This is a genomic window from Nonomuraea sp. NPDC050733, assembly GCF_040654215.1.
In the GTDB taxonomy this organism is placed as follows: Bacteria; Actinomycetota; Actinomycetes; order Streptosporangiales; family Streptosporangiaceae; genus Nonomuraea.
The window spans coordinates 55,477-163,018 of record NZ_JBFAHO010000003.1 but is presented as its reverse complement, the minus strand read 5'-3'; the positions used below and the strand labels follow the sequence as shown (position 1 = coordinate 163,018).

125 protein-coding genes and 2 tRNA genes (2 of these 127 running past the window's edge) are annotated in these 107,542 nt (G+C 70.6%); 68 read left to right on the top strand and 59 right to left on the bottom strand.

Annotated elements, in window-relative coordinates:
- Positions 1 to 657, bottom strand: partial view of an alpha/beta hydrolase gene (locus tag AB0H64_RS07450; protein WP_357621146.1) — the 5' portion only. 105 nt of this gene lie to the left of the window's left edge; only the first 657 of its 762 coding nucleotides appear in the window; the start codon lies at positions 655 to 657; its stop codon lies off the left edge, out of view.
- 118 nt (positions 658 to 775) lie between these two features.
- On the opposite strand from AB0H64_RS07450, the gene AB0H64_RS07445 reads away from it, so the two are divergent.
- Positions 776 to 1,183 carry an SRPBCC family protein gene (locus tag AB0H64_RS07445; RefSeq protein WP_357621144.1) on the top strand — a complete coding sequence of 136 codons (408 nt, stop codon included), beginning with the start codon at positions 776 to 778 and terminating at the stop codon, positions 1,181 to 1,183.
- Between the two features lie 11 nt (positions 1,184 to 1,194).
- Here the strand turns inward: AB0H64_RS07445 and AB0H64_RS07440 are convergent, their stop codons facing one another.
- The 3 genes from AB0H64_RS07440 to AB0H64_RS07430 form a co-directional block, all read right to left on the bottom strand.
- Positions 1,195 to 1,677, bottom strand: coding sequence for a hypothetical protein (locus tag AB0H64_RS07440; RefSeq protein WP_357621142.1), 483 nt, complete (start codon positions 1,675 to 1,677; stop codon positions 1,195 to 1,197).
- Positions 1,674 to 4,166, bottom strand: coding sequence for a nitrate reductase (locus tag AB0H64_RS07435; RefSeq protein ID WP_357621140.1), 2,493 nt, complete (start codon positions 4,164 to 4,166; stop codon positions 1,674 to 1,676). The genes AB0H64_RS07440 and AB0H64_RS07435 overlap by 4 nt, the downstream gene beginning before the upstream one ends.
- A gap of 112 nt (positions 4,167 to 4,278) precedes the next feature.
- Complete coding sequence (locus tag AB0H64_RS07430; protein WP_357621138.1) at positions 4,279 to 4,653, bottom strand: MerR family transcriptional regulator; 375 nt, start codon at positions 4,651 to 4,653, stop codon at positions 4,279 to 4,281.
- Between the two features lie 65 nt (positions 4,654 to 4,718).
- Between AB0H64_RS07430 and AB0H64_RS07425 the strand changes: the two genes are divergently transcribed.
- The gene (locus AB0H64_RS07425; RefSeq protein ID WP_357621136.1) at positions 4,719 to 5,936 is read left to right on the top strand and encodes an MFS transporter; all 1,218 of its coding nucleotides are present in this window, start codon (positions 4,719 to 4,721) and stop codon (positions 5,934 to 5,936) included.
- 9 nt (positions 5,937 to 5,945) lie between these two features.
- On the opposite strand, the gene AB0H64_RS07420 is transcribed toward AB0H64_RS07425, so the two are convergent.
- Complete coding sequence (locus AB0H64_RS07420) at positions 5,946 to 6,917, bottom strand: MerR family transcriptional regulator (protein WP_357621134.1); 972 nt, start codon at positions 6,915 to 6,917, stop codon at positions 5,946 to 5,948.
- Between the two features lie 59 nt (positions 6,918 to 6,976).
- On the opposite strand from AB0H64_RS07420, the gene AB0H64_RS07415 reads away from it, so the two are divergent.
- Positions 6,977 to 7,543, top strand: coding sequence for a GNAT family protein (locus AB0H64_RS07415; RefSeq protein WP_357621131.1), 567 nt, complete (start codon positions 6,977 to 6,979; stop codon positions 7,541 to 7,543).
- Here AB0H64_RS07415 and AB0H64_RS07410 read toward each other — a convergent pair.
- A complete protein-coding gene (locus AB0H64_RS07410) occupies positions 7,532 to 7,795 on the bottom strand; it encodes a hypothetical protein (protein WP_357621129.1) in 264 nt (87 codons plus the stop codon). The two genes, AB0H64_RS07415 and AB0H64_RS07410, sit on opposite strands and share 12 nt — an antisense overlap.
- Here AB0H64_RS07410 and AB0H64_RS07405 point away from each other — a divergent pair.
- Entirely contained in the window at positions 7,794 to 8,351 is a 558-nt protein-coding gene (locus AB0H64_RS07405; RefSeq protein ID WP_357622141.1) for a GNAT family N-acetyltransferase, read from the top strand. The genes AB0H64_RS07410 and AB0H64_RS07405 overlap by 2 nt on opposite strands.
- 6 nt (positions 8,352 to 8,357) lie before the next feature.
- Here the strand turns inward: AB0H64_RS07405 and AB0H64_RS07400 are convergent, their stop codons facing one another.
- The 5 genes from AB0H64_RS07400 to AB0H64_RS07380 all read right to left on the bottom strand — a co-directional run bounded on the left by AB0H64_RS07400 (position 8,358) and on the right by AB0H64_RS07380 (position 11,867).
- A complete protein-coding gene (locus AB0H64_RS07400; protein WP_357621127.1) occupies positions 8,358 to 8,996 on the bottom strand; it encodes a GPP34 family phosphoprotein in 639 nt (212 codons plus the stop codon).
- A complete protein-coding gene (locus AB0H64_RS07395) occupies positions 8,993 to 10,375 on the bottom strand; it encodes an APC family permease (protein WP_357621125.1) in 1,383 nt (460 codons plus the stop codon). Before AB0H64_RS07395 ends, AB0H64_RS07400 begins: the two co-directional genes overlap by 4 nt.
- A 182-nt stretch (positions 10,376 to 10,557) precedes the next feature.
- Complete coding sequence (locus AB0H64_RS07390) at positions 10,558 to 11,082, bottom strand: GNAT family N-acetyltransferase (RefSeq protein WP_357621123.1); 525 nt, start codon at positions 11,080 to 11,082, stop codon at positions 10,558 to 10,560.
- Positions 11,083 to 11,134: 52 nt separating this feature from the next.
- Positions 11,135 to 11,452 carry a shikimate kinase gene (locus tag AB0H64_RS07385; protein WP_357621120.1) on the bottom strand — a complete coding sequence of 106 codons (318 nt, stop codon included), beginning with the start codon at positions 11,450 to 11,452 and terminating at the stop codon, positions 11,135 to 11,137.
- A gap of 187 nt (positions 11,453 to 11,639) precedes the next feature.
- Positions 11,640 to 11,867, bottom strand: a complete 228-nt coding sequence (locus tag AB0H64_RS07380; RefSeq protein WP_357621118.1) for a hypothetical protein — start codon at positions 11,865 to 11,867, stop codon at positions 11,640 to 11,642.
- A gap of 243 nt (positions 11,868 to 12,110) precedes the next feature.
- Here AB0H64_RS07380 and AB0H64_RS07375 point away from each other — a divergent pair, with 243 nt between their 5' ends.
- Positions 12,111 to 13,325, top strand: a complete 1,215-nt coding sequence (locus AB0H64_RS07375; RefSeq protein WP_357621116.1) for a cytochrome P450 — start codon at positions 12,111 to 12,113, stop codon at positions 13,323 to 13,325.
- Positions 13,326 to 13,343: 18 nt separating this feature from the next.
- Here AB0H64_RS07375 and AB0H64_RS07370 read toward each other — a convergent pair whose 3' ends face one another.
- On the bottom strand, positions 13,344 to 13,769 hold the full coding sequence (locus AB0H64_RS07370) for a DNA-binding protein (RefSeq protein ID WP_357621114.1): 426 nt from the start codon (positions 13,767 to 13,769) through the stop codon (positions 13,344 to 13,346).
- A gap of 158 nt (positions 13,770 to 13,927) precedes the next feature.
- On the opposite strand from AB0H64_RS07370, the gene AB0H64_RS07365 reads away from it, so the two are divergent.
- Together AB0H64_RS07365 and AB0H64_RS07360 are read left to right on the top strand one after the other, a co-directional pair.
- On the top strand, positions 13,928 to 15,406 hold the full coding sequence (locus tag AB0H64_RS07365; protein WP_357621112.1) for a serine/threonine-protein kinase: 1,479 nt from the start codon (positions 13,928 to 13,930) through the stop codon (positions 15,404 to 15,406).
- Positions 15,406 to 16,893, top strand: coding sequence for a protein kinase (locus tag AB0H64_RS07360; RefSeq protein WP_357621110.1), 1,488 nt, complete (start codon positions 15,406 to 15,408; stop codon positions 16,891 to 16,893). Before AB0H64_RS07365 ends, AB0H64_RS07360 begins: the two co-directional genes overlap by 1 nt.
- 19 nt (positions 16,894 to 16,912) lie before the next feature.
- Here AB0H64_RS07360 and AB0H64_RS07355 read toward each other — a convergent pair whose 3' ends face one another.
- Complete coding sequence (locus AB0H64_RS07355; RefSeq protein ID WP_357621108.1) at positions 16,913 to 17,623, bottom strand: hypothetical protein; 711 nt, start codon at positions 17,621 to 17,623, stop codon at positions 16,913 to 16,915.
- 227 nt (positions 17,624 to 17,850) lie between these two features.
- Here AB0H64_RS07355 and AB0H64_RS07350 point away from each other — a divergent pair, with 227 nt between their 5' ends.
- The 3 genes from AB0H64_RS07350 to AB0H64_RS07340 are packed head-to-tail and all read left to right on the top strand — an operon-like array spanning position 17,851 to position 19,659.
- Positions 17,851 to 18,375, top strand: a complete 525-nt coding sequence (locus AB0H64_RS07350) for an SMI1/KNR4 family protein (protein ID WP_357621105.1) — start codon at positions 17,851 to 17,853, stop codon at positions 18,373 to 18,375.
- 4 nt (positions 18,376 to 18,379) lie between these two features.
- A complete protein-coding gene (locus AB0H64_RS07345; protein WP_357621103.1) occupies positions 18,380 to 19,171 on the top strand; it encodes an alpha/beta hydrolase in 792 nt (263 codons plus the stop codon).
- Entirely contained in the window at positions 19,168 to 19,659 is a 492-nt protein-coding gene (locus AB0H64_RS07340; RefSeq protein ID WP_357621101.1) for a DUF6188 family protein, read from the top strand. Before AB0H64_RS07345 ends, AB0H64_RS07340 begins: the two co-directional genes overlap by 4 nt.
- A gap of 196 nt (positions 19,660 to 19,855) precedes the next feature.
- On the opposite strand, the gene AB0H64_RS07335 is transcribed toward AB0H64_RS07340, so the two are convergent.
- The 4 genes from AB0H64_RS07335 to AB0H64_RS07320 all read right to left on the bottom strand — a co-directional run bounded on the left by AB0H64_RS07335 (position 19,856) and on the right by AB0H64_RS07320 (position 22,219).
- Positions 19,856 to 20,593 (bottom strand): TetR/AcrR family transcriptional regulator, encoded by a 738-nt coding sequence (locus AB0H64_RS07335; RefSeq protein ID WP_357621099.1) that lies wholly within the window; start codon positions 20,591 to 20,593, stop codon positions 19,856 to 19,858.
- A gap of 35 nt (positions 20,594 to 20,628) precedes the next feature.
- A complete protein-coding gene (locus AB0H64_RS07330; RefSeq protein WP_357621097.1) occupies positions 20,629 to 20,757 on the bottom strand; it encodes a hypothetical protein in 129 nt (42 codons plus the stop codon).
- Between the two features lie 49 nt (positions 20,758 to 20,806).
- Positions 20,807 to 21,277, bottom strand: coding sequence for a GNAT family N-acetyltransferase (locus tag AB0H64_RS07325; protein WP_357621095.1), 471 nt, complete (start codon positions 21,275 to 21,277; stop codon positions 20,807 to 20,809).
- A 171-nt stretch (positions 21,278 to 21,448) separates the two neighbouring features.
- A complete protein-coding gene (locus AB0H64_RS07320) occupies positions 21,449 to 22,219 on the bottom strand; it encodes a methyltransferase domain-containing protein (RefSeq protein WP_357621093.1) in 771 nt (256 codons plus the stop codon).
- A gap of 156 nt (positions 22,220 to 22,375) precedes the next feature.
- Between AB0H64_RS07320 and AB0H64_RS07315 the strand changes: the two genes are divergently transcribed.
- The gene (locus AB0H64_RS07315; RefSeq protein ID WP_357621091.1) at positions 22,376 to 22,744 is read left to right on the top strand and encodes a DUF4440 domain-containing protein; all 369 of its coding nucleotides are present in this window, start codon (positions 22,376 to 22,378) and stop codon (positions 22,742 to 22,744) included.
- Between the two features lie 87 nt (positions 22,745 to 22,831).
- Positions 22,832 to 23,437 (top strand): hypothetical protein, encoded by a 606-nt coding sequence (locus AB0H64_RS07310; RefSeq protein WP_357621089.1) that lies wholly within the window; start codon positions 22,832 to 22,834, stop codon positions 23,435 to 23,437.
- Between the two features lie 65 nt (positions 23,438 to 23,502).
- Here AB0H64_RS07310 and AB0H64_RS07305 read toward each other — a convergent pair whose 3' ends face one another.
- Positions 23,503 to 24,129 carry a hypothetical protein gene (locus AB0H64_RS07305; protein WP_357621087.1) on the bottom strand — a complete coding sequence of 209 codons (627 nt, stop codon included), beginning with the start codon at positions 24,127 to 24,129 and terminating at the stop codon, positions 23,503 to 23,505.
- A gap of 69 nt (positions 24,130 to 24,198) precedes the next feature.
- Between AB0H64_RS07305 and AB0H64_RS07300 the strand changes: the two genes are divergently transcribed.
- A complete protein-coding gene (locus AB0H64_RS07300; RefSeq protein ID WP_357621085.1) occupies positions 24,199 to 24,543 on the top strand; it encodes a hypothetical protein in 345 nt (114 codons plus the stop codon).
- 185 nt (positions 24,544 to 24,728) lie between these two features.
- Here the strand turns inward: AB0H64_RS07300 and AB0H64_RS07295 are convergent, their stop codons facing one another.
- From AB0H64_RS07295 to AB0H64_RS07275, 5 genes are all read right to left on the bottom strand, one after another.
- Positions 24,729 to 25,097, bottom strand: coding sequence for a DUF5615 family PIN-like protein (locus AB0H64_RS07295; protein ID WP_357621083.1), 369 nt, complete (start codon positions 25,095 to 25,097; stop codon positions 24,729 to 24,731).
- Positions 25,094 to 25,363: a DUF433 domain-containing protein gene (locus AB0H64_RS07290; protein WP_357621081.1), complete on the bottom strand. Its 270-nt coding sequence runs from the start codon at positions 25,361 to 25,363 to the stop codon at positions 25,094 to 25,096. The genes AB0H64_RS07295 and AB0H64_RS07290 overlap by 4 nt, the downstream gene beginning before the upstream one ends.
- Positions 25,364 to 25,660: 297 nt before the next feature.
- Positions 25,661 to 26,077, bottom strand: coding sequence for an HIT family protein (locus AB0H64_RS07285; RefSeq protein WP_357621079.1), 417 nt, complete (start codon positions 26,075 to 26,077; stop codon positions 25,661 to 25,663).
- A gap of 246 nt (positions 26,078 to 26,323) precedes the next feature.
- Positions 26,324 to 26,974 (bottom strand): histidine phosphatase family protein, encoded by a 651-nt coding sequence (locus tag AB0H64_RS07280; protein WP_357621077.1) that lies wholly within the window; start codon positions 26,972 to 26,974, stop codon positions 26,324 to 26,326.
- A 1,118-nt stretch (positions 26,975 to 28,092) separates the two neighbouring features.
- Positions 28,093 to 28,163, bottom strand: a tRNA-Gly gene (locus tag AB0H64_RS07275).
- Between the two features lie 166 nt (positions 28,164 to 28,329).
- Here AB0H64_RS07275 and dcd point away from each other — a divergent pair.
- The 3 genes from dcd (at position 28,330) to AB0H64_RS07260 (ending at position 30,740) form a co-directional block, all read left to right on the top strand.
- A complete protein-coding gene (dcd, locus tag AB0H64_RS07270) occupies positions 28,330 to 28,905 on the top strand; it encodes a dCTP deaminase (protein ID WP_357621075.1) in 576 nt (191 codons plus the stop codon).
- A gap of 208 nt (positions 28,906 to 29,113) precedes the next feature.
- Positions 29,114 to 29,731, top strand: a complete 618-nt coding sequence (locus AB0H64_RS07265; protein ID WP_310706939.1) for a DUF47 family protein — start codon at positions 29,114 to 29,116, stop codon at positions 29,729 to 29,731.
- Between the two features lie 4 nt (positions 29,732 to 29,735).
- On the top strand, positions 29,736 to 30,740 hold the full coding sequence (locus tag AB0H64_RS07260) for an inorganic phosphate transporter (RefSeq protein WP_357621072.1): 1,005 nt from the start codon (positions 29,736 to 29,738) through the stop codon (positions 30,738 to 30,740).
- Here the strand turns inward: AB0H64_RS07260 and mshD are convergent.
- Positions 30,706 to 31,638, bottom strand: coding sequence for a mycothiol synthase (gene mshD / locus AB0H64_RS07255; RefSeq protein ID WP_357621070.1), 933 nt, complete (start codon positions 31,636 to 31,638; stop codon positions 30,706 to 30,708). The genes AB0H64_RS07260 and mshD overlap by 35 nt on opposite strands.
- Positions 31,639 to 31,746: 108 nt before the next feature.
- On the opposite strand from mshD, the gene AB0H64_RS07250 reads away from it, so the two are divergent.
- Entirely contained in the window at positions 31,747 to 33,528 is a 1,782-nt protein-coding gene (locus AB0H64_RS07250) for a bifunctional metallophosphatase/5'-nucleotidase (protein ID WP_357621068.1), read from the top strand.
- Between the two features lie 42 nt (positions 33,529 to 33,570).
- Here the strand turns inward: AB0H64_RS07250 and AB0H64_RS07245 are convergent, their stop codons facing one another.
- Positions 33,571 to 34,263 (bottom strand): response regulator transcription factor, encoded by a 693-nt coding sequence (locus AB0H64_RS07245; protein ID WP_357621066.1) that lies wholly within the window; start codon positions 34,261 to 34,263, stop codon positions 33,571 to 33,573.
- A 175-nt stretch (positions 34,264 to 34,438) separates the two neighbouring features.
- Between AB0H64_RS07245 and AB0H64_RS07240 the strand changes: the two genes are divergently transcribed.
- From AB0H64_RS07240 to AB0H64_RS07190, 11 genes are all read left to right on the top strand, one after another.
- Entirely contained in the window at positions 34,439 to 34,690 is a 252-nt protein-coding gene (locus AB0H64_RS07240) for a MoaD/ThiS family protein (protein ID WP_357621064.1), read from the top strand.
- A gap of 86 nt (positions 34,691 to 34,776) precedes the next feature.
- The gene (locus AB0H64_RS07235; protein ID WP_357621062.1) at positions 34,777 to 35,451 is read left to right on the top strand and encodes a DUF2993 domain-containing protein; all 675 of its coding nucleotides are present in this window, start codon (positions 34,777 to 34,779) and stop codon (positions 35,449 to 35,451) included.
- A 149-nt stretch (positions 35,452 to 35,600) separates the two neighbouring features.
- Positions 35,601 to 36,113, top strand: coding sequence for a sigma-70 family RNA polymerase sigma factor (locus AB0H64_RS07230; protein WP_310706932.1), 513 nt, complete (start codon positions 35,601 to 35,603; stop codon positions 36,111 to 36,113).
- Entirely contained in the window at positions 36,113 to 36,964 is an 852-nt protein-coding gene (locus AB0H64_RS07225; protein ID WP_357622139.1) for a zf-HC2 domain-containing protein, read from the top strand. The genes AB0H64_RS07230 and AB0H64_RS07225 overlap by 1 nt, the downstream gene beginning before the upstream one ends.
- A gap of 124 nt (positions 36,965 to 37,088) precedes the next feature.
- Complete coding sequence (locus AB0H64_RS07220) at positions 37,089 to 37,466, top strand: thioredoxin family protein (RefSeq protein WP_357622136.1); 378 nt, start codon at positions 37,089 to 37,091, stop codon at positions 37,464 to 37,466.
- 178 nt (positions 37,467 to 37,644) lie between these two features.
- Entirely contained in the window at positions 37,645 to 38,058 is a 414-nt protein-coding gene (locus AB0H64_RS07215) for a DUF4395 domain-containing protein (RefSeq protein WP_310706930.1), read from the top strand.
- Positions 38,055 to 38,894, top strand: coding sequence for a sulfurtransferase (locus AB0H64_RS07210; RefSeq protein ID WP_357621060.1), 840 nt, complete (start codon positions 38,055 to 38,057; stop codon positions 38,892 to 38,894). The genes AB0H64_RS07215 and AB0H64_RS07210 overlap by 4 nt, the downstream gene beginning before the upstream one ends.
- Positions 38,891 to 39,193: a DUF1416 domain-containing protein gene (locus AB0H64_RS07205; protein WP_357621058.1), complete on the top strand. Its 303-nt coding sequence runs from the start codon at positions 38,891 to 38,893 to the stop codon at positions 39,191 to 39,193. Before AB0H64_RS07210 ends, AB0H64_RS07205 begins: the two co-directional genes overlap by 4 nt.
- Positions 39,194 to 39,353: 160 nt before the next feature.
- Positions 39,354 to 39,905: a sigma-70 family RNA polymerase sigma factor gene (locus tag AB0H64_RS07200; RefSeq protein ID WP_357621056.1), complete on the top strand. Its 552-nt coding sequence runs from the start codon at positions 39,354 to 39,356 to the stop codon at positions 39,903 to 39,905.
- The gene (locus AB0H64_RS07195; RefSeq protein ID WP_357621053.1) at positions 39,902 to 40,645 is read left to right on the top strand and encodes a methylated-DNA--[protein]-cysteine S-methyltransferase; all 744 of its coding nucleotides are present in this window, start codon (positions 39,902 to 39,904) and stop codon (positions 40,643 to 40,645) included. Before AB0H64_RS07200 ends, AB0H64_RS07195 begins: the two co-directional genes overlap by 4 nt.
- A gap of 49 nt (positions 40,646 to 40,694) precedes the next feature.
- Positions 40,695 to 41,996, top strand: coding sequence for a hypothetical protein (locus AB0H64_RS07190; protein WP_357621051.1), 1,302 nt, complete (start codon positions 40,695 to 40,697; stop codon positions 41,994 to 41,996).
- A 4-nt stretch (positions 41,997 to 42,000) separates the two neighbouring features.
- Here the strand turns inward: AB0H64_RS07190 and AB0H64_RS07185 are convergent, their stop codons facing one another.
- The 3 genes from AB0H64_RS07185 to AB0H64_RS07175 are packed head-to-tail and all read right to left on the bottom strand — an operon-like array spanning position 42,001 to position 44,247.
- A complete protein-coding gene (locus tag AB0H64_RS07185) occupies positions 42,001 to 42,942 on the bottom strand; it encodes a hypothetical protein (protein ID WP_357621049.1) in 942 nt (313 codons plus the stop codon).
- A 7-nt stretch (positions 42,943 to 42,949) separates the two neighbouring features.
- A complete protein-coding gene (locus tag AB0H64_RS07180; RefSeq protein ID WP_357621047.1) occupies positions 42,950 to 43,594 on the bottom strand; it encodes a hypothetical protein in 645 nt (214 codons plus the stop codon).
- A complete protein-coding gene (locus AB0H64_RS07175; RefSeq protein ID WP_357621045.1) occupies positions 43,591 to 44,247 on the bottom strand; it encodes a hypothetical protein in 657 nt (218 codons plus the stop codon). The genes AB0H64_RS07180 and AB0H64_RS07175 overlap by 4 nt, the downstream gene beginning before the upstream one ends.
- Before the next feature lie 177 nt (positions 44,248 to 44,424).
- Between AB0H64_RS07175 and AB0H64_RS07170 the strand changes: the two genes are divergently transcribed.
- The 4 genes from AB0H64_RS07170 (at position 44,425) to AB0H64_RS07155 (ending at position 51,684) form a co-directional block, all read left to right on the top strand.
- Entirely contained in the window at positions 44,425 to 46,446 is a 2,022-nt protein-coding gene (locus AB0H64_RS07170; RefSeq protein ID WP_357621043.1) for a hypothetical protein, read from the top strand.
- Between the two features lie 70 nt (positions 46,447 to 46,516).
- Positions 46,517 to 49,630 carry an ATP-binding protein gene (locus AB0H64_RS07165; RefSeq protein WP_357621041.1) on the top strand — a complete coding sequence of 1,038 codons (3,114 nt, stop codon included), beginning with the start codon at positions 46,517 to 46,519 and terminating at the stop codon, positions 49,628 to 49,630.
- 115 nt (positions 49,631 to 49,745) lie between these two features.
- Entirely contained in the window at positions 49,746 to 50,975 is a 1,230-nt protein-coding gene (locus AB0H64_RS07160) for a MurT ligase domain-containing protein (protein WP_357621039.1), read from the top strand.
- Entirely contained in the window at positions 50,965 to 51,684 is a 720-nt protein-coding gene (locus tag AB0H64_RS07155) for a glutamine amidotransferase (RefSeq protein WP_357621038.1), read from the top strand. Before AB0H64_RS07160 ends, AB0H64_RS07155 begins: the two co-directional genes overlap by 11 nt.
- 22 nt (positions 51,685 to 51,706) lie before the next feature.
- Here the strand turns inward: AB0H64_RS07155 and AB0H64_RS07150 are convergent, their stop codons facing one another.
- From AB0H64_RS07150 to AB0H64_RS07140, 3 genes are read right to left on the bottom strand one after another with little or no spacing between them, the layout of a single operon-like run.
- A complete protein-coding gene (locus AB0H64_RS07150; RefSeq protein ID WP_357621036.1) occupies positions 51,707 to 52,225 on the bottom strand; it encodes a hypothetical protein in 519 nt (172 codons plus the stop codon).
- Complete coding sequence (locus tag AB0H64_RS07145; RefSeq protein ID WP_357621034.1) at positions 52,222 to 57,531, bottom strand: hypothetical protein; 5,310 nt, start codon at positions 57,529 to 57,531, stop codon at positions 52,222 to 52,224. The genes AB0H64_RS07150 and AB0H64_RS07145 overlap by 4 nt, the downstream gene beginning before the upstream one ends.
- A gap of 19 nt (positions 57,532 to 57,550) precedes the next feature.
- A complete protein-coding gene (locus tag AB0H64_RS07140; RefSeq protein ID WP_357621032.1) occupies positions 57,551 to 57,937 on the bottom strand; it encodes a YbaB/EbfC family nucleoid-associated protein in 387 nt (128 codons plus the stop codon).
- A 79-nt stretch (positions 57,938 to 58,016) separates the two neighbouring features.
- Between AB0H64_RS07140 and AB0H64_RS07135 the strand changes: the two genes are divergently transcribed.
- Positions 58,017 to 58,313, top strand: a complete 297-nt coding sequence (locus AB0H64_RS07135) for a hypothetical protein (RefSeq protein WP_357621030.1) — start codon at positions 58,017 to 58,019, stop codon at positions 58,311 to 58,313.
- A 314-nt stretch (positions 58,314 to 58,627) separates the two neighbouring features.
- Positions 58,628 to 59,575 (top strand): hypothetical protein, encoded by a 948-nt coding sequence (locus tag AB0H64_RS07130; protein ID WP_357621028.1) that lies wholly within the window; start codon positions 58,628 to 58,630, stop codon positions 59,573 to 59,575.
- On the opposite strand, the gene AB0H64_RS07125 is transcribed toward AB0H64_RS07130, so the two are convergent.
- The gene (locus AB0H64_RS07125; protein WP_357621026.1) at positions 59,576 to 59,938 is read right to left on the bottom strand and encodes a DsrE family protein; all 363 of its coding nucleotides are present in this window, start codon (positions 59,936 to 59,938) and stop codon (positions 59,576 to 59,578) included.
- A 53-nt stretch (positions 59,939 to 59,991) separates the two neighbouring features.
- Here AB0H64_RS07125 and AB0H64_RS07120 point away from each other — a divergent pair, with 53 nt between their 5' ends.
- From AB0H64_RS07120 to AB0H64_RS07105, 4 genes are all read left to right on the top strand, one after another.
- Complete coding sequence (locus tag AB0H64_RS07120) at positions 59,992 to 60,480, top strand: FABP family protein (RefSeq protein ID WP_357621024.1); 489 nt, start codon at positions 59,992 to 59,994, stop codon at positions 60,478 to 60,480.
- A complete protein-coding gene (locus AB0H64_RS07115; protein ID WP_357621022.1) occupies positions 60,477 to 60,776 on the top strand; it encodes a DUF2470 domain-containing protein in 300 nt (99 codons plus the stop codon). The genes AB0H64_RS07120 and AB0H64_RS07115 overlap by 4 nt, the downstream gene beginning before the upstream one ends.
- Before the next feature lie 302 nt (positions 60,777 to 61,078).
- Entirely contained in the window at positions 61,079 to 61,492 is a 414-nt protein-coding gene (locus AB0H64_RS07110) for a Fur family transcriptional regulator (protein ID WP_357621020.1), read from the top strand.
- A gap of 29 nt (positions 61,493 to 61,521) precedes the next feature.
- Entirely contained in the window at positions 61,522 to 62,460 is a 939-nt protein-coding gene (locus tag AB0H64_RS07105; RefSeq protein ID WP_357621018.1) for a folate-binding protein, read from the top strand.
- Positions 62,461 to 62,510: 50 nt separating this feature from the next.
- Here AB0H64_RS07105 and dtd read toward each other — a convergent pair whose 3' ends face one another.
- Positions 62,511 to 62,936 carry a D-aminoacyl-tRNA deacylase gene (gene dtd, locus AB0H64_RS07100; protein ID WP_357621015.1) on the bottom strand — a complete coding sequence of 142 codons (426 nt, stop codon included), beginning with the start codon at positions 62,934 to 62,936 and terminating at the stop codon, positions 62,511 to 62,513.
- On the opposite strand from dtd, the gene AB0H64_RS07095 reads away from it, so the two are divergent.
- Positions 62,935 to 63,912: an asparaginase gene (locus AB0H64_RS07095; protein ID WP_357621013.1), complete on the top strand. Its 978-nt coding sequence runs from the start codon at positions 62,935 to 62,937 to the stop codon at positions 63,910 to 63,912. The genes dtd and AB0H64_RS07095 overlap by 2 nt on opposite strands.
- A gap of 47 nt (positions 63,913 to 63,959) precedes the next feature.
- Here AB0H64_RS07095 and AB0H64_RS07090 read toward each other — a convergent pair whose 3' ends face one another.
- A complete protein-coding gene (locus AB0H64_RS07090; RefSeq protein WP_357621011.1) occupies positions 63,960 to 64,373 on the bottom strand; it encodes an ester cyclase in 414 nt (137 codons plus the stop codon).
- A gap of 44 nt (positions 64,374 to 64,417) precedes the next feature.
- Between AB0H64_RS07090 and AB0H64_RS07085 the strand changes: the two genes are divergently transcribed.
- Positions 64,418 to 65,029 (top strand): TetR/AcrR family transcriptional regulator C-terminal domain-containing protein, encoded by a 612-nt coding sequence (locus AB0H64_RS07085; protein WP_357621009.1) that lies wholly within the window; start codon positions 64,418 to 64,420, stop codon positions 65,027 to 65,029.
- Between the two features lie 21 nt (positions 65,030 to 65,050).
- Here the strand turns inward: AB0H64_RS07085 and AB0H64_RS07080 are convergent, their stop codons facing one another.
- The 3 genes from AB0H64_RS07080 to AB0H64_RS07070 form a co-directional block, all read right to left on the bottom strand.
- Positions 65,051 to 65,650, bottom strand: a complete 600-nt coding sequence (locus AB0H64_RS07080; RefSeq protein WP_357621007.1) for an ankyrin repeat domain-containing protein — start codon at positions 65,648 to 65,650, stop codon at positions 65,051 to 65,053.
- A gap of 147 nt (positions 65,651 to 65,797) precedes the next feature.
- On the bottom strand, positions 65,798 to 67,444 hold the full coding sequence (locus AB0H64_RS07075; protein WP_357621005.1) for a DUF2207 domain-containing protein: 1,647 nt from the start codon (positions 67,442 to 67,444) through the stop codon (positions 65,798 to 65,800).
- A 58-nt stretch (positions 67,445 to 67,502) separates the two neighbouring features.
- The gene (locus AB0H64_RS07070; RefSeq protein WP_357621003.1) at positions 67,503 to 68,600 is read right to left on the bottom strand and encodes an FAD-dependent monooxygenase; all 1,098 of its coding nucleotides are present in this window, start codon (positions 68,598 to 68,600) and stop codon (positions 67,503 to 67,505) included.
- 116 nt (positions 68,601 to 68,716) lie between these two features.
- Between AB0H64_RS07070 and AB0H64_RS07065 the strand changes: the two genes are divergently transcribed.
- On the top strand, positions 68,717 to 69,652 hold the full coding sequence (locus AB0H64_RS07065) for a TetR/AcrR family transcriptional regulator C-terminal domain-containing protein (protein ID WP_357621001.1): 936 nt from the start codon (positions 68,717 to 68,719) through the stop codon (positions 69,650 to 69,652).
- Between the two features lie 53 nt (positions 69,653 to 69,705).
- On the opposite strand, the gene AB0H64_RS07060 is transcribed toward AB0H64_RS07065, so the two are convergent.
- Positions 69,706 to 70,467, bottom strand: a complete 762-nt coding sequence (locus tag AB0H64_RS07060) for an alanyl-tRNA editing protein (RefSeq protein ID WP_357620999.1) — start codon at positions 70,465 to 70,467, stop codon at positions 69,706 to 69,708.
- 170 nt (positions 70,468 to 70,637) lie between these two features.
- Here AB0H64_RS07060 and AB0H64_RS07055 point away from each other — a divergent pair, with 170 nt between their 5' ends.
- Complete coding sequence (locus AB0H64_RS07055; RefSeq protein WP_357620997.1) at positions 70,638 to 71,255, top strand: SGNH/GDSL hydrolase family protein; 618 nt, start codon at positions 70,638 to 70,640, stop codon at positions 71,253 to 71,255.
- 25 nt (positions 71,256 to 71,280) lie between these two features.
- On the opposite strand, the gene AB0H64_RS07050 is transcribed toward AB0H64_RS07055, so the two are convergent.
- The 7 genes from AB0H64_RS07050 to AB0H64_RS07020 all read right to left on the bottom strand — a co-directional run bounded on the left by AB0H64_RS07050 (position 71,281) and on the right by AB0H64_RS07020 (position 75,717).
- Positions 71,281 to 71,652 carry a DUF2516 family protein gene (locus AB0H64_RS07050; RefSeq protein WP_357620995.1) on the bottom strand — a complete coding sequence of 124 codons (372 nt, stop codon included), beginning with the start codon at positions 71,650 to 71,652 and terminating at the stop codon, positions 71,281 to 71,283.
- Positions 71,653 to 71,809: 157 nt separating this feature from the next.
- The gene (locus AB0H64_RS07045) at positions 71,810 to 72,229 is read right to left on the bottom strand and encodes a hypothetical protein (protein ID WP_357620993.1); all 420 of its coding nucleotides are present in this window, start codon (positions 72,227 to 72,229) and stop codon (positions 71,810 to 71,812) included.
- Positions 72,230 to 72,232: 3 nt separating this feature from the next.
- On the bottom strand, positions 72,233 to 72,727 hold the full coding sequence (locus tag AB0H64_RS07040) for a helix-turn-helix transcriptional regulator (protein ID WP_357620991.1): 495 nt from the start codon (positions 72,725 to 72,727) through the stop codon (positions 72,233 to 72,235).
- Positions 72,728 to 72,787: 60 nt separating this feature from the next.
- On the bottom strand, positions 72,788 to 73,693 hold the full coding sequence (locus AB0H64_RS07035) for a M56 family metallopeptidase (protein WP_357620990.1): 906 nt from the start codon (positions 73,691 to 73,693) through the stop codon (positions 72,788 to 72,790).
- A complete protein-coding gene (locus tag AB0H64_RS07030) occupies positions 73,690 to 74,046 on the bottom strand; it encodes a BlaI/MecI/CopY family transcriptional regulator (protein ID WP_310706894.1) in 357 nt (118 codons plus the stop codon). Before AB0H64_RS07030 ends, AB0H64_RS07035 begins: the two co-directional genes overlap by 4 nt.
- Before the next feature lie 110 nt (positions 74,047 to 74,156).
- A complete protein-coding gene (locus tag AB0H64_RS07025) occupies positions 74,157 to 74,981 on the bottom strand; it encodes a class I SAM-dependent methyltransferase (protein WP_357620987.1) in 825 nt (274 codons plus the stop codon).
- Positions 74,974 to 75,717: an SDR family NAD(P)-dependent oxidoreductase gene (locus AB0H64_RS07020; protein ID WP_357620985.1), complete on the bottom strand. Its 744-nt coding sequence runs from the start codon at positions 75,715 to 75,717 to the stop codon at positions 74,974 to 74,976. Before AB0H64_RS07020 ends, AB0H64_RS07025 begins: the two co-directional genes overlap by 8 nt.
- A 101-nt stretch (positions 75,718 to 75,818) precedes the next feature.
- Between AB0H64_RS07020 and mshA the strand changes: the two genes are divergently transcribed.
- Genes mshA through AB0H64_RS07005 form a run of 3 tightly spaced genes read left to right on the top strand, consistent with a single transcriptional unit; the run spans position 75,819 to position 78,394 of the window.
- Positions 75,819 to 77,096 carry a D-inositol-3-phosphate glycosyltransferase gene (gene mshA, locus AB0H64_RS07015; protein ID WP_357620983.1) on the top strand — a complete coding sequence of 426 codons (1,278 nt, stop codon included), beginning with the start codon at positions 75,819 to 75,821 and terminating at the stop codon, positions 77,094 to 77,096.
- A gap of 26 nt (positions 77,097 to 77,122) precedes the next feature.
- Positions 77,123 to 77,611 carry a YbjN domain-containing protein gene (locus AB0H64_RS07010; protein WP_357620981.1) on the top strand — a complete coding sequence of 163 codons (489 nt, stop codon included), beginning with the start codon at positions 77,123 to 77,125 and terminating at the stop codon, positions 77,609 to 77,611.
- Positions 77,612 to 77,650: 39 nt separating this feature from the next.
- Positions 77,651 to 78,394: a phosphoglyceromutase gene (locus AB0H64_RS07005; protein WP_310706890.1), complete on the top strand. Its 744-nt coding sequence runs from the start codon at positions 77,651 to 77,653 to the stop codon at positions 78,392 to 78,394.
- A 68-nt stretch (positions 78,395 to 78,462) separates the two neighbouring features.
- Here the strand turns inward: AB0H64_RS07005 and phoU are convergent, their stop codons facing one another.
- Positions 78,463 to 79,107 (bottom strand): phosphate signaling complex protein PhoU, encoded by a 645-nt coding sequence (gene phoU / locus AB0H64_RS07000; protein WP_357620979.1) that lies wholly within the window; start codon positions 79,105 to 79,107, stop codon positions 78,463 to 78,465.
- Positions 79,108 to 79,239: 132 nt separating this feature from the next.
- Between phoU and AB0H64_RS06995 the strand changes: the two genes are divergently transcribed.
- Positions 79,240 to 80,409 carry an ATP-binding protein gene (locus AB0H64_RS06995; protein ID WP_357622134.1) on the top strand — a complete coding sequence of 390 codons (1,170 nt, stop codon included), beginning with the start codon at positions 79,240 to 79,242 and terminating at the stop codon, positions 80,407 to 80,409.
- Complete coding sequence (locus AB0H64_RS06990; protein WP_357620977.1) at positions 80,406 to 81,098, top strand: response regulator transcription factor; 693 nt, start codon at positions 80,406 to 80,408, stop codon at positions 81,096 to 81,098. Before AB0H64_RS06995 ends, AB0H64_RS06990 begins: the two co-directional genes overlap by 4 nt.
- A gap of 211 nt (positions 81,099 to 81,309) precedes the next feature.
- Here AB0H64_RS06990 and AB0H64_RS06985 read toward each other — a convergent pair whose 3' ends face one another.
- Positions 81,310 to 81,891, bottom strand: coding sequence for a copper chaperone PCu(A)C (locus tag AB0H64_RS06985; RefSeq protein WP_357620975.1), 582 nt, complete (start codon positions 81,889 to 81,891; stop codon positions 81,310 to 81,312).
- 239 nt (positions 81,892 to 82,130) lie between these two features.
- On the opposite strand from AB0H64_RS06985, the gene AB0H64_RS06980 reads away from it, so the two are divergent.
- The 4 genes from AB0H64_RS06980 to AB0H64_RS06965 all read left to right on the top strand — a co-directional run bounded on the left by AB0H64_RS06980 (position 82,131) and on the right by AB0H64_RS06965 (position 83,946).
- Positions 82,131 to 82,613: a CarD family transcriptional regulator gene (locus tag AB0H64_RS06980; RefSeq protein ID WP_043624891.1), complete on the top strand. Its 483-nt coding sequence runs from the start codon at positions 82,131 to 82,133 to the stop codon at positions 82,611 to 82,613.
- Between the two features lie 17 nt (positions 82,614 to 82,630).
- A complete protein-coding gene (gene ispF / locus AB0H64_RS06975; protein WP_357620973.1) occupies positions 82,631 to 83,110 on the top strand; it encodes a 2-C-methyl-D-erythritol 2,4-cyclodiphosphate synthase in 480 nt (159 codons plus the stop codon).
- Positions 83,111 to 83,280: 170 nt separating this feature from the next.
- On the top strand, positions 83,281 to 83,568 hold the full coding sequence (locus AB0H64_RS06970; RefSeq protein ID WP_357620971.1) for a GlsB/YeaQ/YmgE family stress response membrane protein: 288 nt from the start codon (positions 83,281 to 83,283) through the stop codon (positions 83,566 to 83,568).
- 99 nt (positions 83,569 to 83,667) lie between these two features.
- Positions 83,668 to 83,946 (top strand): GlsB/YeaQ/YmgE family stress response membrane protein, encoded by a 279-nt coding sequence (locus AB0H64_RS06965; protein ID WP_310706884.1) that lies wholly within the window; start codon positions 83,668 to 83,670, stop codon positions 83,944 to 83,946.
- A gap of 154 nt (positions 83,947 to 84,100) precedes the next feature.
- Here AB0H64_RS06965 and AB0H64_RS06960 read toward each other — a convergent pair whose 3' ends face one another.
- Complete coding sequence (locus AB0H64_RS06960; RefSeq protein ID WP_357620969.1) at positions 84,101 to 85,786, bottom strand: DUF2637 domain-containing protein; 1,686 nt, start codon at positions 85,784 to 85,786, stop codon at positions 84,101 to 84,103.
- A 53-nt stretch (positions 85,787 to 85,839) separates the two neighbouring features.
- On the opposite strand from AB0H64_RS06960, the gene AB0H64_RS06955 reads away from it, so the two are divergent.
- Positions 85,840 to 86,226: a PPOX class F420-dependent oxidoreductase gene (locus AB0H64_RS06955; RefSeq protein WP_357620967.1), complete on the top strand. Its 387-nt coding sequence runs from the start codon at positions 85,840 to 85,842 to the stop codon at positions 86,224 to 86,226.
- Between the two features lie 44 nt (positions 86,227 to 86,270).
- On the top strand, positions 86,271 to 87,662 hold the full coding sequence (gene cysS / locus AB0H64_RS06950) for a cysteine--tRNA ligase (RefSeq protein WP_357620965.1): 1,392 nt from the start codon (positions 86,271 to 86,273) through the stop codon (positions 87,660 to 87,662).
- A 116-nt stretch (positions 87,663 to 87,778) separates the two neighbouring features.
- Here the strand turns inward: cysS and AB0H64_RS06945 are convergent, their stop codons facing one another.
- Positions 87,779 to 88,606 carry a hemerythrin domain-containing protein gene (locus tag AB0H64_RS06945; protein ID WP_357620963.1) on the bottom strand — a complete coding sequence of 276 codons (828 nt, stop codon included), beginning with the start codon at positions 88,604 to 88,606 and terminating at the stop codon, positions 87,779 to 87,781.
- A 741-nt stretch (positions 88,607 to 89,347) separates the two neighbouring features.
- Complete coding sequence (locus AB0H64_RS06940; protein WP_357620961.1) at positions 89,348 to 89,782, bottom strand: organic hydroperoxide resistance protein; 435 nt, start codon at positions 89,780 to 89,782, stop codon at positions 89,348 to 89,350.
- A 130-nt stretch (positions 89,783 to 89,912) separates the two neighbouring features.
- Between AB0H64_RS06940 and AB0H64_RS06935 the strand changes: the two genes are divergently transcribed.
- From AB0H64_RS06935 to AB0H64_RS06915, 5 genes are all read left to right on the top strand, one after another.
- The gene (locus tag AB0H64_RS06935; protein WP_357620959.1) at positions 89,913 to 90,992 is read left to right on the top strand and encodes a TIGR03619 family F420-dependent LLM class oxidoreductase; all 1,080 of its coding nucleotides are present in this window, start codon (positions 89,913 to 89,915) and stop codon (positions 90,990 to 90,992) included.
- Positions 90,989 to 91,666, top strand: coding sequence for an alpha/beta hydrolase (locus AB0H64_RS06930; protein WP_357620957.1), 678 nt, complete (start codon positions 90,989 to 90,991; stop codon positions 91,664 to 91,666). Before AB0H64_RS06935 ends, AB0H64_RS06930 begins: the two co-directional genes overlap by 4 nt.
- Positions 91,667 to 91,682: 16 nt before the next feature.
- Complete coding sequence (locus AB0H64_RS06925; RefSeq protein ID WP_357620955.1) at positions 91,683 to 92,366, top strand: winged helix-turn-helix transcriptional regulator; 684 nt, start codon at positions 91,683 to 91,685, stop codon at positions 92,364 to 92,366.
- A gap of 145 nt (positions 92,367 to 92,511) precedes the next feature.
- On the top strand, positions 92,512 to 93,477 hold the full coding sequence (rlmB, locus tag AB0H64_RS06920; protein WP_357620953.1) for a 23S rRNA (guanosine(2251)-2'-O)-methyltransferase RlmB: 966 nt from the start codon (positions 92,512 to 92,514) through the stop codon (positions 93,475 to 93,477).
- A 20-nt stretch (positions 93,478 to 93,497) separates the two neighbouring features.
- Positions 93,498 to 93,570 (top strand) — tRNA-Thr (locus AB0H64_RS06915).
- A gap of 114 nt (positions 93,571 to 93,684) precedes the next feature.
- Here AB0H64_RS06915 and AB0H64_RS06910 read toward each other — a convergent pair.
- Complete coding sequence (locus AB0H64_RS06910) at positions 93,685 to 94,200, bottom strand: hypothetical protein (RefSeq protein ID WP_357620951.1); 516 nt, start codon at positions 94,198 to 94,200, stop codon at positions 93,685 to 93,687.
- Between AB0H64_RS06910 and AB0H64_RS06905 the strand changes: the two genes are divergently transcribed.
- The 3 genes from AB0H64_RS06905 (at position 94,145) to AB0H64_RS06895 (ending at position 96,554) form a co-directional block, all read left to right on the top strand.
- Positions 94,145 to 94,909 (top strand): GntR family transcriptional regulator, encoded by a 765-nt coding sequence (locus AB0H64_RS06905; RefSeq protein ID WP_357622131.1) that lies wholly within the window; start codon positions 94,145 to 94,147, stop codon positions 94,907 to 94,909. The genes AB0H64_RS06910 and AB0H64_RS06905 overlap by 56 nt on opposite strands.
- Positions 94,910 to 95,082: 173 nt before the next feature.
- Positions 95,083 to 95,979: a hypothetical protein gene (locus tag AB0H64_RS06900; protein WP_357620949.1), complete on the top strand. Its 897-nt coding sequence runs from the start codon at positions 95,083 to 95,085 to the stop codon at positions 95,977 to 95,979.
- A gap of 17 nt (positions 95,980 to 95,996) precedes the next feature.
- Positions 95,997 to 96,554 carry a cysteine hydrolase gene (locus AB0H64_RS06895; RefSeq protein WP_357620947.1) on the top strand — a complete coding sequence of 186 codons (558 nt, stop codon included), beginning with the start codon at positions 95,997 to 95,999 and terminating at the stop codon, positions 96,552 to 96,554.
- A gap of 3 nt (positions 96,555 to 96,557) precedes the next feature.
- Here the strand turns inward: AB0H64_RS06895 and AB0H64_RS06890 are convergent, their stop codons facing one another.
- On the bottom strand, positions 96,558 to 97,583 hold the full coding sequence (locus tag AB0H64_RS06890; protein ID WP_357620944.1) for an alpha/beta hydrolase: 1,026 nt from the start codon (positions 97,581 to 97,583) through the stop codon (positions 96,558 to 96,560).
- A 132-nt stretch (positions 97,584 to 97,715) separates the two neighbouring features.
- Here AB0H64_RS06890 and AB0H64_RS06885 point away from each other — a divergent pair, with 132 nt between their 5' ends.
- The 3 genes from AB0H64_RS06885 to AB0H64_RS06875 all read left to right on the top strand — a co-directional run bounded on the left by AB0H64_RS06885 (position 97,716) and on the right by AB0H64_RS06875 (position 99,223).
- A complete protein-coding gene (locus AB0H64_RS06885; RefSeq protein WP_357620942.1) occupies positions 97,716 to 98,099 on the top strand; it encodes a hypothetical protein in 384 nt (127 codons plus the stop codon).
- 241 nt (positions 98,100 to 98,340) lie between these two features.
- Positions 98,341 to 98,883, top strand: a complete 543-nt coding sequence (locus AB0H64_RS06880) for a type II toxin-antitoxin system antitoxin SocA domain-containing protein (protein WP_357620940.1) — start codon at positions 98,341 to 98,343, stop codon at positions 98,881 to 98,883.
- Positions 98,876 to 99,223, top strand: coding sequence for a hypothetical protein (locus tag AB0H64_RS06875; protein ID WP_357620938.1), 348 nt, complete (start codon positions 98,876 to 98,878; stop codon positions 99,221 to 99,223). The genes AB0H64_RS06880 and AB0H64_RS06875 overlap by 8 nt, the downstream gene beginning before the upstream one ends.
- Before the next feature lie 433 nt (positions 99,224 to 99,656).
- Here AB0H64_RS06875 and AB0H64_RS06870 read toward each other — a convergent pair whose 3' ends face one another.
- Genes AB0H64_RS06870 through AB0H64_RS06860 form a run of 3 tightly spaced genes read right to left on the bottom strand, consistent with a single transcriptional unit; the run spans position 99,657 to position 101,320 of the window.
- Entirely contained in the window at positions 99,657 to 100,151 is a 495-nt protein-coding gene (locus tag AB0H64_RS06870; RefSeq protein ID WP_357620936.1) for a hypothetical protein, read from the bottom strand.
- Positions 100,152 to 100,206: 55 nt separating this feature from the next.
- Positions 100,207 to 100,797, bottom strand: coding sequence for a TetR/AcrR family transcriptional regulator (locus AB0H64_RS06865; RefSeq protein ID WP_357620934.1), 591 nt, complete (start codon positions 100,795 to 100,797; stop codon positions 100,207 to 100,209).
- 58 nt (positions 100,798 to 100,855) lie between these two features.
- On the bottom strand, positions 100,856 to 101,320 hold the full coding sequence (locus AB0H64_RS06860; protein ID WP_357620932.1) for a DoxX family protein: 465 nt from the start codon (positions 101,318 to 101,320) through the stop codon (positions 100,856 to 100,858).
- A 250-nt stretch (positions 101,321 to 101,570) separates the two neighbouring features.
- On the opposite strand from AB0H64_RS06860, the gene AB0H64_RS06855 reads away from it, so the two are divergent.
- Positions 101,571 to 101,948, top strand: coding sequence for a hypothetical protein (locus AB0H64_RS06855; RefSeq protein ID WP_357620930.1), 378 nt, complete (start codon positions 101,571 to 101,573; stop codon positions 101,946 to 101,948).
- A 203-nt stretch (positions 101,949 to 102,151) separates the two neighbouring features.
- Positions 102,152 to 103,021 (top strand): hypothetical protein, encoded by an 870-nt coding sequence (locus tag AB0H64_RS06850; RefSeq protein WP_357620928.1) that lies wholly within the window; start codon positions 102,152 to 102,154, stop codon positions 103,019 to 103,021.
- A 27-nt stretch (positions 103,022 to 103,048) separates the two neighbouring features.
- Here the strand turns inward: AB0H64_RS06850 and AB0H64_RS06845 are convergent, their stop codons facing one another.
- The 3 genes from AB0H64_RS06845 to AB0H64_RS06835 all read right to left on the bottom strand — a co-directional run bounded on the left by AB0H64_RS06845 (position 103,049) and on the right by AB0H64_RS06835 (position 105,152).
- Positions 103,049 to 104,038: an NADPH:quinone reductase gene (locus AB0H64_RS06845; protein WP_357620926.1), complete on the bottom strand. Its 990-nt coding sequence runs from the start codon at positions 104,036 to 104,038 to the stop codon at positions 103,049 to 103,051.
- Positions 104,035 to 104,505, bottom strand: coding sequence for a pyridoxamine 5'-phosphate oxidase family protein (locus AB0H64_RS06840; protein ID WP_357620924.1), 471 nt, complete (start codon positions 104,503 to 104,505; stop codon positions 104,035 to 104,037). The genes AB0H64_RS06845 and AB0H64_RS06840 overlap by 4 nt, the downstream gene beginning before the upstream one ends.
- A gap of 203 nt (positions 104,506 to 104,708) precedes the next feature.
- Complete coding sequence (locus AB0H64_RS06835; RefSeq protein ID WP_357620923.1) at positions 104,709 to 105,152, bottom strand: SRPBCC family protein; 444 nt, start codon at positions 105,150 to 105,152, stop codon at positions 104,709 to 104,711.
- Between the two features lie 181 nt (positions 105,153 to 105,333).
- On the opposite strand from AB0H64_RS06835, the gene AB0H64_RS06830 reads away from it, so the two are divergent.
- Positions 105,334 to 106,296, top strand: coding sequence for a DUF1838 family protein (locus AB0H64_RS06830; protein ID WP_357620920.1), 963 nt, complete (start codon positions 105,334 to 105,336; stop codon positions 106,294 to 106,296).
- Positions 106,297 to 106,302: 6 nt separating this feature from the next.
- Here the strand turns inward: AB0H64_RS06830 and AB0H64_RS06825 are convergent, their stop codons facing one another.
- Positions 106,303 to 106,980: a hypothetical protein gene (locus AB0H64_RS06825; RefSeq protein ID WP_357620918.1), complete on the bottom strand. Its 678-nt coding sequence runs from the start codon at positions 106,978 to 106,980 to the stop codon at positions 106,303 to 106,305.
- 204 nt (positions 106,981 to 107,184) lie between these two features.
- On the opposite strand from AB0H64_RS06825, the gene AB0H64_RS06820 reads away from it, so the two are divergent.
- Positions 107,185 to 107,542: the beginning of a DMT family transporter gene (locus tag AB0H64_RS06820; RefSeq protein WP_357620916.1), read on the top strand. 560 nt of this gene lie beyond the right edge of the window; the window shows 358 of its 918 coding nt (coding positions 1–358); its start codon is at positions 107,185 to 107,187; the stop codon falls past the right edge of the window.

Genomic DNA, 107,542 nt, shown 5'->3' with positions numbered 1-107,542 from the left:
GTCGGCGGCGGCCGTGGCCAGCCGGTCGGCCCACGCCTGGGGCGCGAACGCGTCGTGGACGCCCCGGGCGACGACCATCGGGCACGACACGGCCGGGACCAGCTTCTCCGGCTCGTCCTCCTGCGCCGTGCGCACGAACCGGGCCAGCGCCTTCAGCCCCGCCCGCCCGTAGTACGGCATCGTGGCCGGGAGCAGGCCCGCCGGCTCGTGCCGGGTCGTCCGGAGGTACGGCACGAGCAGCCCCGGACCGGTGCGCAGCCTCGGCGGGAACGTCGGCCCCAGCAGGACCAGCGCGCGTACGAGATCGGGCCGCTCGGCGGCCACCCGGAGCGCGACCTGCGCCCCCGTGGAGTGCCCCACGAGCACGACCGGCCCGGCCGGCACGGAGTCCAGCCACCGCGTGACCAGCTCGTTGACGGCGGGCAGCTCGGGCGCGCACGACCACGGCGGGCGGCGCCCGAACCCGGGCACGTCCAGCAGGAACGAGCGCGCCCACGAGCCGCAGCCGGCCAGCGTGTCGAACAGGTAGCCGAGGGCGCCGAGCCCGGGGACGATGACGACGGTCCGGCGGTCGGGGTTCTCCCGGCCCGTCTCCAGGCTGCGTACCCGCCGCCCTCCGGCGCCGTCCCAGCGCTCGTCCACCCGCACCCGCCCCATTCCTTCACCTACTCGTCCGTGTCCCCGCCATCCCCGGACTACCTATCATCGGTCCCCCCAAACCCACCCGCGCGCGTACGAGCGGTAACACTCGTGACGATCGGGTAGCGACAGCGCCATGAGTACGAAGGAATACCACGCCACCCGCGAGGTGGCTGCCCTGGCCGAGGTCGTCTACAACACCGCCGGCGACCTGGATCGGCTGCGCCGCTGGCTGCCCGCCGGTGTCACCGCCGAGCACCTGGAGAACGGGCTCGCGCTGGTCCGCTGGCGGGTCGGCGGGCGGCAGGGGGAGGCGCGGTGCGCCCTGTCCACGGATGACGAGCGGCTGCGCGTGGAGTGGCGCGCCCAGGACGTGCGGGGAGCGGGCGGCTGGCTGGAGGTGGGCCAGGCCGGCGCCGGCGCGTCCCGGGTCGAGGTGTGCGTGACGGCCCCCGCCGACGCCCACGAGACCGTGGAGAGCCTGGTGGAGAGCGCCCTCACCAACCTCCAGGAGGAGGTGGGTGAGAACTTCACCGCCGGGTGACGGCCGGGCGCTCAGCTCACGAGGGCCTGGGTGGCCGACTCCTTGAGCCGGGCGTTCGCCCACCGCACCTGCCGGAGTGTCTGCGGGTGGCACCGCTCGGCCAGCTCCAGCAGGTCCCGGCGGCGCGAGCCCTGCGCGGCCTGGGCCAGCAGCTCCCAGTCCAGCGACACCCCCGACGCCACCCGGTACAGGTGGCGCAGGTCCGCCAGGAGCAGCAGCCCCGGCTCGGGGCGGCGTCCCAGCCACTCGGAGGCTTTCTCCCGGACGCGCTCGGCGATCGTGGACTCGGCGGACGGCTCGGCGTCGAGCTTCAGGCCGTAGTCCTCGCCGATCCGGGCCAGCTGGCGCACGTGGTCGTGGCACCACCGGACCAGGTCACGGGCCACGTGGTACGTCTCGTGGTCGGCCTTGTGCCGCTCCGACATGCGCAGCAGGACGTGGGCCAGCTCGTTCTCCGAGCGGTGCAGCTCCCGGATCACCAGGTCCAGCTTCATCGCGCGCCTCCCGACGCCGTCACGGACTCCACGGACTCCACGGCCTCCGCGCCGGGGCCGCCGCGCGTGGCGGAGACCGCGCCCTCCGGCGCGACGGGCCGGGACGCGGTGGTCGTCGGCGCCGGCGCCGGCATGCCCCGGCCGCGCTCCACCAGCGACACGCGCGCCGCGGCGGTCTTGAACAGCGGCTGCTTCGAGACCGGGTCCCAGTCGGTGACCGTGGACTCGTTGGCCGCCCGTTCCATCCCCTTCTCCGGCCCCTTGCCCGCGTCGTACCCGCCGGGCCGGTCCCAGTAGCCGTAGTGGAACGGCAGGAAGACCACGCCGTCGCGGATGCCGCTGACCCGCAGGCGCGCGTTGACGGCGCCGCGGCGCGTCTCCACCTCCAGCAGGTCGCCCTCGGCGAAGCCGAGCCGCCCGGCGTCGTGGGGCGACATCTCCACCCACACCTCGGGCGCCGCCCGCTGGAGCTGCGGGGCCCTCGCGGTCTTCGTCCGGGTGTGGAAGTGGTAGAGCGTGCGCCCGGTCGTGAGCGCGAACGGGAACTCCTCGTCCGGCGGCTCGTGCGGCGGGACGTACTCGGCGGTCTTGATGACCGCCTTGGCGTCCGGGTTGAGCGCCCGGTACTCCGTCGGGGACAGCGGCGCGCCCGTCACCAGGTCGCGGCCGTAGTCCTCGCAGACCTCCGGCGCGCTCCAGAACGCGCCGTCCGCGTAGAGCCGCTCGGTCCCGTCGGGGTGCCCGGCGTCGCACGGCCACTGCACGCCGCTCCCGCCGCGCAGCTTCTCGTACGACAGGCCGCTGTAGTCGCACGGCCGCCCGCGCGAGCACTCCTTCCAGCCCTCGAACGCGCCCTCGGGGTCGCTCCACTTCACCAGCGGCGCCCCGTCCTTGTCCCGCAGGTCGAGGCGGCGCGCGAAGTCCAGGAAGATGTCCAGGTCGGAACGGGCCTCGCCGGGCGGGTCCACGGCCTTCTCCGACAGGTGGACCGTGCGGTCCGCGTTCGTGAACGTGCCCGTCTTCTCACCCCACGTCGCGGCCGGCAGCACCACGTCGGCCAGCATGGCCGTCTCCGACAGGAAGATGTCCTGCACCACCACGAACAGCCGCTCCTGGGCCAGGATCGAGCGCACGCGGCGCAGCTCGGGCAGCGACACCGCGGGGTTCGTGCCCGTGACGTAGAGGAAGCGGATCGACCCCTCCTCCATGTAGCGGAGCATCTGCATGGCGTGGGTGGGCGGCGAGTAGTGCGGGATGTCCAGCGGCTCGACGTTCCAGATCCGCGCCAGCTCCTGCACGTGCTTGTCGTTGGACCAGTTGCGGAAGCCCGGCAGGTCGCCGTCGGCGCCGCACTCGCGGGTGTTCTGCGCGGTGGGCTGCCCGTTCATCTGCAGGAGGCCGCAGCCGGGCCTGCCGAGCATGCCGCGTACCAGGTGGATGTTGTTGACCTGCACCGCGGCGGCGGTGGCCTGGTGCGACTGGTAGAAGCCCTGGAGCACCGTGGACAGCAGGCGCCGGGCCGTGCCGATCAGCCGCGCCGCCTCACGCAGCGCGTCCACCGGCACGTCGCAGATCCGGGCGGCCTTCTCGGCCGGGTAGTCCTTCACCCGCTCGCGCAGCTCCTCGAACCCCACCACGTGCTCGCGCAGGTAGTCCTCGTCGATCCAGCCGTTGGCGATGATCTCGTTGAGCAGGCCGTTCATCAGGGCGACGTTCGTGCCGGGCCGGTTGGCCAGGTGCACGGTGGCGGCGCGGGCGACCGGCGTCTCACGCGGGTCGACGCAGACCAGCGCCGGCGGGTTCGGCCCGGCGAGCCGGTCGAGGATCCGGGCCCACAGGACGGTCTGCGTCTCGGCCATGTTGTGGCCGTACAGGGCGATGACGTCGGCGTGGTCCACGTCGGTGTACGAGCCCGGCTGGCCGTCGCAGCCGAACGACTCCTTCAGCGCGGCCGCCGCCGTGGCGGTGCAGAGCCGGGTGTTGCCGTCCACGTGGTTCGTGCCGATGCCGCCGTGCGCGATGAGCGCGAGCGTGTAGTACTCCTCCAGGAAGAGCTGGCCGGTGGTGTAGAACCCGACGGCGCTCGGGCCCTGCTCGTCCAGCAGCTCCTTGACCCGGCCCGTCACGCGCTCCATGGCGGTGTCCCAGTTGGTCTCGACCAGCCGGCCGTTCTCCCGCACGAGCGGCCGGGTGAGCCGGTCGGGCGAGTGGTTCGCCTGCCAGCCGTACAGGTCCTTGGGGCCCAGCCGGCCGTGGTTGACCCGGTCGGCGGCGCGGCCCCGGACCCCCACGACGCGGCCGTCCTTGACCGCGATGTCCAGGCCGTCGCCGTTGCTGTGCAGGATCGTGGCGCTCTGCACCCAGCGGTCCACGTCCTCCGCGCGGATCCCTTCCTGGAGGAAGCTGTCCACTCTCACGGGCCACGTCTCCCCGGGCCCGTACGGCGTGCGCGTGCCCCACGGTTCGGCGATCCTGTCCACTTCGGCCATGGCGTCCCCGCTCCTTCCACCTTCTGCTGCCCGGTTACCCCGGACACGGGGCGTCACGCCTCGTCAGGTGAAGTGCCAGGACCCGTCGCTCCTCAGGAGCGTGACGGCCGGATCAGGAGGCGCTCCGCTCGCCGCTCCGTACGACGTCCAGGTACTCCTCGATGGCGTCGCGGTTGCGGGTCAGGCAGGTGATGCGGTCGTTCATGCGGTCGAGCTCCCCCTGCAGGGTGGCCAGCATCTCCGGGGTCGCGTCCGGGAAGTGGATCACCCGGGGCTTGTCCAGGCAGGGCAGGATCTGTTTGATGATCCGGGTGGGCAGCCCGGCGTCGAGCAGCCCACGGATCTGCACGACCCGGTCCACCAGCCGCTCGTCGTAGTCGCGGTAGCCGTTCGCGCACCGGGCCGGCACGATCAGCCCCTGCTCCTCGTAGTAGCGCAGCAGCCGTCGCGGCGTGCCGGTGCGCTCCGACAGCTCTCCGATCCGCATGTGACCGACCTCACACGTCGTCGCTTTGACCTTCACATCTATGTGATGGTTCGAGCATACGCAGCATGAGCGATCACACCACACGGCCCGCCCCGCCCCGCACCTCGGCCCCCGAGGAGCGCCTGCCCCTGGGAGCCCTGCTGGCGCTGGCCACGGCCGCCTTCATCACCGTCCTGACCGAGACGCTGCCCGCCGGCGTCCTGCCCGCAATGAGCGCCGGCCTCGGGGTGAGCGAGGCCGCGACCGGACAGCTCGTGACCGTTTACGCCATCGGCACCGCCGTCTCCGCCATCCCCCTGTCCGCCGCCACGGCGGGCTGGCCGCGCAAGCGGCTGCTGCTGAGCGGGGTGGCCGGGTTCGCCCTGGCCAACACCGTCACCGCCTTCTCGGCGTCCTTCCCGCTGACACTGGTGGCGCGCTTCGTCGCCGGGGTGGCCGCCGGGGTGGTCTGGGCGCTGCTGGCCGGGTACGCCCGCCGCCTGGCCCCCGTCCGCCTGCAGGGCAAGGCCATGGCGATCGTCATGGCCGGCATCCCGGCGGCGCTGTCGCTGGGGGTGCCGGCGGGGACGTTCCTCGGGGAGGCGCTCGGCTGGCGGGTGACGTTCTGGGCCATGACGGCGATCGCCGCCGTCCTGCTCGCCTGGATCTTCGCGCTCGTCCCCGACCACCCCGGACAGGGCCGCGGCGCCCACCCCGCCCTGCTGCGCACGCTCGGCGTGCCGGGTGTCACGCCGATCCTGTTCGTGACCCTGCTGTTCGTCCTGGCGCAGACGATCCTCTACACCTACGTCGCGACGTTCCTGACCGCCAACGGCATGGGCGACGTCGTCGACCTCGTGCTGCTGATCTTCGGCGTCGCCTCGCTGGCGAGCATCTGGCTCGTGGGCGCGCTCATCGACCGCCGCCTGCGCACGCTCACCATCACCGCCGCCGCGCTGGTGGCCGTGGCGGCGGCCGTCCTCGCGGTGGCGGCCGGCAGCCCCACGCTGGTGTACGCCGCCGCGGCGCTGTGGGGGCTCGGCTGGGGCGGGGCGCCCACCCTGCTCCAGACGGCCGCGGGCGACGCGGGCGGCGAGGCGGCGGACACGGCCCAGGCGATGCTGGTCACGCTGTGGAACGCGGCCATGGCGGCCGGCGGCGTCGTGGGCGGCCTCCTGCTGGACCTCTTCGGGCCGGTGTCGTTCCCGTGGACCACGCTGGCCCTGCTGGCCCCCACGCTCGCGGCCGTCCTGACGGCCCGCCACCACGCCTTCCCACCCCACCGCCTCACCCCGGCCCCGTGAACCCCCTCGTCACTCCGTGGCTCGGGCGCGCAGGGCGTGGAGGGTCCAGTCGAGTGACGGTGTCAGGCTCTCGGGAGGGGGCCAGGCGTTGACGACGGCGAGCAGGCGCAGGTAGCGCTCCCTGCGCGGATCGTTCACCAGCTCCAGGTACTCCAGCAGCCGGCGACGGAGTCCTTCTCCGTCGCCCGTGGAGCCGCCGGCGGGCGCCGTCTCGCCGGGCGGGTGCACGAGCCGGGCGTACCGCGCCAGGACCGCCGCGACGACGGGCTCCGCCTCCGCCGACTCCGGATCGACCCCCGCCGCCACCGCCGGCCCCACCTGCTCCCGTACGACCGCGACCGCGTCCGGCCGTGGCACGGCGCCGGGAGCCGTTCCCGCCGCGTGCGCGTCCGCCATGCGCCGCATCACCGCCCGGAAGCCGGGGTCGCGGGAGAGCTCGGCCAGCTCCACCCACGCCTCCACCTGCTCCGGCTCGGGGTCGTCGGGCAACTCGGGCGTCATCGAGTTCCGGGTCCCCGCGAACGCCTCGGCGCCCGCGTCGCCGGGGGCGCCGAACGCGGCGTCGAGGAACTCCCCGATCAGCCGCCGCCGCTCGTCCTCGGAAAGCCTGGCCAGTCTGTGCATGAGCTCCGTCTCCTCAGGTGTGGACCCGCGCCTGGCCACCGCCGTCAGCACCGCACGCCGCAGCCGCAACGTCCGGATCTGCACCGCGAGGGCCTCGGCGTGCGCCGCGGCGACCTCCGGCAGCGACACCTCCCGCTCCACGACCCTGCGCACCGTGGGCAGGTCCAGCCCCAGCTCGCGCAGCGTCCGTACGAGATCCAGCCGCGCGACGGCCTCGACGCCGTATCGGCGGTAACCGGCCGGGGTACGGCCGGCCGGCGGCACGATGCCCTGATCGGAGTAGAACCGGATGGCCTTGACCGTCACGCCGGTCCGCCGTGCCAGGTCACCGATCGAGTAGAGCGCGTCACCGTCCATGCCCCCACCCTGCCGTCTCCCCGTACGGGAGACTCAAGCGGTGGTGGCATGATGCCGGGATGGAAGATCGTTCGCTCGCGATGCCCGAGCTTCCGGCCGGCGGCGGCCTCCTGCTGCGCCCGTGGCGGCTGGACGACGTCGCGGCCGTGCGGGAGGCGTCACGGGACCCGTACATCCCGCTGATCACGACCGTGCCGTCCGAATACTCGGAGGCGGAGGGCGTCGCGTTCGTGCGGCGCCAGTGGAGCAGGGCCGCCGAGGGAGCCGGATACTCGTTCGCGATCGCCGACGCCGGAACGGGCGACGCGGTCGGCCAGATCGGGCTGTGGCCCGGCCCCCACGGCCGGGCGGAGGTGGGCTACTGGGTCGCCGGTTCGGCCCGCGGGCGAGGGGTGGCGGTCGCGGCGCTGGTGGCGATCTCGTCCTGGGGACTGGGCCCGCTGGGGCTCGCTCGGCTGGAGCTGCACATCGAGCCGTGGAACACGCCGTCGTGGCGGGCGGCCGAGCGCGCCGGGTTCGCCCGCGAGGGGCTGCTGCGCAGCTGGCGGGAGGTGGGGGGCGAGCGGCGCGACATGTGCATGTACGGGAAGGTCACCGCGGACCTCGCCGGAACGCTAGGGGCGTGACCAGGGGGTGAAGGGATCGGGGGGCTCCAGAGCCTGCTTCGCCCTGGCCACGCAGTCCGGGCAGACGGGCTCCTCGACGGACCGGGCCACCGCCTCCGGGGTGGGCTCGCGGACCGTGCCCAGCACCGTCATACCGGGCGGGAAGCCGGTCTCCGGGTCGATCGCGAACATCGTGACCGTCGCCGGATCGAAGCCGAACGTCCGCTTGCAGCCGTAACAACGGCCGATCGTGGTGATCCGCTCGTCCGTCATGAGATGTCCGTCAGGGCCTTTTCGCGGTCCATGCGCCCATGGTCGCACACCGTGTCCGAGAAGAGAGGGTGTCCGTGTCACCGTTGAAAGTCCGTCAGGCGACCCCCGGGGACGCCGCCCTCCTCGCCGGGATGAACCCGCACGTCCACGGCCTCCACGCCGACACCGGCCCGACCTGTTCCAGGCGCGGCCGTCGGCCGAGGAGCTCACGAAGCGGTTCGCGGAGCGGCTCGGGCAGGAGTCCACCCGGATCTTCGTGGCCGAGCCGGCGGACGGTGAGTGCGCCGGGTACGCGGAGGCGACGGTGTACCACCGCGGGCCGAGCGTGCTCCTGAACGCGGACTCGTTCATCGCCCTGAACCAGATCGTCGTGGCGCCGCAGGCCAAGCGGCTCGGGGTCGCGACCGCCTTGCTGGACGCGGTGCGGGAGGCGGGCAGGGAGGCCGGGTGCCGGCGCCTGGTGACCGAGGTCTGGGAGTTCAACGAGGGCGCGCGCTCCTTCTACGAGGCGGCCGGTCTCCAGCCCATGAAGCGCCTGCTGGAGCAGCCCCTCTGACCCCCGTCACCGGTACACGGCGACGGCGGCCTCGGCGATCAGGGTGTCGACGATGTGCACGAGCTCCTTCACCACCGGCGAGTGCTCGTCGGCGATGGCGCGCAGGCGCTCGACGAGCCGGCCCGACGGCTGGCTCAGGTAGAGCTCCGCCTCCACCCGCAGCACCGCCACCAGGCCGCACAGCGTGGCGCACGCCGCGTCCGGCTGCTTGAAGCCCTCCGCCGCCGACCGCACCCCCGACGACGCCCGCACGGCCCAGGAGATGTCGGTGAGCTGGTAGCGCAGGTACGGCAGCATGCCCATGCGCCGCCTGGTCACCTGGGCGAGCACACCCTTGGCGACCAGGTCGTCGCGGGTACGGTCGTAGATGTCCTTGGCCGCCGCCTTGAACCAGGATCGCACGTCCCGGTGGTCCCGGTCCCAGGGGATCAGGTTGACGAGGGCGTCGACGATCGGGTCACCGGTGCGGCGGCGTTCGGAGACGGTGACGCGGCCCTGGACGACGGCGACGCGTTCGGCCAGGACCAGCTCGGTCAGCACCGCCCCCGCCAGCCCCAGGGCCAGCGACGACTGGTGGGTCAGGAGCTTGCCGGCCTCGTTGTGGGCGATGAGGTAGAGGTCCTGGTAGAGCGGCAGCCGGTTCACACCCGCTCCCGTGCGGCCAGGCCCTGGACGGTGGGCCGGCGTCCGGCGGCGTACATGCCGGCCAGGACGATCGCCCCGACCCCGAGCCAGACGAAGCCCGTCACCTGCGCCAGGATGTTGGCGTTGATCACGACGAGGACCAGGATCGCCATCCCGATCAGCGGCGAGACCAGGTGCGACCAGAGATCGTCCGAGCGCTGCCTGATCCGGTAGTGCACGATGACGGACACGTGCAGCACGATGAACGCCACCAGCGCGCCCATGTTGATCAGGCTGCTGAGCACCTCGACGCCGTCCTTGAGGGCGGACACCCACAGCCCGAGCCCGACGGACAGCGCGGAGACGAGCAGGATGGCGTTGGTCGGCACGGAGTTCTTGACCGACACCTTGGCCAGGAACGCCGGGAGCTGGCGGTCACGCGCCATCGCGTACAGCAGGCGTGAGACGGCGACCTGGGCGACCAGGGTGTTGGCCACGCCCCAGGAGATGGCGGTGGCGTTCGAGGTGAGCTGCCGCAGCCAGTCGCCCCCGGCGACGGCGGCGGCCTCCTGGAACGCGGTGTCGCTGCTGTGGGCCAGCAGGCCGGCCGGGTCGGGCACGAGCAGGGCGGCGACCCACACCTGGACGATGAAGAGCACGCCGGCCAGGATCAGCGCGAAGCGCATGGCCCTGCTCACCTGCGCCGAGCCGCCGGTCGACTCCTCGACCAGCATGCTGATCCCGTCGAACCCGAGGAAGGACAGCACCGCGACCGACACAGCCGCGAACACCACCGGCCACGAGAACGTCTCCGGGTTGAACAGCGGCGCCAGGCTGAATCCCCTGCCCGCGCCCTGGAGCATCGCCCAGACGCCGGCCACGAGGAACAGCGCCAGCACGACCAGCTCGGCGGCGATCATCACCCTGGTGAGCTTGATCGTCATGCGGACGCCGCGCAGGTTGATCACCATGTTGACGGTCACGAAGATGATCAGCCAGGCCCACACCGGGACCTGCGGCACGCCGGCGTTCATGGCCTTGGACGCGATCAGGTAGAGCAGGCCCGGAACGAGCAGGTAGTCGAGCAGGATCGCCCACCCGGTCATGAACCCGACCGGCGCGCTGATGCCGCGCCCCGCGTAGTTGTAGACCGAGCCGGACAGCGGGAACGCCTTGACCATCTGGGCGTACGAGGCCGCGGTGAACAGCAGGGCGACCATGCCGACCAGGTACGCGAGGACCGGCATGCCGGCGGAGCGGTAGTAGACCAGGCCGAAGATGGCGAACGGCGCGATCGGCACCATGAAGTTGAGGCCGTAGAAGACGAGGTCGGCCAGCCCGACCCCGCGACGCAGCTCCTGTCGATAGCCGAACTGCTCGATGTGCTCTTGTGGCTGCACGACAGTCTCTCCATGTCGCCATGCACCGGTGTGCGGGGGGTGACCGCCGGTCCGGACGAAGGTTCGGACATCGCGGAGTTTCAACCCGTGATCCTCCCGTAGCGGAGGGTCGCGTCGCAAGGGGCGGATGGTGCAAATGGGTACTGAGTGCTTGTTGTGACCTCAGGGTGATCCTTTGGTGGTCAAAGCACCCTGTCGTGGTCCTCGGTCTCATCCACGAACCCGAGGCGCCGGTTCATGCCGATCGCGGACGTGTTGCGCGGGTGGTGGAGCGTCCTGAGCCGCCGGAAGCCCGACGACCGGACGAAGCGGATCGCCAGCAGTTTCAACGCCAGCGAGATTCCCCGCCCTCGGTACGGGGCCAGCACGCCGGTCATCTCGCTGAACGCGTACCCCTCGGCCGGGTGCAGGGAGGTCGAGGACATCCCGACCCACGCGCCGTCGTGGACCGCCAGGGCGACCCCGGCCGGATCGAAGCCGGGCACCTCGATGCGCTGGGCCACGTAGTCGTCGTAGGTGTAGAACTCTCCCCGGTCGGGGATGTCGGCCGAGCAGGTCCGGTTGAGCTCGTAGAGCGCGCGCCGGTGGCCGGCCGTGTCACCCAGCTCGGCCATCGTCGTGAACGCGACGCCGGCCGCTTCCGCCCGCCGCAGGTACGGCTCGAAAGCCGCGCCGTCGAACCCGTCCAGGTCCAGTTGCAAACGCACCCACTCCACCATGAACGCGAACCTATCGGACGGCCCGGCGCGTCGGGATTCATCAGGCGGCGTCGAGGGGCGAAGCGATGGAACTCAGCCCGACCGCCTGAGGAGCCCCTGGCGCGTGCGTCTCCACGGCGCGCCGCACCGCATGGGCGCGGGCGGGCTCCCATTCGCGCTCGGCCGCCACCCGGCCGACGACCCGGACACGCTCGCGCAGCCGATCCATGGTCCAGCCGACCTCGGCATAGTACGGCCCGCCGATCTCGTCGACGTCGACGAACCGGCGTCCGGTGGCTCCGGCGAGCAACCGCCCCAGCGTGCTCTTGCCTGCCGCGGCCGGCCCGATGAGCACCATCCACGGCGTACTCGTCACCATGGGCCCTTCGGGACGGACGGGCGAGAGCGCACGAGTAACGGCTGCCGAGCATCGGCACAGCCGTGCTCGTCACACGGGGCGAGCGGGGAAAGACCCCGCACCGTCCCACGCCGGACTGGCCGATCCGCCAGATCGACCGCCGACGTGGACGCTCTCGCGTTGACGTGCCTTCCCGCAGTGCGCGGGTTCAGAGCTTGTACAGCTTGTTGAACGGTGCCGTTATCCGCTCCTGCCGGGAGCCGAAATCGACGAACACGGCGACCTCGTCTTCCACGCTGACGACGACGCCAAGACCGTAGCGATCATGCGTCACCTGGTCGTTGACGCTGAACCGCTCGACAGGCGGGGCAGGGGGCGGGGGTTTGAAGGGACTTGTGGGCATGTGGCGACGGGACGCGCCGCTAGCTGGCTTCATCCCCTCCAGTATGTGCCGCCTGCGAGGACACTCGCCACCGAAGATGGACAAGCTCTGCCAAAAGATCAAGCTCGGCGCGAAAAACCGGCCCTCGACCTGGGCCTCCGCGAGCAGGTAGGTGATGGGAATCGCATTCCGGTCACCGGCCGGGCGCTGCCGGGCCGTCCGTTGACGCGGGGCACAGCATTTCGTATGTTCCGCGTGGGCCGTCTCCCCGGGGCGCCCGGACCGGAAGGGGTTGTGATGACCACCGAACGGAATCCGGACGGGACCTGGCCCGACATCGTCCCCGGACCACTCGCCACGCCGCCGCCGGAGTTCGCTCACCGGCGCGAGTCGGGGCCGCTGGCGCCGGCGGCCATGCCCAGCGGCGACCGCGTCCCGCTGGCGGTCCGGTACGAGGACGTCCGCGCCCTGCTGGCCTCGCCCACCTCCAGCCGCAACCTGCGGCTGCCGGGGTTGCCGCGGTTCGTGAGCGGCATGGGCATCGACGACGACCCCGACGCGCTGGTGAACCAGGACCCGCCGGAGCACACCCGCTACCGCCGGATCATGCACGGCACGTTCACCCCGCGCCAGATCGAGCCGTGGCGCCCTCGTATCGCGCGAATCGCCCAGGACCTCCTCGACGGCCTGGGCGACGACTTCGACCTGGTCCAGGGGTACGCGCTGCGGTTACCCGGCCACGTCATCTGCGAGATGCTGGGCGTGCCGATGGACCACTACGAGCAGTTCGTCCGGTGGACGGACATGTTCCTGACCACGTCCACGGCCACCGAGCAGGCCCGTTACGAGGGCTACACCGACTTCATGGCCTATGCCGCGGAGCTGGTCGCCCAGCATCGCGCCGAGCCCGGCGAAGACCTCATCGACCTGCTCATCCAGGCCAGGGACGAGGACGACCGGCTGTCGGAGGGGGAGCTGGTCAACACCGTCTTCTCCCTCATCACGGCCGGCCACGAGACGACCGCCTCGATGATCACCCGCGGTGTCTTCCGCCTGCTCCTGCACCCCGGCCAGTGGGCCGAGCTGGTGGCGGACCCGACCCTGACGGCTGCCGCGGTCGAGGAGATCCTGCGCTTCGACGGGCCGCCCGCCAGCGCCTTCATGCGCCGCGTCACGAAGGACACCGACCTCCCCAGCGGCTCGCTGAGCGCCGGAACGGTCGTCATGCCGAACCTGAACGCGGCCAACCACGACCCGCGGGCGTTTCCCGAGCCCGGCCGGTTCGACATCCACCGCTTCACCGAGCATCCCCCCAACCCGCATGTGGCCTTCGGTTACGGCCCGCACCGCTGCCTGGCCGCCAGCCTCGCCAGGGTCGAACTCACCGAGGCGATCAAAGCTCTGGTGACCCGACGCCCCGGCCTCCGTCTGACCGGCACGCCCGAGTCGGTGACCTGGACGGACGGCCTGGTGTACCGGCCGGTCGCCATGCACGTCACCACGGGTGGCTGACGCTCGTACCCGGACGACCTACTGCGCCTGGCTCTCCTCCACGCGGCCGGCCAGCCGCTCGTAGCGCTGCCGGGCGGCCTGCGGGGTGCCGAGCCCCAACCCGAACGCGATCTCCTGCCAGGTGAGGCCACGGCCCCGTGCCATGAGCAGCAGCGAGGTCTCCAGCTGGTCCAGCTCGGCCCGTACGAGCGGCACGAGGGTGAGGGCGGCGGTGATGTCGGCCTGGTCGACCTCCGGCTCGCCGTCGTCGTGCTGCGCGGTTCCCGCGGCGAGGAACGACACCAGCCTGACGGCCTCATGCGCGCCGACGACCTGCGGATGGATCTGACGATCGCGTTGGTCTCGCGTCGCCGCGTGCCGCTCGGCGATGCGGGCGAGGGCGGCGTACACGCGATGAGCCCGCGCCTGGCCGGGGTCCGGCGGAACGAAGGGATCTTCTGACATGCCACCAGAGTGCGCCATGAACTATTTGTTGTCAACGATCTGTTCAAATGCTGGAGCCGGACCCTGCCGGCTGTTCGTTGGTTCACGCGACTGGCTCACTCGGTCTGACATTTCCCGCTATGGTGCCGAAGATCCCATACGCGCGTCACAGGAGTCCCATGTCGCACGTCGAGCCTCTCCGGGAAGGCGACCCCGCTGCCGTGGGGCCCTACCGGCTGTTCGGCCGGCTGGGCGAGGGCGGCCAGGGGGTCGTCTATCTGAGCCGGGGGCCCGACGGCAGACCGGTCGCGGTCAAAGTGCTGCGCGAGGGTCTTGCCGACGAGCGCTTCGCCAAGGAGATCGACGCGGCGCGCCGGGTGGAGCCGTTCTGCATCGCCCAGGTGCTCGACGCCTCGCTGAGCAGCGGCCGGCCGTACATCGTGACCGAGTACGTCGAGGGGCCCTCGCTCCAGCAGGCGGGCCGCCACGTCGGCGCCGACCTGCAGCGGCTCGCGGTGGCGACCGCCACCGCGCTGGCGGCCATCCACCAGGCGGGCATCGTCCACCGTGACTTCAAGCCCGCCAACGTGCTGCTCGGGCAGGGCGGGCCCCGGGTGATCGACTTCGGGATCGCCCGGTCGGTCGAATCGGGGCTCACGGCTACCAGCAGCATCGTGGGAACACCCGCGTACATGGCGCCGGAGCAGCTGGCCGGAGAGCGGATCGGCCCCGCGGTGGACGTCTTCGCGTGGGCGTCGGTGATCGTGTTCGCCGCCACCGGGACACCTCCGTTCGGCGAGGACTCCCTGCCCGCGGTGATCAATCGGATCCTGCACAACGAGCCGCAGCTCGGCGACCTGCCACAGCCGTTGCGCGCGATCGTGCTGGAATGCCTGGCCAAGGATCCGGCGCGCCGGCCCGCCATGCGGGACGTGCTGCTGCGGCTCCTGGGCGGACCGGCCCCCGGTCATCCGGACGGTGGCCGCGGCCCGTCCACGGCTCCCGGGCGGCGACGGCGGGGGAGCAGGACGGCGCTGGTCGCCGGTGTCTCCGGGGTGGGGGCGCTGGCGGTCGCGGGCGCCCTCGTCTGGGGGGCCACGAGCGTCTGGGATCTCCGGGAACCGCGAACGAGTACGCAGGAACTGGCGTTCCACTCCGCCGGGACACCGACCCCGACGAGAACGCGCCACCGTTCGAAGAGGACCAGAAGCCCGTCCACCCCGAAACCGTCGACCACCCCGAAACCGGCAATCACGACGAAGCCGACCACGACGCAGACCGCGAAGCCGACGCGGTCCGCTTCCCAGCCGTCGACCTCACCCACGAGGACCTCGTCGGGCAGCGGTGCTTTTCGAGTCGTGTGGGTGCGGGCCCTCGGCGCCAGGAAGGCCAACACCGAGGACTGCCAGGTAGGCAGCATCCTCACCTCCGCCCTCGTTGAGGGGACCAAGCTGTCGACCACGTTCCGTTACGAATGGATCCTGGACGGACGGGTGAAGGCGCGGTCTGAGTCCGTCATCGCCGAGTCCCACACTCAGCAGGTCCCCGGCCCGCTCGTGACCTCGGCCGGCCCGCACCGGATCACCTTCCGCGTCACCTCGCCGGGAACGGCGTCGAGGGAGCTCACGTTCACCGCCTGCCCGCCCGGGACCGAGTGATGAATCCGCTCCTGCCCGAAGACCCTCCGGCCGTGGGCCCCTACCGGCTGCTCGGGCGTCTGGGCGCGGGCGGGCAGGGGGTCGTCTACCTGGGTCAGGGCTCCGACGGGCGGCCGGTCGCGGTCAAGGTGCTGCAGGACGGCCTGGCCGGTGACCACCGCTTCGCCAAGGAGATCGACGCGGCGCGCCGGGTGGAGCCGTTCTGCATCGCCCAGGTGCTCGACGCCTCACTGGGCGGCCGGCCGTACATCGTGACCGAGTACGTCGAGGGGCCCTCGCTCCAGCAGGCGGGCCGCCACGTCGGCGCCGACCTGCAACGGCTCGCCGTGGCGACCGCGACCGCACTGGCGGCGATCCACCGGGCAGGGGTGGTGCATCGCGACTTCAAGCCCGCCAACGTGCTGCTCGGCAGGGACGGTCCGCGGGTCATCGACTTCGGCATCGCCCGCGCGTCCGGCCATTCGCTGACGGTGACGAGCAGCATCGTCGGCACGCCCGCCTACATGGCGCCCGAACAGCTCGCGGGCGCGCCGCTCGGTCCCGCGGTGGACGTCTTCGCGTGGGCGTCGGTGATCGTGTTCGCCGCGACGGGAAGTCCGCCGTTCGGCAACGACTCGCTGCCCGCGGTGATCCGCCGCATCCTCCACGGCGAGCCGTACCTCGGCGACCTGCCGGGCCCGTTACGCCCGATCGTGCTGTCCTGCCTGGCCAAGGACCCCGCCGCCCGGCCCGCCATGCAGGACGTCCTCCTTCGGCTCATCGGCGCCCAGCCCGCCGCCGGCCCGGCCGGGGACCCGACGGACCGCCGGGACGGTACGGCGGGTCCCACCGTGAGCCGCTCACGCCGCAAGGCGCTGCTGGCGGCCGCCGGGGCACTGGCGGTGTCCGCTGCTCTGGTGGGCGGGGCGATCATGTGGACGCCTACGCCCGCGGAGACGGACGCGTCCTCCCCGCCGGCCACGAGTACAGCCGCCACCACGAAACACCGCAAGCCGGCCACTACCACGGCCCCCAGCCCGCCGGCCAAGAAGCCAGGCACCGGCCAGACACCCAGTGCGCCGGCCAAGAAGCCGCAGCCCACCAGAACCGGCGACTCCAACCCCACCGCCTCCCACCGGCAGCCGACGCCCAGAGCCACCTCCTCTCCCTCCAGAACCGCGACCACGGCCGCCGCCGCGGGGACCGTACGTCTGGTGTCACTGAGGCTGGAGGGACTGAAGACCGACAAGGGCTGCTGGTCGTCCAGCCTCTTCCCCACCGCCTTGATCAAGGGGCCGTCGGGCAGGCAGGTGGAGTTCGGCTACCGCTGGGTCGTGGACGGCCAGGACGAGGGATGGAGGACGGACTGGGTGACCGGTACGGTCAAGAACCAGCGCAACCCCTTCGGCGCCTTCGAGCCGGGCCACCACACGATCGCCTTCCACCTGCTGACCCCCTCGAAGGCCGCCAAGAGCGTGTCGTTCACGGTGTGCGAGCCGTACTCGTAGACACGTCGTTCCTGCCCCCTCACCAGCTCAGTACCTTCGAGCGGCCGGTCGGGGTCGGCAGCCGATCACGCAGCATCCGAACCCCCAGCGGGACAAGGGCGACGCAGAGCAGGCCGGTGACCAGCACATCGGGGATCGAAGCGCCCTTGAGCACGCCCATCCACGTGCCGCCTGCCAGGAGCAGCATCAGGGCACGGGCGGTGCCGAAGAGGCCGGTGCGCCAAGCGGCGATGGCCAGCAGGAGCGAGCCCGCGTACTGGCCGACCGAGGCCCAGACCGGTACGCGCCACGGTCCGTAGGAGATGTCCACGTACTCCTTCATGATCGCGTTCGTTGCCTGGTCCAGCCCGATGACCTCGGTGAGCTGAAAGGCGGTCTGGTCGGCGCCGGCGAAGTACAGGCGCGCGAAGAGCCCGGCGACGAGCAGCGTGGCGCCCCAGAAGGCGAGGCCGCCACCCACGCGCTGGGCCACGGTGACGAAGGCGGGGAAGAGCAGAACCGCCCCCAGGGCGAAAACCGCGTAGGAGAGGGTGACCAGACCGGGTGCCGAGGTGTAGGCGAGGAGCTGGCCGTAGGCGGCGAACGGCTGCGTCTCGGCCCACGCCTGCTGTTGCGGGGTGAGGGCGGTGACGGAGCTCAGGTAACGCAGCAGGAATCCGGCGCACAGGACGACGGGCCCCAAGACGAGCGTTCCGCCGCCGATCCACCGTCCGGGAAAGCAGGTGTTCATGGCAGCGAGCTTCTCTGGGGGAGCGGCTCGGATCATCTGCCGATCGTCTATCAGCACCCCTGTCGAAGGTCAGGTCGGCACGTAGCCGCCCATGGCCGGGCACAGGACTTTGGATCAAGCCTACCGACGCCGGCTGGGTCGTCGCGGGGCCCGCTGACGGACGCTCACCTGCTGACAATCAAGGTCCCGACCAGCCCGAGCACCCCGCCCCGTCCCATGTCTGTCCCGTGACCTGCAACTTCAGGCTGGAAAGGCTGACTGTGTGGTTCGTCTACGATGATCTCTATTTGCCGCAGACGGTGAGAGGCCCCGCCATGTGGAACGATTTGATCGGCCGGTTGTACGACGATGCGCAGTTCGCCGCGTCCGCCTCCGAGGAGGAGATCGACCAGATCGAGCGGCGTCTGGGGCAGAGAGTTCCGACCCAATTGCGAGAACTGCTGCGGGAATCCAACGGGATCCAGGACCAGTATGGATCCGGGCTGGTGTGGTCCGTCCAGCAGATCATCGAGCGGAACGAGGAGTTTCGGCGGCGAGCCGATTTCGCGGAGCTCTATATGTCCTTCGAGCAACTCATGTTCGTGGGGGACAACGGCGGCGGCGACCAGTTCGCTCATGTCCGGGTCCCGGCGGCGCCTGACGATGTGTTCGTATGGGATCACGAGACTGATGACCGTAAGTGGGTCGCGGGGTCGCTGCAGGACTACCTGGAGCGGCGTGCGGCCTCGGTCGGGGACGACTGGTACAGGTGACGGTGTGGAAGCGATCCGGAGATTCGTGATCGATGACGTGTCGATCGTGGCAGAGGATCACGGTGGGCACGGCAAGGACATTCTGCTCCTGCATGGCGGCGGACGGACACGCAGGGACTGGGATGCCCTCGCGGGGCTTCTCATGAGCAACGGGTTCCGGCCGGTGTCCATGGATCTCCGTGGCCACGGAGAATCCGGTGAGGCGCCATGGTCGTGGAAAGAGGTGCTGGCGGACGTCGCCACCGTCGCCAAGGAGTATGAACTCCACCGGCCCATGGTTGTCGGGCATTCACTCGGGGGAATGGTCGCCGCTCTGTGGGCCGGTGAGCATCCGGAGTGCCCGCTCGCGGTCAACCTCGACGGCCATGGCAACGCGACGCGGCCTGACCAGTTCTTCGGTCTGGACGATGACTCGGCGGCACACGCCTGTCAGGAGATGACGTCGTTCCTCGCGGAGATGGGTCGAGGGCTTCCTGAGTCTTTCCTGCAGGTCATGCGGGAGATAGACGCCCTTGATCTGTTCGCCGCCTATCGGGCCACGCGCTGTCCGCTCCTGGTCGTCAGCGGCGACGCGACGGCGTTCGCCGGAATGTTCCCCGAACATCTCGTCCCTGCCTGGAACGCCTATTGCGTCTGGACGCAGCGAGAGCTCGACGCGGTCGTGCGAGAGTCACCATGGGTACGGGAAACGTCCCTGCCGACGGGGCATGATCCGCATCTAGAAGATCCCGAAGCTGTGCTGCGCCTGTTGATCGAATATTCGAGTGAGCAGGGCCAGGAGAAGCGGAGCGGGTGACGGGAACAGCCCGCGGCATCAGCTCGGAAGGCTTTCGCGATCAGACGCCCTGGCCTTGGGAGCAGGTTTATCGCATGGTTGAAGCAACCGAACTGGTCGAGTTGGAAGATCGTTGGCTGCTGCCGTACCGCGGCATGCGGGTGACCCAAGTCCAGGTGAGCCATCAGTTGACGTTGCTCTTGGACGGCGAGGCACAGGTGGACCTGGAGACTGAGGCGGTGCTCAGCGAGGACTCGCCACGCGCCTCCGATGCGGTGACGTCGCGTCTTGTGCCCGAACGGCAGGAGGTGGCACCGGCTCTGGCTCTCTTCGGCGCGACGGTCCTCTCAGCGGTCGCCTTCAAGTCGGGGGCGCTGCAACTGGTGTTCGACAGCGGGATGCATCTGGATGTGCAGCCCGACCCCCGATACGAGGCGTGGAGCGTACACGGCCCGGCAAGCGTGCACCTCGTTTGTCAGCCAGGGGGCGGTGTCGCGATGTGGCGGTGACAGGAGCGGGCCGGCGCAGTGGGCAGACCTCGTTCCACCCTCTGCCGATCGCCTGATCGGGCCTGGGCTGCTTGCAAGGATGGCAGAATTTGTGGCCGCGTTCCGCTGTATCGAACTCGCGGACGGACCGCCCGCCCACCGAGGCCGACCCCGGGCCGCCGATGGTCATCCAGGTCGGTGAGGAACGGCCGTGAGGTCAGTGGTGGCCTGGACCGGCTGACTGTTGGAGCGTCTGGCTGCGGTCGATGAGGTCCAGTACGGCGTCCCTGGTCTCACGGAACACGGCGACGGTCTGGTCGGCGGCCGCCGTGATGGCCGGCTCGCCGGGTGCGGCGGGAGGTTCGAGCAGTTGGGCCACGGTGTCGGCGAGGACCTCGTAAGGGTCGTCGACGCCGAGCGGGGCGGTGGCCGGATCGGTCGTGGCGGTGCCGAACCCGGTGAGCACGGCGTGCAGGGCGTAGGCCTGGCTGGGCAGGGGGCGGTCGTGGCGGATCAGACCGTGTCGGTGCAGGATCGGCACGACCGCGTTGCACAGGGCGCTGGGCCTGGTCCGGGCGAACAGCTCGCGGTCGCCGGCATGCTGGGTGAGCAGCCGCACCAGTTCGGCATCGCTGCGCAGGCGGTGCGCCAGCGGGAGCTGTGATCCTGTGCGGATCAGCAGCGGGGCGAGGCGGCGCGGCAGCACGTCGGCGGGGTCGGCGGTGATGCTGCCGATGACCTCGTCCAGGAAGGCCAGCAGGTCGCGGGCGAACAGCCCGAGGATGAGATCTTCCTTGGTGGGCCAGTACAGGTAGACGGTGCCCTTGCCGACACCGGCCGTACGGGTGATCTCGGTGACGGTGACCTTGCGGACGCCGTGGTCGAGCACCAGCCGGCGCGTGCTGTCCAGGATGCGGGCGGCTTTGCGCGAGTGGTGTTCGACCAGCTGGCTCACCGAAGCTGTTCCTCTTCGTTCACGCTCGAGTCGGGTCACACGGCGGCGACGTCGAGCTCCTCGTTGCTCATGTCCGGGCCATTCATTATCTTGCCCATGGCCTGCCCGGTGACCGGCGCGCGCAGCATGGTGCCCGGCGGCTCGGCCAGGGTCAGCCTTGCCATGGGGTCGGTGCCCCTGAACGGAGCGGCTGGAAGGGAACCGGGCCGTGGCCTACTGGTTCGCGCCAGAGGATCGCCAGGCCGAGACCGGGGGGCGCACCATGAACACGTCCACCTCGTCCTCGGCCTCCACCGTGAACCCGTGCCGCTCGTACAGCCGGCGGGCCGGGCTGCCCTGCAGCACGTTCAGCCGGACCACGGCGTCTTCGCGGTCGCACCCTTCCAGCAGCCTGCTCAGCACGGCAGAACCGAAGCCCCTGCCCTGCCGATCAGGGTTGAGGTAGAAGTGCTCCAGCCAGTAGGCGTCCTTCGCCGGCCGCAGCGCCACGCAACCGGTGAAGGCGCCACCCACCTCGATCATCCAGGTGTGCACCGGCGTGAACGCGTCCCGCAGGCGCTGCCGCACGCGGTGCTCGTCGTACCGCCCGAGCCGCACGAGATCCGGCCTCATCACCACGGCCCGCAACTCGGCCACCGCCTCGACGTCCGCCATCGAAGCCAGCCGAAGCTCCCAATCCGCCATGATGGGGATGTTATCGCCCAAGATTCTGCCGACCCGGGGCCGGCTACGAGGCACCGAGTAGCTGATCCGTCTCGATGGCGGGCTGGAAGATCAGGCTGCCACCTCGTCCGCCGCCCGATCTATGAGCAGTGCGGCTCCGGAGGCGTGATCACCGTGCTGCCCGGATATCCGTCAGAGCGGACCTCGCGATCGGGTGCGGGGAAGTTCGGCTTCGATGAAAAAGCGGTGGTCATGCACGGTGAAAGCGCCCTCGGACCGGATGCGTTCATGGAGCGCGCGTAGCGGTTTCTCATAGCGATCGTGATCGAAGCCGGGAACCTGCCACGGGACGGCGCGTAGTTGGAAGACTATGGCGCCGATGTCGTGAAAGGTGTGGTCGACCATCTCCTCGCGAGCGTCCAGCACGAGCATCCCGCAATTGTGGAGTTGCTCGACCGCGATGGCCAAGGTCCAGCTTTCCGGATCGGCGGAGGGCGGTGCGCCCAGAGCGAGGTTCAGCTCCAGACCATTGCGGCTGCCCACTTGCTGGGTGAGGAGACGGCCACCTGCGGCAAGAACTCGCGCCACCTCGACTGCGTCAAGCCCACCGTGCCTGTTGAGCACGAGGTCGAACGTGGCTTCACGTGCAGGGATGCGATCTGCCGTACCACCCAGCAGAGTAACGTTCATCGGTCCGAGCCGCTTGGCGGCGATGGGCAGGTTGGGCTGCCAGCCCTCCATGGCCACGGTGTGGTGGGGCAGCGGTGCCAGAGAAGCCAGCACCTCTCCTCCGCCGGTGTCCATGTCGAGGACTCGCCGCGCGGTCGAGAGCAGCACCGAGGCTCGCTCGGTGTAGGCCCAGGATGGTTTCCCGCCGGTCGTTCTGCCGCGCAGCCAGCTGAAGTCCCATCCACGAATAGACGCTCGAACGGCTTGGTCCACGAGATCGCTGTAGCCGGGCACGCGGTCACGTTAATCAGGAAGGTGGCCGGCGGCCACCGGATTACTGGTCCGGCAGCCCGTATGCCATGACCAGGCTTCCTGTCCCGGCCCTGCCCCCCCGCGACCATCCTGTGGTCGAGCAGCCCCGCCGGAGGAATGTCTTGTAGGTTGATCGCCATGGTTGGCGAGGATGATTCGATTAAGGCTGCTGTCGCCGGAGAAATTCGACTTCTCGACCATGAGGTCCGCTCGTCGGCGATTCTCATGGGTGAGTTGATGGATCCCGAGTTCTTTGAGATCGGCGCCTCGGGGCGTCTGTGGGACCGTGATTCGATCATTGCGGCCCTTTCCCAGGACACAGAACGATCGATGGCTCCGATCCAGGTGAGCGAGATGGCAGGGACTCTGCTCGCCCCCGATTTGGTCCACCTGACCTATGTGTCGAACTACGACGGTCGCCGTGCGCGCCGTAGTTCGTTGTGGCGCCACTCGACGGAGAAGGGGTGGCAGGTGTACTTCCACCAGGGGACGTTGAGCACGTACTAGATGGGGTGGGACGTCTGGCCCAGGTCGCCCGCAGGCGCGAGTCCACCGGATCCCGGGACTGACACGCGCACGTGCATGATTGCTACGTTGATCTACATGGGCGACGGGACGAGATCACTGAACCTGACGGATATAACGACGGCATTGGACAAGGCGCTCGTCGCACTCGGAGCTACGGGCACCGACATGGCGTATCGCGTGTGTGGCACAAGCGCAGCGCTTCTGCAAGGCGTCCCACTCCCTGTCGGGGACATCGACATCCTGCTCGCCGGCCGGGATGACGTGGACACGTTCGCTGCAGCACTCTCGTCGTTTCCCTGCCGGTACGCCGCCTCATGGCTGCCTGAATCTTCGCAATACTTCACCAGGTTCGAGGTGAATGGGGTCGACGTCGAGCTGAGCACAGTGGAGCGACAAGTCGATTCGGACGCCATGGAATGCGTGGGCAGCGGGCCATGGCAGCATTACGTCCCGATCGCCTGCGGCTCTCACCATGTGCCGGTGGTTCGGCTGGAACTCCGGTTGGTCACGGAGCTCCTGCGAGACCGGGCTGATCGATATGACCCTCTCCTCGACCACATGGGTACGCACGGGTTCGATGCTGATCTGTTGCACCGGGCCATGAACGCCCACCGCATTCCTGCTCACCGCCGGAGGCTGGTTCAAGACCGCCTCGCGCGGTCCCCTGCCTGACGCTTCCATGGAGGAGCCGCCCGAGATCTACTCAGCTCAATATCGGGGAGCGACGCCATTTTCGGTCAGTGGGCGCGCCGGTCGTCCACCTCGACCGACAACATCCCCCACTGGGCGCGAAAATTGGCCAGCTCGCCGGCCAATTCCTCGCTCGGCCTGCCCAGGTGGTCGTGGGGGAGGAAGTGGACGACTGTCCCGGTCGTGTCGTCATCGCTGATCGGTGTCAGACCCGTGACGGGGATGCCGTGTTCGTAGCGCTGGGTCCAGGCTCCGCCTCGGCGACGGTTGGTGTGGACCAGCCAAACGCTGAACGCCGCGACGACGGACATGCCGCGGCGCGGATGGCCATCGGGCAGCAACTGGGCGTCGGGATTGTCGAAGAACCGCAGGTCTTTCGAAGCCATGACGGGCTTCTTCACGACTTGTCCGTGATCGTCGATGCGGGTGTCGGTACCTCGTCCGTCATCCGCCACGGACACCGAGCCGTCGGGATGGAGGGTGATGGTGCAATGCCCCCCGTTGTTGCTCTCTGCTTCGTCAGCCGCATAGGCAAGGACCTCAAAGATCAGATGCCGGACGCCACCTGGAGCGAACACGGCTGCGTTCTGCCGGATGTATGAGAGGTGCTCAACGTCCACGCCGCTCGACCAGTCGTGCGTCGTGTTGCGCCAGGAGGCCCTTGGTGTGTTCACCGGGGAAGACTACGCCCGCCGGACGGGTCACAGCTCCCGGTCGTATGCATGCGTCGTAGGCTCCGGCGCATGCACAGCAACCTGGCGGAGCACGCCCGGTGTCTGTACGGGGACGAGTACCGACCGACACCGGAGTGCAGCCTTGAGCACCAGGAGCGCTACTTCGTCGAGGAGTTGACCTTCGCTGACGCGGATTCGATCCTCACCATGTTGCGTGAGCTCTGCCCCCAGGTGGTCGACGGCCACCTGCCGGTCTGGGTCCGGAACCTGGCCTATCGGCTTGTGCTCCTGCAGCGGCCGAACGAGCCGGCGCTGATGCGACAGGCCGCCGAGAATCTGTGGCTGCACGGCCCGGACTGGGACCACATCGCAGCAGACCTGACGAAGCAGGCAAACGCTCTGGAAGCGGGCTGATCCCGGGTCGAGCGAGAGGTGGATCGAAGCCACGGTGACGGTGCGGTGGCTGATCACCAGTCCCGCGATCCCGCCGCGATGTCCCGCCGACGCGGGGCCGCGAACGCGGAACCGACATGAATCAGTGGCCCGGCGCGGCGCGGGCACGACCGGCCATTAGATCTAGGGCACGGTTGGGGAGGGCCTCAGCGCAGAGGGAGCGCCCGGACGCGGATGCCTCCCGGGGTGAAGGCCGCGATCGCGCCTGTCTGAAGGTGCTGTTCGAGAACCTCGAGATTAGCCAAGATGACGTTGACCAACTCGGGTGGACGAAGCTCCACCAGCTCCCGCACGAGGATCACGGAGGGTTCGGTAGCGCGGGCGTGGGCCAGGAGCGCGCCGAAGTCGGTGTCGGCGGAGATGATGGTCCGACTGTCTGCGACGGCAAGTTCCATGATCGTGGTTTCGGGTGCGCTCGTTGCCTGGAGATCGCGTACGTGGACCGCGTCGTGCCCTGCTTTGGTCAACAGCTCGGCGACGCGGGGTGAGAGGTTCTCATCGACCAGGAAGTTCACGCCGGCTCTCGGAGACGGTAGAAGTGGACATTCGTTGACGCTGCGGCGTACTCAAGCGCTTGCCTGATGTCCTCGCGCTCCAAGTCCGGGTAGTCCGAGAGGATCTCGTCGAAGGTCCATCCGCCGGCGACGAGCCGTACCACCGTCTCCACCGTGATGCGAAGACCACGGATGGTGGGCTTGCCTTCGAGCTTGTCGAGCTCGAAGGTGATCCGATCGAAGTTCATGGTGTTTCCCTCTCCTCCTGATGCTGCCAGGTTGGTCACGAGGGAGCGACCAAGATACGCCGTAGGGAAGCAGTGGGTCGAAATCCGCGACGTCTCTGTGACGAGGACATCACATGCGCAGTGGGTGACGGGAATCGAACTCGCGCTGTCAGCTCTTCCAAGATCACAGCATCTGATCAGGGGAAACGCTGGCCTGGGCCGATGCGGGTCCTGTGGCCGTGAGTGTTCGCGACTCCCCGTTGATCGCCGCCCGAACGGGCACGCAACGGGCACGGGGCCTACGTATGGCGCTGCGTTGCGGGCGGCGGCCATGTGAGGAGGTGGGTCGTGCGGTGCTCAAGTCTGACTGCGAATCTCCTCTGCCAAGCCCGCAAGAGACTCGACCGGCAATTCGGTCTCTGTCCAAGGCGGGGTGAGGTCGGTGAGCGTGTAGCGGGGAACCACGTGGATGTGGAAATGGAAGACGCTCTGCCACGCGGTTTCGCCGCTCGCGTGCCAGAGGTTGATGCCAGGCACACGAAGAGCTTGAGTCAGTTGGCGAGAGACATGAGCGGCGGTTCGCATGACCTGTGCCGCTTCATCGGGTGAGATCTCTGAAAGGTCCGCGTGATGCTTTCTCGGCACGACCAAGCTATGACCTTTGGTGACCTGGGCGATGTTGAGGAACGCAATGGCGTGATCGTCTTCATGGATTGTCTGTGAGGGCTCGTCTCCTGCGATGATTCTGCAGAAGACACAGGCGTTCGCGGTCATATCGGATGTCCTCGTCGTCGCGGCAAATAGCGATCATGAAGTTTCGTCGCCTTTTTTGTGCTGAGGCAAGTCGGTGTCCGGCCGACACTCACGCGACGCGTATACCCGGCCGTCTGCTAATCCCGTCTGCCGTTGACCCGCCCGAAGCGGAAGTGGCCCTGGTCTGCTCGGCTTGTTCCGGGTCGATGGCGGGCCGGATGGCCAGGTTTCCACCTCAACCACCTACAGCCCGCCCCGGCACGGCGATCATTCCGGAGCTGGAGTGCCCCCGCCGGAGGCTGGGGTTTCGTTGAATCGAATGAGTGTCCATCTGGGAGGCGGCCACTGCGTCGGGTCCTGGTCGGTGACCCATTCTGTTATCGAGGCAGCAAACACCTTGAGGTCGAAGGACCGGTAGACCGGGAGCAGCCCGAGGGCGTTGAACGAGATCTCGACCGTCTCCGCGTGGCCGACGATGATGACGGATTCGCCGCGGTGGCGGTGGGCGAGGCCGATGATGGTGCGGCTGGTACGCGTCACCATCTCGGCCCAGGTCTCGTTGCCTTTCTGCCAGGGGCGGTAGATGCCGCCGCCTTCGATGTCGAGGCGCCGGAATTCCGCGTGGGTGAGTCCGTCTGCCTCTGGCGGCGTGTGCCATGTGCAGAGCCCGCAGTCTTGTGATGCGGGTAGGCCGCTGGCCATGGAAATCGCAGCGGCTGTTTGTACGGCTCGTGGCAGGGGTGAGGAGTAGATCGTCGTCTTGTCACTGCCGATTTCAGCGGTGATCTGCCGGCCGAGTCGTGCGGCTTGTTGGCGTCCGGTATCGGTGAGGCCGCGGCATCCTTTAGGGCCGCCTATCACGCCTTCTCTTTTGTGGAGGGAGTCCCCGTGACGCACGAAGAGCAGCCGAGTTCGCATGTGGTGGATCATGTCAGAGGGTAATGGGGCGGATGAGGCACGACAACGTGTGTGCCGCGATGATCTATCAGCACGCCGTCCGGGCGCCGACAGAGCGATCACGGATGCGATCGACCGCCACATCAACAGGACCGATGACGAGGACAGAGACGGATCGGCGGATGTGCTGTCCGGTGGGCCAATTGCACGCCTGTTGCACGGAGGATGGAGAAGGCCCTGGAAACAATCAAGGCCCGGGTCGGGAATCTCTCCCTGGCCTGGGCCTTCGCTCGGAGAGCGGGTGACGGGAATCGAACCCGCCCTGTCAGCTTGGGAACTGCACCGATCACGGTCGACGTTGCAGGGCTCCGCTGGGTTGCGTCCACGGGAGTGGTGTAAGAATTTGACCTGGCCACAAGTGTGGCAGCCGTGAAAGAGAGACGGCCATCGCGTGATCCTTTGAGTGCTATCCGAGACCGGGTCGATGGTGGGCGGGATGAGCAGGCTTCCACCTCAGCCATCCACGGCCCTCGTAGACGGCGTGATGGTCATCCCGGAGCCAGAGTGCTCCCGCCGGAGGCCATAGCTGCGGCGGTCGGTTACTCGGGAAGGTCGAGTCCGTGTTGCTTGAGCGCCTTACGGGCGCGGCGTAGGCATTCTTCTGCGGAATCTGCATCGGTGCGAACCGACCAACTGTCGTCGTGCTGTGGCTCGCTGCTCGCGTGGAAGGTCCACGGGCGTATGCCGTCTCGGCCGGCATCTACTCGAAGGAGAGCGCTAACGTTGCGCTCCAGAAGCCACTCCAGCATGGCGGTCGCATCCATCCGAGCAGGCTACTCGGGCTTTGCTGGACGTTGGATCGCGGTGGCTGGTATCGCTCACGGCCCCGGCCGTTGCCGCCCGGGACCGGCCCCCAGGCCGCACGCCCGGGCGGCGGGCGGCAGAGGCCGTCGGCGGCGCGCAGCGCCGCCGCTTGATGGGGCGTGAACGAGCCCGCGACGGCGACGCACAGGACCCGCCCGGCGCGCTCGCCCCCATCGGCTAATGGCCCGCTAATGGCTCGACGACGTCAAAAGGCTCCTGACAAGATTAAAGCCCAAGTGCCGAATCCATCGGTCTGCCTGGGCCTTCTCGCGGAGAGCGGGTGACGGGAATCGAACCCGCGCTGTCAGCTTGGGAAGCTGATGTTCTGCCATTGAACTACACCCGCATCGGCCGAAGCCGCGGTCCCACTGTAGCGGAAACCCAGCCCACTTCAGCAAGCCCACACACGCCCGAAGCAAGCCCACACACGCCCGAAGCAACTCCGCCCACACCAGAACGGAACCAAGCCCGCCCACCGTATGAGCAAGCCCGCACACGGTAGGTTGCTCCACGTGCTGCTCTCTGACCGTGACATCCTGAACGAGATCGACTCGGGACGGCTGGCGCTCGAACCGTTCGATCGGGACATGATCCAGCCGTCGAGCATCGACGTGCGGCTCGATCGGTTCTTCCGGGTCTTCGAGAACCACAGGTACCCGCACATCGATCCCTCGACCGAGCAACCGGACCTGACGCGCATGGTGGAGCCGGACGGGGACGAGCCGTTCATCCTGCATCCCGGTGAGTTCGTGCTGGCTTCGACGTACGAGGTCATCACGCTCCCCAGCGACCTGGCGTCCAGGTTGGAGGGGAAGAGCTCGCTGGGGCGGCTGGGGCTGCTGACGCATTCGACGGCCGGGTTCATCGACCCGGGGTTCAGCGGGCATGTGACGCTGGAGCTGTCGAACGTGGCGACTCTGCCCATCAAGCTGTGGCCGGGGATGAAGATCGGGCAGCTCTGCGTGTTCCGGCTCAGCTCGCCGGCGGAGCATCCGTACGGTTCGGAGAAGTACGGGTCCCGGTACCAGGGACAGCGGGGGCCGACGCCGTCCAGGTCGTTCAAGGACTTCCACCGGACGCGGATCTGACCAGGCTGGCGGTACGGGAGGAAACTCACGAAGATGGTGACCGTACGGCAAACAAGTCCGCAGCGAGATGGCTCCCGGACCGACAGGTTCCCCGGTGTCGCAGAGCATACGGAGGGTAGCGACTAGGAGAAGGGGACATGAAGTTCGCATTTCGCCTGGTAAGCCGTACCCTCTTCCACGGACCATCCCCGCACATCTGGAGAACGACGTGCGCCTGCGTCTCACGCCACGTGAGGACAGCTACTACGACCTGTTCGCCGACTCGGCGAACAACCTGGTCACGGCCTCCCGCCTGCTGGTTGAGATCATCAGTGACGGGTCGGACAGGGAAGCCCTGGCCGAGAAGATGCGCGCCTGCGAGCACGCCGGCGACGACCGTACCCATGCGATCATGAACCGGCTCAATGAGAGCTTCATCACGCCGTTCGACCGCGAGGACATCTACCGCCTCGCCTCGAACCTCGACGACGTGATGGACGCCATGGAAGCGGCCTCCGACCTCATCGTCCTCTACCAGATCGACCACCTCCCCAAGGACGTCGTGCGCCAGGTCGAGGTGCTGGAGCGGGCGGCCGAGCTGACCGCCGAGGCGATGCCGCGCCTGCGGTCGATGAAGAACCTCAACGAGTACTGGATCGAGGTCAACCGCCTGGAGAACCAGGGTGACCAGGTCTACCGCCGGCTGCTGGCCAAGCTGTTCAGCGGCGAGTACGACGCGTTGACGGTCATGAAGATGAAGGAGGTCATCGACGCCCTGGAGGAGGCGGCCGACGCCTTCGAGCACGTGGCCAACACCGTCGAGTCGATCGCGGTCAAGGAAAGCTAGGCTCGTGGACCTCACGCTCGCCCTCGTCATCGGCGTGGTCGTCGTGGCGCTGGCCTTCGACTACACCAACGGCTTCCACGACGCGGCGAACGCCATCGCGACCTCGGTCTCGACCCGTGCCCTCACCCCCAGGGCGGCGCTGTTCATGGCCGCGGCGATGAACTTCATCGGCGCCCACCTCGGCACGCAGGTGGCCCAGACCGTCGGCAAGGGCATCATCGACGCGCCACAGGGCTCGCACGGGCTGGTCATCGTGGCGTCGGCCCTGGTCGGCGCGATCGCCTGGAACCTCATCACGTGGTACTTCGGCCTGCCCTCCTCCTCCAGCCACGCGCTGATCGGCGGCCTCGTGGGCTCGGCGCTGGCCTCGGCCAGCGTCGTCCACTGGGACGGCGTGGTGGTGAAGGTCGTCATCCCCATGATCCTGTCCCCGCTGCTCGGCTTCACGCTGGCGGCCGGGATCATGATCGGGATCTACTGGATCTTCCGGCACGCGCAGCCGGGCAAGACCAACCGCGGCTTCCGCTACTCCCAGACCGTCTCGGCCGCCGCCATGGCGCTCGGCCACGGCCTGCAGGACGCGCAGAAGACGATGGGCGTGATCTTCCTGGCGCTCGTGGTCGGCGGCTACGCCGGGGAGCAGGACCCCATCCCGCAGTGGGTCATCATCTCCGCGGCGAGCGCGATCTCCCTCGGCACGTACGCCGGAGGCTGGCGCATCATGCGCACGCTCGGCCGGCGCATCATCGCCCTCGACCCGCCGCAGGGCTTCGCGGCCGAGTCGGCGGCGGCGACGGTCCTCTACGTCGCGGCGATCGGGTTCGGCGCGCCCATCTCCACCACCCACACCATCACCAGCGCCATCATGGGCGTCGGCTCGACCAAGCGGCTGTCGGCCGTGCGGTGGGGCGTGGCGGGCAACATCGTGACCGGCTGGATCCTCACGATCCCGGCCGCGGCTCTGGTGGCCTGTCTCACCTACTTCGCGCTGCACTGGATGGTGGAGTAGCGGCGTACATGACGTCGGCGTCCCAGCGCGCGAACCCCAGCGCCTCGTACAGCCTGATCGCCGCAGCGTTCGTCCCGTCCACGTAGAGCATCGCCTGCGCGAGCCCGCGCGAGCGCAGGTGGCTCAGTCCGGCCAGCGTGAGCGCCTTGCCCAGGCCGGTGCCCTGCTGGGAGGGGTCGACGCCGACGACGTACACCTCGCCGAGCGGCTCGTGCCCGTGGTCGGAGGATCCGTGGATCTTCGTCCAGTGGAACCCCACGAGCCGCTCGCCCCGTACGGCCAGGAAGAACCCGGCGGGGTCGAACCACGGCTCCCGCTCACGCCTGAGCAGGTCGTCCAGGGTCCACGCGCCCTGCTCGGGGTGGTGGGCGAAGGCCGCGGCGTTGACCTTGAGCCACTCCTCCTCGTCCTGGCCGGGCGTGAACGCCCGCAGCCGTACCCCGTCGGGCAGCGTGTACGGCGCCAGCGGGGCGTACAGCGACCGGCGCATCTGCCACAGGGACCGCACCCGCCGGAGCCCCAGAGAGGCGGCGAGGGCCCCGGCCCCGTCGTGGTCGCCGTGCGCCCACAGCCGCAGCCGCCCGCCGGCCTCGTCCAGCACGGCCCGCAGCAGCCGCCGGCCGTGCCCCTGGCGCCGGTGCGCGGGATGGACGACGAGCTCCCCGCTCGGCCCCTCGACCTCGTCGGTGGGGTCCACGTGCGCGTACCCGGCCAGGACGTCGCCGGCGTACAGCAGCACCGACCGCGCGTGCGGATCGCCGCCGTAGCGCAGGTGGAGCATGACGTGCTCGTTCAGCGGGCGGACACCGTCGGCCTCCGTCGCCGCCTCGACGAGCGCGAGCACCTCGGTGATTTCCTGGTCAGTGAGCCGTTGCCGGACTTCCACGCGTGCCGTCACAGATCGAACTCTAGGCGTACGACTGGCAGAACACGCCATGTCACCGGCGGGTGAATCGTTACCTTTGCGACATTGGCCGCAAAGCTTCGCGCCGTAACGTCTTGGGCCATGACGTCTCGTTCCCTCCTCCGGCTCGCGGTGGCCGGAGCCGTCGCCACCGCCACGGCCCTGCTGGCCGCGGTCCCGGCGGACGCGAAGCAGGCCCCCCGGACGGTGCCCGTCCGCCTGCTCGCCCTCAACGACTTCCACGGCAACCTCGAACCCCCCACCGGCTCCTCCGGACGCATGGTCGACGAGACCGGCGCGACGGTGGAGGCCGGCGGAGCCGCCTACATCGCCACCCACATGAAGGCCCACGCCGACAGGAACACGATCGCCGTGGCGCAGGGCGACCTCATCGGCGCCACTCCGCTCATCTCCGCGGCCTACCACGACGAGCCGTCGGTCGAGTTCCTCGGCAAGCTCGGGCTGAAGGTCGCCGCGGTCGGCAACCACGAGTTCGACGAGGGCTACGGCGAGCTGCGCCGCATCATGAAGGGCGGCTGCCACCCGGTCGACGGCTGCTCGCCCGCCGGGGAGTGGAAGGGCGCCCAGTACGACTACGTGGGCGCGAACGTGCTCTTCAAGAACCCGGGGGAGAAGACCGACGCGCTGGCGGCGCTCGGCGACCAGCCCGCGGTGCAAAAGCTGCTGTCCGACTGGGGCGTCCCCGCGCTGCCGCCGGTCAGCGTCAAGTGGATGAACGGCGTGCCGGTCGGCTTCATCGGCCTGGTCACGCAGACCACGCCGGGCATCGTCACGGCCGAGGGCATCGAGGACCTCAAGTTCGTGGACGAGGTCAAGGCCGCGAACGTCGCCTCCAAGGTGCTCAAGCTCATCGGCGTCAAGGCCCAGGTCGTGCTCGTCCACGAGGGCGACCAGGTCAACGCCGGGCAGTCGCCCGACGCGTGCAGCGCCGTCCCGGGCGCCGGCAACCGCATCGCCACGCAGGTCGACCCCGAGATCGACGTGGTGCTCAGCGGCCACTCGCACCAGGCGTACCTGTGCAAGGTCAAGGACCCGGCCGGCCAGGACCGCCTCTACTCGCAGGGCGGCTCGTTCGGCCGCGTCATCACGCAGGTGGACCTGAACGTGGACGTCCGCACGCGGGACGTCGTGCGCTCCTCGGTCGTGGCGGACAACCACGTCGTGACGCGCACGGTCGAACCGGACCGGGAGATCTCGGACTTCGTGAAGACCTGGAAGGACCGGGTCGCGCCGGTCGCCAACAAGCCCGTGGGCCGCATCACGGCGGACATCACCAACACGGCCGCGCCGAGCGGGGAGACGCCCCTGGGCGACCTCATCGCCGACGCGCAGCTCGCCGCCACCAGGACCGGCGGCAACGCGCAGGTCGCGCTCATGAACCCGGGCGGCGTCCGCGCGTCCCTCACCTACGCGGGCTCGGCGGCCGGCGAGGGCGACGGCGTCGTGACGTACGGCGAGGCGTTCACCGTCCAGCCGTTCAACAACCTCATGCAGGTGGTCACGCTGACCGGCGCGCAGCTCAAGACGGTGCTGGAGCAGCAGTTCACCGGTGGGCCCAACAACCAGGCGTTCACCAAGATCCTGCAGCCCTCGGCGAACCTGACCTACGCCTACAGCACGTCGGCCCCGTGGGGCTCGAAGGTGTCGGACCTGCGCATCGACGGCGCCCCGGTCACGGACACGCAGCAGATCCGCGTCGCGGCCAACAACTTCCTGGTCGGCGGCGGTGACGCGTTCCTCGCCTTCAAGGACGGCACGGACCTCTGGAGCGGGCCGCTGGACATCGACGCGTTCGTCGACCACCTCGGCAAGGACAACCCGATCGCCCCGCCCGCCACCGGCCGCATCACGGTGACGAGCTGACCCACCGCTGAGGGGCCCGCTCCGGGCGGGCCCCTGTCGGGGTCAGACCTGGGCCGGGTCGGTACGGTCCGGGACGAAGCGGTAGCCGACGTTGCGGACCGTGCCGATCAGCGACTCGTACTCCGTGCCGAGCTTGGCCCGCAGCCGCCGCACGTGGACGTCGACCGTCCGCGTGCCGCCGAAGTAGTCGTACCCCCACACCTCCTGCAGCAGCTGCGCCCGGGTGAAGACCCGGCCGGGGTGCTGGGCGAGGTACTTGAGCAGCTCGAACTCCTTGAACGTCAGGTCGAGCACCCGCCCGCGCAGCCGGGCCGTGTAGGTGGCCTCGTCGATGGACAGGTCGCCGCTGCGGATCTCGTCGGGCACGTCCTCGCCGCCGGCCTGCGAGATGCGGCCGGTCGCCATGCGCAGCCGCGCCTCGACCTCGGCCGGTCCGGCGCTGTCGAGCAGTACGTCGTCGACGCCCCACTCGGCGGTCATCGCGGCGAGCCCGCCCTCGGTGACGACCACCAGGAGCGGGCAGTCGATGCCCGTGGTGCGGATGAGCCGGCACAGGCTCTTGGCGTGGGCGAGCTCCTTGCGGGCGTCCACGAGCACGGCGTCGACCGGTGGCGCGTCGATGAGGGCGGACGCCTCCGCGGGGGAGACGCGGACCGAGTGGAGCAGCAGCCCCAGCGCTGGCAGCACCTCGGAGGACGGCTCGAGGGCGTTGGTCAGCAGGAGCAGGTTGCTCATTTCGGCCTCCTCAAACACGCAAGGACCCGGGGGCTACATCGCCCAGGTCCTGTAGGGGAGGATAACCCACGCGAATGTCGCGTCCATTGGGCGTCCATCAGATGAACAGCGTTTTACCAGCGACGACGGTGTTAAGGATGTCGCACAATGGCAGAGCTACGACTATGAGGTTGCCATGGCCACTGGAAAAGTGCGGTATTGGGCCGCGGCGAAGGAAGCGGCGGGTGTCGCCGAGGAGCCGTTCGAGGCGGCGACACTCGGCGAACTCATGACGAACATCACACGAGATCGCGCCGAGCTCGCCCGGGTGGTGAGCCGTTCCTCCTTCCTCGTGGACGGCTCCCCGGTCGGCAAGCGCCCGCATGACGCCGTGGTCCTCGGAGACGGGGCGACGGTCGAGGTGCTGCCGCCGTTCGCGGGCGGATGACGACGACGCGGTGAGCGCGGGGCCCGGCGGGGAAGGGGCATTGCAGTCGATAAGCTCATGATCCGTGGCCTGAGACAGGGAGCCCGATGCGCAAGCTGCTCGTTTTCCTGATCGTGCTGGGAGTCCTCCTCGCCGTCGTCGACCGGGTGGCGGTCGCGGGCGTGGAGCGGGACCTGTCCAACCGGATCGCGGCCTCCGCCGACCTGGACCGGCAGCCTGAGGTGTCGATCGAGGGCATCCCGTTCCTCACGCAGGCCGTCTCCGGCCGCTACCCGGAGGTGCGCTTCGATCTGGGCACGCTCACCTACGGCGGCGTCCCGGTGAAGAACCTCCAGGGCGTCGCCTACGACGTGACGGCGCCGCTCGCCGACGTGATCCAGAACCGGGCAGACGTCAGGGCCGGGCGGCTGACCGTCCGCGGCACCCTGACCAGGGCGACGATCGACAAGTACGCGCCGCAGGGCGTCAAGATCAGCGGGAACGGCTCGCGGCTCGTCGCCTCGGGTGAGGTGGCGGTGGGCGTGACCAAGGTCAAGTTCGACGCCGAGATGCAGGTCGAGGTGGCCGACGGCGGCATCCGGCTGCGGGCCCAGAAGATCGAGGGGGTGCCCGACTCGCTCGCCAAGCTGGTCAGCTACACGATCCCGTTCAAGGGCGATCTGCCGTTCGACGTGAAGGTGACGGGGGTGCGCAATGTGGCGGACGGGCTGGAGTTCTCGGCAGAGGCGAGGGACGTGCCGCTCAGTGGCCGGCGGCTGTGACCCGGCTCCGGCGCCCGGCGGGCTGACCGCCGGGGGAGCCGCCTCCGGGAGAGGGCCCGGTGGACGGCTCCTCGCGGGATGACGACGCGGCGCGTGACGGATTTCCGCGCGGCGTTGAACCGGCCCGGCCGCCCGTACGTGATGAGGGCGTGAGTCCAGCAGGCACCGCCGACGAGGAGCTCGTGCGGACCCTTTTCGACGAGCACGCCGGGCCGCTCTACGGTTACGTGCTGCGACTGACCGGCGACGCCGGACGGGCGGAGGATGTGGTGCAGGAGACGCTGCTGAGGGCGTGGCGACACCCCGACGCGCTGACCGACCGGCCCATCCGCGCCTGGCTGTTCACCGTCGCCCGCAACCTCGTGGTCGACCAGCATCGCGCGCGCCGGTCGCGCCCGCAGGAGACCGGCGACGAGGCGCTGGCCGTCGTCCCCGCGGACGACGAGCTGGAGCGGGCGGTCGAGTCGTGGGCCGTGGCGGAGGCGCTCGCCGCGCTGCGGCCGGAGCACCGCGAGGTGCTGTTGGAGGTCTACTACCGGGGGCGATCGGTGAAGGAGGCGTCGGCCACGCTGGGCATACCGCCCGGCACGGTCAAGTCGCGCACCTACTACGCGCTGCGGGCGCTGAAGCTCGCCCTGGAGGAGCGGGGGCTGGCGCCGTGATGACGTGCGAGGAGGTGCGGATCGCGCTGGGCGCCCATGCCCTGGGCGCGCTGGAGCCGGACGAGGCGCTGGAGGTCGACACCCACCTTGCGGGCTGCGAGGCGTGCGGCGCCGAGCTGGTGGAGCTGCAGGGCGTGTCGGCGTTCCTGGAGAAGGTGTCCGAGCGTGACGTGCAGCTGGTGACCAGCCCGCCGCGCCAGGTGCTCGATCGGCTGCTGAACGCGCGCGTCAAGCGCCGCCGCAGAGGGCGGATGCTGATGGTGGTGGCCGCCTCCGCGGCGGCGATCGTCGCGGGCGGCGGCGTGTGGACGGCCGCCGTGAACCAGCCGGACATGACGACGTCGTCGGCCCCGGCGGCGTCCCGGCCCGAAGAGGGCGCGTCGAAGGCTCGTGACGCCGCCCCCTCGGCGAGCACCGCGCCGCGCGCGAAGGCGACCGAGGGGCCGCGGGCCAAGGCGCGGGACGACCAGCCGAGGGTGCTGGCCGAGACCCGTCAGGACGCGAGCGGGTCACCGAAGCCGGACCGCCGGTCCGCCGCCGAGCAGGAGTTCTCCGGACAGAACGGGTACACCGACGCCTACGCGAGCGTGGCGGCGTTCCCCGGCACACACGGGACGGGGATCTCCGTGCGCGTGTCCGGGGTGCCGACCGGCACGACGTGCCGGCTCGTCGTGGTCGGCCGCGACGGACGGCGCGACGTCACGGACAGCTGGACGGTCAACCGGGCGAGCTACCAGGGCAAGCCGGCCTTCGCCGGCCAGACGCGGATCTCGATGGGCGACATCGCGCGGTTCGACGTGGTGGACGTCTCCTCGAACCGGGTCCTGGTCACCGTCGAGGTCCCGCGCTGAGACGGCCGGAAGGAATCCGGGGCCGCCGTGGTTGCACCTGGCGATGACAGGCGTGTGGGTGGTGCTGGCCGTGCTGGCGCTCGGTACGGGAATCGGGGTGGTACGGCTGCGCCGCGACGGACGCATGCGCGACAGGGCCGGCGACCGGCTCACCGCCGACGTGCTGGGAGCGCCCCTGGGGCCGAGGGCGACGCTCGTGCAGTTCTCCACCGCGTTCTGCCAGCCGTGCCGCGCGACGCGGCGGGTCCTGGCGGACGTGAGCGCGCTCGTGCCGGGGGTCGCGCACGTCGAGATCGACGCGGAGTCACGCCTGGACCTGGTGCGGGAGCTGGACATCCTGCGCACGCCGACGGTCCTCGTCCTCGGCCCGTCGGGCGACATCGTGAAGAGGGCCTCCGGCCAGCCGCGCAAGGCCGACGTGCTGGCCGCCCTCGCCGTCGCCGTGCCACCGGGCGAAACGCGCTCCGAGGCGCCGTCGTCTCAGGAATCGGACGAGATGTGACAGATGGCGAGACGACGAGTAGTGTCGTCGGCATGAACCTTTCGACAGAGCTGCTGACGAAGCGGCGGGCAGTTGATTTCTGCCGCGTCGCGACCGCGCTCTGTCGCGCTGCCTGAGGACGGTCTCGCGCGGACTTCCGATCCGCCCCAACCCGACCCCCTTCAGGGAGCATCTCTCGATGCGTGCCGACCCTAGAGCGCTGCGCTTCGGCGCGGCCGTCACCACCCTGGTCCTCGCTCTCGTCCTCGTGACGGGAAGCGCCTGGCTGCTCGCCGCGCAAGCGGTGGTGTTCGCGCTGGGTGTGGCCGGTCGCTCGCCGTACGGGATGGTCTTCCGGGCGCTCGTCAGGAGCGCGCCGAAGGTGACGGAGGACGCCCGCCCGCCGCGTTTCGCGCAGGGGGTGGGGCTCGTCTTCGCGGTCGCGGGACTGGCCGGACTTCTCGCCGGGATCACGCCGCTGGCCCTCGGGGCCACGGCAGCGGCTCTCCTCGCCGCATTCCTCAACGCAGCCTTCGGACTCTGTCTCGGCTGCGAAACGTACCTGCTGATTCGCCGTCTATCGCCCGCCGCCACATGGGAGGTTCACCAATGAGCCGCGCCGCCGTTCTGGTGGATGCCGACTGGGTCGAGGCCAACCTCGACACGCCAGGTGTCGTTCTCGTCGAAGTCGACGAGGACACCAGCGCCTACGACAAGGGCCACATCCGTGGCGCTGTCAAGATCGACTGGAGGCAGGACCTCCAGGACCCCGTCCGCCGTGACTTCGTCGACAAGACCGGGTTCGAGACGCTGCTGTCCGAGCGTGGCATCTCCAACGACGACACCGTCGTGCTCTACGGCGGCAACAACAACTGGTTCGCGTCCTACGCCTACTGGTACTTCAAGCTCTACGGCCACGACAACGTCAAGCTGCTCGACGGCGGCCGCAAGAAGTGGGAGCTCGACTCCCGCGAGCTGGTCAAGGACGTCCCGCAGCGGGACAGGACGCAGTACGTCGCCCAGGAGCAGGACCCCGCGATCCGCGCCTTCCGCGACGACGTCGTCTCGGCCATCGGCAAGCTCAACCTGGTCGACGTCCGCTCGCCCGACGAGTTCACCGGCAAGCTGCTCGCGCCCGCCCACCTGCCGCAGGAGCAGGCGCAGCGCGGCGGCCACGTGCCGACCGCCCGCAACATCCCGTGGTCCAAGGCGGCCAACGACGACGGCACGTTCAAGGCCGACGACGACCTGCGCACCCTCTACCAGGAGGCCGGCGTCGACTTCGGCAAGGACACCATCGCCTACTGCCGCATCGGTGAGCGCTCGGCGCACACGTGGTTCGTGCTGCACGAGCTGCTCGACCAGGCCAACGTCAAGAACTACGACGGTTCGTGGACCGAGTACGGCTCGCTCGTGGGCGTGCCGATCGAGCTGGGGGAGGCCCGATGACCACCGCGCAGGGATGCGGAGCCCCGGAGCAGACGATCGCTCTGCCCGCCGGCATCGACCTGTCCAACCAGGCTGTGATCCAGGGTGTGGTCACGGGCGTCGGCACGGCCTACGCCCGGCTGCTCGACCACTCCGGCGAGTTCACGGGTGAGGTCGTCGTGTCCGACGACGGCGTCTTCCGGTTCTTCGCCGCACCGGGCGACTGGACCGTGCGCATCATCGCGGGCGGCGGCGTCACCCGCGACGTCCAGGTGGAGGCCAAGCTGGGCGAGGTCTCCCAGCTCGCCGTCGCCGTCTGAGCCCTTGACCGCAGTCTGATCTCTTGAACGCCGTCTGAGCTCGTCGAACGAAGGACCCGCGCCGGCACCGGCGCGGGTCCTTTCGCCTCTCGTGGCGGAATCACGGGGCTCCGGGTGCCACCGAACGGCCCGTGGCGGTGTTCGTGTAGATGTGAGTCATATGGACTGTCTCGACCCGGTGCAGAAGGCGCTGCTCGACGACCTCGACGCGGGCTTCGCCGAGCTGTACGGCGCCTACCGCGACGTCGTCTTCTCGACGGCGCTGCGGCTGAGCGGGCGCTGGGCCGACGCCGAGGACCTCACGGCCGAGACGTTCCTGCGCGCGTACCGGGCGCTGGCCGGCTACGACCGGGAGCGCGTCGCGGCACTGCGGACGCGCCCCTGGCTGCTGACCATTCTCATGAACATCTGGCGCAACTGTGCCCGCGCCAAGTCCCGCAAGCCGCCACCCGATCTCCGTGAGGAGCCCGTCGACGCCGTCGATCCCCGTGAGGGCGTCGAGGACGCGGCGGTGCGCCGCGAGACCGGCGAGGAGCTGGCGGGGCTGCTCGCGCTGCTGCCGGACGAGCAGCGCGCCGCGGTGGTGCTCCGGCACGTCGCCGACCTGCCGGTCAGCGAGATCGCCACGGTGCTGCGGATCCCGCAGGGCACGGTCAAGTCACACGTGTCGCGTGGGCTGAAGCGGCTGCGCGCGCTAGGAGGTGCCCGATGAACCACGATCCCCTGCTCGACAGGCTCGCCGGCCTGGCCGTGGAGGCGCCCGCAGGGCTGCTCGACCGGATCGCGGCGCGCTGGACGGTGCTGCCGAGCCCGATCGGGGAGCTGTCCGTGGCCTGGACCGGGCAGGGCGTGGCCTATGTGCACCACGGCGACGGGTTCGCCGCGGCCTTCCGGTCACGGTTCGGCCGGCCGCTAGTGGCCGCCACGAGGCCGCCGGCGGGGCTGAGGCCCGCGCTGCGCACCGGGAGACTGTCGGGGCTGTCGCTCGACCTGGGAGAGCTGGGCGGCTTCCAGAGGGACGTGCTGCGGGCCGTCCAGGAGATCCCGCGCGGCGAGGTCAGGCCGTACGCGTGGATCGCGGCCCGCGCCGGCCGGCCTGGGGCGGTGCGCGCGGTCGGCACGGCGCTCGCCCGCAACCCCGTGCCGCTGCTCATCCCCTGCCACCGGGTGACGCGCTCGGACGGGGTCGTGGGCGAGTACGTCTTCGGTGCGGCGGCCAAGGAGCGGCTGCTGCTGGCCGAGGGCGTGGACCTCGGGCGGCTCGGCGGGCTGGCCAAGGAGCGGGTGTTCTATCTGGCCAGTGACACCACGGGCGTGGTGTGCTTCCCGACCTGCCACAACGCCCGGCGCATCACGCCCGCGCACCGGCACGGCTTCCGCACCCTCGACGCGGCCCGCACGGCCGGCTACCGCCCGTGCCGCACGTGCCGTCCGGACGCCATGGCCGGCTGAGCGCGGGCTGGGGCTGCGGCGAAAGGGGCAGGCCGCTACGATTCACCAGATGTCAGGTTCGTCTGGTGTGGCGGCACCGCCCCGACCTGCGCCCTCACCGGCCCGGAAGCTGCCGTCGCCGTTCTCGCTGCCCGTGCACGCTCTTCGCCTGCTCGGGCGCTGCGTGCTGCCGCTCGTGCTGTGGTTCGCGGCGGGGGAGGCCGTCCGCTTCGCGCTGCTGTACGGCGCCACCGAGGTGGCCTACGGCGACTTCCGGCAGGTCCGGCTGGTGGCCACGATCACGCTGCTCACCCTGGTCGTCCTGGCGGCGCTGACCGTGGTCACGGGCATGCTGCACACCCTGCGCGGCGCCCTGTGGGAGATGCGCGCACGGACCGCCGAGGGCGCGAAGGACGAGCGGTTCTTCACGGCCCTGGACCGGGTCGCCCCCGCCTTCGCCGTGCTCTACATGGCCTGGGGCTTCCAGACTGAGGACGCCCGCGACCTCCAGCAGATGGACCTGTTCCACCACTTCTTCGACCTGACCGACGCCGCGTTCTTCGGCGAGAAGTCGACCGTCGGCCGCAGCCTCACCGACCTCGACTGGCGGGTGTCGGTCGGCACGATGGTGGTCGCGTTCGGGCTGAAGACGCTGTTCGCCCGGCTGGTGGAGAGGGGCGGCGGGCGTTTCTACGGCTTCGCCGCCGCGTTCTCCGAGTTCGCGTTCGTCTTCTACGGGCTCAACGCCACCGTGGCAGTCGCGGACGCGCGGTCGGAGTGGGTGGACCACCGCACCGTGGTCGTCGGCACCGAGAGCCTCTGGACGAAGGCGCAGGACGCCGTGCCCGTCCTGAAGGCCGTCACGACCTGGTTCGGCGAGGTGTGGCCCTTCTTCCTCGACTCCATCGCCATCCCGCTGGCCTGGCTGACCGTGGCGATGCTGGTGTTCGGCGCGTACGCCGACGACACCCGCACCATGGTCAGGGGCACCCGGTTCGAGCGCGGCATCGACCGCCTGGAGAGCAGCCACGACCTGACGAAGCGGTCGTTCGAGCGGGTCACCGGCGGGTTCCAGGAGCGCTGGGTGCCGCTGGTCAACTCCCTGCGGCTGGTGATCAAGGGCGGGGCGCCGCTGTTCGGCATGATGTGCCTGTGCTACGTGGCCGTCGCGGTGGGCTCGCAGTACGCCGACCGCGCGGTCCGCACGCTCGTCGGGTCGGAGGTGGAGTGGGCGTGGTTCTACCTGGAGCCGCCGCTCTCCTTCGGCCGCGACCTGCTGGTGACCGTGGTCACCATGGCGCTGCTGGCCGCCACCTTCGACCTCGCCGCCACCCGGGCCCGCCTGCGCGGCGAGGCGTTCTCGACGGAGTGAGCCGCTAGCGCCGGAACCTCAGCACGTCCACGTCCGGCTTGGCCGTCCCCCGCTTGAACAGGTCCTTGGTCGGCGTGTCGGAGCGGTAGCCGCTGGGCCGGAACGACAGCTCCACCTCGCCGGCCACCCCGTGGGGCACCACGGCGAGCCCCTCCAGCGCGTACTCCTTGCCGACCTCCAGCCGGTCGGTCGGCCGGTCGCCCGCCGCGAGCTCCACGACCCAGGTGCGGCCCGCGCGGTCCTGGAGCCGTACCTCGTCCGGCTTGGCGGTCATGGTGGCGCTGCCGGGGTCCACGACCTTCTCCGAGATGTCCACCTTGAGCCAGGCGACGCTGTCGCCGTGCTTGCTGCCGGGCGGGGCCTCGGTGGGGGCGAGCGACGCCTTCCACTCGATGCCGTACACGGTGCCGGCCTGTCCGGGCGCCACCTGCACGAGGCGTGTCTCCTTGGAGGCGACCTTCTCGTAGAACAGGTAGCCGTCGTACGTGGTCGCGCCCACGGCCACGGCGACGCTCACCAGCGCGCCGGCGGCCACCAGCAGGAGCCGGCCGCGCCTTCGGGGGCGCGGCGGGGCCTGCTGCGGCGGGGCCTGCTGTGGCGGGGCCTCCTCGGGCGGCGCCGCAGGGAGCCGGGGCGGGGAAGGAGGCGGGAGGGGAAGGCTGTCCGGTACGGCCGGCAGCGGCTGGGTGACCCCCTCGACGGGCTCGGGCGGCACCGGCGGCCACACCTGCCGGTCGGGCCAGATCCGCGACTGCGCCCCGGGCCTCGGCCGCGCGGGCCGCAGCCCGCCTCCCTGACCGGGCGGGGCGGGGCGCGGCGGCATCCCCTGAGGTGGCATGCCCTGGGGCGGCGTTCCCTGAGGCGGGGGTCCCTGGCCGTTGCGGGCCGCCCCGTTGGCGGGGCGGGGGTTGCGGGGCGCGAACCAGTCGCGGTCGTCGGCGCTCATGTCCCGATCACTTCTTGACGAGGGAGTAGACGTCCTGGGGCTTGGCGGCGAGGTCGCGGGCGGCCTTCTCGTCGAGCCCCAGGTCGATCTCCACTTCCGGCTGGTACGGCTCGACCAGGACCGACGGCGGCAGCCCGAACACCACCTTGGCCCCCGGCAGGGCCGAGGCGGGCACCTCGAAGAAGAACCGCCCGGTCACCCAGATGTCCGGCTGCACCCAGGTGGATGCCATCGTGAGCGCGTCGTTCACCCGGTCGGTGGCGTCGAAGCGGTGGCCGTCGGCGGTCAGCAGCGTGGGCTGGCCGAGGTGGTACGGCTTGAGGCTGGACTTGGCGGCGGCGTTGACGACGAGGAACAGGTTGTCCGTCTCGACGGTCTCGGTGCTGCGGGTCTGGATCGCCCTGGCGACGGTGAAGGAGTCGAGCCGCACGTGAAAGCGCCGGGCGTCGACGTCCTGTCCCTTGTCGCCCGTGTACGTCAGCGGGGCCCCGGTGTCGTTCTCCGTCAGCGCGAGGGTCTGCAGGCCCACGGCGCCGCCGGCGAGGAGCAGGCCGAGCAGCGCGTTGAGCGCCCGCGAGCCGCCCCGCCCGGAGCCGGTGCGGCGGGCGCCCCGGCCGTCCGAGGCCGCCGCGCGGGGCTGGACGGCGGTCATGCCGTGGCGTCTTCCTGGACGGGCAGGGTCACCTGCGCCTTGACCTCGGGGACGAGCTTGTCCCCCTCGTCCTGGGTGATCATCGTCCACCTCTCGGACGGGTCGTTGAACCCGGCCACGTACTCGTACGAGCCCACGTCCAGCGTGACCTTCTCCGGCGGCTTCCGGCCCTCCTTGAGCTCGTACCGGACGATGACCGTGCTCTTGATCCCCGGGTGGAGCTGCCCGGTCTCGCCGCCCTTGGCCAGGGCGAAGGCGGAGGGCCGGGAGTCGGCCGGGAAGGCGGGGCTGATCTTGACCAGCGAGCTGCCGAACGTGTCGCCGTAGCCGGCGTTCTCCTGGCTCGGGGGCACGCCGACGGAGGCGGTGTCGTCGCCGCGGTTGGTCACCTCGAAGACCAGCTCCACGAACCGCTTGTCCTCGTCGAACTGCGTCTGGGCCTTCTCCAGCCGCACCCGCGACTCGACGAAGCGGGTGGCGAACCGGCCCTGGTCGAGCACGGCGCCCTTGCCGAGCTGGGGAGGGGCGTCGGGAGCCTCGCTGAGGCCGCCCGCGAGGGCGGTGATGCCGAGGGCCGTGACCAGCACCAGGGCCACCGCCGGCACCACGATCGGGCGCCTGGGCCTGCCGCTGCCGCCGGAGGGTTCGGTCATGGGTAAGGATGGTAATAGGTCACGCTTGTCCCATCCGCCGCTATCCTCCCAACGGGCCGGTCTAATTGCCGAGAACCCTGCCGTAGAAGGGGTTCTAGCTCATACGCTGTCACGGAGCGGGCGGGACAAGCCTCTACTACTAACGACATATCGCGGCCGGAGGGTCACGTGGTGGACGTGCATCCTGAGCATGCGCAGCTCCAGGCGGACCGCATCTACCTGGGCTGGCAGTACATCCTGCTGCACCCGGACCCCGGTCCGCCACCGAAACGCCCCTCGCCGGCCGAGGAGCCGCCGCCCGCGCGCCCCGACCCCGACGTGGCCCGCCGCAAGCGCATGCAGGAGGACATGCTCAACCGGCCGGTACGGGTCTTCCGGCTGTTCATGGTCGTGCTGACGCTGCTCATCCTCGCGCTGGCCGTGGGCGGCCTCCTCCAGTGGAAGTTCGCGTTGCTCGGCCTGGTCGCGGCCTGCGGCGTGGCGATCATCTGCAGCTACGCGCTCGTCCAGGGCGACCGGGCCGTCCGCTACCGGATCAGCGAGCAGCAGGCCCGCGATGACCGCCGGCGACAGGAACGTGACAAAGAGCTGTTCCGCGCCCAGGAGGAGCACGCCCAGCGCTACCGCGAGTGGCAGCGGCTCAAGGAGCGCCACGACCGCCAGCTGAGCTGGTACGCCGTCGCCGTGCCCGACGAGATCGACCGCATCGACGTCGCCGGTGGCACACTGCCCGGCTGGTCGGCGCTCGTCACCCTGCTCGGCGCCACCCGCCTCTACAGCGGCGGTCACCTGACCGTGCTCGACCTGTCCGAGGGCGCCATCGCCAAGGACCTCGTCGAGCTGGCCCGCCGGGGCGGCGACGACCCCCTGGTCTGGGTGCTGCCCGTGGACCTGCCCCGCCTCGACCTGGGGGCCACCCTCAAGCCTGAGGCGTTCGCGGACGTGCTCGCCCACGTCGTCAGCGTCAGCGAGGAGCACCGCACCACCCGCGACCTCAGCTTCGACAACGCCATCCTGGAGCGCGTCCTGGAGGTCCTGGGCGAGAACGCCACGATCAGCCAGGTCACCGCCGCGCTGCGGGCCCTCGCCCAGGTCGGCGACCCGCGCGACGACCTCAGGTACGGGCTGATCACCGCGACCCAGCTCGAACGCATCGGCACGCTGTTCGGGCGCGGCGTCAGCGACCGCGTCGTCATCGAGCGGGCCTGGGCGCTGGAGTCACAGCTGCGCAAGCTGGAGACGCTGGGCACGGAGGCCGTGCGGCTGCCGCCCGCCCGGCTGCGGGTGGTCAGCATGGACCGGCAGGCCGGCGTCTTCGGCAACCGGGTGCTCGGCACGTACGTGGCGACCGCGCTCACCCACATCCTGCGGCAGTCACCCGCCTCCGACCGGCCCTGGTACCACACGATCATCGTCGCGGGGGCCGACAAGCTCCGCGGCGACGTGCTGGACCGGCTCATGGACGCCTGCGAGACCTCCCGTACGGGGCTCGTGCTGACGTACCGGTCGCTGACCCCGCCCGTGCGGGAGCGGCTGGGGCGCGGCCACGCCGCGGTCGCGTTCATGCGTCTCGGCAACGCCGAGGACGCCCGGGTGGCGAGCGAGCACGTCGGCACCGAGCACCGGCTGGAGCTGGCCCAGCTCACCGAGACGATCAGCGAGTCGCTGCCCGGGGTGGACGGCGGCTACACCTCCACGATCGCCGAGGTCGAGGGCCGGCACGAGGAGCACGGCGACAGCGCCACCGACCTGGCCGAGGACATCACCGAGTCCACCGAGTGGGGCCGCACGACCGGCAAGATCGGCGAGAAGGAGCGGGTGCTCCAGCGTTCCCGGGAGTTCCTCGTCGAGCCGCACCAGCTCCAGCAGCTCCCCACCACCTCCGTCATCGTGACCGACGCCACCGCGCAGGGCCGGCGGGTCCGCCTCGCCGACGCCAACCCGGCCATCCTGACCTTCCCCAAGACGACGCTCGGCGAGCTGGACGACGTGCGCGACGCCGTGCTGGCCGTCGACGGCGAGCACGGGACCGAGGAGGGGCATCAGGAGGCCGGGGAGAGAGTCCGGCAGGGGACGCCGCAGCGCGGCGCCGGACGGCCGAGCGAGCACGCGGCGACGCCCGGACGCGACGGCTCCGAACCGCCGCCGAACCTCGGTCCGCCCCCGCCACGCCTCGACTGGCGCAAGGGCAGGCAATGAGATGGTCAATGTCAAGGCGACGGGCTGACGGTCGGCCGATTTTACTAAGAGCCGTCTGTGGGGGGATGCAATGCAGCCGAGTGTTTCGCTGAGCGGGCCGTGGTACCGGATCCAGTCCATCGCCGCACCCTCACGAAGCTCGTCGGCGGAGTGGGACTTCGTCACCGTGCTTCCAGCCGTGCTGTCCGCCGCCCAGCGGGACCGGCCGTTCGCCATCGGGTGGCTCTCCCGGGGCTCCGGCGCGCCCCTGGAGCTCATCACGAACGCGGGTCCGCTGTCGCCGCCCCGCCAGCCGCGCCGCGCCACCGACGCCCCGGAGGTGCCGACCGGGCCGCAGCCGCTGCTGTTCCCCGGCGGGGCGCGCGGGGTGCAGCTCGGCGAGGAGTACCTGGCCGACCTCGCCGACCTGGTGTGGACGCCGTGTCCCGGCCGGCAGGCGCCGCCGCTCGGCGGACGCCGGGAGTTCGACCCCGACGAGCTGAAGCGGCCCACGCTGTTCGAGTCGACGCTGATCACGCTCATGTCGCGGCCGTTCGCCTGGCTGGTCGTGGCCGAGCCGACCGGCCTGCTCGACGCCGAGGTGGCCCACCTGCGCACCCAGCTCAACGTGCTGCGCCAGTACGGCGACGCCTCCGAGCGCTCCCGGTTCGACGCCGAGCGGGCCGAGCGGCGCATGCAGGAGCTGGACGCGTTCCGCGAGGCCGGGCTGTGGAACGTCCGGGTGCTGGCGGGCGGCGCGACGGCCGAGGAGCTGCGGCAGATCGCGCCCGTCCTCGTCGGCTCCGTCGAGATGAGCCACCACCCCTACCGGCTGCGCAGCGCGCAGGGAGCCGTTCACACGCTGGCCGAGGCCCTGACCATCACCATGCAGGACCCCGCCGACGGGGCCGCCGCGCCGTTCGCCGCCACGGCCGGGGCGCTCGCCGCGCTGGCCGGGCTGCCCAGGCGCGAGGTGCCCGGCGTGCGGGTCCTCGACTCCGGGTTCTTCGACGTGACGTCCGAGGCCGACGGCGGGGAGCTGGAGCTGGGCGAGATCCTCGACGGGCAGGACCGGGGGGTCGGCTCGTTCCGGGTGCCGCTGGCCACGCTGAACCGGCACGCGTTCGTCACCGGCGCCACCGGCTCCGGCAAGTCGCAGACCGTCCGGCACCTGCTGGAGCAGCTCAGCGGGGCCCGCATCCCGTGGCTCGCGATCGAGCCCGCCAAGTCGGAGTACGCCGCCATGGCCGGCCGCGTCGAGCAGTTCGGGCCCGTCACCGTGATCAACCCGTCGGCGCCCGCCGGCGTGCCGTTCAGCATCAACCCCCTCGAACCCGAGCCCGGCTACCCCGTCCAGGCGCACATCGACATGGTCAGGGCGCTGTTCATGGCCGCCTTCGACGCCGAGGAGCCGTTCCCGCAGATCATGTCGCTGGCGTTGCAGCGCGTCTACGAGGCCACCGGCTGGGACGTCGTGACCGGCGGCGCCGTGCCCGGCTCCAAGGTGCCGCCCAGCGTGCCGACCCTGGAGCTGCTCCAGCAGCACGCGATGGACGTGATCAAGGAGATCGGCTACGGCCGCGAGGTGCAGGCCGACGTCGAGGGCTTCATCTCGCTGCGGCTGCGCTCGCTGCGCGTCGGCTCGGCCGGGCGCTTCTTCGAGGGCGGCCACCCGGCCGACATCGGCGGCCTGCTCCAGCGCAACGTGGTGCTCGCCATCGAGGACGTGGCCAACGACGAGGACAAGGCGTTCCTCATGGGCACGCTCATCATCCGCATCGTGGAGCACCTGCGGATGCGCGCCCGGCAGGAGAAGTCCACCGGGCTGCGGCACGTCATCGTCATCGAGGAGGCCCACCGGCTGCTGCGCGACCGCGGCGCCGGCCGGGCCGCCACGCACGCCGTGGAGCTGCTGGCCGGCATGCTGGCCGAGATCAGGGCGTACGGCGAGGGCATCGTGGTGGCCGAGCAGATCCCCACCAAGCTCGTCTCCGACGTGGTCAAGAACACCGCGCTCAAGGTCGTCCACCGGCTCCCGGCCGAGGACGACAGGCAGCTCGTCGGCGCCGCCATGAACCTCAGCGAGGAGCAGTCCCGCCAGGTCGTCTCGCTCCAGCCGGGCTCCGCGGCCGTGTTCGCCGACGGCATGGACCGGCCGCTGCGCGTGCGGGTGCCGCTGGGTGAGTCGCGCGAGCGGCTCATGCCCAGCCCTCCGCCGCCGATAAGGGGACGCCGCTCGGCCGCCTGTGGCAGCCAGTGCCGCACCGGTCAGGCGTGCACGCTCGTCGAGCTGCGCGAGGCCGACGTGCTGGCCGACGCGCCGGACTGGGCGTGGCTGCGCGTGTGGTGCGACACGGTCGTGCTGGCGTTCGTGACGAACCGCCCGATGCCCGGCGTGCCGCGCGCGCTCGCCGCCGCCTGGTCGGAGCTGCCGGTGCGGCGCGGCGAGTGCCTGCTCGCCACGCTGGTCGAGCGGTCGGTGCAGCGGCGCGCCTGGTCGCTGCGGAGCTGGCTCGACCCCGCCCTGCTCACGGAGAAGGCCGCGGAGTGCGCCACGCGGCTGCTCGCCGCGCTGGACCGGGGCGGCGAGCGCCCCGGCTCGGCGTGGGTCATCCCGCAGGTGCGCTGGCTGCACGAGGTGGACCGCCTCTTCCCGTACGGCCGGCCGGCGCCGGACCTGCGCAGCCCGGCGCCGCCCATGGAGTACGCCCTGTTCGGCGACACGCCCGGCGGGACGCCCCGTGACACGTCCCCTGGGACGCCCAGCGGGACGCCCAGTGGGATGCCCGGTGGGACACCCGGTGGGACGCCTCCCGGGGACGCGCCCGACGGAGTCGCGGGGAACGCTGCCGCGAGCGCCTCGGGGGTGGCCACCGCGGTGGCCACCGTCCCGGGCGCCGCCGCCCCGCACGGCGAGCTGCTGGGCCACCGCGCCAAGGCGCTGCGCCACCACCCCCTGTCCATGGCAATCGAGCACAACAGGGCCCTGGCGTGGCGGGTCATCCTCGGCGACGACGAGAACGAGGGCTTCCAGCGCGACATCATGAACGTGGCGATCGGCATCGAGCCCGCCGCCCGGCTGCGGCACGTGGGCCAGACCATGGGAGCCGGGTGGCTGGAAGGCGTCCTGTCCTGGCCGGGCCGCTTCGTGCTGCCGTTCGACCACGGCGGCGTGCCCGAGCTCCCCTTCGCCGGCATGCCCTAGCCGTGGCTCGCCGGACACGCCTCGCGCTCGGGGATCTTCAGGCCCCCGCCGCACCGGGCCGCGTTTTCGCGTGCGTATCCAGAGCAACGGCCGACGCGGACTAGGATTCTGTGCCATGACCCAGCTTCCACTGCGGGCCCAGCTCGCGAGCGCCCTGGGCCGCAGCGCCGCCACGCTGTCCAGGATGACCGGGCGCGGTGACGGCTCGGTGATCGGCGGACGGGTGGGCCTCATGCTCGAGCCCGATCTTCTCCGCAAGCTGGCCCGCGACCGCAAGCTCGCCCTGGTCAGCGCCACCAACGGCAAGACGACCACCACCCGGCTGATCACCTCCGCGCTGCTGGAGATGGGCGAGGTCGCCACCAACGTGTACGGCGCCAACATGCCGGCCGGCCACGTCTCGGCGCTGTCGCAGCACAAGGACGCTCCCTACGGCGTGCTGGAGGTGGACGAGAAGTACCTCCCCGAGGTCCTCGACACCACGGGCGCCAGCGTGGTCTGCCTGATGAACCTCAGCCGCGACCAGATGGACCGCGCGGCCGAGATCTGGCTGCTGGCCCAGAAGTGGCGGCGGGCGCTGTCCGGCAAGCCCACCCACGTCATCGCCAACTGCGACGACCCCCTCGTCACGTGGGGCGCCTCCACGGCCGCCAAGGTCACCTGGGTCGCGGGCGGACAGCGGTGGAAGGAGGACTCGTGGTGCTGCCCCGAGTGCGGCGGCCCCCTGGACCGCAAGGACGCCGACTGGGCCTGCCGGGAGTGCACCTTCCACCGGCCGGAGCCGCAGTGGATCCTCGACGACGACGCGGTCGTCGACCCGCGCGGGCAGCGGTGGCTGCTCGACATCCAGCTCCCCGGCCTGGCCAACCGCTCCAACGCGGTCATGGCGCTGGCGGTGGCCGAGGCGTTCGACCTGCCGGTCGAGCGGGCGCTGCCCCGGCTGCGCGAGGTCACCTCCGTCGCCGGCCGCTACACCACGGTCGAGCGTGGGGGCCGCCAGGCGCGGCTGCTGCTGGCCAAGAACCCGGCGGGCTGGCTGGAGGCGTTCGACGTCGCCGACCCGGGGCTGCCGATCATCCTGTCGGTCAACGCGCAGGGCCCCGACGGGCGTGACACGTCCTGGCTGTGGGACGTCGACTACCGCGTGCTGCGTGGCCGGCCGGTGTTCGTCACCGGTGAGCGCCGCCTCGACCTGGCGCTCCGGCTCGACGTGGCGGACGTGCCGTTCGCGGTGTGCGAGACGTTCTCCGAGGCGCTCGCCATGCAGCCGCCCGGCCGTGTCGACGTGATCGCCAACTACACCGCCTTCCAGCAGATCCGATCGGAGTTCGGCCGTGCCGTCTGACAGCGCCCTGCGCATCGTCTGGATCTACCCCGACCTGCTGAGCACGTACGGCGACCAGGGCAACGTGCTGGTCCTGGAGCAGCGCGCGCAGCGGCGCGGCATCGAGACCGAGACCATCCACGTGCGCTCGGCCGACCCGGTGCCCGAGACCGGCGACATCTACCTCATCGGCGGCGGCGAGGACCGTCCGCAGATCCTCGCGGCGGCTCGGCTGCGCCGCGACGGCGGCCTGCACCGCGCCGTCAACCGGGGCGCCGCGCTGCTGGCCGTGTGCGCCGGCTACCAGATCATGGGCAGCACGTTCGGCGGCGAGGAGGGGCAGCCGGTCGACGGCCTCGGCATCCTCGACATCGCCAGCGTCCGCGGCCCGGCCCGCGCCGTGGGCGAGCTGGTGGCCGAGGTCGACGCCGCGCTCGGCCTGCCGACGCTGACGGGCTTCGAGAACCACATGGGCGTCACCCGGCTCGGCCCCGGCGTCAAGCCGCTGTCGCGCACCGTCAAGGGCGTGGGCAACGGCGACGGCTTCGAGGGCTGCTACGCCGGCCGCGTCGTCGGCACCTACCTGCACGGCCCGGCACTGGCCCGCAACCCGGCGCTGGCCGACCTGCTGCTCTCCTGGCGGGTCGGCGCCCAGCTCGCCCCGCTCGACGACACCCGCTACGAGCAGCTCCGCCAGGAACGGCTCAACACGGTCCTCGCCGCCGGCTGACCCGCCGCGAGCGGGCCGGTCGCTAGAGGTCGTCCTGGCGCACCGCGACGTCGATCACCCCGGCGGCGTGCAGGCTGGTCAGCAACGTCCAGTCGTCCGCCGGGTCCAGCCACACCTGCAGCTCCTCGGGGCCGCGCGGCCGGGGCAGTGACCCGGCCGGCTCATAGAACGTCGTGATGAGCACCAGCGGCACGGGCGCGGTCCATTCCTCCGGAGCCGGCGGTACGTGCCTGCCGCCGAGCAGCACGGCCCGGTCCTCGGCCGTGCACTCCTCCAAGCGGTCGGTCGCGGCCAGCTGCGCCTGCAGCCGGACCTGAGCGTCCAGCGCCATCCGCACGCGCGCCTGGTCCCGCTCATCCGGCGTGCCGAGCGCGTCGTATCCGGGGCTGAGCGCCCCCACCAGCTCGCCCGGCTCGTCCGCGTACGCCCGCGAACCCCCGCCGGCGAAGATCATCTCGTACCGGTACAGCGAGCCGTCGACCTTGACCGGCACGGCGGGCGGCCGGTCCGCCGACGAGCTGTTGCGGATGACTACGGTCATAGGAACCCCTCGTACAAGCCTCTCTTGCTCCATCGTGTCACCGCGAACAGCGCGGTGAGCTGCGCCTTGTCGACCGCCCGGTGGAACAGGAGATCGGCCAGTTCGAAGTAGGACGAGTAGTCCATCCGCATGCGGTCGGCGCTGTGGACGCCATGCAGGTCCTTGTCGCCGTGGTTGAGCGGGAAGTGGTCGTCGGCGAGCCGCTGGGCCAGCCCCACTGTCCCCAGCACCAGCTTGGTCTGCGCCTGGATGACCCCGGGATCCAGTGAGCCGTCCGGGAGGCGGAACTCGGTGTGGTCGGACCTGCCCCCCTGGACGGATTCGAAATTGATCGCGAGCGTGTGCTTTTCGTGCTGTTTGCGCATCGCGTCGATCGACGCGTACCCGCCTGTGTGGACCTGGTTGGGTACGCAGAACTCCATCCGCCGGTGATCGGGCTGCTCCGGGTTCGTCCACAGCCGGATGAACGTGTCGTAGTAGTCCTTGAGCACCAACCTCAGCGTCCGCTGGTAGAAGGCGGGAATGTGGTCGAAGGCGGAGGTGTCCACGTGGAGGTGGCCGCCCGTGTCCTCCGTGATCACGCCGCCGTGCGACTTGATGATCTCGGTCGCCAGCGCCAGGCTCTGCCACGTGCGTGGCGTGTCATACAGCGGCGGCGAGACGAGCTCGCCGGCGACCGTGTTGTCCTTCTCCAGCCGCCAGCCGTTGTCTCCCTCGGGGTAACCGACGTCGTGGGAGGCGTGGTAGTCGTGCAGCCAGGGGTCCTGCGTCAGCCCCGCGTCGTAGAGGTCGCGGGCGATGGCACTGTTGATCGCGTCCCGGTGCCGATCGAGCGCACGGGGGAAGTCATACTCGATCTCCCGGCCGAACCTCATGCCGGTGCCGGGCGCGGCCAGCCCGGCGGTCGCGTCCTCGGTCATGTAGGGGATGACCGGCTCGCCGCGGTCGGCGCGCGCGAACGCCTCGGCCAGGTCGCGATCGAACGCCTCGGGGTCGGACCGGTAGGAGACCTCCGGCTCGCTCGGCCAGCTCTCCCAGGCGCGGGCCCGCGCCTCCAGTGCACGGAGGCGTTCCCGTTGCAGACCGGAGGTGAGGGGGTCGCCCTGGCCGATCGACGCGCGGGCGGCGCCGGCGTCGCGGGCCGAGCTCTGGCGAAGCTGGTCTGAGAGCGCCTCCTCCGCCTGGCGCATCAGCGTGCGGCTGAAACGGTACGGCTCCTCCGTCGGCGCGCGGTAGTAGGCCTTCAGCCGCTGGACGAGATCGGCGCGGTCGGCGGCGCCGGCCGGGTCGAACCCGCGCTCCTGGGCCGCCGTGAACACGTGCGCCAGCCGCTCGACCGAGTGCTCCAGGCCGAGGTCGCCCGCCAGCCTCCGGAGCGGGTCGAGCACCCACGCGCGGGCCTCCCTCTGAGGTCCCAGGATGCGGTCGACGCGCGCCAGCGCGCTCGTGACGGGCTCGCTCAACGGGGTCGAGTACCGTTCCGACACCCGGACCTTCGCCCACGTGTCCGGGGCGGTGTCCATGTATCCCCGCAGCGCCTCCACCAGCGCCGGGCGGTCTCCGGCCCCCATCGGGTCGAAGCCGAGCCGCTGCGCGCGGCCGGCCACGTGGGCCAGCCGGGCCGGCGAGTCGCCGAGGCCCAGCTCGCGTGACAGAGCGAGCAGCGGGTCCAGCGCCGTGTGCGCTCCGCCACCGGTGGTCACACGGTCGAGACGGCCCAGGGTCGACGCTCTCGCCTCGTCCATGCGCGTGCCGGGGAACCGCTCCTCCATCACCCGCACGTCCCAGCCGTTCGTGTCGCGCTCGCGGAACCCCGCGAGGCTGTCCACGAGCTCCGCGCGGGTCGCCGGGTACTCGGGGAGAGCACCCAGGGCGTCGGCCGCGGTGAGCATCTCGGAGAAGGTGCGCATCGCGTGGGAGAAGCCCGTCTCTGCCGCGAGGTCGAGCAGCCTGCCGTCCGGTGAGACCCAGCGGAGCGCTCCCTCGGTACGGCTCAGCGCCCGCGCCGCCGCGTCGTCGAGCCCGCCGATGGAGTGCTCGTCCACGATGCGCAGCCCGTTCCACAGCTCGTGATCGTCCCGCCGGGCCTGCCTCAGCTCGTGGACCAGCCCGAACCGATCCCGCGCGCCCTGGACGTCGTAGCCTCTGGCGTCCGCGTCCAGGAACAGCCGCCCCACGTGCTCGATCGAGTAGAACCCGAGGTCGGCGGCGTTCGTCAGGGTACGCAGCCGCGCGACGCTCACATGGGGCCGGGATCCCGTGTTGCCGCTGAGTACCTGGTCCATCCGGGCGAGGGACCGCGCGATCGGGAACGTGGGCCACGCGATCTGGTTGTGCGCGATCCACAGGCCGGGAAGGAGCATGGGGTCGCTCTGTCGATGCTGCTCCAGCCTGTCAAGGAGCTCCCCCTTGTCCGTCGCCCCGGCGGGGTCGAAGCCCTGCCGCTGGGCCTCGTCGAAGACCCTCACCAGCTGTTCGTAGCCTCCAGGCACGCCCATGCTCTTCGACAGGGCGTAGAGGCGGTCCTGCTTCTGGGCGTTCGCAGGGTTTTGTATGTCATGGGTGACGATGTCGGTCATCGTGCCGAGGGTGTGCGCGAACGCGTCGTCCGGGACCGGCGTGTGGATCAGCCGGGCGACATGGCGGCCCCTGGCGACCAGGGCGGGGTCCAGGAGCGGGGGCGGGGTGCCGTCGCGGTTGATGAGCTGGTCGATGCGTCCCGTACCGGAGCCGGAGTCCTTGGCGGCCTGGCTCGGGGGAGTCGTTTCGTCCCGCGTGGCGGGGGCGTGGCCGGCGGGATCGCGGCCGTGGCCGGAGTCGTGGGGAGCGGTGGCGCGGCCCGCGTCGCCGGAGCCGTGCGGGGCGGTGGCCCGGCCCGCGTCGCCGGGGTGGGCGGGGGGCGGGGCGTGCCGGTCGCCGGGGTGGGCGGGGCGTGCGTCGTGCGGCTCGGCGGGGTGGCCGGGGGGTCTGCCGTGGGGCTCGGCGGCGTGGGTGGGCGGGGTGTCGTGAGGGCGGCCGGGGCGGGCCGGCGGTGGCGTCTCCCTGGGGGCGGCGGCGCGGGCGGCCGGCGGTTCGTGCGCGGCGCCTACGGGGACGACGGGTCCGTCCTGGGCCTGGCCGGTCCTGGAGCCGCCCGCGCCGTGCCTGTCGCCCGCGCGTCCGGCGGCGCCGTCCTGACCGTCGCCCGTGCGTCCGGCGGCGATGCCGTGCCCGTCGTCGGACGCGTGCGCGGAGACGCCGCCCTGCCCGTCCGCCGTCCGCTCCGGGGCGGCGCCCTGGGCGTGCGTCGCCGCTGCCGGGGCCGTGTCCACCGGATCACGGGCCTGGTCGAGGACGCCGGGGCGGTCCGAACCCTGCGGGGCGTCCCGGCCGTCTTCCTGCCGCGGGCTGCCGGGGTCGTGGTGCTGTGCTCTGTGACCGGCGTCGCCAGGGGAATCCGGCCGGCCGTCCTGCGCGTCCGGTTCCGGCCCGGGTGGCGGCGGCGTGGGTGGCACGTAGGGCGTGCGGAGGGGCACGGGGTCGTGCAGGGGCTGCGGGTGCCCTGGCGCGGCGTTCGGCGTGGCGGCCAGGCCGACCACCGCGGCCTGACCGCCTGCCGGGACGGGCATCGGGTGGCCGGCCTGGCCGCCCATGGGGCCGGGTGCCGGGTGGCCTGCCGGACCGGGCATGGGACCGTCCGCTTGGCCGCCCGCCGGAACGGGCAGCGGGTGCGCTGCCGGAGCGGGCGCCGGGTGAGCCGGGGCGGGCCCGTGGGTGGGCCCGTGGGTGGGCTGGTGGGTGGGGGCGCGTGAGGCGTTGGTGCCCGTGGAGGGCTCGGCGCCCTGCGGCGGCGTGTCCTGCCTGCGGACGACCTCGCCCTCGATCACCCGGGCCTGGTGCGCCGTGGCGGGAGTGGAGCCGTCGCCCCCGGCCGGAAGCGGGTGGGCCTGCCGCTCCGGCCCGCCCGGTGCTCGCGGGGCCTCGCCGCTCAGCACCACCTGGGCCGGCTCGACGACCCGGCGCGGTTCGGCCCCGCTCGTGGTTCTGCCCCCCGCGGCCTCGCCACTCGGCCCGCGCTCCGGGACGGCGGGGCGTCCGCCGGGGACCGGGTCAGGGCCGACGGGGTGTCCGTCGGAGAACGGAACCGGTCCGGTGGGGTGCCGGGTGGAGGACAGGTCCGTGCCGGTGGACCGGCCGCCCAGTGCTGGCTCGGCGCTGTGGGCCAGATCCAGTGTGCCGCCCGCCGCCCATGACGCGGTGTGGCCGGACGGGGGAGCGCCGGGCGGAGGAGGGCCGGGCAGGGAAGCGGCGGACGGGGCAGGGCCGGACGACGTATGGCTCGACGGGGCGGGCCCGGCGGTGAGCTCGCCGGCCGGCGCCGGCGTGTAGCGGACGCGGGCACTCTGCGGGATGGCGATGCCGCCGGCCGTGCCCGCCACGAAGGAGTAGAACAGGTGCGCCGGGTCGAGCTGGTCGCTGAGGGCCAGCCCGGGGATCGAGCCCACGGTGCCCGACACGCCGCCGACCAGCGCCCGCCCGTAGATGCTCTGCCCGAAGGCCGCGAGCTGGTCGCGCACCCCCAACTCGGCCCGCGACACGACGAACACCAGCTCACGCGTGGCCAGGCGCGACAGCCCGAAGTCGACCCCGGTGAACACCAGGCCGGTCAGCGCGCCGTTGCCCAGGGACATCAGCACCGAGCGGAGGTCGAGCTTCTCCCGGTTGCCGAAGAGGAACTGCGCCCCCTGTACGGCCAGGTCCATGCCGCCCATGATCGCGGAGAAGGCCAGCATGTTCATGATCAGCCGCCGCTTGAGGGCCTGGATCGACATCCGGGTCATCAACGTGCGTACCTGGATCAGCCTGAGCACCGACGGCCCGTACAGGTACACCCACACCAGCAGCCGGGCGATGGCCAGCGCGAGCAGCGCGAGCGCCGCGTACTGCATCCACTGGGTGTGCTCCATGGTGACCGCGTGGTCGCGCAGCAGCCGGGCCTCCTGGCGGATGGCCTGCTCGACCCGCTCCAGCAGCGCATCGCCCTCCAGGTCCGCCAGCGGGGCCGCCTTCCCCCCATCACCGGCGAGCACGTTCAAGACCTCCTGGAACGCCTCCTTGGCGGCGCCGTCCCACTCCGAGCCCTTGAGGTAGCGCAGCACGGGCTCGGCGTCCTCGACGCGGATGGCGGCCAGCTCGTCGGCCAGCGCCTCCAGCGCCTCGGCCTCCCGCACGAGCGCGTCCGGCTCGGCCTCGGGGAACGCGCCGGCCGTCAGCGGCAGCGCCAGATGCCTCACCAGCTCGGGGACCAGTCCCGGATCCAGCCCCATCAGCCGGCTTCCCCGACCGTCACGCGCCCGGCCCGCGCCGGTCGGCGCCGGGCAGGAACGACTCGAAGCCCGTGCCCTCCCCGAACAGGTCCTCGAACGGGACATCCTCGGCGATCAGCGGCCCGGCCAGGGTCCTGAGCTCGTCGGCCACCTTCCGGGCGGCCACGGCGGCCTGCTCGACGACGCACGCGGCCAGCTCCGTGGGGGTCAGCTCGCGGTACACGCGGGGATCGAACTCGACGGCCCGCAGCTCACCCTGGGGTCCGACGGTGACGGTGACCATGCCGTCCTCGGACTGGGCGGAGCCCGTGAGGTCGCGCACCTTGTGGTGCATGTCCTTGACCTGTTCGGTCTGCCGGTCGACATCCTGGACGAGTTGCCGGAGCAGATCCCATGAATCACTCATCGTCGCATCAACCTCACGAAGCCGTCAGGACGCCCGCATACTATCGATCAAGTCGGTGAGTCAGGGAGGGCACGGCCGTATGGAACGCAAGGGCGCCAGCTACAGCGCCAGCCAGATCAAGGGGCTGGCAGGGGCGATGGACGATCTCGCGGGCAGGCTGCGGGACGTGGGTGACCGGTACGAGACGCACAAGGTGGCGATCCGCAAGGCGCTCGGCGACGACGACTACGGGCAGACGTACTGGCGGACGCACGAGCGACTGGAGGCGATCGGCACCGCGCTCCAGCTCCTCACCGCGACCGCCCAGCGCGAAGGGGGACGCCTCGGCCAGGCCTCCGCCAACCACCGCGCCACCGACGAGGCCAACAACAGCTAAGGGTCCCCGGCAGCGGCTCGATCCGCGCCCACGCCTCATCGGCCGACGCGTACATCTGCAACGGTTGTGCCGTCGTTTCGCTGCGAGGTCGGTTGACGTCACGGCGGCCGAGGGGGATCGAAATTCACCAGCAATTCACCGCATGGTGCCGGACAGTTCTTGTGGAATTTTCTAAGCTTCTGCTTTGTCCACCGTGAACCGACCATGCCCCGAGAAAGCGATGTCGCGTGACTTTGAGAACAGAACCGCAAGAGGATGGAGCGCGCACGAGCAGCGCACCGAAGTCCGGTGACGATTGGCCTGGGCTCGGCGGCATGGTCAGGGATGGCATTGATGTCGATCGCGGCGCGTTGCGGAAGACGGCCGAGCGTCTCGTGATCGATCTGAACGATGTCGAGATCCCTGGCTGGTGGGACGGGTCGAGTTTCAATGCCGGCGACTGGGGCAGGGCCAACGATGTCTCGATCATCTTCCGATCTTTCACGGATGACTTGTACTGCATCACCGCTGATGCGGTGGTCGAGTGCATCGTGGCCGCGTGCGGTATTGCCACCGCCGGCCAGAACTACAATATCGCCGAAGAGCACAGTTGGCTGCACAGGCAGTCTTCTTGGAACAGGTATCACGACCCCACCTCCTCGGTGAGTCGTTATTCGGACACTCCGAGAAGCAGTTGGAGCAGTGTTGAGAAGGGCTACGCCGTCAGCGCCCATTATCCGTCCGGATATATCGTCGTCGACTGGAACGGCATCGAGCTGCGTCATGACTACGACCACCTTGACAAGGAACAAATCAGGACGCTTTTGATGACCGGCGACGAGCAATCAATGCGAAACTTTTCCAAGTCCATGGAGGCGATCGCCGACGACCTGGACACAATGGCCGGCAAGCTGCGGTTCCATGCGAATGACGTCAGCCACCATTGGGCCGGTGCCGCAGCAGAGAGAGCACAGTGGTCGCTGAGGGGGATTTACGACACCGTCCGCCCGTCGGCCGAGGTCTACAACACAATCGGTTCGCTCGCCCGTACCTGTGCTGATGACATCGTGGCGCCCGCCAAGGCACGCTTCGATCACGCGGTGGCCGACGAGAACTGGTTCACCGACATCTTCCAGGACGACGACGACAACTCCGCCCGCAATTACCTGAAAATGATCGATCAACAATTTTGCGATGAAGTGCTTCCGCATTTCCCGCAGTCCGCACAGCTCGGCCTTCCGGGCCTGATCCGCGCAGAGGACCGACTTGTATATTCCTCCTAGCTAGTACACCAGCGCCTGGGCGTCCTTGGCGACGGCCTCCTCCACGAAGGCCGACGCGCCCGCGATGCGGACACCCTCGATGAGGTCGTCGACCGTGATGTCGCGCCGGGCCGCGCACTGCGTGCAGACCGTGACCCGCCCGCCCGCGAGGACGGCGTCCAGCAGGTCCGTCAACGGAGCCGCGTGGGGCAGGCTGAACTCCTTGGCCCGCCCCGGGAGCGCGAACCAGGAGGACTCGCCGGTCAGCCACAGGGAGACCGGGACACCACTCGCCAGCGCGGCGGCCGCGACCGTGAACGCCTGGTTGCAGCGCTCCGGCGCGTCGGCCCCGGCGGTCACCTTGATCACCAGTGATCGTGCCATGCCCGCCACACTAACGCCCGCGTCCGCACGCGCGGCCACTAGGGTTGGGGGACATGGAAGAACCTGAGATGCATCCCGATCTGGAGCCGATCGCCTTTCTCATCGGCAGGTGGGAAGGCGCGGGTGTCGGGGGTTATCCGACGATCGAGAGCTTCAACTTCGGCCAGGAGATCGAGTTCGGCCACAACGGCAAGCCGTTCCTGTCGTACGTGAGCCGGACCTGGCTGCTCGACCAGGACGGCAACCGGGTCAGGCCGCTCGCCACCGAGTCCGGATACTGGCGCCCGCAACCGAACCGGCAGGTCGAGGTGGTGCTCGCCCACCCCACCGGGGTGGTGGAGATCTACGTCGGCGAGGTCGTCTTCCACAAGATCGAGCTGCAGACCGACGTGGTGGCGCGCACCGTGACGGCCAAGGAGTACACCGCGGGGCGGCGTCTGTACGGGCTGGTCAAGGGCAACCTGATGTGGGCCTACGACATGGCCGCGATGGGGCACCCGCTCACGTCGCACATGTCGGCCGAGCTGAGGAAGGTGGCATGAGCGGCGGTCCGTTCACCGCGGAGGCGGTCGAGGCGATCAAGCGCCACATGAACGACGACCACGGCGACGACGCGCTGCTCATCGTGCGCGCGCTCGGCGGCCGGCCGGAGGCGAGCCGCGCGGTGACGAGCGGTCTCGACGGCGAGGCGATCGAGTTCACGGTCGACGGCGGCGAGCGGGTGCGGGTGCCGTGGGGCGAGCCGCTGACCGAGCGGGCGCAGGTGCGCATGGCCGTGGTTGAGCTCTACCGGCGGGCGTGCGGGGAGCTGGGCGTCGAGCCTCGCGGCGAGCACTGACCTCCGCCGGGAGGGGGCATGAAAAAAGGGCCCCCGGGCGTGCTCCGCTCTCTGTCGAGCGGGCTGGATGGACCATGGACGGGATGAGTCTCCCGCCCTCCAGCCGCCGGGGGCCCCGGTGGTTGCCTCGTATTCGCCGAACGGCGCGAGACGGGGCGTCCGCGTCGTCAGCGGACAACCACCTCGCTAGCCCAACTATGAATCACCATTGTTTGGACCACCTCCTTTCCGCGTACTCACGAAGTTATGTGGTCGTCCGCGAGGAGGGCAAGCGATTAAAGCTCCGGCCGTAGACTCAGGGCATGACCGAGACGCAGTGGCACGAGGAGCTCCGCGCCAAGGGCTACCGGGTGACTCCCCAGCGGCAGCTGGTGCTGGAGGCGGTCAAGTCGCTGGAGCACGCCACCCCGGAGGAGATCTGCGTCAAGGTCCGGGAGACGGCGCGCGGCGTCAACATCTCCACCGTCTACCGCACGCTTGAGCTCCTGGAGGAGCTGGGCATGGTGACGCACACCCATCTCGGGCACGGCGCGCCGACCTACCACCTGGCGGCCGAGGCTGACCACGTCCACCTGGTGTGCCGGGGCTGCGGTGACGTGATCGAGGTGCGGCCGGAGCTGGCGGAGGGGCTCGTGCGGGGGCTCGACGAGGAGCTGGGGTTCGCCGCGGACGTTCACCACCTGACGGTGTTCGGGCGCTGCCGCCGCTGCCGCTGACGGTTCGGCCAGCGGATAATCTGGACGGCATGCGTAGCCCTCTGCTGGACCTGCCCGGAGCCGTCGCCGCCGAGGCCCCGGACTCTGACGTCGCCGCCCACTACGGCGACCTGTTCGCCGAGCAGCGCGCGCTGGTGCGGGGCGAGGCCGTGGTCGACCGCAGCAACCGCGAGGTGGTGCGGATCTCCGGCGCCGATCGGCTGAAGTGGCTCAACGACCTGACCACGCAGAAGCTCGACACCCTGACCCCGGGCCGGTGGACTCAGACGCTCGACCTCGACCTGCAGGGCCGCATCCTCCACCAGTTGACGCTGGTGGACGACGGCGAGAGCATGCTGGCGCACGTCGAGCCGGGCACCGCCGACAGCCTGGTGGGCTACCTCGACCGAATGCGGTTCATGCTGCGGGTGGAGGTGTCGCGGGCCGACGACCTCGCGGTGCTGTCCACGGCCACCGAGGACTTCCTGGTGCCGCGCGGCGAGCTGTCGGAGCACCTGGGCCGGCCGCTGGCGGGGCTGTGGGCGTACGAGGCGCTGCGGATCGAGCGGTTCGAGCCGCGGCTGGGCTTCGAGACGGACCACAAGACGATCCCGCACGAGATCGGCCTGATCGGCACCGCCGTGCAGCTCGGCAAGGGCTGCTACCGCGGTCAGGAGACGGTGGCCCGGGTCCACAATCTCGGGCACCCGCCGCGGCGGCTGGTGTTCCTGCACCTGGACGGCAGCGTCGACACGCTGCCGCCGCACGGATCGCCGGTGATCTTCGAGAGCCAGGAGGTGGGCACGGTCGGCTCGTCCGCGCGCCACCACGAGCTCGGGCCGATCGCGCTGGCGGTGGTCAAGCGCACGGTGCCGGTGGACGCGCCGCTGCTCGCGGGCGGCGTCGCCGCGTCACAGGAGGTCGTCGTCCCGCCGGACGCGGGCCGCAATGTCCAGATCGACCCGGCGCTGCGGCGTCGTGTTCGATAGACCTTCCTCTGCAGCGCGGCCGTCGCAGGGGCCGAGCCCAGGCCCCGGCCTCAGACGTCCACGACGAGCGTGATCGGGCCGTCGTTGACCAGGGAGACCTGCATGTCGGCGCCGAAGCTGCCCGTCTCCACGTGCGCTCCGAGTGCCCTCAGCTCCTCCACCACGGCCTCCACCAGCGGCTCGGCCACCGGTCCCGGGGCGGCGGCCTGCCAGGTGGGCCGCCGGCCCTTGCGCGCGTCGCCGTACAGGGTGAACTGGCTGATGACCAGCAGCGGCGCCGACACGTCGGAGCAGGACTTCTCGCCGTGCAGGAGGCGCAGCCCCCACAGCTTGGCGGCGAGCCTGCGGGCCTCCGCGGCCGTGTCGGTGTGCGTGACCCCGACCAGCACCATGAGGCCGGGCTCGTCGATGGCCCCGATCGTCTGACCGTCCACCGCCACGGAAGCCGACGTCACCCGCTGCACCACTGCTCGCATGGGATCCCATTCTGGCGTAGGACGGGCGCTTCGTAGACTCATGGCCGGAAAGGGGCCTGAAATGCCGCTGGTGGTGGAGGTTGTCCGTTCTGGGTTCGTGGAGTCGAGGCATCATGCGCGGATGCTGACGCTCGGCGCGGACGGCGGCCCGGTGGAGGCGCACGGCGCGGTGCACGTGCCGGCGTCGCCACGCTCGTCGATGAAGCCCCTCCAGGCGCTCGGCATGCTGCGCTGCGGGCTCGACGTGGCGGGGGAGCTGCTGGCGCTGGCCTGCGCCTCGCACGCCGGTGAGCCGTTCCACGTGGAGGGGGTGCGGAAGATCCTCGCGGGGGCGGGTCTGGACGAGTCGGCGCTGCGGTGCCCGGAGGACCACCCCGAGGACCGGGCGGTGTCCGAGCGGGCCCGCGTCTACATGAACTGCTCGGGCAAGCACGCCGCCATGCTCGCCACCTGCGTGGCGAACGGCTGGCCGCTCGACACGTACCTGGAGGTCACGCACCCGCTCCAGCGGGCGATCCGCGCCACGGTGGAGGACCTGACGGGGGAGCGGATGGCGGCCTCGGGCGTGGACGGCTGCGGCGCGCCGCTGTACTTCGTGTCGATGCTGGGCATGGCGCGGGCGTTCCGGGCGTTCCCGCTGGGCGCGGCGGGGTCGTACGAGCGGCGGATCTTCGAGGCCGTGACCGCGTACCCGGAGTGGACGTCGGGCACCAGCCGGGTGGAGGTCTCGCTCATGCGCGCCGTGCCGGGGCTGATGCTGAAGTCGGGGGCGGAGGGGTTCGAGGTCTTCGTGTTCGAGGACGGCCGGGCGGGGGCGGTCAAGGTGGAGGACGGGGCGCAGCGGGCCCGCACGCCGGTGACGGTGGCGGCGCTGCGGTCGCTGGGCCTCGACGCGCCGGACCTGTCCTCCTCGACCCCGGTGCTGGGCGGCGGCCGGGTCGTCGGCGAGCTGCGCCTCGCCTCCTCTCCGGCCTGACGGCTTCCACCTGCTGACTCCCGGGCCGCTCCGACGCCGGACGGCTCTCAGTCGGTCTCGGGCCAGTCCCAGGCGAGCTGGAGGAACAGGCCCAGGCGGTCGCTGACCGCGCGGATCTCGCTGATCCTCCCGTCGCGCACCGTGAAGATGAAGATCGCCTCGGCGGCGAAGCTCCTGCCGGTGGGCTTCGGCATGCGCGGGTGGTGGCCGGTGTGCGTGCCCGTCATGAGCAGCCGCGCCACGACCCGGTCGCCCTCCTCGACGAGCTCCTCGACCGAGAGGTGGAAGGGGTCGAACGCGTCGAGCTGCATCCTGATGCCGTCGAACGCGGCGCCGGGGACGTCGGGCTCGCCAAAGATGATCTTGTTGTGGTCGACGACGTCGGCGGCCATGAAGGCGGGCAGGTCGTCCAGGCGCCGCCCGTTGAGTGCGGTGATGAAGTCGCGGACCAGAGTCTTCACGGTGACCTCGCTCTCTTACGGTGTAAGACACTATCTTACGGTGTATGAAACGAGCGGGACTGTCAAGGGAGAAGATCCTGGACGCGGCCCTCGACCTGGTGGACCGGGACGGCATCGCCGCGCTGTCCATGCGCAGACTGGGCAAGGAGCTGGGCGTCGAAGCGATGACCCTCTACTACTACCTGCCGAACAAGGACGCGGTCCTCGACGGCCTCGTGGACCGCACGCTGGCCGGTGTCGCCGTGCGGCCGGAGGGGCCGTGGCGGGAGTGGGCGCGGGCGTTCGCGCTCTCGCTGCGGGCGGCGCTGCTCGCCCATCCCGCCCTGCTGCCGCTCGTCGCCACCCGCCCCGTCTCGACGCCCGGCGGCCTGGAGACCGTCGAACGGGTCGCGCGGGCCCTGGTCGCCGAGCGTTTCAGTCCGACCGACGCACTCCACGTGATCACCACGCTGGCCACGTTCGTCATCGGGCAGGTGCTCGCGGAGGCCGGCCGCACACCGGGGCACGACGGGCCCGACCCCGAGCCGCAGCTCGACCCTGCCCGTCACCCCGTCGTCGGTCAGGCGCTGGCGGCCGGGCTCGGCACCGCCGACGACCACGAGGACCGCTTCACCTACGCCCTCGACGCGCTCCTGTCGGGGCTGGCCCCGCGATAGCGCCCGGAGGGTTCCCTCGGCTCACAGGCGGGGGTGTGTGGCGTCGCGCAGGACGGCGGCGATCTCCAGGTGGCCCTTGGCGACCGCGTGCTCGAACGCCGAGACCCCGTCCCGGTCGGTCCGGCGCGGGTCCGCCCCGGCCGCGAGCAGCAGCCGGACGATCTCCTGGTAGCTCTCCGAGCCGTCGCCCGCGATGACCGCCTTCAGCAGCGCCGTCCGGCCCAGGTCGTCGGTGTGGTCCACGTCGATGCCCGTCTCCAGCACCGCGCGCACGTAGCCGGTGTGACCGCGCTCGCAGGCCGGGATGAGCACCGTGGCCCCGTTGCGGTCGGTGCTGTTCACGTCGGCCCCGGCGCGCAGCAGCACGCGCAGCATGGCCACGCTGCCCGTCACCCCGCTGAGCAGCCACGGGGTGTCGCCCTGGAGGTCGGCCGCGCCGGGGTCGGCCCGCGCGGACACGAGGAGCTGCGCCACCTCGACGTGGTCGGCGGCGGCCGCCAGCAGCAGCGGGGTGCGGCCCCGGGCGTCGCGGGCCTCCAGATCGGCCCCCTCGGTCACGGCCTCGCGCACGGCGACGGCGTCGCCACTGGCCGCGGCTGTCAGCAGTTCCTCGTCGCGCACACCTGATCCTTTCACGCCGGCGTCCGCCGGCCGCGACAGGCCCGCCCGGCGCCGTCGGAGCGCCGTCCGTTCCCGCCGTCCACCGGGTCGCCTACCCTCCGGTACGCCCTCCGCACCCCGCTGACCAGGCGAATCGGCCAGCAGCGATCAGAGGGTGCGGAACTGGCGGGTCGCCGAGATGGCGCCCGAGGTGGTGGTCGTGAACGTGCGCATCGAGCCCGCGAACTTCGACAGGTCCCACTCCGCCGGCCCGTGGTACCAGTACAGGTTGTCGGCCTCCCGCCCGTCGCCCGTGACCGAGGCGACGACCCGCGACCAGTGCTCCACCCCGTCGAAGATCACCGCGTACGGGAGGTAGCGGGAGAACAGCTCCACCCGGTGCTGCTCCGGCACCTCGCCCAGGTCGCCCGAGAACAGGTACTCCCGGAACGCCAGCGTGTGCGCCAGCGCCGCCGACCCGCGGGCCGTCTTGGCCGGCATGTACTGCCCGCCCACGGCCAGCGCCCCACCCGCGATGACCAGGGCCAGGCCCAGCAGGCCGTACGTCGTGAGCCAGGCGAGCGCCACGGTGGCCAGCAGGCCCACGCCGATGAGCACCACGCCGGCCAGCGTCCACCGGGTGCGCTCGGTGTCGGGGCGGCGGGCGAACCAGCCCTGCCTGACCACGTCGGCGTACAGGGCGTCGCGCACCTCACCGAGGTGGCTGGCGAACGAGCCGGACAGTTGCGACAGCAGGACCGCGTCACGCCCGTCGAAGATCGCGTCGTAGAGCGCCCGCTCGTACGGCAGCAGTGCGGCGGGGTGCCCGGACGGCACCCTGACCAGCATCCAGTCGGGCGCGTCATAGGTCTGCCGGGGCTGCTCGTCGATCCGCAGGAACCCGCGCACGGCCAGGTCCACGATCGTCGCCGTCACGTCCACCACGTCGGCCTGCTCGTCCACGAGCGTGCCGATCTGGCCGGGCCGCACCCCGTCGGGCGGGGAGAAGTGCCCGTTCTGCACGGGGACATCCTGGGCGTGGTCCTTCTCGTGGGCCACCACCCTGGCGTCGCGCCCGCGCGTCCAGTACAGCAGCCCCAGGCCGCCGAGCAGCAGCACGAGGAGGGCGGCGAGCGCGCCGCCGGTGACGGTGTTCAGCGCGAACGCCGAGGTCAGCGAGAAGCGCCGGTCGAGGATCGGCGCCCCGGCGACGGAGTCCTCGGGATAGGCGACGACGACGGTGAGCGCCTGGCCGGCCGCCAGGTTCGCCTGCTCGAAGGCGGCCTCGGTGCCGGTGTGGTCCATGGACGCCGAGGTGCAGCCGACGGCCGAGGTGAGCTCGCCGGCGAAGCACGACAGGCTCTGCACCAGGCCGGGCCCGGCGACCTTGACCGTGGCCTTGGCGACGGGGGCGTTCCAGCCGTTCACCGCGAACCAGCGCAGCTCCCGCACGCCGCCGGCAGGCGTCACCGTGCCCTTGACGTCGTACTCGACCGTGGCGGGCGCGGTCACCGCCAGCACGTCGCCGGACAGCTTGCCGCCCTTGACGTTCGAGATCTGGTACAGCCGGTCGTCGGCGTCGTCCTGGCGCGTCCTGGTGAGGAACGTCCGCTGGAGCGCGCCCGTGGCGCCAGAGAGCTTCTCGGAGACGTGCAGGGTGCCGTCCTTGCGGAGGGTCATCGTGATCTGGTCGATGATCCCCGCGCGGGCGGCCTGGGCCGGGGCGGGGGTGGTCGCGAGGAGCGCCGCCGCCAGGGCGACCGATGCCAGAACGGCGGCGCTCGTGGCGGCCGGCGCACGCCTGAATCCCGTCATGGCCGGACATCGTAGCGGCAACCGTCGCGCCGCTTTCGCGGTGATCAGGGGGATCGGATCAGCGGTCGAGGGAGATGGCGGTGGCCGCCCGCCGCACGCTCTCGTCGGAGGCGCCCTGGCCGGGGTTCTCCGTGGCCAAATCCTGGTTGAGCCGGACGAACGGCCGCATCCGCTCCTCGTACCGGTCGAACGCCCCGTCCCGGTCCGCGCCCAGCTCCTCCGCCAGCACGTACGCCCCCACCATGGCCAGGCTGGTGCCCTGTCCCGAGAGCGGCGAGGCGCAGTAGCCCGCGTCGCCCAGCAGCGTCACCCGTCCCGTGGACCAGCGGTCCATGTGGATCTGGGCCATGGCGTCGAAGTAGAAGTCGTCCGCCTCCCACATGGCCTTCATCAGCCGCGGCGTCTCCCAGCGCAGCGCCGAGCAGTGCTCCTCGACCAGCCGCTTCTGCGCCTCGACGTCGCGGTGGTCGTACGCGATGGGCCCGGCGCCGAAGCCGGCGTTCACCCGGATCGTGGCGTTGCCGGGGGCGCTGTAGACGCCGTAGCCGGCGTCCCCCTCGCGGTGCCAGACCTGCCAGCGGTCGAGGTCGAGGAAGTTCGGCGCGCTGTAGATGGAGACGTACATGCCGAGGTGGCGGACGAACCGCGCCTCGTCGCCGAACGCCAGCGCGCGCACGTTGGAGTGCAGGCCGTCGGCCCCAACGACGTAGCCGAACCGCCGCCGCCCACCGCGCTCGAATGTCACGTCCACGCCGTCGCCGTCCTGCTCCAGCGCGGTGATCGAGTCGCCGTGAATTGTCTCGGCGTCGCGGGCGGCTCCGGTGACGAGGGCGACGAGGTCGTCACGCATGATCTCCATGTCGTCGCCGTCCAGCCGGCCGCCGCTGACGGTGTACTCGGTGGTGCGCGTGGTCTCGTTGCCGTCGCCGTCCACCATGGACATGCCGCGCATGTCGGTCTTCAGGGCGAGAGCCTGCTCCAGGATGCCCATCCGCTCCGCGACGGTGACGGCGACGCCCCGGAGGTCGACGGCCTGGCCGCCCCGGCGCGGGGCGGGCGCGCGCTCCACGATCGTCACGTCGAAGCCGTACCGGCCCAGCCAGTACGCGAGGACGGGGCCGCCGATGCCGGCGCCGGAGACGAGGACGGTGTTCATGTGATCCCCTCAGCTGTATGGACGCTGTACGCGGCTGAATGTACGCCGTATTTTCAGCACGTACAACCAGTTTGCTGCGCTACTCTGTACTAGTACAGCTATGACCAGGAGGTTCGATGTCGGCTCCGCCGTACCTGCGGATCGTCGAGGACGTGAAGGCCCGCGTCGCCCGCGGTGAGCTCAAGGAGGGGGACCGCGTGCCCTCGACCCGGCGGCTCGCCCAGGACTGGGGCGTCGCGCTCGCCACGGCCGCCAAGGCGCTCACCACGCTCGCCCAGGAGGGCGTGGTCAGGGCGGAGCCGCGCGTCGGCACGCTGGTGACCTCGTGGCGGCCCGGAGCCGCCCAGCGGGGCCCGGTGCCGCCCGCCCGGCGGTCCGGTGGAGGGGAGCACGAGCTGACGCGCGAGCGTGTCGTCGGCGTGGCCGTCGAGATGGCCGACGCCGAGGGGCTGGCCGCCGTCTCCATGCGGGGCATCGCCGGGCGGCTCGGCGTGTCCACCATGTCGCTCTACCGCCATGTGCGGAGCAAGGACGACCTCGTCGGGCTGATGACCGACGCGGTGATCGCGGAGTTCCCGCTGCCCGACGAGCCGCCGCCCGGCTGGCGGGCGCGGCTGGAGGCGTCCGCGCGCCTGCAGTGGGCCGCCTGCCGCCGGCACCCGTGGCTGGCCTGGGTCACCTCGCTCACCCGGCCGCGGCCCTCCGACGGGCTGCTCCGGCACACCGAGTGGGCGCTGGCCGCCCTCGACGGCCGCGGCCTCGACCCGGTCACGATGATGCAGGTGCACATCCTGCTCTACAGCTACGTCCAGGGCATCGCGGCCAACCTGGAGCTGGAGCAGCAGGCGCAGGCCACCACCGGCCTGACCGACGAGGAGTGGATGGACCGGCACGCCGGCTACCCGACGCTGATCGAGTCGGGCCGCTATCCCACGTTCACCCGGGTGGTCGAGGATCTGGACGGCGACTTCGAGCTGGACCTCGACCGGCTCTTCGAGTTCGGGCTGCGCCCGCTGCTCGACGGCCTGGCGCGGGTCGTCGAAGGGCGTTGACGCGGCGGGAGGAGGTCAGTGGAGGATCTCGATACGGACGCGCCGGAAGGAGGTCAGTCGCAGATCTCGATACGGACGCGCCGGAAGCCGCGCCCCTTGCTCTCGATCTTGGCCACCCGCAGCCGGCCGATCTGCCTGGTGGAGGCCACGTGGGTGCCGCCGTCGGCCTGCGTGTCCAGCCCGACGATGTCCACGATCCGGACGTCGGTCACCGACTCCGGCACCAGGTTGGACGCGGTGCGGATGATGTCGGGGATGGCGAACGCCTCCTGCCGGGGCAGGACCCGCACGTCGATGCGCCGGTCGGCCTGGATCTCGGCGTTGCACGCGGCCTCCACCGCGTCGCGGAACCCCGGCGGCACCTCCGGCAGGTTGAAGTCCATGCGGGCCACGCCGACCGTGCCGCGCTCGGGCACGATCGCGGGCTCCATGTTGCCGCCCGTGACGAGCGAGCCGTAGTCGCGGAACACCACCCCGCACAGCACGTGCAGCCCCGAATGGGTGCGCATGAGGGCGGAGCGGCGCTCGTCGGCCACGGCCGCCCGGACGGTCGTGCCCGCCGGCGGGATCGGGTCGCCCTCGGCGGGGACGAGCTGGAGGTCGTCGCCCTTGCGCACGCCGGCGATCCGCGTCTCCACACCCTGCCAGAGCAGAACTCCGTGATCGGCGGGCTGGCCGCCCCCGCCCGGATAGAATGCCGACCGGTCCAAGACGATTCCGTCGGGCGTCGCTTCGAGGACGACCGCCTCGAAGTCGCGAAGGCTCTGGTCGGACAGTTCCAGCCTTCGCGTGCGTCCATGGAGGTCGATGGTCATGGCGGCAGCCTAGAGCTCCTGAGGTGGCGATGCGCGACCGGGTGCGTTCCCCCCTGACCGCATCGGCCGCGCTGCTCCTGGCGATATGTCCAGTGATAGCGGGATGCGCGACTTCTGCGGAGTCGCGTGACCCCACGAGCTCGCTCAGGGCGTCGCCAGTCGCTTCGTCCGTGCGCCGCACGGCCGCGTCCGCACCCGCCCCCGCACCCCCACCACGCCGCGAGCCCGGCGCGGCCCCGGTGATGATGGTCGTGGGCGACAGCTTCACGGTCGGCTCCGGCCCGGTGCCGCAGTGGCGGGCCTACGCGTGCCAGGCCGCCCGCCTGCTCGGCTGGCAGCCGGTCGTCGCCGGCGCGGGCGGCACCGGCTTCCTCAACCGGGGGCGCGCCGGGCGCACGTTCCAGCAGTCGTACGAGGACGAGCTGTCCTGGCGCCCGGCCCCCGACGTGCTCGTCGTCTCCGGCGGCCACAACGACCAGCGCTGGACCACCGGGCAGCTCGGCCGGGCGGCCACCACGCTCGTGCGCGACGCCCGCGAGCACTGGCCCGCCACGAGGATCGTCGTCGTCGGCCCCATCTGGCTGGGGAAGGTCCCGCCCAAGGCCCTGCGGGTGCGCGACACCCTGGCCGGGGTCGCCCGGGAGGAGGGCGTGGAGTTCCTCGACCCGTTGCGGAGCCGGTGGGCCGGCGACGACCCGGCGGGCGTGGTGCTGCCCGACGGTGTCCACCCGACGCGGGCCGGTCACCTGATGCTGGCCCGCTGGCTGGCCCGCGCGCTGCGCAGCTAGCCGCCCCGGCGCGGACGGCCCGGGGTCACCAGGGTCCGTAGGGGCCGCTGCTGCCGCCGCGCCCGCCCATGCCCTTGACAGCCGGCTTCACGTCCACGATGTAGACCACGGCGGCGATCACCGCGACGATCGAGAAGAAGCTGACCGCGCCGAGCCCGATGAACTGCAGCCCGCCGACGAGCAGGAACGCGTTGAGGAACGACCACGCGCCCGCCAGCGAGAACAGCGTCGCCAGCGCGAGGATGATCAGCCAGATGTTCTTCTTCAGCTTGCCCGCGGCGACGAACGCGGCCGGCGGCACCCGCAGCGCGTGCAGCAACCCGTAGGCCGACATGCCGAGGATGGCGACGGCGAGCAGCAGGAAGAGGAAGTTCAGGCCGCCGTTGACGATGTCCATGTGTGCGCTCCGCCTCACGCTCGCGATGAATCGGGCCCCAGCCTAATAGCCGGGGCGGCCCGCCGAGCACCCGCGCGACGGTCACCGCTTCGGAACTGGCGCCGCGGCATGCGAGAGGCCCGCCCCCGTGACGGGGACGGGCCTCAGGCGGCGAGCATCAGGACTTGGCCTTGGGGGTGGTGCGGGTCTTCTTGGCCGGGGTGACCGGGGTGGCGACGGGCGGCTCGGCGGCCTCCGACACCTCCTCCAGCTCCAGCGCGGCCTCGCCGCTCACCTTGCTGACGGCCTTGCGGCCACGGGAGGCGAAGTCCTCGTAGGCCACGGTGGCGCGCTGGGTGAGCTGGTCGGCGTAGACCCGGGCCTTCTCCGGCAGCTCCTTGGCGAAGCCCTCCGCCTTGTCGGCGTAGGCGCGGGCCAGCTCGGGCAGGTCCTTGCCGAGCTCGGGCCGGCGCGCCTGCAGCTTCTGGAGCTGCTCGGGAAGCTCGCGCAGCTTCTCGACGGCGTAGTCGCCGACGCCCGCGACGGCGTAGAACGGCTTGGACTCGGTGAGCTTCTTGACCTCGGTGGCGAGCGTCATGGGTTAACCTTCCTTGGTTTCCTGGGTGACGGTGCCGTTGTCGGTGGATGCCGCGTAGGGCTCAAGAGCGGCGAGAAGCTCCTCCGGCAGCGGCTGCTCGTCGTCCGTGACGGAGTCGCTCCGGGGATGAGCTTTCTGGGAGGTCTGCTCATCTCCGGCGCGCTTCTCCTTACGGAACGACTCATAGATATCGATCAGCACCTGGCGTTGCCGCTCGGTGAGATGCGTGTCGGCCCTGATGGCGGTGACGACGTCGCTCGGGGTCTCACGGTCCTCGATGAGGCCGGCCTGCACGTAGAGCGCCTGGGCGGAGATGTGCAGGCCCTTGGCGATCTGGTTGAGGATCTCCGCGCTCGGCTTGCGCAGGCCGCGCTCGATCTGGCTGAGGTAGGGGTTGGAGACCCCCGCCGCCGCGGCGAGCTGACGCAGCGAGATCTTCGCCTGGGTCCTCTGCTCGCGGATGTACTCGCCGATCGAACCGACCTTCGGTAGTGCCATGCCTCTATTGTGCGTCACTCTGCTTGCAATTGCAAACGGAATGGCTAACACCAGCAAGCACTAGAGCTGGTAGATCCACAGGAGCGGAGTGGACGTGACCAACGTCACGGACAGCGCGACGGCGCCGTAACGGACGCTCGCCGGAAGCTCCGGCACCGGCTTGAGCAGCCGGTCGACCCGGGCCATGAGGTTCTGGGCGCCGACGCCCAGCATGCCGCTCGGCGTCGGCATGGCCCCGGCCGTGCCGAACCTGAGCAGCGCGGTCGCGAGCCGGCGCGGCGAGCAGTAGCGCCGGGCGCGGTCGTCGGCGGCCATCTCGATGAGCAGCTCCACCTGGGCCTGCGCGTCGCAGACGACCTTCGACCAGGGCAGCGCCCTGCGCAGCGCCCCGAACGGCAGCAGCACCAGGTCGTGCCGCTCGCGCACGTGGGCCGCCTCGTGGGCGAGCACCGCGGCCAGCTCGTCCTTGGACAGCAGGCTCAGCGCGCCCTGGCTGACGACCACCTGCGAGCGCAGGCCCGGCACGCAGTAGGCGGCCGCGCTCGGGTGGTCGAGCACGCGGACGCCGGGCAGCACCGGGTCGTCGTGGGAGATCAGGGCCAGCAGCATGCGGTGCCGGCGGCGGGCCCGCAGCGCCTGCACGCCCGCGGTGAGCAGGACCGCGACCAGCACGGCCAGCGCGGTGAGACCGGCGACCATCGCCACCACGTGCAGCGCGTCCCACGGCTCGCGCGGGGACCGGCCGGCGGCGAAGGAGACCAGCCCGTGCAGCACGCCCTCGCCGTACGGCTGGACGGCGAAGGCGAGCATCGAGCCGGTGGTGGCCATGCCCCAGGACACGCCAAGGGCCTGCCAGAGGAGGATCGCGGTCTTGGGGGCCCGGGAGGTCCAGCGGGCCGTGGTGAAACGCCAGGAGCCGAGCCCGCACGCCGTGGCGAGCGCTGCCAGCACCGCTGCCGTGGTCACTCGTCCTCCAGCTCCGTGAGGGCTCTTCGCAGGATCTCCGCCTCCGGGCCGGACACGGCCTGGGCGAAGCGGGCGAGGGCGGCCGAGCGGTCGCCCGTCATGTCGAGCGCCTCCAGCATAAGCTCCGCGACGTACGCGTCGCGGGTCGCCGCCGGTTCGTAGCGCCAGGCCCGGCCGTCACGGGTGCGCTGAAGGAACCCCTTGCGGGTGAGACGGTCGAGGACGGTCATGACCGTGGTCGGGGCGAGGTCGCGGTCGGCGATGAGCCGGCCCACCTCGCGGGCGGTCAGCGCCCCGCTCTGCGCCCAGAGGATGTCCATGATGCTGCGTTCCAGCTCGCCTAGACCCTTCACACTCTCCAGCGTAGTACTACGACCTGTCGAGCACACATCCGATGTCGTGAGACCTCCGGCACACCGGTCCACGATCTTCTCGCCCGCAGGCAAGGATCATGTGGGGACGGTCAGCGGGGCCCCGTCACCGGCGCGACGGCCTGCCACGGCAGCGTGACCTCGCCCAGCCGCCACCGCGCCGCCCCGCCCAGCGGCGCACCGCGCGGGATGGGCCACGTCCGGCTCAGCATGCCCACCGCCGCCAGCCACCGCTGCCGCAGCCCGTGCACCCCGTACGGCGCGCAGACCGCCCAGGCGTGGTCGAAGTCGCGCAGGAAGGCATGGATGCGCTCACCCGGGACGTTGCGGTGGATGAGCGTCTTGGGCAGCCGATCGGCCAGGTCGGAGGGCCGCTCGAAGGCGTCGAACCGGGCCGACAGCGTCAACGTGCGCGGCCCCTCGGCGCTCAGCCCGGCCCAGACCGCGCGGTGGCCGACCTCGGACGAGGTGCCCTCCACCAGGACGCCCCCGGGGGCGAGCCGGCCGCGCAGCAGGTCCCAGTAGTGCCACGCCTCCGCCTCGTCGTACTGGCGCAGCACGTTGAAGGCGCGCACCAGCACCGGCGGGCGCGCCACGGGCAGCTCGAACCCGCCGAGCGCGAAGCTCAGCCCCGGCCGCTCGTACGGCTTGGCCAGCGCGACCCGCGCCGGGTCGATCTCGATGCCCGTGACCTCGACGTCGGGCCGCACCCGGCGCAGCCGCGTGAACAGCTCCAGCGTCGTCACGTGGGAGGCGCCGTAGCCGAGGTCCACGACCAGGGGCCGCTCGGCGGCGCGGAGCAGGCCGCCGTGCGCTGCGGCGATCCACCGGTCGGCCCGCCGCAGCCGGTTCTGCCCGGTCGTGCCCCGGGTGATCGAACCGACCGGCCTGCCCGCCGAGCCGGCCGGCCTAGCCACTGACGCGGTGGACCTTGTGCTGGGCGGCCTGCGCGCGGGGGCGTATGACGATCCGGTCGATGTTGACGTGGGCGGGCCGGGTGACGCACCAGACGATCGCGTCGGCCACGTCGTCCGCGCTGAGCGGGTCGGGCACGCCCTGGTACACCCGGGAGGCGGCGGCCTCGTCGCCACGGAACCGGGTCACCGCGAACCCCTCGGTCCGCACCATGCCGGGAGCGATCTCCACCACCCGTACCGGCTGCCCGACCAGCTCCAGCCGGAGCGTGCCGGCCATGGACGACTGGGCGTGCTTGGCCGCGACGTACCCGCCGCCGCCCTCGTACGGCGTCAGCCCGGCGGTCGAGGTGAGCAGCACGAGCACGCCGTCACCCGACTCGACCAGCTTGGGCAGCAGCGCCTGGGTCACGCGCAGCGTGCCGAGCACGTTCGTGTCGTACATGCTCTGCCAGTCGTCGAGCCGCGCCTCGGCGACGGACTCCATGCCGAGCGCGCCGCCGGCGTTGTTGACGAGCACGTCGCAGCGCTCCAGCGAGGCGGCCAGCTCGTCCACCGACTCCTGCGAGGTCACGTCGAGTGTGACGGGCCTGATCGAGGGCACCTCTTCGGACAGCCGCTCCAGCCGCTCGCGCCGCCGGGCGCCCGCGACCACGTCGTAGCCCTCCGCGGCCAGCCGCCGCGCCGTCGCCTCGCCGATGCCGCTGCTCGCACCGGTCACCACAGCCGTTCTCCTCATGGGCACATCCTGCCAGCCCCTTCACGACACCCTGCTGTGACCACATGTCGGGAATGCCGGAAAGACCTGGAGAGTTATTTGCCTTTTGGAGGTGATGTCGGGTGAGGCGACGGCCGGTCAACCGGGTCGCGACGATCAGCATGCACACGTCACCGCTGGAGCAGCCCGGCACGGGCGACGCCGGCGGCATGAACGTGTACATCGTCGAGTCCGCCAAGCGGCTCGCCCAGCTAGGCGTGGAGGTGGACATCTTCACCCGCGCCACCGCCGGTGACCTGCCACCCGTGGCCGAGGTCGCCCCGGGCGTCCTCGTCCGCCACCTCACCGCGGGCCCGTACGAGGAGCTCGACCGGGCCGACATGCCGGGCCAGCTCTGCGCGTTCCTGTCCGGCGTCCTGCGGACCGAGGCCATGTACGAGCCGGGCCGCTACGACGTCATCCACTCCCACTACTGGCTGTCGGGCCAGGTCGGCTGGCTGGCCAAGGAGCGCTGGGGCGTGCCCCTCGTCCACACCATGCACACCATGGCCAAGGTCAAGAACCGCCTGCTGGCCCGCGGCGACAAGCCGGAGCCGCAGGCCCGCGTCGTCGGCGAGCAGCAGGTCGTGGACATCGCCGACCGCCTCGTCGCCAACACCGCCGACGAGGCCCGCGAGCTCATCGAGCTGTACGGCGCCTCCGAGGACCGCGTCGCGGTCGTGAACCCCGGCGTCAACCTCACCGTCTTCCAGCCCGCCTCCAAGGGCGCCTCCCGCCACCGGCTCGGCCTGCCGCAGGACGCCCACGTCCTGCTGTTCGTCGGGCGCATCCAGCCGTTGAAGGCCCCCGACGTGCTGCTGCGCGCCGCCTCCCGCATGCTCATCGAGGACCCGTCGCTGCGCGAGCGCCTCGTCGTCGCCTGCGTGGGCGGCCCCTCCGGCAACGGCCTTGCCAGGCCCTCGATCCTCACCGAGCTGGCCGCCGAGCTGGGCATCGCCGACGTGGTGCGGCTCGTGCCGCCCGCGCCGCAGCAGGAGCTGGCCGACTGGTACCGCGCCGCCGACGTCACCGTCGTGCCCTCCTACAGCGAGTCGTTCGGGCTGGTCGCGCTGGAGTCGCAGGCATGCGGCACGCCCGTCGCGGCGGCCGCCGTCGGCGGGCTGCGCACGGCCGTACGCGACGAGGTGTCCGGCGTCCTCGTGAACGGCCACGACTCCCACGAGTGGGCGCGCACCCTGCGCCGCTTCCTCACCTCGCCGCGCTGGCGCGAGGGCCTGTCGGCGGGCGCGCGCACGCACGCCGCCGCCTTCGGCTGGCAGGCCACCGGCTCCCGCCTCAGGGACGTCTACGCCGAAGCCGTCGGCCATCTGCACCCCGTGTCCCTGGCCGTCAACTCGTAGGGCCGTCAACTCGTAGGGTGTACGGCATGCGCGATGTCGTCGAAGCCGCGCTCAAGGCCGCGGACGTCTCCTACGACGAGCCCCGGCCCGGAGCCTTCCTGGTGAAGCTGCCCGGCCAGCACAAGCTGGCCACCATGACCTGGCTGATCGTCGGCGAGCAGGCGCTGCACGTCGAGGCGTTCTTCTGCCGCCAGCCCGACGAGAACCACGCCGAGTTCTACAAGTGGCTCCTCGGCCGCAACGGCGGCATGTACGGCGTGCACTTCTCCGTCGACCCCGTGGGCGACGTCTACCTCGTGGGCCGGGTGCCGCTCGCGGCCGTCAGCGAGGAGGAGGTGGACCGCGTCCTCGGCTGCGTGCTGACCTACTCCGACGACTGGTTCGACCGGGCGCTGGAGCTGGGCTTCGCCTCGTCGATCCGGCGCGAGTGGGAGTGGCGGGCCAAGCGGGGGGAGTCGCTGGCCAACCTCCAGGCGTTCGCCCGCTTCGCCGACCCCGACCGGGCGCGGACCTGACCCGGCGACGTTTTGGCGGGGGCCCCTAGGATTGGCGGCATGGCGACTTTGGTGCTGCTGCGGCACGGCGAGAGCGACTGGAACGCTAAGGGCCTGTTCACCGGCTGGGTGGACGTCAGCCTGTCGGCCAAGGGCGAGGACGAGGCCCGCCGGGGCGGCAGGCTGCTGGTGGAGGCCGGGCTGCGGCCCGACGTGGTCCACACCAGCCTGCTGACCAGGGCCATCCAGACGGCCCAGTTCGCGCTCGGCGAGGCCGACCTGCTCTGGCTGCCGGTGCGCCGCTCCTGGCGGCTCAACGAGCGCCACTACGGCGCCCTGCAGGGCAAGAACAAGGCGCAGACGCGCGAGGAGTTCGGCGAGGAGCAGTTCATGCTGTGGCGCCGCTCCTACGACGTGCCGCCGCCCCCGATCGCCGACGGCGACGAGTACTCCCAGGCCGGCGACCCCCGCTACGCGCTGCTGCCGCCGGAGCTCATGCCCCGCACGGAGTGCCTGAAGGACGTCGTGGACCGGATGCTGCCGTACTGGTACGACGCGATCGTCCCCGACCTGGCGGCCGGTCGCACGGTGCTCGTGGCCGCGCACGGCAACTCCCTGCGCGCGCTGGTCAAGCACCTCGACGGCATCGGTGACGAGGAGATCGCGGGCCTCAACATCCCCACGGGCATCCCGCTGCGCTACGAGCTGGACGAGTCGTTCCGTCCGCTGCGCCGGGGCGGCGAGTACCTCGACCCCGACGCGGCCGCGGCGGCCATCACGGCGGTCGCCAACCAGGGCCGCTGAGACCGGCCTCACCGGTAACGGAAAAGGTGCCGGCCCGCTCGGCGGGCCGGCACTTCAGCGGATGGGACTCAGGCCGGACGCGAGCCCGTCACCAGGTAGACAACGGCCCCCGCGACGCGCACCGCGTGGTCGGCGTACCTCTCGTAGTAACGGCCGATGAGCGTGATGTCGATCGCCGGCTCCACGCCGTGCGCCCAGTCCTTGGCCAGGATCGTCCGGAACAACCTGCGGTGCAGCCTGTCCATGGCGTCGTCGTCCTGGTCCAGCTCCAGCGCCGAGTCGACGTCGCGGGAGGCGATGCAGCTCCCGGCCTTGGTGACCAGGTTCTCGGCGATCTGCCCCATCTCCAGGATGGTGGAGCGCGCCTCGGCCGGGATGGCCGACTCAGGGTGGCGCAGCCGCGCCACCTTGGCCACGTGGACCGCCAGGTCGCCCATGCGCTCCAGGTCGGTGCCCATGCGCAGCGCGGTGATCACCATCCGGAGGTCCACCGCGACCGGCTGCTGGCGGGCCATCAGCTCGAAGATCGACGCCTCGACGTCCTCGAAGATCGCGTTCACCTCATGGTCGCGGGAGATGACGCTCTCCGCGAGCTGGAGGTCGGAGTCCAGCAGGGCGGTCGTGGCCCGGGAGATGGCCGAGCGGACAAGCCTGGTCATCTCGACGAGCTTGTCAGTCAGGGAGTCAAGTTCCTCATGGTACGCGTCGCGCATGCCGTCACCGTACGTGCGCGTCGATGAACGAACCCCTACCGCCAGATGAACTTTCCGGGAAAGCGGCATTCATCCCCAGGTGAGAGGTCTGTCGTCGGATGCCGGCCACCTACCATCGAAGGCATGAGTGAGATGGCCATGAGCTTCGCGGCCCTGGCGGGCTTCGTCGTGGGGGCCTTCGCGATCTTGTTCTATCGCAACCAGATCGAGGCGCCGCGCCGCGCCGCCGAGCCTGAGGCGCCCGACCCCGGCGCGCTGCCGCAGGGCGTGGCGTCGGTGCTGGCCGTCCTGCCCTCCTCGGCCGTGGTCCTCGACGCGCACGACCGGGTGCTGCGCGCCAGCTCCGCCGCGCGCGCGTTCGGGCTGGTCAAGGGCGACAGGCTGATGGCCGCCGAGCTGCTCGCCCTGGCCCGGCAGGTACGCAGGGACGGCGAGATCCGGGAGACCGAGATCGACGTGGCAGGCCACAAGTTCGGCCAGGAGACCACCAGCTTCGCGGTCCGTGTGGCGCCCCTAGGCTCCTACGGCCAGGTGCTGGTGCTCGCCGAGGACCAGACCGAGCGGCGCCGGGTCGAGGCCGTGCGCCGCGACTTCGTCGCCAACGTCAGCCACGAGCTCAAGACCCCCGTGGGGGCCTTGAGCCTGCTCGCCGAGACTGTCCAGGACGCCGCCGACGACCCGGTGGCGGTCACCCGATTCGCCGGCCGCATGCAGCACGAGGCGGCCCGGCTCACCTACCTCGTCCAGGACCTCATCACGCTGAGCCGCATCCAGGGCGCCGAGCCCATCCCCACCCCCGGCCAGGTGGTCGTCGACGATGCCGTCCACGACGCCATCGACCACTGCAACACCCGCGCCAGCGCCAAGGACATCACCCTCGTCACCGGCGGCGCCGAGGGACTGCGCGCCTGGGGCGACGACGAGCTGCTCGTCACCGCACTGCGCAACCTCATCGACAACGCCATCGCCTACAGCCCCGAGCACACCCGCGTGGTCGTCAGCGTCAGAGCGGCCGGCGACTCGGTCGAGATCAGCGTCAGCGACCAGGGCATCGGCATCCCCGAGGAGTCGCTGGAGCGCATCTTCGAGCGCTTCTTCCGTGTCGACGCGGCCAGGTCGCGCGCGACCGGCGGCACCGGCCTCGGCCTGGCGATCGTCAAGCACGTCGCCGCCGCCCACGCCGGCGAGGTCTCGGTCTGGAGCAAGGAAGGCTCCGGCTCCACGTTCACGCTGCGGCTGCCCGCCTTCGGCGGCACGGCAGTGCCCGTACCAACCGCTAACCCCCTGGAGGCGGCCCGATGACCCGAGTACTGGTGGTGGAGGACGAGGAGTCCTTCTCCGACGCGCTGTCCTACATGCTGCGCAAGGAGGGGTTCGAGGTCTCCATCGCGGCGACCGGCCCCGAGGCGCTCGAGACGTTCGACCGCAACGGCGCCGACCTGGTGCTGCTGGACCTCATGCTGCCCGGCCTGCCCGGCACCGAGGTGTGCCGCTCGCTGCGCCAGCGCTCCAAGGTGCCGGTCATCATGCTGACGGCCAAGGACAGCGAGATCGACAAGGTCGTGGGCCTGGAGCTGGGCGCCGACGACTACGTCACCAAGCCGTTCTCCTCGCGGGAGCTCGTGGCGCGCATCCGCGCCGTGCTGCGGCGGCAGGGCGACCCCGTGGAGGAGCTGGAGACCGCGGTCCTCGCGGTCGGACCGGTCCGCATGGACGTCGACCGGCACGTCGTCGCGGTGCGGGGCGAGCAGGTGCAGCTTCCGCTGAAGGAGTTCGAGCTGCTGGAGGTGCTGCTGCGCAACGCCGGCCGCGTGCTGACGCGGGGACAGCTCATCGACCGGGTCTGGGGCGCCGACTACGTGGGCGACACCAAGACCCTGGACGTGCACGTCAAGCGGCTGCGGGCGAAGATCGAGGCGGACCCGTCCGACCCGCGCTGCATCCTGACGGTGCGGGGGCTCGGCTACAAGTTCGACGCCACCGACTCCTGAGCCGCAGCCGGTGCCTGGGTGGGCGCCGACTCGTGAGCCGCCGCCGGCGCCTGGGCGGGCGCGGGCGGCCGCTCAGGCCACGGCGACACGCCCGGCGGCGCGCCTGCCGTCCCGCAGCCGTCGTCCGGCGCCCGTCGTCAGCATGGAAAACCCCGGCCCGCCTCACGGCGCGGACCGGGGTCTCTCGTTGTGGAGCGTCAGTGCGGACTGATCAGTGGGCGGCTTCGCTCTCCGTGGCGGAGGGCGTCGGCGTGGGCGTCGGGGCCGCCGTGGCGCCGGGGGCCGGCGGGTAGTCCTTGAACTCGCGGCTGCGCGTGACCACAGGCACGTTCAAGGACACGACGCCGGCGTTGGCGAAGGTGAGGTCCAGCTTGACGCTCTCGCCGCCCCTGAGGCTCTTGGAGAGGCTCTCCAGGATGAGCTGCGGCGTCGGCTTGCCGGTGTTGACGAGCTGGTTGCTGGGGAGCTGGATCGGCGTGGCCACCTTCACGGTCCCGAGCGACCCGGCGGAGACCGCCGTGAGGGTGTCGGGCGCGCCGGCGGTGTTGATGATGTTGAGGTAGATCGGGGCGGAGCCACGCCACGCGAGCTGAGCCCCCGAGTCGGGGCCGAGGACGAACGCCTGGGGGATCTGGATGCCACGCGCGCCGTACTTGCCCTGCTCGATGAGGACGCCTGCCTCGTTGGGTGCGTACGGTTTGGCGGTGTTGGCGCCGAATCCAGCCGAGCAGCCGGCAAGAACGGGAGCTGCCAGGAGCGCGGCGGTGGCGACAATCCAGCGACGGCTGGTCACGGGCGGGTTCTCCTTGTATCGCGCATGCGTGATGGTGCAGCGCCTACCATATCGATCGATTCCATGGTCATTCCCGCGCCCCCGCAGGTCATTAGCCGTGCGGGCATATGCGATTCATACAGTTGACGGGTTGTCAACCCCTAATATGCGGCTTTGACCTGCAGTTATGGTGATTTCACTGTTCCGGGAGGCTGTGAACGCGTGGTACCCTGGAGTACAGCGGAAGGGGTACTTGTCACATGACTTTCCAGGTCGGCGACACTGTCGTCTACCCCCACCATGGGGCTGCTCGGATCGAGGCAATCACCAAGCGATCCATCAAGGGTGAGGAAAAGACCTACCTGGTGCTCAAGGTCGACAAGGGCGACCTTACCGTCCAGGTGCCAGCCGAAAACGCCGAACTCGTCGGCGTGCGTGACGTCGTAGGCCAGGAAGGCCTCGAGCGGGTTTTCGACGTCCTCCGGATGCCGCACACGGAGGAGCCGACCAACTGGTCCCGTCGTTACAAGGCAAATCTCGAGAAGCTCGCGTCGGGGGACGTGAACAAGGTCGCCGAGGTGGTCCGCGACCTGTGGCGGAGGGACCGCGAGCGCGGCCTGTCCGCCGGTGAGAAGCGCATGCTCGCCAAGGCGCGCCAGATCCTGGTGAGCGAGCTCGCGCTCGCCGAGAAGACCAACGAGGACAAGGCTGAGGCCCTGCTCGACGAGGTCCTCAACTCCTGAGCACGAGCATCCCCCGGGTGGGCGTCGGAGTCGACGTCCACCCGTTCGCATCCGGGCGCGAGCTGCACCTCGCCGGCCTGCACTGGCCGGGTCAGACGGGCCTCGCGGGCCACTCCGACGGCGACGCCGCCGCGCACGCGGCCTGCGACGCACTGCTGTCCGCCGCCGGACTCGGCGACCTGGGCGGCCTGTTCGGCACCGCCGACCCCCGTTGGGCCGGCGCCTCGGGCGTCGTCCTGCTGGAGGAGACCGCCCGCCAGGTGCGCGCCGCCGGGTTCGAGATCGGCAACGTCGCGCTCCAGGTCATCGGCAACCGGCCCAAGCTCGCGCCACGCCGCGCCGAGGCCGAGAAGACACTGTCGGCCGCACTCGGCGCGCCCGTGAGCGTCAGCGCCACCACCACCGACGGGCTCGGCCTCACCGGCCGGGGCGAGGGCGTCGCCGCCATCGCCACCGCGCTCGTCGTCAAGCTCTCCGCCTCTGAGGGCGTCTCCTGACGGGTCGCCGTCGAGCGGCGCCCCGGCGGGCGCCGCCTCCGCCTGCTGCGCCGACCGGGGAGACGGTCCGTCACCGGAACGGTACGGACCGTAGCCTATCGGTGGGAGTAGTGGTGGATTAGGCCGGGTACGCCCCCTTATGACATGTGAACGTCTCGGGGGGAGTACACATGATCGGCGCCATCGTCTCTGCCGTCGTCATCGGTGCCATCATCGGTGCGCTGGCAAGGCTCATCGTTCCGGGCAAGCAGAACATGAGCATCGGGCTGACGCTCATCGTCGGCATCGTGGCCGCTCTGCTCGGAACGCTCATCGCCCAACTCGCCGGCTGGGCCGACACCAAAGGCATCGACTGGATCGAGCACATCCTTCAGCTGGTGCTCGCCATCGGAGGGGTGCTGCTGGTGTCCAGGATGAGCACCGGGAGAACACACGGCCCGGGTACTACAGGCGTCTGACCAGGGCCAACGTAATTTCTACGCATAATCGTGCGGGCCTGGGTACTGATCTCACCGTGAGAGAGTGAACGGCTCACCCTCATGGGGAGGTTTCGTACCATGACAATCCAGTCCATCCTTGGCGCGATCGTCATCGGCGCCGTCGTCGGCGCTGTCGGCCGTCTGCTGCTTCCCGGCAGGCAGGCCATCGGGTGGATCCTCACCGTCGTCGTCGGCATCGTGGCCGCCCTGCTGGGCACCCTCATCGCGCAGGTTCTGGGCGTTGAGACCACTCCGGGCATCGACTGGATCGAGCTCGTGATGCAGGTCGTCCTGGCGATCGTGGGTGTCGGCCTCGTGGCGGGACTGCGCCGCGGCAGCGGTTCGCGGAGCATCTAAGACCACGACCCCGCCTCTGAGAGGGGCGCGGCACACGGTATATGCGGAAAGACCCGCTCGGTTCGCCGAGCGGGTCTCCGTGTTGCCTGGGCTTGTCGTTCCCCCTTGAGAGGGCCTGTGGGCCTTTCAGGGGCTCTGTGGGGCGTGTCCCGTGTCAGTCCTCGGGTGGGAGCGGCGTGCTGCGCATGCGGCCCGCAGGGGCGTCGTACGCCTCGGCGGGCTCCTCGTGGACGACGGGATGGGGGGCGGTGTCCACCATGGACTCGTCACGCTCCCCGGAGAGCCCGCGGGGGGCGGTGGGGTCGCCGTGAGAGGCGTCCCGGGGGTCCTGTGGATCCTGGGTGTCGTCCTGGGTGTCGTCCGGTGCGGCCTCTGGAGCGTTGCCCGGCGCGGCATTCCGCGCGGTGGACCGGGCGGTGGACCGGGTGGCCGACCGGGACTCGGCCGGGTCGGCGGCCTCGCGGCCGTGCGCGGGATCCGGCGTCCCTTCCCCCGCAGCCTCGGCAGCGGGCCCAGTCGCGGCCCCAGCGGCGGTCCCTGTGGCGGCCTCTTCGGCGGTCCGGGAGGCGTGCTGAGGTGCGGCCGTCCCGGGGGCGGCGGTGGAGCGGGAGCGGACGGGGGCGGCGTCGTCGGAGAACACCTGGACGGGCTGCGTGTCGGCGTCCTTGCCGGCCGGAGTGCGGGGATGGACGAGCACGTCGGTGGGCCTCACCCGATCCCCCCAGCGCACCGGACGCCGCGGAGCCTCCTCCCGGGGTGTGACCTCTTGGGGCGGGACCTCGTGGGGCGGGACCTCCTCCCGAGGTGCCTGCTCCCGGGGTGCGGCCTCCTCGTGGGAGACGGCATGGGCCACGGCCTCCTCCCGGGGCCCGAAGTCCTCCTGGGGCACGGGCTCAGCACGAGGTACGGCCTGTTCCCGGGTCGCTGTGTCCTCGCGGGGCGCGGCTTCCCGCCTGGGGGCCTCGGACTCGCGGGGTGCGGCCGCCTCATGCGGCGACTCCGCCGGCTCCTCCTCCTCTGGTGCGACCCTGCTCAGGGGCGCGGCCGTCTCCAGACGTACGGCAAGCTCCCTGGTGCGGTCGGTGCGGTCGGTGCTGCGCTCGGAACCGCCGGTCTCGCCTGGACGGCCGGTTCCGCCGTCCCCGCCGGTCTCGCCGGGGCGGTCCGAGGCCGCCGGCTCGGGTGTCGGCCAGCTCGTGACGCGCTCAGAGATCGGCGGCGTCTCGGGCGCCGGGGTCGGGCCGACGACCGGCGTCGGCTCCAGCACCTGCTGCACCGGCTCGGTGAGTGGCGGCGTCTCCGAGAGAGGCGGCGGCGTGTCGGCCGCGCGACCCCGGGGGAAGGGGACGAGATCCGCCTCACCACCCTGCTCCCCGTCGTCGGCCCGGTCGCCGTCGCGTGCGGAGTCGCGTACGGAGCGGCGATCCTGGACGTGCTTGATCAGCAGCAGCCACAGCCACAGCGCCACCGCGAGCATCACCCACGGCGCCAGGGCCACGCCGACGGCGGCCTGCCGTACGTCCGGCTCCAGCCGCAGCGCGGTCGAGACGTCGGTCGCGGCGGCGGCCACCAGCAGCACGACCAGGACGATCGCCGTCTGGAGCCGCACGAGCAGCCGCGCCGAGCGCAGCAGCAGCAGGCTGATCAGCGCGACCGCGAGCACCGCGTCGAACGCCGCGGGATAGAGGTAGGCGAGGTCGGCCCGGGCCTCGCCACGTAGGGCCAGCGAGCGCAGGTCGTCGAAGGAGAGCGCGCACGCGGCGCCGGTCAGCGCGGCGACCGCGACACCGGCCAGGGCGATGCCGAGGCGGCGGAGCGTAGAGGGGGGAGTCACGTCCATGGCGCTGTCGAGCCTACAGAAGAATGGCGTCCACGACTGATCGAGGAGAGACCATGGCCGAGCTTTCGGATGGCGTGCGCGAGTTGTTCGACGGACCGAACTACGCGACGGTGACCAGCCTCAACGCGGACGGATCACCGCAGAACACTGTGGTCTGGGTGCGTACGGATGGGAACGACGTGCTGTTCTCGACCGCCGCGGGGCGCGTGAAGCCCCGCAACTTCGAGCGTGACCCGCGTACCAGCCTGCTGGTGATCGACCCCGCGAACCCCTTCAGATACGCCGAGGTGCGCGGCCGGGTGACTCTGGAGGACGACCCCGAAGGCAAGTTGATCCAGGAGCTCTCGCACAAGTACTCGGGGCAGCCGTGGGTGGACCAGCCGGGGGTTCGGCGCCTGATCGTCAGGGTCACTCCCGAACGCGTCATCCTGCGGGGGTGATTTATTCGGCATGTGAGCGTGGCTGAGGCGTTAGCCTTTCCTTCGTGAGCCTGCACTTGTACGACACCAGCACACGCGCCGTTCGAGAATTCGTTCCTGTGGAACCCGGCCGGGCGTCGATATACCTGTGTGGCGCAACCGTGCAGGCTCCGCCGCATATCGGTCACATCCGCTCAGGCGTGAATTTCGACGTGCTGCGGCGCTGGTTGCTGCGCTCCGGGTACGAGGTGACGTTCTGCCGCAACGTCACCGACATCGACGACAAGATCATCAGGGTGTCGGCCGCGGAGGGCGTGCCCTGGTTCGTGGTGGCCGAGCGCAACCAGCGGGCGTTCACCTGGGCGTACGACACGCTCGGCTGCCTGCCCCCGACCGTCGAGCCGCGCGCGACCGGCCACGTGCCCGAGATGATCACGCTCATGGAGCGGCTGATCGAGCGCGGCCACGCCTACGCCTCCGGGGGCGACGTCTACTTCGACGTGGTCTCGTACGCCGACGAGTACGGCAAGCTCTCCAACCAGAAGGTGGAGAACATGCGGCCGGCCGCCGACACCGACGACGAGACGTGCAAGCGCGACCCCCGCGACTTCGCCCTGTGGAAGGGCGCCAAGCCCGGCGAGCCCACGTGGCCGACGCCGTGGGGGCTCGGCCGTCCCGGCTGGCACCTGGAGTGCTCGGCGATGGCGACCAAGTACCTGGGGCCGACGTTCGACATCCACGGCGGTGGCATCGACCTGATCTTCCCGCACCACGAGAACGAGACCGCCCAGTCCCAGGCGGCGGGCGACGGGTTCGCGCGCTACTGGATGCACAACGGCATGCTCAAGATCGGCGCCGAGAAGATGAGCAAGTCGCGCGGCAACTCGCTGCTGATCCCAGACATGGTGCAGAAGGTACGCCCGGTGGAGCTGCGCTACTACCTGGCGGCGCCGCACTACCGTTCCTCGATCGACTACTCGGAGGAGGCGCTGCTGGAGGCGGCGGCCGCCTACCAGCGCATCGAGGGGTTCGTGACGCGGGCGGCCGAGGTCATCCACGACGTGGACGCCGACGCGCCGCTGCCGCAGGCGTTCGCGGACGCGCTCGACGACGACCTGGGCACGCCGCAGGCGCTCGCCGTCGTCCACGAGGTCGTGCGCGAGGGCAACGTGGCGCTGTCGCGCGGCGACAAGGAGGCCGTGGCCCGGCTGCTCGCCGAGACGCAGAACATGCTGGACGTCCTCGGCCTCGACCCGCGCTCGCCCCAGTGGCGTGAGGCCGGCTCCGACCTCAAGCCGGTGGTGGACGCGCTGGTGGCGGTGGCGCTGGAGCAGCGTACGGCGGCACGGGCGCGCAAGGACTACGCGGCGGCGGACGCCATCAGGGACGGGCTGGCGGCGGCGGGCATCACGGTCGAGGACACCCCGCACGGCGCCCGCTGGGAACTGACCCGCTGACCGAACCCTTCGCCGGGCTCCCTCGCGACCCGGCCGGGTCCGTCCCAGGAGTCCGGCTGGGGCGGCTCCACGGCTGTGGCACGTGGCCGCGACGCACGCCGCTGGAGCGTGTCGGATCACCTGGCGATGGGTCCGAACACCCGTCGCTCCAGCCGCACGTACGCGCGCGCGGACAACACCCGCAGGAGCCGCCTGCCGATTCCGGTCTCACGCATGAGCCGGCGTCGTTCCTCTCGGGTCGCCAGCCTGGCCGCCCAGGGCAGCACCAAGGGCACGCGGTCCAAGGAGATGGTCGAGCGCATCCGCCGGGAGGCCACCGCGTAGTCCTTCGCGGAGACGTACCGTTCGATGATGGGCAGCACGTCCTGCTCCAGATGGTGGACGTGCTCGTCTACCCGGTCCCTGACCACCCGCAGCAGGGCGGCGAGCAGCGCCGCCCCCGACTCGGGGGCGGCGGTGAACTGGTCGGCCGCCGCCCGCAGCCCCGCCAGGATCGGCGTCAGCAGCTCATGGGTCTCCCGGTACGGCCGTGTGTCGAGGGCGGCTCCGGCGGACTCGGCGACGAGCGGCCACAGGATCCGCGCCGCGCAGTCGTGATGCCGGTCCATCTCCTCGCACAGCAGGGTGACGTAGTCCCGCACGGCCTCGGCCCGCCGCCGGGACATCAGCGCCACGTCCGGATGTCCTCCAGGGATTCTGAGCTCGAACGCCCCGAGCCGATACGACCTGCTCCCGGACCCTTCTCCGCCGCCTGACGGCGTAGTCCAGGAGTCGGTCCCGGTGTCGGCCACCACTGTGGGGATGGGCGGCACGGCGGACGCCTCGACGGTGTCCGCCAGGCCGCTGATCAGCTCGGTCAGCCTGTGGAGGTCGTCGCGCAGGGACCGATGAATGAGCCGCAGGACGGTGAGGTCCGCCTCGCCCCGCTCGTTCGGCCTCCGCACGGTCCCCACCTCGCAGCCCTCGGGCACACCGGCATGCACACCCACCGCCGGACGACGACCGGGATCCACCCGCTCGCCCCGCGCCCGCGCGCTCACGCGGGCCTCGCAGACGCAGGGTGGCGTTCGACCGTGAGCGGCGAGCCGTCCCGCGCGTGGCGCGTGACGCGTCCGCCGCCGTTTCTGTGGTTGTACGTCATGAGTGACCTTCCGTTCGTCTCGTCTACCGACTCCTCCTGCTCGGAGTGGGATGAGTGAAGATTTCGTAATATTCAGCGCATTCGCCATCGCCGGCACGCGGCGATGCGCGTACGTGGGAGTGGCGCGATTCTTCCGGCGCCGTGTGGTGCGATTACGGCACAATCGCCGCATTGACCAGTCGCGGGCTCTTACTGGCTCTTACTGGTCAGCGGCTTCTTGGCTTGATCTTGGGCCCGTGGGGGGCACGAGTACGTAGGCCGAGAATGGAGTCCGTGGGGGCCACAAGTACGTAGGCCGCCTGTCGTGCCCCACCTCGGAGCCGCGGCACTTGCCGGTCAATGCCGGACGTTTGACGAAAAGCCGGGTGGTCGTCAGCCCGCTCGCCGACTCACAGCCGCGTCGCCGTCAGCCGCCCGGCCTATGACCGCTTCCTTCTCGAACGGCGCGTGACCTGCAGTTTGTTCCCGCCGACACAGCTTCCACCGCAATCATCCCGGCGAAGGACGAAAGCGCGCCCCACCCCTGCGACGCCGCGGAATTCCCTTATACAGCGACCCCATTGGCGCTCAGTGCCACGTCGATGTTCCCCCGCGTCGCGTTCGAGTACGGGCACACCAGGTGCGCCGTCTTGACGAGCTCCGCGGCCTTCGCCGGGTCCGTCACGGACGGCAGCGTGACCGCCAACTCCACGCCGAGCCGGAACGTGCCGTCGGCGTTGGGGATGAGCATCACCGACGAGTCCACCGCGACGTCGCCTGTCTCGACCCGCTCGCGTCGTCCGAGCATGCTCACGACGGTTGAGAAGCAGGCCGCGTACCCGACCGCGAACAGCTGCTCAGGATTGGTCCCGTCGCCGTCTCCGCCCAGCTCCTTGGGCTGGCGAAGCACCACGTCGAGCATCCCGTCACTGGTCCTGCCGTGGCCGTTGGCGCGTCCGCCGGTGACGTTGGCCTTGGTGGTGTAGAGCGGCTCAGTCATGTCAGTCCTCCGGTCTGGGGTCTTCCGTTTACCTGATGATGAATCGTAGACTTCAAAATCAGGAAGTCAACCATTCAGGATCAACCTGTCTCCAGTTCTGGAGCCACCCACCAGAGAGCGAGGGGAACGCATGGACGAAGCAGCACCCGAGGACGCCGGCGCCGAGTTACAGATCGGCTACCTACTGCCGACCCGTGACTGGGTCGTCATGGGCGATCGCGACCTCCCATCCCTGATCGGCCAGGCACGGCTCGCGGAGGATCGCGGGTTCGACTCCGTCTGGGCGGGCGACAGCCCGGTGACACGTCCACGCGCCGATCCGCTGCTGGTGCTGGCCGCCGCGGCGGCCGGCACCGAACGCGTCACGCTCGGCACGGCGGTCCTGCTGCCCGCCTTACGGCACCCGATCCTGCTGGCTCACCAGTTGGCCACGCTGGACCGCATGTCCGGGGGGCGACTGGTGGCGGGCATGGGCGCCGGCTTCCCGCACCCGAGGACCGAGGCCCAGTTCGAGGCGGTCGGCGTCGGGTTCAAACGCCGGGTCAGCCGCATGGAGGAGTCGATCGCCGCGATGCGCCGCCTCTGGAGTGAGGACGAGGTGTCGTTCCAGGGAGCGCACTTCGCCTTCCACGACGTACACCTCGCTCCGAGACCCGCACAACGCGGAGGTCCGCCGATCTGGCTCGCGGGAGGCGGCTCTGACGCGGCCCTGCGCCGTGTGGCCAGGCTGGCGGACGGCTGGCTCCCGTACCCGCCCGACCACCGGTCGTACGCCGGCGAATGGACCTCCATCCTGCGTACCACCGACGCCCACGGCACCGCGGCGGTCACCGACCACCCCGACGCGCCCTGCCGGGCCGACCACCCGGGCGCGCCCTGTCGGGCCGACCACGCTGACGGGGGCGTTCCGAGTACGGGCCCGACACCTGCCCTGTACGCCACGATCTGCCTGGACGACGACCCCGAGCGGGCCCGCTCCCGCCTCCGTACCAGCATCGAGCGCTACTACAACGCCCCCTTGGAGGTCGTCGAGAGCATCCAGGCCATGTTCGCCGGAACAGCAGCGGACGCCGCCGGGTGGCTCCAGGGATACGCGGCCGCAGGGGCGCGGCACGTGGTGATCCGGCTGGCCGTCGACGACCACCGCGCGGCGTTGGAGGAGTTCGCCGCCCAGACCCTGCCCCTGCTACGAAACGGAGCACAATCATGACCACGTTCGTCCTCGTCCCCGGCGCCTGGCACGGCCCCTCGGCATGGGAGCGTGTCGTCCCCCTGCTCGAAAGGGCCGGCGCCCGTACCGTGACGCCCGACCTCACCGCCACCCCCGAGACCGGCCTGCACGACCACGTGGACCAGGTCGTCGCCGCGCTCGACGCCGTGGGTGAGCCGGTCGTGCTCGTCGGCCACAGCTACGCGGGCCTGGTCGTACGGCAGGCGGCCGACCGCAGGCCCGAACACGTAGGGCACGTCGCCCTGATCGACGGCTGGGCCGGGCCGGACGGGGCGGGGATGTTCACCCTGGCGCCCGAGGCGTTCGTCAGCAGGATCAGGGCCGCCGCGGACGAGAAGGGGCTGGTGCCCGCCCCCGCACCAGCCGCGTTCGGCATCGACGACCCCGACGACGCGGAGTGGCTGCGGCCCCGCCTGCGCCCCCACCCGCTCCGAACGTTCACCGACACCACCACCCTCACCGGAGCCGTGGACCGGATCCCCGGCACCGCCCTCTGCTGCCGGCCCCGAACCATGCCCTTCGACGAGCTGGCCGAGAAGGTCGGCTACCCGACGGTCCCCGTAGACGGGCCGCACAACGTGATGCTGGCCCTTCCGGAAGCCGTGGTCCGCTTCCTCCTCGGCATCTCTGAGGTTCAGAATCGAGAAGTGTGAAGACTACAGTGGAGAAGTGGACCAGCGGACGTACAACCAGTACTGCGCGACGGCGCGAACCCTCGACCTCGTAGGGGAGCGATGGACCCTGCTGCTCGTGCGCGAGCTGCTGACCGGGCCCAAGCGGTTCGGTGACCTGCAGAGCAGCCTCCGCGGGCTCGGCACCGGGCTGCTCGCGGCACGGCTGAAGCACCTCGAACGCGAGGGCCTGGTCCGCAAGGTCGTGCTGCCGCCGCCCGCCCGCACTCCCGCGTACGCCCTGACGCGGGCGGGCGCCGAACTGGGCCCGGCGGTCATGGCGCTGGCGCGGTGGGGGATGAAGTGGGCCATGGGGGAGCGCCGGGAGGACGAGGCGTTCCGGGCCGGCTGGGCCGTGCTGGGACTGCGGGCCTGCTTCGACGCGGAGGCGGCGTCGGGCGTACGGGTGGTGTACGAGTTCCGGATCGCCGGCGAGGTCTTCTACGCGCGCGTGGACGACGGGACGATCGAGACCGTGCTGGGGGCGGCGCAGCAGCCGGACGCCGTGATCGAGATGGACGACGCGACGCTGGTGGAGCTGGCCGCGGGGGAGAGGACGCTCGCGGAGGGGATCAAGGACAGGGACATACGGGTGTCGGGCGACATGAAGGCGCTGGGCCGGCTGCACTCGCTGTTCCACCTCCCGCGCCCGGAGTCCCGGCAGGGGACGCGACAGGCGTGACGGTCGGGCGGCTCGTAGTGGACCGTCCGCCACCGAGGCGGATTCGAGTCATTCGAGCAATCCGAGCAATTGGGGCGGAGCGGCCACGTGGGCGCCGGCCGTCGGCGGGCATGAGTGGGTGGCGCTCGCCAGTACCCTTGAAGGCATGGCAGCTGGTGGTAGAGCGTCGGGCAGGCCCGCGAAGAAGAAGGGCCCGGCCAAGGGCACCGGAGGGCAGGTTCGCCGGGGCCTTGAGGGCCGGGGCGCGACCCCGCCCGCCGAGATGCGCCACTGGTACAAGGACAAGGCGCGATCCGAGCGCGTCGCCCGCGAGGAGCGGGGTGGTGGCGCCCGGCGGCCGGCTCAGGCGCGTCAGAGGCGCTCCGAGGACGCCCCCGAGTACATCGGCGGACGCAACCCCGTGCTGGAGGCGCTGCTCGCCGGAGTGCCGGCCAACGCCCTGTACGTCGCGCAGCGCATCGACAACGACGACCGCGTCCGCGACTCCATCAAGATCGCGACCGAGCGTGGCATCGCCCTGCTGGAGTCGACCCGCGACAAGCTGGACCGTCTCACCGAGGGCGCCGTACACCAGGGGATCGCGCTGCAGATCCCGGCTTACGACTACGCGCACCCGTCGGAGCTCGTCGAGCTGGCCCATGACGCGGCCGAGCCGCCGCTGATCGTCGCCCTCGACAGCGTCACGGACCCCCGCAACCTCGGCGCCATCGCCCGCTCGGCCACCGCCTTCGGCGCACACGGGCTCCTCGTCCCCTCGCGCCGCTCGGCGGGCGTCACCGGCGGCGCCTGGAAGACGTCCGCGGGTACGCTCGCCAACCTCCGCGTCGCCCGCTCCGCCAACCTCACCGCCGCGCTCCGCGAATACCGCGACGCCGGCCTGTTCGTGATCGGCCTGGACGGCGAGGGCCGCACCGACATCGGCGACGTCGACCTCCTGACGGAGCCACTCGTGATCGTCGTCGGCTCTGAGGGCAAGGGCCTGTCCCGCCTGGTACGCGAACACTGCGACGTGGTGGCCCGCATCCCGATGCACGCCGCGGCGGAGTCGCTCAACGCGGGGGTGGCGGCCGGCGTGGCACTGTACGAAGTCGCTCGTCACAGGCGTCGCTAGGCCCTACACTGGTAGGCCGTGCCGACGTAGCTCAATCGGCAGAGCATCTGTCTTGTAAACAGAAGGTCAGGGGTTCGATTCCCCTCGTCGGCTCTAGCCCTAAACAGGGAAAACGCCCGGTCGTAGATCACTCCGGCCGGGCGTTCCTTGATCGAGTGCGACGAGAGTGCGACGAACGCACCAAGTGCGATGAGTGCGACGGGCCCGCTACTCCTCGCCAACCGCCAGCGAAACCACGTCACCGGCCGCCGAGAACGGCGCCACCGGACGCCGCTTCCCCTCCCGGAACGGCGCCAGCAGATCGTCGAGCACGGCGACGGGGGAGTGGAACGAGAACCACGCCCGCTCGGCGAGCGCCTGGTTCAGCACCTCTTGCAAATCCTTGCGGAGCTGGGTGCGCCACTCCTTGGCGATGTGGGTGTACCGGCGGCGCATGTCGCCGCGCCGCATCCCCGGCGATGCGTGCCCCATCCGGTCATTCCGCAGCCGCACGGGCGTCCCCAGGCCGTCCAGGAGCGTGGAGTGGCCGTGCCGCATACCGTGCGGGGTCAGCCCGTCCCGCACTGGCAGCCACGACGCCACCCCGCTAGGGGCGGCACGGCGGTGCGGATGAACCAGCCGCACCAGCAGCTCCTGGCGCGTCATGGCCTCGGCCGCGGCCTGAGGCATCCCCTGCGAGACGGCGAAATCCACCAGCTTTGCCTTCGGCGACGCGGCGTTCACCCCAAGCACGGCCGGCCGCCGCTCGCTGCCGCGAGAGGGCGGCGGCTCGAACGATGAAGGCGGCCCGGGTCTTGGCGGATCGAGGGGCCGCCTTTCGCGTGTCTGGCGTGAGTCGTCATCAGACCGTGGCGTTCTTGCGCACCTTGGCGAGCCAGAGGGCCGCGTACTCCTCGAAGCTCATCGGGTCCCCGGTGGCGACGACCTCGGTGAGGAAGCCGTTGACCAGCGCGCTGGAGATGCCGCGCGCTCGGCCGAATCGGGTTCCGGGGATGCTGCCGTTGCGAAGCCCCTCCGGTCGCAGATCGCCTCCGGAGACCTGCAGGTAGGCGACCCCATTCCCTCCACCACCGAGCTCACAGAGCGTTACGGCTACTCCGTCACCGTGGTCCGCAAGGCAGTCGAGGTGCTCCGGAACGAGGGCTTGGCCATGGGCCAGCCTGGCAAGGCCGTGTACGTGCAAGCCACGCCGGCTCAGCTCGACGCCGAACGCGTGAGCGTCGACGACCTTGCCCGGCAGGTGGCCGAACTCCGCAGCGAAGTACGTGACCTCGCCGAACGCCTCGACGCCGGAAGCCAGGTCAAAGAACTCATGGCGGAGATCGCCGACCTCCGTGGAACCGTCGAGCAGCTCTACATCCGGCTCGGCCACGCATACCCCAGCAACGACACCGGCTCGGCCCAGCCGCGCCACCGCGAGACAGGCAGCTGACCCCTACGAGACGAGAGCGCCGCCGATGGTCGAACCAAGCAAGGTCATCGATCCGCAAGGGCCTCGGCCTCACGCACGGCGAGTTCGCCGAACTGCTCAGCCCCCTGGTCGGCTGGCCGGTTTCCCCCGACGCGGTCAAGGCATGGGAAACCAACCTCGTGCCGCCCGGGGACGTGCTCATCGCCGTCAGCACCGTCACGCCGGCCGCCGGCGACAGGGTCGGGCTACGCTCCCACAAGTTCATCGCCGGGTACGTCGGCGAGGCAGCGGCGCGCAAGCTGGCAGAGACGGCGATACCAGCGGGCAGCGACCACCACGCACTCCCGCTAGAACACCCTGGCGGGCCGTGCCATCTGCACGCCTGGGCGTACGGCGTCGTGGTTTTTCACCTGGTGGAGGAACTCGACATGCCGAACCTTGCGCACTTGGCGGTGTGGCGCTATCAGAGCTACGAGCGCGACCTCGAATGGGCCACACGCCAGCTCGGCACCCTCACCGGCCAGGACACTGCGGCTTCGTACGTGCTCAGCCTCTACTGGCTGCACAGCCCCAGCTGTGTCGGGCAGATGCTCGACACCGCCCTGCGAATCATCTGCACCCCCCGCATCCTCGTAGACCGGGAACAAGCAGGCAGCGACACTTGTGTCACCGCCGCTGAGCAGGCCGAGCGAGAGTTACTCGCCTCAGGCTTCCACCACAACGAGATGCGCAGCTTCGGTCTGGCCGGCGTGTCCCTCGGCTACGCGTCATGGTCAGGAGTCGCCTACCACCCGCTCGACGCTGCCCGGTGCCTCGCCGAGGAAGAGCTAGTCACGTGTGAGCTGGCGACGCAGGCGATCTGGGCGTACTGCGAGTGGATCAACGGCCAAGTCGAGCAGGGGCACGACCCGGCCATCGCCGAAGGGTACGGGTGGCGGTTTCTGCGGGCCGCCCGGTCCCGACTGACCAACCCCCGGCCGCGGGAAACGGGCCAGCACCGCTCCATGCGAGACGCCATCGTGGAGACCAGCGGACTCGCTGGACATCTTGACCAGGCAATCGAGGTCCTCAGAGAGGCAGGCAGACAGTGAGCAACTCCACCAGAGGCATGTCGGTGGTCGTGGTCGTCGACGTGCAGCAGCATTTCGTGCGCGAAGCGTCGGCTCACGTCGTTCCGGTGATCGTGGATCTCGTCGCCCGGTGGCAGGCCGCGGGTGGAGACGTGGTCTTCACTCGCTACATCAACTATCCCGGCAGCCCTTTCGAGAGACTCGTGGGCTGGTCAGAGTGCATGACGTCCCCGCAGATCGACATCGTCGACGAACTCCAGCCGTACACCGCGCACGCGTACGTTCTCGACAAGAAGGGCTACGGCTTGTTCGCCGACCCGGCCAGCGCCGCGCTCGTGGCCGAGCAGGGGTGGCAGGACATCTACGTGTGCGGTATCGCCACCGAGTCATGTGTCTTGGCGACCGCGCTCGGCGGTTTCGAAGCCGATCTCACTCCTTGGCTGATTGAGGACGCGTCTGCGAGCCACGCCGGCCAGCAGGTCCACGAGGCGGGCATCCTGGTGACGCAGCGGTTCATTGGCCAACGCCAGATCATCAAGGTCGCTGACATCCCCGCCGATCTGACCACGCCCGCCCATGAACGCTGTGGTGCCTGAGCCTCAGCCGGAACGAGCACGTCGCACTAGGCCGAGGATCGCGTCCGCTACCAGACCAGGTTGGAACCGATGTACGTAGTGGCCAGACTGCTCGGCCACCAGGTGCCGGGTGTCCTTCGACAAGGCTGCGAGTTCGACCTGCATCGGATACCAGATCTTGTACATCGCTCGCCGCTCTGCGATCTGCGCTGGTGTGACGTAGTCGCTGGAGAGTTCGCTCGAAGACACGACCGTAAGAGGGATATCGCCGAGCGACGGAGCCCTCATCGCAACCTGCTTGGCAAGACGAGGCCACGTGAGAAGTTCTTGCAGGGAGGCGCGGCGGTGCCGGTCGCTGAGCTCGATTGCTGCCCACGTCCGCGTCCAGACCTCTGGGCAGCGTTGACGAGCCTGCACCTCGAGAGAGTCGCTCAGGTGCAGGTCGTGGGCCAGCCGGATGAGACCGTAAGGCCGGACTCGTTCGCTGGCATACCGGCGAAGATTTCCGGCGCCGTAGTTGGGAAGGCGGTGGAACTGGTCGTGGTGACTGGAGTCGAGAAGGACTACGCCTGCGACCATCTCCGGATGGTCCGATGCGAACAGGCGGACGATGTATCCGCCGATCGAGTGGCCGACCAGCACGTAGGGTGGGCGGATCCGGGCGCGAAGGAGCGCACGATAGAGGTCGGCCGCGGCGTCGAGAAGCGCCTGAGGACCCTGAACTGGGTCGCTCCAGCCGAGCCCCGCACGGTCGAAGATGACCACCGGCTCGTCATCATCAGCCTGGAGAGCAGGTCTCAACCCGCCGAAGTCCAGGCACGAGGTGCCGAGAGACGGGACGATCACAGTGGTCGGCCCTGGGGAGTCGATATCCCATGCCCAGAGATGGATGCGACGCCCTCCGATGTTGATCAATTCGCCGGGTGGCAGGAAGCGCAGCCGGTCACGTAGCGACCCCCACGTCTGGTAGCTGGCGCTGGCGAGCCCGATCGCGCCAGCTGTGGCGCCGATCGCTGTAAGAGATCTTCCTAGGGTGCGCACGATCTCCATCAAAGCAGCGGCGCGCCTAACGTCCAGGGATCTCTAGAGTCACATGCGCCTATCGAATTGCGATCGGTAGCCGAACTGAGCCCTCGGCGAGATGGGTTGCCGACGGAGCGGTTGTCCCGCACGCTGGCTGTCATGGCGGCCTGGTTGGTGTGCGAGGACCCGTACGGGTTGGTGCGGCTGGACAGCGTCGTGTCGGTGACGGCCATCCCCCTCAATGATCGCGGCGATCCCCGCTGGGACGAGATGTATCCCGACCGGCAGATCCGGGAAGCACGCCGGGTCCGCATCATGGTGGCCGGCCCGGGCGGCACTCAGGCATGCGCGCTCACGTGTCCTGGCCCGTCCGTGCAGCACGCGATCAGCCAGCTCGTGGCGTCCGTTGAGAACCCGCCCGGGGCAGGGGAGAAGCGGAGCCTGTACGTCCATGGGCATCGCCGCTCTTGGGGCGGCAACGCCCAGATTTGGCGGATCGCCGAGCAACTCCCCGACCCGGATTGGCCCGCAGTGCGCCCCTGACTCGCCCGGTGAACGACAGCCGCGCACGCCGGCATGTGGTGGTGGGCGTCTTACCCCGGAGTGTCATGACGGCTAACAAGCAGCGGCGTAGCGTCAAGGTCGTGGCCCACGATCACGGCGAGGGGACTGGACCATGACGCGACGAACGGCAACAGCGGTGCATGCTCAAGACGTGGACGACCGTAGGTCTCGACTGGGTGAAGGCCGAGACCGGCTGCAGGGCGAGGCATATCGTCGGGGGATGCCAGCCTCAGCCCATGACATCGCAGCAGCGTTCCGAGAGCGGCAGCCGAAGCTTGGCGCCCGGAAGCTGCAGGCGCTGCTGTACTACGCCCAAGGCCACCACCTGGCGTTCTTCGGCCGGCCTCTGTTCGGGGACGCGATCTGTGCGTGGGACAGCGGGCCGGGTGTCGATGCGCTGTGGGACGAGGAGGCGGGTGGCGCCCTCGGCGAGCCGGGCGGGCTGGGCGAGGCCGAACTGAACACCGTCGGGTACGTCCTCAGCAGGTACGGCAAGCTCAGCACGCAGGAGCTGGAGGATCGCGTCCAAGCTGAGGCGCCGTGGCAGCGCGCGGACGCCGGGCGTGTGCCAGGTGGCAGCGCCCTTGTCGAGGTGAAGTGGATCAGGGAGTTCTTCGCTGCCCAGGCCGCGGAGGAAGACGACCTCGGCTTGGATCCCGCCGAGGTGAAGAGGATGCTGCAAGCCGCTGCGCGGCGCAGGGACGAGCCGCGACGCACGGACAGTCTGGAGGACATCCGCGCGTGGCTGGCTGCCCGTGCCTGACAACGGGAAATGGAAACTGACCGGCTTCATCGAGGCGCTCCACACCCTGAAGGAGACTCAGCCCACCTGGGCGGCGCTCGGCCACATACGCGCCGCCCTTGACCGGTGGGCTGACAGGTGCGCCCACGATCCGTACCTGGGGGCGTATCGAGAGCCGGGCTTCGACAATCTCTGGCACACGGCCGTACCAGGAACACTCCACGACGGGCACAAGATCTGCTGTGTGTACTGGATCTGGGAGACGACGCGCACGGTCAAGGTCGACATGATGCAGCCGCTTCGGTTGCCGATCGCGAGTGCGCCGTTGGACGACGGTGAAGCCGAGGCCGAGTTGGCGTGATCTTTGAGTGCGACGAGAGTGCGATGATGTTGTGTGAATAGCAGCGGCCAGCACGACGCCGTCGCCGAGGGTGTCGATGGCGGTGAACCTCAGGTCGAGATCGGTCAGCGGAATCTCGCGGATCTCGGCCCCGTCGCAGATGACGGCGGTCGCGTCGTAGCGCGGGGGCGGCCGAAGTGCGGAGAAGTGCGGGATGGGGGTGAAGCCCTGGGCAGGGTCAGCAACCAGGGCGGCGAGCCGGCCGCGGTGGTCGATGGTCGAGGCCAGGACCTCATGACGGGCGTAGCGGTCGGGTAGCGTCGCGTGCAGCGCGAGCCGGTGGTCAGCGACCATGGACCTTTCTCGTTGTCATCCATCGATGATCGCATACGACGTAGCGCCGAGTTGTCGAGAACGCGCGAGGCGCGGGAGGTGGCTGACCTGGTGGCCGAGGTCATGACCGTTGCGGCCATGGGCCGACTTCGCCGGCCCTTGCCACCGAACCTGGCTCGCCCGTGCGAAACACCACGAGTGCTTCTTCGTACCATTCGGAGCTGTCGCCGGCCGGAGGCAGTTCGACTCCCGCACGTGCGGCCGGGGCCGAGAACTGCCGCCGAAGCTGTTCTGCGAGCTGATCGGCCTGCCTGAGCGTTTCCGGCAGGTCGTCGGGGGCGTCGACGCTGAGACCGAGGACGACCGCTCCGTCACGGGTGAACGTAATGATCGCCTGGTAGTGGTCGCGAGCCCTGAGGTAGAGCGTGAAAGCGCCGTCTCCGTCGAGGGCTTTCTGGTCCGCGTCATTCGCGGTGCCCAGGACGTGAACCCGAACGAAAGCGTGGAACCGCTCGTCACCGGGGTCTTCCACATTGACGTAGCTGTCAATGAATCGCCCGAGGAGTTCGGAGTCGCGCTCCGGAATCCATACGTAGACGTCGAGACACGGCGGCATGGCCCCAGCGTAGGCCTGCGTGCAGGCAGTTCTGGAGGTCGAGGCTGCCGGGCGGCTACGTTACGGGGGTGCCGTCCCGTCCCTGGCCGGAGCTGTCCGGTACGAGTGGCAGGAGGATCTCATAGAGGCCGCGAAGCTGGTCAGCGTCGACAGGGGGAAAGACGACAGTCGCTCCAACCGCGAGCAGGTAGGGCAACAGGGCCGCGGTCCGCGCCTCCTCGTCACTGGCGACGGCTGATCGCCACACCCGCTGGAGTGCGGCCAATCTGGCTTCGTCAAGGCGAGTCTGCACGGCACGCACATCCGCGTCCCATGTCGCCCACGCCCGCAACGCGATATCGAGCTCTGGACGGTAGAGTCCTGTGCTGGCAGGACGGATGAGTTTCGTCAGTCGGGCGAGGATCGCACGGGCACCGGCCGACTCGCCGATATCGGCAATTGCATTCTCGAGCATTTCGATCGATAGGCGCTCGAAATGCGCCAGAAGCGCTTTCTTGTATCCCTCGGCGCCATCGAAGTGATGGTGGAACGACCCTTTCGACAGATTGAGTCGGGCGGCGATCCGGTCGATTCGAATCCCTGCTGCGCCTTCTTCTGCGAGAACCTTCAAGCCTTCGTCCAGCCATCGGTCCCGTGCCGTGCTCATCCCGCAAACATACCATCGGGTATGGGGCGGCCCTCGCTCGCCGGGGAGCATGCGGGCTTCATGCGATGAAGCTGTAGACGCCGACCGCGACGCAGATCAGCAGCATGACGGAGGCGTTGAGGAAGAGGTTGCGGCCGAAGTCGCGAGCCGCGATGTGCATCGCGATGGCGACCATGAAGTAGAGGACGAGCGCCGCACAGGTCACGGCGCCGAGATACGGCAGCCAGCTGCCCAGGATCAGGCCTGCCGCGGCGGCGAACTTCAGCGGTGGCATGATCCACCAGTAACGCCGCGGCCAGTTCACGTCTTCGAAGCACCGGGCGATGAACGGAACGGGCTTGATGCACATGACGGCGTCACCGGCCTGGATGATCGCCAGGGCGACAGGCGGCCATGCCGGATCAGGCAATGCTGACATCTCTCTCCTCGGACGATTAATTGCTAGCGACGTGCCATTACCGTACCATACGGTATAGTATGGTCCCTGAAAATGGACAGGGATCACTTCGGCGATGTTGTCCAAGATCTGACACGACTGATCGTCGGCGGTCCGATAGAAGGCTTCTGGTCTTGACGGTGCAGGTTGTGACGATCAACCCGTCCACCGGGGAGCTTCTTCACGTCATCGGCCGGCCGCGAGCCGGATGTGACAGCCGGCGACAGCTATCGCCATAGGAAGGACGATCGGTGCGGCTTTGAAGACTGGGCGGCCAGATCAGCAGGGCGGTTTCCGAACTTCGACCTGTTCGCCTTTGATCCGCGAGAATGCCCGTGTGCGCATCTTGTTCAGGTCGGCCTTGGGGGGCTCCGCAGTGGCGGTCTCCTGGCTGTTCCTCTTCCGTTACTGGCCGACCTACGACTCGGATGGCGAGGTCTATCTGGTGTCGGTGCTGCTGCTGGCGCCCTTCCCGCTCAGTCTGCTGGCCGCGCTGCTGGCCCGGCTTCCGGGTTGGCCAGCCGTCGGGCTGGTAGCGCCCTTTGCCATACTGGCGGTCTTCTTCTTTCAGCCGACGTACGAGTCGTGGCTGCCCAATGAGAGCCTCGCGCTCTACATCCCTTGGGCGGTCTCCGTCGTGGCCGGCTTCATGCTCACGGCCATGATCTGCGCGCTGATCGTCGGAAGGATCCACAAGTCCGTCGAAGGAAGATGAGGCGTGAGGCCGGTCGCCGGGCTACATGCGTGCAATGACCATGGCCCTCATGGAGGCAAGACAGGGTTGTGCCGGAGGTGGAGGGCCATCTCTGGGCGGTGACGGTCATGCGCTGCAAAACTCACCGGACCAGCCGCCGCGCCCCGATGGCGGACGCGGCCGGCCATGCGCTCGCTCGTTGAAAGGACTTCACGGTGCGAAGGATGATCGCGTGTCTGTCCCTGGTGCTGCTCATGTCCTCCTGCGGAGGGTTGCAGCAGGACGGAGGGTCCCACGAGTCTGACGAGTTCGAGAGGCGCGCCCGGGAGGTGGCGGAGCGCTGGCAGGGGTCGGCCGAGGATCGAGCCTGGCGCGAAGGGTTCGTCGCGCTGGAAGTGCTGAACCCGTATGGATGGGCCCGCGTGGGCGACATCCCGGCATGGGTGAACAGAAGCTCGCACAACGGTGCCTGGCGGCTGGCCGCCAAGCTGCCTGCCGGCTCCCCGGCCCGTGCCGACGTGCGATGGCCGGACGGCGAGGTCACGCAGGTGCCGCTGATCACGGCGGCGAGGGCGTACGCGGAGTTCAGCAAGCCGGCTGGCCTCATCGAGGAGGAGTGCCCGGCCAAGGGATGCCGCCCGCTCAGGGTGACCGGCGCGAAACTCGGCGAGGTCCCGCTGGAGACCAGCCGCGGCACGATCCAGGTGCCCGCCTGGCTGTTCACCGTCGAGGGAGTCGAGCAGAAGAAGACTCACGTGGCGGTCGACCCCTCGGCCGTCACCGCCCGCCCCGAGCGGGTGCAGGGGAGCAGCGAAGAGGTGGATGCGTTCGACCTCGTCGCCGGCAAACCGCACGAGCTGCTTCTCCGGTACGGCTACGGCACCTGCGACACCGTTCACGGGGTACGCGCCTACGAGACCGACCAGCTGGTGGTGGTCGACGTGGACAAGGAGAACACCGGCGCCGGCAAGGTATGCCCGGCCGTGCTCGGGTCGGCCAAGAGCACCGTCACACTCGCGAGACCGCTGGGCGACCGCCTCGTGCTCGACTCCGGTACGGGGCTGCCGGTGCTGCGGGGACTCAACAGGCGCTGACGGCCGGCGACGAAGCGTCCCCACGGCTCACGGCAGGACGACGATGCGCCCGCGCGGGCGGTGCGGATCGGCGCCCTCCTGGAGGAGGTGGGACCGGGCGGCCTCGGTGAGCGGCAGCCGCGTCCCGATGCGGGAGACCAGGGTGCCGCGGGCCAGCAGGTGGTTGATCGCTGTGGCCGCCGACGCGAGCTCGGCCACGGTGGCGTTGCTGATCGCGAAGCCGCGGAGGCTGGCGTTGCGCGTGTAGAGCTGCCCGACGGGGAGCACGGGGGCGGCGCCGAGACCCGCCATGATGATCATCCGGCCGCCGGTGGCGAGCAGGGGGACGGTCTGCTCCAGGTGGTGCCGGCCGGAGTTGTCCCAGAGCACGTCGACTCCGTCGGGAGCGAGCTTGGCGATCTCCGCGTACATGTCCGGGTCGTGGTAGTCGACGACCTCGTCGGCGCCGCACCGCCGGCACCAGTCGAAGTCGTCCCCGCGCGCGGTCGCGATGACCCTCGCCCCCGCCGCGGCGGCGAGCTGGACGGTGGCCGTGCCCACCCCGCCGCCCGCGCCGCCCACGACGATCGTCTCCCCGATCCGCAGGCCGGCCTGCTCGAACAGGCCGAGGTACGCGGTGGCCGCGGTGTGCAGGGAGGCGACCGCGGTCTCCGGATCGACGCCGCCGGGCAGGTGGTAGAGCCGGTCGGCGGGTACGGCGGCGTACTCGGCGAAGGACCCCTGGCGGCCGTCGTGCCCCAGGCTGTTGCACCACACCAGGTCGCCGGGGGCGAACCCCGGCGCCGCCGTGACCACGCTGCCTACCAGGTCACGCCCGATGACGAACGGGTACGGCAGGCGGGTCAGGTAGGCGCCGGAGCGGACGAAGGTGTCGACGTGGTCGACGGCGAGGGCCAGCGCCTTCACCAGGACCTCCGACGGGCCGGGCTCGGGCACGGGGAGCCGGCCGATCCGGATCTCGTCCGCGGGACCGGGCCGCGTGATGTACGCCGCGGTCATGGTCCCCCGGTCGCTCATCGTTCCTCTTCGAGATCGGCGAGGTACGTCCGCGCCCACGCCTGTCTGAGATCGTCCTCGCCGGCGCCGCCGAAGGTGTAGGCCGGAGACAGGATCGGCAGCGCGCTCTCCACGTGCACCAGGATCGCGCGATGGGCGGGGTAGCCGGGACCGTTCAGGTTGAGCAGCCAGAGGTGCAGCCACTCGTACACGGGGTCGCCCGGGTCGTGGAACTCCGCGGTGCCCTTGAACCGGTAGCCCCGCCTGCGGAAGAAGTCGATCGAGTTGATCTCGATGCGTGGATCGCGTTCGAGGTTGGCGACCGTGCTCGGGGACGCGATGTCCATGAACGCGATGTGCTCGTCGTCGTACACGCGCATCGAGCCCTTGGGCGAGAGATTGGGCGAGCCGTCGGGGCACACGGTGGCCACGAAGGACAGCCGCGCGCTGTCCACGATCAGGCGCATGTCGTCGTCGATGGTCTTCATCGGCTCTCCTTCGGCGGGGCCGGGCTCCGGCCTCTTCGGCCTGTCCGGTCTTTCCGGTCTGGAGGGAGAAGGGCGACGGCGTCCAGCTGCGCGGCGCCGTGCCGTACGCGATCTCACGGCGTTGCGGACGTGAGCCGGGCGACGCCCTCGATCTCGGCGCCACCCGCCTGCCGACCAGCGTACATGGGGCGCGAGCGGCGCCCTCAGCGGCGGTGAGACAACCGTTCCGCCAGTATTCGGGCGCGAGCGAGCTGGACCTTGCGCGCCTGCCCCGCGGCGAACCCGGCCAGGAGCCACGGAGCCGTCAGGTCGAGCCGGTCGCTCACCCGGGTGCCGGTGCCGTCCGGCTCAAGGTCGAAGCGGTAGGCCATGCGAATGCGTCCCGGGCTGCGCACCTCGCCGTGGACGGACAGGCCGTCGGTGTGGAGTGCCACCCTGATCGGGTTGTCGTACGTGAAGATCCGCAGGAAGCGGAAGCGCTCGACCGCTGTGTACCGGATCACGCCAGGCTCGGAGCGGTCCACCTCGCTGACGGCGACCACGAGAGGGGACAGGCCGATGTAGCTCTCCGGAGTCGTGAGGTGGTCGAACACCTTCTCCGGGGCGACGTCCACGTGGAATGCGTGGGTCAGCACCCTGTTCGACACCCGGCCTCCCGTACTGCGTGCTCTGTCGCGGAATTCTCGCAGATCCCCTGGTGCCGGGAGGCTCGGAATGATCACGAACGGGGGTGATGCGGTGCGGCTCGTCGGCTGAAATGATCAGGCTGATCTCTGTCACCCCCTGAGCATTGCGGGAGCACTCGTGTTCAAGCGCCGTGGTTTGACCTTGTCCGCAGCCCTGGCCGCGCTGCTGATGGCCGCCGCCGTTCCCGGCGCGGCGGCCGACGACGTGACGGACGATCCCACATCTCCGGGGCCGGTTTACCGAACGGTCACGAACAAGAGCGGGATGCTGTCGTTGCAGACCAATGGGCGGCCGGACGGGCATGACATGGTGTTCCGGATCTCGGGATCCGTCTACGCCAACATCGAGGGCAACGCCTACGACCCGCGGCTGCGCCATGGCCAGAAACTGTTCAACATCGAGGGTTACAACATCCGGCGGCTGTACCGGGTGCCCGGCACCACGCAGCTCTACCAGCTCTCGCGCGAGATCGTCTTCTACACGGACCCCGCCGACCCCACGAAGATCGTGCGGGAGTGGAAGAACCCGATCGACCTCAAGACCTACCCGGTCGTCCCCATCAACAACGACGCCGTGAACTTCGGGCCGTTCAACGTCACCCCCTCCTACGCCGGCCCGCCCCTGCGGCAGATGCACGACGAGACCGAGTGGACGAGCGACATCCCGGTCCGCACGGACCTCAAGACCACGCTGGGCGAGCCGTTCGGCCTGGTGAACGGTGTCTACGCGGCTCAGGAGATGTTCGACTTCTACGTAGACGAACGCGAGGTCGCGGCCCGCACGGTCGTCGGCACCGTTCCCAAGGGCGCGATGAAGACCAAGATCAGCTGGTCGAGGACGAGCCCGTGGGCGCCGTTCATGTGCCTGCCGGAGACCGACGTCCGCGGGCAGCTCACCTACCACGCCCGCAGCTGGTCGCTGGGCTCCTACCTCGACATCGAGCCGTGGCTGCGCGCGGAGATCGACGCCGCTCACCCGCTCTACAAGGCCGCGCCCACCGCTCCCGGCCCGAGCGAGAACTCCTGGACCTCCTTCTACAACAAGCAGCTGGGCAAGGGCGCCACCACGTGGACCGGCTGGTGCGCCGCCAACGGAAAGGCGTGACGGCGTTCACCTGACGACCGACGTCTCACGATCTTCTGGTGGTGGGAGATAGGGACGGAAGCGGTCGGCGACGATGTCGGCGACAGCGGCGGCGTCGCGGGTCCCATCGACCTCGATCACGCTGATGCCCAGGCGCCGGGCGGTCCGGACGGCATCGTCGGCGATGAGGCGGTCTCGTTCGAGCCGGTTGCGCTGGGCCCGTGCGGGATCGCTGAGGTCGTGTCCGAGGGTGGCGGCCCGGGCGAGGGTGCGTAGTTGCCGGTCGCGGAATTCCTCGGTGGGCACCATGACGACCATCTGCCGGGGCGAGCCGGTGACGGGTACGACCAGCTCGGGGCGCAGCCCCCAGCCTTCGGCGATGATGGGGCGTCCGGAGACCAGAGCGCGCAGGTCGTCCAGTGCCCATGCGAACCGGACGGGGAAGCCTGCCAGCGTTTCGGCGGCCATCTCCTGCGGGGTGGTGTCCACCCAGGTGGCCTCGGGGTCCGGGTCGTCAGGGGACTGGCCGAGCCGGACACGGCGAGTGATCCGGCGATCGTTGTGGCCACGGGCGTCGTGGTAGTCGTAGTGATAGGCGGTCAGTCCGTATCGCTGAGCCAGCAGCCGGGCCACGGTGGACTTGCCGGCCCACTGTCCTCCGCCGATCCACAGCACCCGGCCGAGCGTGCCGAACGGATCCCACACTTGCGTCTCATCTGTGGACACAGGCCTCCCTGTCGGCTGCCGACGGCTGATCGCCTGCCGCCATCACGCCATCTTCGCAGCAGAACCCGGGTTCCGGCCGGCGGGACCTCGTATCCCATCCCGGTAGGTTCGCCGCTCCGAGTCGGGATGCCTTACGGGACATTTCGGTCAAGAGCGAAGGATTCCGGCCCTAACGTGGGGCCCATGAGAACCTCCTCCGAGTCCCCGTGGGCAGCGATCGCGGCGGCCGGTGTCACCGTCGTGCTGTGGGCCTCCGCCTTCGTGTCCATTCGCAGCGCCGGCGCCGCCTACTCCCCGGGAGCGCTGGCCCTCGGGCGGCTGCTCGCCGGGGTTCTGGTGCTGGGCGCCATCTGCCTGGTACGGCGGGTGGGATGGCCGGCGCGGGCCGCGTGGCCGGGCATCCTCTGCTCCGGCGTGCTGTGGTTCGGCGCGTACATGGTGGCCCTGAACTGGGGTGAGCGGGAGGTCGACGCGGGCACGGCGGCCATGGTGATCAACGTCGGGCCGATCCTCATGGCGTTGCTGAGCGGGTGGCTGCTGG

Bases quoted from the DNA above. Each gene is read 5' to 3' on its own strand.
- AB0H64_RS07380 (WP_357621118.1), bottom strand. From the start codon at position 11,867: ATGAAGCCAGCTAGCGGCGCGTCCCGTCGCCACATGCCCACAAGTCCC.
- dtd (WP_357621015.1), bottom strand. From the start codon at position 62,936: ATGCGAGCAGTGGTGCAGCGGGTGACGTCGGCTTCCGTGGCGGTGGAC.
- AB0H64_RS07220 (WP_357622136.1), top strand. From the start codon at position 37,089: ATGCGCGACAGGGCCGGCGACCGGCTCACCGCCGACGTGCTGGGAGCG.
- AB0H64_RS06955 (WP_357620967.1), top strand. From the start codon at position 85,840: ATGGCCGAGCTTTCGGATGGCGTGCGCGAGTTGTTCGACGGACCGAAC.
- AB0H64_RS06960 (WP_357620969.1), bottom strand. From the start codon at position 85,786: ATGGACGTGACTCCCCCCTCTACGCTCCGCCGCCTCGGCATCGCCCTG.
- AB0H64_RS07240 (WP_357621064.1), top strand. From the start codon at position 34,439: ATGGCCACTGGAAAAGTGCGGTATTGGGCCGCGGCGAAGGAAGCGGCG.
- AB0H64_RS07405 (WP_357622141.1), top strand. From the start codon at position 7,794: ATGAGATGTCCGTCAGGGCCTTTTCGCGGTCCATGCGCCCATGGTCGC.
- AB0H64_RS07445 (WP_357621144.1), top strand. From the start codon at position 776: ATGAGTACGAAGGAATACCACGCCACCCGCGAGGTGGCTGCCCTGGCC.
- AB0H64_RS07130 (WP_357621028.1), top strand. From the start codon at position 58,628: ATGGTCAGGGATGGCATTGATGTCGATCGCGGCGCGTTGCGGAAGACG.
- AB0H64_RS07280 (WP_357621077.1), bottom strand. From the start codon at position 26,974: ATGCGAACTCGGCTGCTCTTCGTGCGTCACGGGGACTCCCTCCACAAA.
- AB0H64_RS07200 (WP_357621056.1), top strand. From the start codon at position 39,354: ATGGACTGTCTCGACCCGGTGCAGAAGGCGCTGCTCGACGACCTCGAC.
- AB0H64_RS07420 (WP_357621134.1), bottom strand. From the start codon at position 6,917: ATGGACGGTGACGCGCTCTACTCGATCGGTGACCTGGCACGGCGGACC.
- AB0H64_RS07020 (WP_357620985.1), bottom strand. From the start codon at position 75,717: ATGAGGAGAACGGCTGTGGTGACCGGTGCGAGCAGCGGCATCGGCGAG.
- AB0H64_RS07205 (WP_357621058.1), top strand. From the start codon at position 38,891: ATGACCACCGCGCAGGGATGCGGAGCCCCGGAGCAGACGATCGCTCTG.
- AB0H64_RS07145 (WP_357621034.1), bottom strand. From the start codon at position 57,531: ATGGGGCTGGATCCGGGACTGGTCCCCGAGCTGGTGAGGCATCTGGCG.
- AB0H64_RS06940 (WP_357620961.1), bottom strand. From the start codon at position 89,782: ATGACTGAGCCGCTCTACACCACCAAGGCCAACGTCACCGGCGGACGC.
- AB0H64_RS06980 (WP_043624891.1), top strand. From the start codon at position 82,131: ATGACTTTCCAGGTCGGCGACACTGTCGTCTACCCCCACCATGGGGCT.
- AB0H64_RS07150 (WP_357621036.1), bottom strand. From the start codon at position 52,225: ATGACCGTAGTCATCCGCAACAGCTCGTCGGCGGACCGGCCGCCCGCC.
- AB0H64_RS06930 (WP_357620957.1), top strand. From the start codon at position 90,989: ATGACCACGTTCGTCCTCGTCCCCGGCGCCTGGCACGGCCCCTCGGCA.
- AB0H64_RS07215 (WP_310706930.1), top strand. From the start codon at position 37,645: ATGCGTGCCGACCCTAGAGCGCTGCGCTTCGGCGCGGCCGTCACCACC.
- AB0H64_RS07370 (WP_357621114.1), bottom strand. From the start codon at position 13,769: ATGTCAGAAGATCCCTTCGTTCCGCCGGACCCCGGCCAGGCGCGGGCT.
- AB0H64_RS07195 (WP_357621053.1), top strand. From the start codon at position 39,902: ATGAACCACGATCCCCTGCTCGACAGGCTCGCCGGCCTGGCCGTGGAG.
- AB0H64_RS06990 (WP_357620977.1), top strand. From the start codon at position 80,406: ATGACCCGAGTACTGGTGGTGGAGGACGAGGAGTCCTTCTCCGACGCG.
- AB0H64_RS07060 (WP_357620999.1), bottom strand. From the start codon at position 70,467: ATGACCATCGACCTCCATGGACGCACGCGAAGGCTGGAACTGTCCGAC.
- AB0H64_RS07315 (WP_357621091.1), top strand. From the start codon at position 22,376: ATGGTTGGCGAGGATGATTCGATTAAGGCTGCTGTCGCCGGAGAAATT.
- AB0H64_RS07440 (WP_357621142.1), bottom strand. From the start codon at position 1,677: ATGAAGCTGGACCTGGTGATCCGGGAGCTGCACCGCTCGGAGAACGAG.
- AB0H64_RS06840 (WP_357620924.1), bottom strand. From the start codon at position 104,505: ATGAAGACCATCGACGACGACATGCGCCTGATCGTGGACAGCGCGCGG.
- AB0H64_RS07010 (WP_357620981.1), top strand. From the start codon at position 77,123: ATGCGCGATGTCGTCGAAGCCGCGCTCAAGGCCGCGGACGTCTCCTAC.
- AB0H64_RS06890 (WP_357620944.1), bottom strand. From the start codon at position 97,583: ATGGAGATCGTGCGCACCCTAGGAAGATCTCTTACAGCGATCGGCGCC.
- AB0H64_RS07185 (WP_357621049.1), bottom strand. From the start codon at position 42,942: ATGAGCGCCGACGACCGCGACTGGTTCGCGCCCCGCAACCCCCGCCCC.
- AB0H64_RS07085 (WP_357621009.1), top strand. From the start codon at position 64,418: ATGAAACGAGCGGGACTGTCAAGGGAGAAGATCCTGGACGCGGCCCTC.
- AB0H64_RS07250 (WP_357621068.1), top strand. From the start codon at position 31,747: ATGACGTCTCGTTCCCTCCTCCGGCTCGCGGTGGCCGGAGCCGTCGCC.
- AB0H64_RS07435 (WP_357621140.1), bottom strand. From the start codon at position 4,166: ATGGCCGAAGTGGACAGGATCGCCGAACCGTGGGGCACGCGCACGCCG.
- AB0H64_RS07115 (WP_357621022.1), top strand. From the start codon at position 60,477: ATGAGCGGCGGTCCGTTCACCGCGGAGGCGGTCGAGGCGATCAAGCGC.
- AB0H64_RS07235 (WP_357621062.1), top strand. From the start codon at position 34,777: ATGCGCAAGCTGCTCGTTTTCCTGATCGTGCTGGGAGTCCTCCTCGCC.
- AB0H64_RS07070 (WP_357621003.1), bottom strand. From the start codon at position 68,600: ATGAACACCGTCCTCGTCTCCGGCGCCGGCATCGGCGGCCCCGTCCTC.
- AB0H64_RS06935 (WP_357620959.1), top strand. From the start codon at position 89,913: ATGGACGAAGCAGCACCCGAGGACGCCGGCGCCGAGTTACAGATCGGC.
- AB0H64_RS07180 (WP_357621047.1), bottom strand. From the start codon at position 43,594: ATGACCGCCGTCCAGCCCCGCGCGGCGGCCTCGGACGGCCGGGGCGCC.
- AB0H64_RS07050 (WP_357620995.1), bottom strand. From the start codon at position 71,652: ATGGACATCGTCAACGGCGGCCTGAACTTCCTCTTCCTGCTGCTCGCC.
- AB0H64_RS07105 (WP_357621018.1), top strand. From the start codon at position 61,522: ATGCGTAGCCCTCTGCTGGACCTGCCCGGAGCCGTCGCCGCCGAGGCC.
- rlmB (WP_357620953.1), top strand. From the start codon at position 92,512: ATGGCAGCTGGTGGTAGAGCGTCGGGCAGGCCCGCGAAGAAGAAGGGC.
- AB0H64_RS07075 (WP_357621005.1), bottom strand. From the start codon at position 67,444: ATGACGGGATTCAGGCGTGCGCCGGCCGCCACGAGCGCCGCCGTTCTG.
- AB0H64_RS07045 (WP_357620993.1), bottom strand. From the start codon at position 72,229: ATGACGCTCGCCACCGAGGTCAAGAAGCTCACCGAGTCCAAGCCGTTC.
- AB0H64_RS07415 (WP_357621131.1), top strand. From the start codon at position 6,977: ATGGAAGATCGTTCGCTCGCGATGCCCGAGCTTCCGGCCGGCGGCGGC.
- AB0H64_RS07210 (WP_357621060.1), top strand. From the start codon at position 38,055: ATGAGCCGCGCCGCCGTTCTGGTGGATGCCGACTGGGTCGAGGCCAAC.
- AB0H64_RS06895 (WP_357620947.1), top strand. From the start codon at position 95,997: ATGTCGGTGGTCGTGGTCGTCGACGTGCAGCAGCATTTCGTGCGCGAA.
- AB0H64_RS07140 (WP_357621032.1), bottom strand. From the start codon at position 57,937: ATGAGTGATTCATGGGATCTGCTCCGGCAACTCGTCCAGGATGTCGAC.
- AB0H64_RS07165 (WP_357621041.1), top strand. From the start codon at position 46,517: ATGCAGCCGAGTGTTTCGCTGAGCGGGCCGTGGTACCGGATCCAGTCC.
- AB0H64_RS07065 (WP_357621001.1), top strand. From the start codon at position 68,717: ATGTCGGCTCCGCCGTACCTGCGGATCGTCGAGGACGTGAAGGCCCGC.
- AB0H64_RS07175 (WP_357621045.1), bottom strand. From the start codon at position 44,247: ATGACCGAACCCTCCGGCGGCAGCGGCAGGCCCAGGCGCCCGATCGTG.
- AB0H64_RS07005 (WP_310706890.1), top strand. From the start codon at position 77,651: ATGGCGACTTTGGTGCTGCTGCGGCACGGCGAGAGCGACTGGAACGCT.
- AB0H64_RS07245 (WP_357621066.1), bottom strand. From the start codon at position 34,263: ATGAGCAACCTGCTCCTGCTGACCAACGCCCTCGAGCCGTCCTCCGAG.
- AB0H64_RS07375 (WP_357621116.1), top strand. From the start codon at position 12,111: ATGACCACCGAACGGAATCCGGACGGGACCTGGCCCGACATCGTCCCC.
- AB0H64_RS07430 (WP_357621138.1), bottom strand. From the start codon at position 4,653: ATGCGGATCGGAGAGCTGTCGGAGCGCACCGGCACGCCGCGACGGCTG.
- AB0H64_RS07300 (WP_357621085.1), top strand. From the start codon at position 24,199: ATGCACAGCAACCTGGCGGAGCACGCCCGGTGTCTGTACGGGGACGAG.
- AB0H64_RS06965 (WP_310706884.1), top strand. From the start codon at position 83,668: ATGACAATCCAGTCCATCCTTGGCGCGATCGTCATCGGCGCCGTCGTC.
- AB0H64_RS07360 (WP_357621110.1), top strand. From the start codon at position 15,406: ATGAATCCGCTCCTGCCCGAAGACCCTCCGGCCGTGGGCCCCTACCGG.
- AB0H64_RS06880 (WP_357620940.1), top strand. From the start codon at position 98,341: ATGCCAGCCTCAGCCCATGACATCGCAGCAGCGTTCCGAGAGCGGCAG.
- AB0H64_RS07330 (WP_357621097.1), bottom strand. From the start codon at position 20,757: ATGGCAAGGCTGACCCTGGCCGAGCCGCCGGGCACCATGCTGCGCGCG.
- AB0H64_RS07365 (WP_357621112.1), top strand. From the start codon at position 13,928: ATGTCGCACGTCGAGCCTCTCCGGGAAGGCGACCCCGCTGCCGTGGGG.
- AB0H64_RS07285 (WP_357621079.1), bottom strand. From the start codon at position 26,077: ATGACCGCGAACGCCTGTGTCTTCTGCAGAATCATCGCAGGAGACGAG.
- AB0H64_RS07425 (WP_357621136.1), top strand. From the start codon at position 4,719: ATGAGCGATCACACCACACGGCCCGCCCCGCCCCGCACCTCGGCCCCC.
- AB0H64_RS06970 (WP_357620971.1), top strand. From the start codon at position 83,281: ATGATCGGCGCCATCGTCTCTGCCGTCGTCATCGGTGCCATCATCGGT.
- AB0H64_RS06995 (WP_357622134.1), top strand. From the start codon at position 79,240: ATGGCCATGAGCTTCGCGGCCCTGGCGGGCTTCGTCGTGGGGGCCTTC.
- AB0H64_RS06885 (WP_357620942.1), top strand. From the start codon at position 97,716: ATGGCGGCCTGGTTGGTGTGCGAGGACCCGTACGGGTTGGTGCGGCTG.
- AB0H64_RS06850 (WP_357620928.1), top strand. From the start codon at position 102,152: ATGATCGCGTGTCTGTCCCTGGTGCTGCTCATGTCCTCCTGCGGAGGG.
- AB0H64_RS06845 (WP_357620926.1), bottom strand. From the start codon at position 104,038: ATGAGCGACCGGGGGACCATGACCGCGGCGTACATCACGCGGCCCGGT.
- AB0H64_RS07095 (WP_357621013.1), top strand. From the start codon at position 62,935: ATGGGATCCCATTCTGGCGTAGGACGGGCGCTTCGTAGACTCATGGCC.
- AB0H64_RS07325 (WP_357621095.1), bottom strand. From the start codon at position 21,277: ATGGCGGATTGGGAGCTTCGGCTGGCTTCGATGGCGGACGTCGAGGCG.
- AB0H64_RS07040 (WP_357620991.1), bottom strand. From the start codon at position 72,727: ATGGCACTACCGAAGGTCGGTTCGATCGGCGAGTACATCCGCGAGCAG.
- AB0H64_RS07110 (WP_357621020.1), top strand. From the start codon at position 61,079: ATGACCGAGACGCAGTGGCACGAGGAGCTCCGCGCCAAGGGCTACCGG.
- AB0H64_RS07125 (WP_357621026.1), bottom strand. From the start codon at position 59,938: ATGGCACGATCACTGGTGATCAAGGTGACCGCCGGGGCCGACGCGCCG.
- AB0H64_RS07190 (WP_357621051.1), top strand. From the start codon at position 40,695: ATGTCAGGTTCGTCTGGTGTGGCGGCACCGCCCCGACCTGCGCCCTCA.
- AB0H64_RS07385 (WP_357621120.1), bottom strand. From the start codon at position 11,452: ATGGTGACGAGTACGCCGTGGATGGTGCTCATCGGGCCGGCCGCGGCA.
- AB0H64_RS07135 (WP_357621030.1), top strand. From the start codon at position 58,017: ATGGAACGCAAGGGCGCCAGCTACAGCGCCAGCCAGATCAAGGGGCTG.
- AB0H64_RS07160 (WP_357621039.1), top strand. From the start codon at position 49,746: ATGACCCAGCTTCCACTGCGGGCCCAGCTCGCGAGCGCCCTGGGCCGC.
- AB0H64_RS07120 (WP_357621024.1), top strand. From the start codon at position 59,992: ATGGAAGAACCTGAGATGCATCCCGATCTGGAGCCGATCGCCTTTCTC.
- AB0H64_RS06865 (WP_357620934.1), bottom strand. From the start codon at position 100,797: ATGAGCACGGCACGGGACCGATGGCTGGACGAAGGCTTGAAGGTTCTC.
- AB0H64_RS07355 (WP_357621108.1), bottom strand. From the start codon at position 17,623: ATGAACACCTGCTTTCCCGGACGGTGGATCGGCGGCGGAACGCTCGTC.
- phoU (WP_357620979.1), bottom strand. From the start codon at position 79,107: ATGCGCGACGCGTACCATGAGGAACTTGACTCCCTGACTGACAAGCTC.
- AB0H64_RS06870 (WP_357620936.1), bottom strand. From the start codon at position 100,151: ATGCCGCCGTGTCTCGACGTCTACGTATGGATTCCGGAGCGCGACTCC.
- AB0H64_RS07410 (WP_357621129.1), bottom strand. From the start codon at position 7,795: ATGACGGACGAGCGGATCACCACGATCGGCCGTTGTTACGGCTGCAAG.
- AB0H64_RS07225 (WP_357622139.1), top strand. From the start codon at position 36,113: ATGACGTGCGAGGAGGTGCGGATCGCGCTGGGCGCCCATGCCCTGGGC.